Raw genomic sequence first — 113145 nt, forward strand, 5'->3', positions numbered from 1 at the left:
ACGACCGCGGCCCCTCCCGACCGGGAGGGGCCGCGGTCGTCTTGGAAGACCGGGTCAGGATTCGCCGGTGAGACGACGGCGGTCGCGCTCCTCCGCGGCCGCGGCGGCGTTGCGGCGCTGCTCCTCGGCGGCCAGGTGCAGCGCGGTGCGGCTCCACACCACGCGGATCCAGTGGAAGGTGAGCACGATGGTCACGATCGCGCCGAGGATCAAGCCGATGCCCGGGCCCGCGCCGATGTAGTTGCCCACCCCGGGAGTCTGGCGGTGCCAGATCGAGAGCACCCCGAACACGCTGGCCACGGCGCTGCCCGCGACGGCGATCCAGGCGAGTACCCAGCGACGGGTCATCAGCGCCAGCGTCGAGAATCCGATACCGAAGATCACCAGGAACCACACGAAGACCCGCGAGGGCAACCCGATGTGCTCGACCCGGGCCACGTCGGTGTTCAGCAGCACGTCGAAGCCGCGTGCCGCGCCCGCGTGCGGCAGCACCAGCGACACCAGCAGCAGGAAGACCGCACCCGCCACGACCATGGCGCGGATACCGGGATCGATCTCGCCGGCGATCCTGCGCTCGACGGCGTCGAGATCGTCACGGAACTGTTCGAAATCGTTGGTGCTCTCGACCGAGCTCACTGAATCCTCGTTTCGTTCGTCTCCGCCGGGGCGCGCGGGCTGGTTCCGCGGGGTCGCCGCGGACGCTCCGCGCTCGTCGTCGCCGGACGCGGGGACAGAGCCGTCGGCGCCGCGGGCCGCGTCGCCGTCGTCGTCCGGTCCGGTGGTCATGCGCCGCAGCCGGTCGAGCAGGCCGCGCCCGCCGGTTCGGGGATCGGCGCGCCGATGCGGGGCAGCCCGAGACCGACGCCGATCGGCGCGGTCTTCGGCGTGACGCCACGTTCGTGGGCGTCACCGGCCGCGGTACGGCGGTGGGTCTTGATCGTGGCGTCGGCGATCAGGTGGTGCGGCGCCGCACCGGTGATGTCGACGGTGACCAGATCGCCGGGGCGGATCGGCTCGGCCGTGCCGCCCGGGCGGAAGTGCACCAGCCTGCCGTCGCGGGCGCGGCCGCTCATCCGCGCGGTCGCGGCGTTCTTCTTGCCCGCGCCGTCGGCCACCAGCAGCTCCACCTCGGTGCCGACCAACTCCTGATTGGCGGCGAGGGAGATCTCCTCCTGCAGCGCGATGAGCCGGTCGTAGCGCTCCTGGACGACGGCCTTGGGCAGCTGGTCGGGCATGTCGGCGGCGGGAGTACCCGGCCGCTTGGAGTACTGGAAGGTGTACGCGCTGGTGAAGCGGGCTCGGCGGACCACCTCCAGCGTCTCCTGGAAGTCCTCCTCGGTCTCGCCCGGGAAGCCCACGATGATGTCGGTGGTGATCGCCGCGTGCGGCATCGCCGCGCGCACCTTGTCGATGATGCCGAGGTAGCGGGCCTGGCGATAGGAGCGCCGCATCGCCTTGAGCACCCGGTCCGAACCCGACTGCAGCGGCATGTGCAGCTGCGGGCAGATGTTCGGGGTCTCGGCCATGGCCTCGATCACGTCGTCGGTGAACTCCGCCGGGTGCGGAGAGGTGAAACGAACCCGCTCCAAGCCGTCGATGTGCCCGCAGGCGCGCAGCAGTTTGGCGAACGCGCCGCGATCACGCGGCTCGCCCGGGTCGGCGAAGGACGCGCCGTAGGAGTTCACGTTCTGACCGAGCAGCGTCACTTCGAGCACGCCTTGGTCCACCAGCGCCTGCACTTCGGCGAGCACGTCACCGGGGCGGCGGTCGACCTCCTTGCCGCGCAGGGCGGGCACGATGCAGAAGGTGCAGGTGTTGTTGCAACCGACGGAGATGGAAACCCAGCCCGCATACGCCGATTCGCGCTTGGCGGGCAGGGTGGACGGGAACGCCTCCAGCGACTCCAGGATCTCCACCTGGGCTTCCCGGTTGTGCCGCGCCCGCTCCAGGAGCACCGGCAGCGAGCCGATGTTGTGCGTGCCGAAGACCACGTCCACCCACGGCGCCTTGCGCACCACGACGTCGCGGTCCTTCTGCGCCAGACAGCCGCCGACGGCGATCTGCATGCCCGGATGGCTCGCCTTGATCGGCGCCAGGTGACCGAGGGTGCCGTAGAGCTTGTTGTCGGCGTTCTCGCGCACCGCGCAGGTGTTGAAGACGACGAGGTCGGCCGTCGCGCCCGGCGCGGCCTTCACGTAGCCCGCGTCCTCCAGCAAACCCGACAAGCGTTCGGAATCGTGCACGTTCATCTGGCAACCGAAGGTGCGGACCTCGTAACTGCGTGCTGTGCCCTCGGCGGGCGCGGGAGCCAACACTGCCTGTCCGATCGAATCCACCCGTCCAGGGTACGGGGCGGCCTCCGGCGGCTTTCGCGGGCATCGGCGCAGGCTCCGGGCGATCTCACGGCCGAAGCGGAGGGACTGCGAGGTTACGCGCACATGTCGAATCGGCGCGGCGAGACGGTGTGTCGCGGAAAGTCGGGCAAATTTCCGATTTTTGCCTAAGGTCATGTCCATGACCGACGACGCCGCCGCTCCCGGCACCACCGGGGACGCCTCTGCCGGGGACGTCAGCGCCGCCACCAGCGCGCCGCCGATGATCTCGATGCGCAATGTGGACAAGCACTTCGGCGACCTGCACGTACTCAAGGACATCACCCTGGAGGTCCCCAAGGGGCAGGTCGTGATCGTTCTGGGCCCCTCGGGCTCCGGTAAGTCCACGCTGTGCCGCACCATCAACCGCCTGGAGCCGATCGACTCCGGCGACATCGCCATCGACGGTGTCCCGCTGCCCGCCGAGGGGCGGGCACTGGCCGCACTGCGCGCCGACGTCGGCATGGTCTTCCAGTCGTTCAACCTGTTCGCGCACAAGACGATCCTCGAGAACGTCATGCTCGCGCCGGTCAAAGTACGCAAGGTCAAGAAGGACGACGCCCGGGCCCGCGCGATGCAACTGCTCGACCGGGTCGGCATCGCGAATCAGGCCGACAAGTACCCGGCGCAGCTGTCGGGTGGGCAGCAGCAGCGCGTCGCCATCGCACGCGCGCTGGCGATGAGCCCGAAGGTGATGCTGTTCGACGAGCCGACCTCCGCGCTGGACCCGGAGATGGTCAACGAAGTGCTCGAGGTGATGGTGTCGCTGGCCAAGGAGGGGATGACGATGCTGGTCGTCACCCACGAGATGGGCTTCGCGCGCCGCGCCGGGAACCGTGTGCTGTTCATGGCCGACGGCCAAGTGGTGGAGGACGCGGCGCCGGACGCCTTCTTCACCGCCCCCAAGTCCGAACGCGCCAAGGACTTCCTGGGCAAGATTTTGAGCCACTGACCCGCCGGACACAGCGGCCAGCACACCCACGGATAGGGAGAAGGAACTCGATGAGGATCAATCGTGCTCTGCGCATCGGTGTCGGAGCGATCGCCCTGACACTCGCCGCCGCGACCGCCACCGCGTGTGGCGGCGGCGACGACAAATCCGCCTTGGACCACGCCAAGGACGGCAAGCTCACCGTCGGCATCAAGTTCGACCAGCCGGGTCTGGGCCTGCGGAACAAGGACGGGTCCTACAGCGGATTCGATGTCGAGGTGGCCAAGTACATCGCCGGGAAGCTGGGTGTGCAGCCGGATCAGATCACGTTCAAGGAGGCGCCGTCGCCGCAGCGTGAAACGCTGATCGAGAACGGGCAGGTCGACTACATCGTCGCCACCTACTCGATCAACGACAAGCGCAAGGAGAAGATCGACTTCGCCGGACCGTACTACGTCGCGGGGCAGTCGCTGCTGGTGCGCGCCGACAACACCGACATCAACGGCCCGGACAATCTGAAGGGCAAGAAGGTCTGCTCGGTGAAGGGCTCCACTCCGGCCCAGAACATCGAGAAGAACTTCCCCGACACCCAGTTGCAGACCAACGACACCTACTCGCTCTGCCTCGAGGGCCTGCGCGCCGGATCCTGGGACGCGGTGACCACCGACGACATCATCCTGGCCGGTTACGCCGCACAGAGCAGCGGCGCGTTCAAGGTGGTCGGCAAGCCGTTCACCACGGAGAACTACGGCATCGGGTCGAAGAAGGGCGACAAGGAGCTGCGGGACAAGATCAACGACGCCATCGAGGCGATGATCGCCGACGGTTCCTGGAAGAAGGCGTTCGATTCGACCGTCGGCGCCTCCGGCTACCAGGCCCCACAGCCCCCGACCGTCAACCGGTACTGACGTCCCGCCTCTCGGACGGTGGCCCGGTCCCGACCGGACCGGGCCACCCCCGCCCTTCCCCTGACCATCGAGACCCGATCGGAGGGACGCGCCCGCCGTGTTCGACCTGATCTCGAGGTACGACAGCCAAATCCTCGAAGCTTTCTGGGTGACCATCCAACTGTCCGTGCTGTCCGCGGTCGGCGCGCTGATCCTGGGCACCGTCGTCGCCGGGCTGCGCGTGTCTCCGGTGCCGGTCGCCCGCTGGGTCGGCACCGCCTACGTCACCATCTTCCGCAACACCCCGCTCACGCTGATCATCGTGTTCATGTCGCTCGGTCTCTACACCACGATGGGCTGGCGCCTCGCAGGTGAGGGACCGGATTCCCTGGCACAGAACAACTTCCGCTTCGCGGTCATCGGCCTGAGCATCTACACCGCCGCCTTCGTCTGCGAGTCGCTGCGCGCGGGCATCAACACCGTGCCGATGGGCCAGTCCGAGGCGGGGCGCTCGCTCGGCTTCGGCTTCCTGCAAAATCTGCGGCTGATCGTGCTGCCGCAGGCTTTCCGCTCGGTGATCGCCCCGCTGGGCAGCGTGCTGATCGCACTGACCAAGAACTCCACCATCGCCTCGGCCATCGGCGTCGCCGAGGCGGCGACCCTGATGGCGGAGATGACCGAGACCGAAGCCGCGGTTCTGGCGATCGGCGCGATCTTCGCGCTCGGCTTCGTGATCCTGACCCTGCCGACCGGCCTGTTCTTCGGCTGGCTGGCCAAGAAGTACGAGGTGGCTCGATGAGCGTCAGTGAGGCGCAGGTATGAGCGCGGGCGCTTCGGTCCTGTTCGACGCGCCGGGCCCGAAGGCGAGACTGCGCAACAACATCTACTCGGTCCTGGTCGTGCTCGTGGTGGCCGCGGCGGGCTGGGCGCTCTACCGCGGTTTCGCGGAGAAGGGCCAGTTCACCGCGGAGAAGTGGAAGCCGTTCCTGGAGGCGGAGGTCTGGTCGACCTATCTGCTGCCCGGTCTGCGCGGAACGATCGTCGCCGCGCTGCTGTCCATCGTGTTCGCGCTGATTCTCGGCATGATCTTCGGAGTCCTGCGGCTGTCCGACCATCGCGTCGTGCGCTGGGTCGCGGGGGCGATCGTCGAGGTGGCGCGCGCCATCCCGGTGCTGATTCTGATGATCTTCCTGTTCGCGGTGTACTCGGACTACGACCTGTTCAAGTCCGACGATCTCGCGCTCGCCGCGGTCGTCACCGCACTGACCATCTACAACGGCTCGGTGATCGCGGAAATCGTCCGTGCGGGCATCCGCTCGCTGCCGAAAGGGCAGACCGAGGCGGCCGTCGCGCTCGGCATGCGTAAGAACCAGTTGATGCGATTGATCCTTCTGCCGCAGGCGATCACAGCGATGCTGCCCGCGCTGATCTCGCAGATGGTCGTCGCGCTGAAGGACTCGGCCCTGGGCTACCAGATCACCTATGTCGAGATCGTGCGCTCGGGACAGCAGCTCGGCGCGGCCGAACAGAACACGATCCCGGCGCTGATCGTCATCGCGATCATCATGATCGCCCTCAACAGTGCGTTGACGCTGGTGGCGACCAGGTTGGAGCGGCGGCTGCGGGCGCGCAAGCGCGGCAAGGGCGGCGGCGCCGTCGTCGCCGCGGACTCGGTCATCACCGACGCGGCGCCCGGTGTCGACATCGGCACCAAGCCGTGACCATCAGCGCGTGAGTTCGAGGACTATCTGGCTGGGGCGGGTGAGCGCGCCGCGCAGTTGCGGACGCTGCACGAGGTGATCCGCTCCAGCGCAGCCAGCTTCGAGCCGGTGTTCACGCAGGGCATGGGTGCGGCCATGCTGGGGTACGGGATGATGCCGTACCGGTGTTGCGCTCGAGCTGAGCGCAACACTCGTGCCCTCGGTGGTGTACCGCCAATCTCGTAGGCGTATGCCGATCCCCGGTAGCCGACCGGTGGGGCGGCCGTCAGTACTTCGTGCCCCCGACCACCTCGTCGACGAGTCCGGCCCTGCCACAGCGCCTTTCGCCGACAGGGATCCGGACGTGTACCACCTGCCGCGCGGTCGCTCGGCCGCACGTCCCAGGTGGATGAGGTCCGGCTCGCCCACCGGTTGCACGAGGCCGAGCGGACCGCCCCCTGCCGGTGCCCGAGCGGCTGCACGACACCGGAGTAGTCCTCGACACAGGAGCAGGAAATGACGACAACCCCGACCTCGGGTCCGCTCTCCGACACGGGAGAGGTGTAGACCGAAAATGCCGCACCCGAAACCCGCGCAGCGTTGCACTTCCGCAGCGGCGGTACGAAGGGTACAGACCTCGACTACTGCGGGCAGGGCGCCGATCGGCTGTCCGAGCAGCGATAACCAGGAATCCGACCGGAAACGCCGCTGCCGCCCGAGATTCCGCTGACCACTGAACACGGCGGCCGTCGCGGCCGCGCCCGGAGCAGGTAGCCGCACCGGGCATCCGTATCCCGCATATCCGACCGGCGTGTGACGCAGTTGTGAGCGGGATGCGGCTTCGCGCGACCGGACCCGAACGGCGGAGAATTGCCGGGAGCCCACCCGACCGCAGAACTCAGTCGATGGGCTCGTCGAGGGCGCCCTCGACCCCCTGATCGGCCAATTCGGCTTTGACCACGCGATAGGCCGTGGCCTGGTTGTAGCCCCGGCGGGCGAGCATGCCGACAAGGCGACGAATCGCCTTCTCCCGGTCCAGGTCTCGCGGCAGCGAGCGTAGTTTGCGGCGGACCAGCTCACCGGCGCGCGCCTCCTCGTCGTCGGCGGTGATCGCGTCGAGGGCCGGTACGGCATCCGACTGCGCGACGCCCTTGCGCCGCAACTCCTGCGCGAGTGCCTGTTTGCCTTTGCCGGAGAAAGCGTGGCGGGAGTGCACCCATTGTTCAGCGAAGGCGGCATCGTCTATGAGGCCCACTTCGGTGAGGCGGTCCAGCGCCTGTTCGCTCGCCTCGGCCGAGTACCCTTTGGCCGCGAGACGCTGGGCCAGCTCGGCACGACTGCGGGCGCGGACGGCGAGCAAGCGCAGGCATGCCTCTTTCGCCTGCTCGACCGTCCCGCCTTCGGATCCGGCCGCCACCGGACCCGCCGACCGGCCTTCGGGCCGACCGGAGTCGGTCGAGGACGAGCCGCTGCGCCCCCGCGCGTCGGGACGGCCGCGACGGGACCCAGCCGGACGCGCCCGCTGCGGATCGGACGCGTCCGGCCGAGTTCCCATGGTGTCCGGCGCCGCCGAATCACCTTCGGCTCTCCGGACGAGCTCGGCTTCGTGTCCGCGGGGCCGAACGGCGGCCGGCGAACCCGAGGCGGACAAAAGTTCTTCCAGCCGACGCCGCACATCCCGCACCGCGGCGGACTCCGGCCGACCGTTCCTCGGCTCAGAAATCGGCGGGCACCTCCGCGGCCGCATCGGCCGTCACGTCGGCGCCGATGCCGAGCTTCTCCTTGATCTTCTTCTCGATCTCGTCGCGGACGTCGATGTTCTCCAGCAGGAACTTGCGGGCGTTCTCCTTGCCCTGGCCCAGCTGATCGCCCTCGTAGGTGTACCAGGAGCCGGACTTGCGGATGAAGCCGTGCTCGACGCCCATGTCGATGAGCGAGCCCTCCTTGGAGATGCCGTGCCCGTAGAGGATGTCGAACTCGGCCTGCTTGAACGGCGGGGAGACCTTGTTCTTCACGACCTTCACGCGGGTGCGGTTGCCCACCGCGTCGCTGCCGTCCTTGAGCGTCTCGATGCGGCGCACATCCAGACGCACCGACGCGTAGAACTTCAACGCCTTACCGCCGGTGGTGGTCTCCGGCGAGCCGAACATCACGCCGATCTTCTCGCGCAGCTGGTTGATGAAGATCGCGGTGGTGCCGGAGTTGTTCAGCGCGCTGGTCATCTTGCGCAGCGCCTGGCTCATCAGGCGGGCCTGCAGACCGACGTGGCTGTCGCCCATCTCGCCCTCGATCTCGGCGCGCGGCACCAGCGCGGCCACCGAGTCGATGACGATGATGTCGATGGCGCCGGAGCGCACCAGCATGTCGGCGATCTCCAGCGCCTGCTCACCGGTGTCGGGCTGGGAGACGAGCAGCGCGTCGGTGTCGACGCCCAGCTTGCGTGCGTAGTCCGGGTCGAGCGCGTGCTCGGCGTCGATGAACGCCGCCACGCCGCCCGCGGCCTGCGCGTTGGCCACCGCGTGCAGTGCGACGGTGGTCTTACCCGAGGATTCCGGGCCGTAGATCTCGACGACGCGGCCGCGCGGCAGACCGCCGATGCCCAACGCCACGTCGAGCGCGATCGAGCCGGTGGGGATCACCGAGATGGGCTGGCGCGCCTCCTCGCCCAGGCGCATGACGGCACCCTTGCCGAAGCTCTTCTCCACCTGGGCCAGCGCGAGTTCGAGCGCCTTGTCCCGGTCGTACGCCTGTGGTGCCATGTCCTGATCCCCTTTTCGACGGGTGAGTCTCGTTCTGTGGTTGGCGCCTACAGTAGAGCCCGGCACCGACAAGTTCTGGCGACCAGACTAGACGAACAGGTGTTCGAGTCAAGTGACGCGCCCGGCGGAACGCGCACCGCCTCCGTGACCCTCGACGTCGCCGCCCGACCGCGATCCCGGCACGACGGAACGGCGGCGCCCGGCTGGAGCGCCGCCGTTCCGCGCTCGCGGTCACCGGGCCGTTCGCGCCCTACCGCTGGGGCAGCACCGACTCGTCGCCCGGCTCGCGCGGCCCGAAGATGCGCCGCTGGGATTCCTCGATCCGGACATCGTTGATGCTGGCTTCCCGCCGGGACATGAGTCCGTCCGGCGCGAACTCCCACTGCTCGTTGCCGTAGCTGCGGAACCACCGGCCGGACGCGTCGTGCCATTCGTACTGGAAGCGCACGGCGATGCGGTTGTCATCGAAGGCCCACAGATCCTTGCGCAGCGCGTAACCGTTCTCGATGGACCACTTCCTGGTGAGGAACTCGACGATGGCGTCGTGGCCGGTGAAGAACTCGTCACGATTGCGCCACACCGAATCCTCGGTGTAGGCGGCCGCGACCCGCTCCGGATCGCGGGTGTTCCATGCGTTCTCGGCGGCCCGCACTTTGACCTGGGCGGATTCCGCGTCGAACGGGGGTAACGGAGGCCGCATGGGACGGCTCCTTTCTCGGAGGGTTCAGGGATTGACGGGTGAAAGCTCGGCGGGCCCCCACCGCAGTGCTCCCTCGGGCCGCTCGACGACCTCCTCGACGGTGAAATCGAGAGAGCATTGCGCACCGGCGGCGAAGGTCACGGGCTCCCAGACCACTTCGGCGGTGCCGGTGAGCTGCAAGGTCGCTCCGGTGGCCCAATCGGGGATCAGGATTCCACAGCGCGGGTTGACCTCGATGTTGCCGAGCGTCATGAACATCGAGTTGCCCCGGTAGTCCGGCCAGCGCAGCCGCGTGGGCGAAAGCACCTGCAGGAACCCGGGATTCCCCCCGCGGTGCGAGGCGTCGGCATTGCCGTCCCTGTCCGCGGTCGCGACGAAGAACGTGTCGGCGGCCGCGATCGCGGCTTGCTGATCCGCGCCGAGTTCGACGCCGCGGCGTACGGCCGCCGACGCGGCGTCGGGCGTGTAGCTCTCGATATCGCGGCGGGAGATGTACTTGGGACAGTTCGAGTACACCTGATCGGTCACGATGCGCAAGCCCGTGCCCTCCGGCGCCGATCTCCCGTTGACCCGCATCCGCCTGCGCCGCTGCGGCTGGAGGGCGATCATGCCGATGCGGGAGTGGTGGGTCAGCGCTTCGTGCAGCGGATCGGCGGCCGCCGGACGGGCATCGACCGTGATCGTCCGGCCGTCGACCGCCTGCACGAATCCCGGCCGCCCGACCAGTTCGGTCGCCCACAGCCTGCCCGCCGCGTCGGCGGCGGCGAGCACCACCATGCGCTGTTCGGCCAGGAAGCCGGCGGCCACCGACGGGATATCGGGACGGATCATGCGGCCGACCCGTTCGGCGATCTCCGCCTGGCCCATGCGGCGCTGGACGGCGACCTCCCCGTTGTGAAACGGCCCCATCACGATTCTCCCTTCGTTGCGCGAGCGACCGATCAGAAGAAACCGCAGGTCGGGGCCGCGCCGCTGGGCGCGGGAGCAGCTTCGGCGCCGCTGGGCGCGTAGACCTCGAGCCGGATGCCGTCGGGATCGGTGAAGAAGATCCCGCCGGAAGCGACGCCCTCGCCGTGCGCCACCACCCCGTCGTGGGCGAAGGCGACCGAGAGCTCGCGTAGCACCCGTTCCACGGCGCGCACCTGGTCGATGTTGTCGACCTGGAACGAGAGGTGATGCAGGCCGGGCGTCTCGGCGGAGAACGTGCCGTCGCTCTGCTCCCACAGCGTGACGACCAGCTTGCCGTCCGCACCGAGGAATGCCCAGCGGCGCTGGGCGTCGGTGCTCGCGGCGAGCTGTTCGAAACCGAGTGCCCGGCGATAGAAGTCCACCGAACGATCCAGATCGGAGACGTTCAGGCCGATGTGCCCGGTGGCGAGCTGAGGTGCGGCAACGGCGGTCATGGTATTCCTCCTCGGAATGTTTAACCGTCTATTACGGTTTTAGTAGTTAGAACATACTGAGCGGCGGACAGCACTGTCAACCGCTGAAATTAATTTGACTAGTTAGAGCGGAGGTGGCCGCCGTGGACGACGACGCGCACTCGATACCCTCGGGCATGCCCGATCCACGCCCCCACCTCGGTGAACCGCTGGCGCTCGATCTGCTGAACACGCGATGGATCGAGCACGGACCCCGAGACCTGCTCACCGATGTCGCCGGTCTGTGCACCTGGTTGACGTCGGCGGGCCTCACCGATCGCGCGAGCGCCGACGAGGCGACCTTGAACGCGGTCCTGGCGGCCCGGACGGCCATTTACGACGTGGTCGTGCACGCGTCCCACCAGGGACTCGACGATGTGCTGGACCACGGCCGCATCCGCCGCGCGCTCACCGCGTCCGGACCCGCCGATCTGGTGGAGGTGCCGCAGCGGCCATGGCTGCCCGCCTGGCTGGCCGCCGACAACCTGCTGGACCTGTTGCGCACCGCGCCCGATCGGATCCGGCAGTGCGCGCACCCGGAATGCGTGCTGTTCTTCTATGACACCTCGAAGAACGGAACCCGCCGCTGGCACTCCATGGCCACCTGCGGCAACCGCACCAAAGCGGCGCGGCATTACGCGCGAAAGGCGTGAGAATCAGAACAATTCGTCGAGCAGCCGGTAGTACGCCAAGCGACTTTCGTCCGGCTCGGTCAGCCCATAGGCCGTGTAGAAGGCCGTGACCTCGGCTTCCCCGAAGTCCGCGCGCAGGTCACGCACGGCAACCGCCAGATCGCGATAGCGGTCGGCCACGCCGAGCGCGCCGACATCCAGGAGGATCCGGTTCTCCAGCACGTTCGGCGGGGTGAAATCGCCGTGCGCCACCACCAGATCCTCCTGGTCCGGGCGCTGCGCCAGCAACCGCGCGAGAACCTCCGCCGGGGTGGATCCGGCGTTGTCGTCATCGAAGTCGTCCGCGTCCACGAGGCCTTCCACCACGTGGCGACGCGCCTGTGCCAGCACGACGTCGAGGCGTCCGTCGAAGGGGCACTCGCGGACCGGAATGCTGTGCAACCGCCGCAACACCGCGCCCATGACAGCGCCGATCGAGTCGGGATACGCACGCTCGGAGCCGGCTCGCGCGGCCAAACTGGGGGCGCCCGCGTCCGCGAGCACCAGCACGTCGTCTTCGAAGGCCGCGACCTCCGGCAAGGCGATCCCTCTGCCGCGCAGCCAGGTCAGCCGCTCGTACTCGGCGACTGCCTTCGGTCCGCGTTTGAGCCAGTAGGCCCCGTCGACGAACACCACGTCGCCACTCATGCCCTCGTGCTCGTCCGACCAGCTCGACGACTCGCCGAGCAGCGCGGCGACGGTGGGCGGCAACGGGATCGGCAGCTCGGCCAACGTATCCAGCGCGGCGCGGGTGGACTCGATCTCCTCGGGATCGCCTTCCGTGACGCGCAGCAGCATCGCCTCGGTCAGCAGCGCGTGCGCCTCGGCCAGCTGATTTCGCTCGGCGAGCGCCTTTCCCAGGTGCTGCACGGCGAAGGAGAGCACCTCTGGAGCGGCCGCGCGCGCGTGTGCCACCGCGCGGCGGTAGAGCGTTTCGGCGGTGCCCGCGTCGCCGCGGTAACGGTAGACGTCGCCCAGGTTGATCCACACGCTGATCCTGCGCCGCTCGGTGTCCACCAGCTCGAGCGCGCGATCGAGGTGATCCAGCGCCTCGTCGTGGCGACCGAGCAGCATCAGCTCGATGCCGGTCTGCCGGTAGCCGGCGAAATCGTCGGGGCGGGCCTGCGCCACGCGGACGGCCAGGCGCTGCGGGTCGTGCGGGATCATTCGCTGCCGCTCGTCGAACCGGTACAGCGGCTCGTCCCGATCCACCTGCCCGGGGGCGTTCACCAGCGCGCCCTGGGGACGTCGAACTCGGCACACAGGGCGCGCCAGACGTCGCGGGGGTCCAGCCCGGCTTCGATGGCGTCGGCTCCGGTTCGCCCGCCCAGCCCGGGGATCACGTGGTCGGCCAGCAGGGCGTCGCCCCGGGCCACACCGAACTCGGTGTGCAACAGTTCCTGAAACTCGGTCAACCGCACCGTCCCGAACTTACTCCCCTCCCGCGCGGTCCCTGGTCAGTGCCACGCCCTGCCGGTCAGGGGTGCACGGCGTGACGGATCCGGTGGCACAGGGCGACGGGATCCGCGAACTCGGTCGCGGCGGCGGCCCGCCCGGCGGCCTCGGTGAAGCCGGGATCGATGAGGATCTCCTGGACAGCGGCGCGGACGGCCGCGGGCGTCAGCGGCCGGACGACGATCGAACTGCCCTGTCTGGCAGCGCGATTGGCCAGCTCCCACTGGTCGCCGCCACCGGGGACGGTCACGATCGGGACGCCCGCGGACAGCGACTTGGCGAGCAAGCCGTGGCCGCCACCACCCACGACGACGGAAGCACGGGTCAGCAGTTCGTCTTGCCGCCCGAGCCCCGCCGTCGCCCACGGAGGAAGGTCGGCAGGCGGAGTGTCCAGCATCGAGATCGCCACGCGGACACCGGTTCCCTCCAGCGCCTCCAGGACGGTCTCGGTCATACCCGCCACGCCGGTGTGTGCGGTCGACGGGGCCACCATGACCAGCGGCCCGTCGCCGGGCGGAAGGTCCAGGATCGCGTCGGTCGGCTCCCACAGCAGCGGGCCGATCACATGGGCGGATTCCGGCCAGTCCGGTCGCGGGACTTCGAGCGCGGGCAGCGTGGCGATCAACCGTGCGGCGGGGCCGGGGTCGACGGCCGGGAGACCGACGCTCTCGCGGGCCCGCTCCCGCTGCCTGCGGCCGTTGCGGAGGGCCCGTGCGGTCATTCCGCGCAGCAAGCCGTCGCGTATCCGCCCGCGCGCGCCCGAGCCGGGTGCGAGTCCACTTCCGATGGGCGGCAAGCCCTTCGACGGCAGATACAGCGGATGCGGGGACAGTTCCACCCACGGGACGCCGAGCCGCTCGGCGGCCATCCCGCCGCCCGCGGTCAGCACGTCGGAGACCACCAGTTCCGGCAGCATGGCGCTCAGCTCGGGCAGGATCTCGGTGGAGATGTGCGCGGCCCGCTCGTGGATGCGCTGCCCCGCGTCGGCGTCGTCGTCGACCGGCCGCGGTGCCAGGCCTTTGAGTCTGCGCACGCCGATGCCTGCGGCGAGCGCGGCGTCGAACCAGCGCGGACCGGTGAACAGGACCGGCTCGTCACCTGCGGCCAGGAACCGCAAGCACAACGCGATAGCGGGAAACGCGTGCCCGGGATCGGGCCCTGCGACGACGGCTATTCGCATTCGCCTAGCCTGCCACACTCCCTCGAGGGCAGACCGCACCCGCATCCGCGCCGACGCGAGTCGAGGGGTCAGCCGGCGAAGACGAACAACTCGAACCCGACCGCGCGCTCGGCGGGAAACCCCTCCTTGGGAGCGGTCGCCTGCTCGACGACGGCGCGCACCTGATCATCGACGGGCTCGGGGCTCAGCGCCTCGAGGTAGCGCCGGTGCGCGGCCAGCGACGCGGCGGCCTGCTCGACGGTGTCGGTGACGTCGACGGCGTGGGTGGCGACCGGCCCCACGACCGCCGCCCACCGCGCCGACCACGGTTCCCATTCGGCGATCTCCGGGAAGATCCACTCGTTGCCCGCGTCGGAGACGGCATCCAGCGCAGCCCGGCCGACCGCACGATGATCGGCGCTGTTGACGTAGCCGGGCGCCCAGACGTCGCCGAAGTTGAACAGCACCACCATTTCCGGCCGGTGCCTGCGAATGGCGGCGGCCAGGTCACGGCGCAGGGCGAGGTTCTCCTCGACGCGACCGTCCGGATAACCCAGGAACTCCACCTCCCGCACGCCCACCGCCTCGGCCGCCGCGATCTCCTCGGCCTCGCGCAGCGGGCCTGCGAGCGCGGGCCGCAATCCGGCGATGCCTGCCTCCCCGCTGGTCACCAGCACGTAACGAATGTCCTTGCCCTGCCCGGTCCATCGGGCGACCGCCGCGGCGGCGCCGTATTCGATGTCGTCGGGATGCGCGACGATCACCAAGCCGCGCTGCCAATCTTCGGGAACTCGCTCCACGAAGAGTCATTCAAACATCGCCGGTACACGACGGCGGTGCGCCGCCCCGCTGGGCGTCGCACCGCCGCGTCCGCCGCTACAGCTTGCTCACTGTCGAGTTGTCCGAGCCCGACACCGCCTTGTACAGCAGGTACAGACCGAACACGATGGCGCTGATCACCAGGATCGGGAACAGGCCCTTGATCAACGCGCCGATGACGGCCAGCGCGATCCAGACGACGGCGACGATGCCGATGATCTTCCACAACATTTCGATGCCTCCAGAAGTTCGTTTCCGCTTCGAGCATGACAGTCGGAGCAGCGCGAATCAGCAGGTGAGGCGGTATTTCGGGGTGAAGATCAGGGTTTGCCCCCACATCCGGCCATCACCGGTCGGTGCCGATCGGGGTTACTCGCGTGCCTACGAGCGCAGCGAACACTGGTCATCCGATCGCGTGATCATCGGAGCGCGACGAATCGGCGATGATGCTCAGTCGTCCGGAACTTCGTCGTCCAAGAACTTCGTCGTCCGGAATTTCGTCTGAGCACGCCGGGCCGAACCGAGACATCGAGGACCGACCAGTGGCGCATATCTGGTTCACTCTTGTCTCTGCGCAGGTCACGCCAGCGGTGTACCGTCGACCTTGCCCGCAGCAAGGCGCGTCGATACGCAATCGAGCCAGGCCGGACGGTTCACGCCAGGACGCCGGCTACGCGGTGACGACGGGCGTTCGGTGCCGGAGTCCGCGATATCGGCGCACTACTTCGATGGCCACGGACCGGAGCTCATGACCCAGCAAACGTTGAGTTCGGATGTCCACGCCCCGCCGGCGGACGTGCCGGCGTCGTCGCTGCGCGCTCTGGTCGCGACGTCGGTGCGACTCTTCGCCGACTGCGGGGAATCGGACATCCTCCGGATCGCCGCGGAGTCGGTCGCGGCCATCGGCGGCTGTGACGCACTGGGCTGCTATCGAGTGGTCGATGGCGAGTATCTGCCCACCCCGCCCTCCCGCCCGGCCCCGTCCGGCGTGGCCGCGCGACTCCGCGCGCAGAACGGCGAAGGCCGCCTTCGGCTTCCCGGCCGCCGGTGGGGCTGGGCACTGCCCTTGCGTGACCGGTTCCAGCCGGTGGGCGCGATCGTCGTCGGAGCCGACCACGAGCCGCCGCAGGCGCAGATGTTCCTGCTCACCGCGCTCGCTCAGCTCGCGGGCGCCGCGCTGACGAACGTAGCGCTGCGCGAACGGGCTTGCGCCGACGCCACCGACCTGACCGCGCTCAACGAACATCTGTCCGCCACCGTGGTGCGGCTCGAACGCCGCGCTCGCGTACACGAGGTGCTCTCCGGCGCCGCCGCGTACGGGACCGGCGAACAGGGCATCGCGGACGCGCTCGCGCAGCTGACCGGGCTGCCGGTCGCCATCGAAGATCGGTTCGGCAATCCGCGGGCCTGGGGCGGGCCGGGAAGACCCGACCCGTACCCGAGAACGCCCCCACAGCAGCGCGAAGAACTGCTGCACCGCCTCGCCGCCCACAACGCGCCGCTGCGCGTTCGCGACCGGGTGGTCGTCCTGGTGAAACCACGCACCGAGATTCTCGGCACGCTCGCGTTGATCGACCCGGACGACCAGGCGCTCGACGATCAGGTCGCGGCCCTTGCCTACGGCGGCACGGTGCTCGCCCCGGAGCTGGCCCACCAGCGCAACCTAGCCGAGCTCGAGCTGCGGTTGCGGCGCGATCTGGTCGAGGACCTCCTGTCGGGCACCGACACCGACAGCGCCTTCGCGCGCGCCGAGGCCATGGGTTACGACCTGCACGGCGAGCACTACGTGGTACTCGTGCACGGCGACGACAGCGCCTTGGCCGACGCGGTCGGCCGGGCGGCGACGGCACTGGATCTGCCCTTCATCCAAGGCCGCCGTGCGGGGATGGTCGTTCTGATCACCGATCGCAGGCCGGAACCCGTCGTCCTGCACCACGCCGTCTGCGAGCACCTGGACGCCGCTCCCGTGACGATCGGAATCAGCGGCTGCTGCACTCGGCCGGCCGATTTCGCCGGGGCGTTCGACGACGCGCGCCGCGCGATCGACATCCGGTTGCGATCGCGAATGCCGGACGGCGCCACCGCGTTCGACGAGCTGGGGTTCTACCGGCTGGTCGACGCCGCCCGCGCGGACGGCCGAGTCGAGCAGTTCATGCGGGAATGGCTCGGCATCCTGCTCGACTACGACCGCGATCACCGTGCCGATCTGGTGCACACGTTGAGTCGATACCTCGAATGCGGTGGCAATTACGACGATTCGGCCGCCGCGCTGCACATCCATCGCAGCACCCTGCGCTACCGGCTCGGGCGCATCCGCGAGCTCACCGGCTTCGACCTGCGCGATGTCGACACCCGCTTCAATCTGCAAGCCGCCACGCGCGCATGGCGATTCCTCTCCCTGAGCGCGCTGCCCACCTGACCGGCTCGGCGCGGATCCACCGAGCGAACAGCGATGGTGTGCGCGTCAGCGGACACGCACACCATCGTTGCCGACGAGCCCGGTCGCGCACTCCGCACGGCCGGGTCCACTCGCCCGATCAGCCTCTGCGACGCTCGGGGTCCCGGTCTCCTGCCTGTTCGGTCAGGGGGTCGTCGTGCGGCATGTCATCCGGTTCCCGCATACCGAGATCGGCCGTGTCGACGGCGTAGGGGTCGACCATCGGCTCACGCCCCACGTTCGTCCGGTCGCCGCCTGCCGGCATCCGCAGCGTCTCTTCCGCGCTGTCCAGATAGGTCCGCATCCGCGCCGTCGCGATGTCGCCCTGCTCCCTGGACCGTTCCTCCGGCGGGCGGGTCATCTCGGGGCGGGCGCGCCGTGGCTGCGGAACCGGCTGCCTGCCGTAGACATCCCAGGCGGCCTGATCCGGATCGATCTGGTAGTGGTCGAACAGTTCCTGCTCGGCCTGCGGGCTGATCTGCCCGTTGTGGTCCAGTTGCGGCGAGGCCTTCACCGCGTCCTTCCCGACCCGCACCTGCAGCGTGGCCGACTCGGGGCGATGCTCGGCTCCGCTCAGCGGGACCAAGGCGTCGGCGCTGAACAGGCCGGTGGACACCGCGATCCAGGTCGGTGAACCGGAATTGTTGTCGACGTAGACCCGTTTGACCTTGCCGATCTTCTCGCCTTCGGGGCCGTACACCGAGCTGCCTATGAGCGTTTCCAGCATTTCAGTCATGGGTTCCTCCGCAGTTCGTCCGTGCGATGCGCAGCCCGACAGAACGCGGCTGTCCACCGCGCGTGCTGAGAAAAGGGTTCAATCGCTTGTGGGTCGATCGGTGGTGTCCGGACCGGCGGCGAGGCGCTGCGTTCTCCGCGCCGGCCGCACCGGGTCCTCGGCGGACTCACACGTCAGGTACCGGCTGACATCCAGCCGCTGCGTGTCCTGGTCGAGCAGCGATAGACGGTAGGAAACATCGAGCATGACGTGCTCCTGCCCAGTAGTGCATGTTCCCGGGCCACAAGCGCGGCCGGGAGAAATCAGCTACATGGTGGCAACTACCCCGGCTTTCCCCGATCAAACGCAAATTACCCAGCAATTCGAGGATGTGTCACAAGAATGACAACCCTACAGCTATCGCATAGCTACTCGATCGGCTCCGTCGGGCCGCTCAGTGTGCCGGATCGGGCGTCCCGGGGCCGCTTTTGATCAGCGTCAGAGCGGAGGGCTTACTGATGAACCGGAAGTTCTTGCCGCGATGGTCGACTTCGCCGTCGGTGGCCAGCGAGACCGGCTGCGCGGTGACGCCTACGTCCACCCGGGAGACTCGGCGGTGCCGGTAGGTCGGTGAATACTCCAGCGTGCCGGTGAACGTCGCGAAAACCAACCGCAGGCGCGAGAAGGGGACATCGGCGCGCAGGTACCGCACGTCGAGTGTGCCGCCGTGCAGTTCAGGACGCGACATGGGGATCTGATCAGTGGGCCGGTAGGTGCCGTTGCCGACGAACAGCATCCACAGTGCGACGCGGGCGTCGTCGATGGTGGCGTGCAGTGGCTTGGCGCGCAGCAGCACGCGCACCATGGCGAGTCCCGCGGCGGGCCACTTGCCGATCCGGCGTTCCCAGCGTTCGCGCACCCGCACGAAGTCGGGATAACCACCGAGGCTGGCGGTGTTGACGAAGATTCGCGGCTCGGCGGCGTCGAACGACACCTCGGCCACATCGACGCGGACGACTTCGCCCGCCTCCAGCGCGGCGAAGGTCACCGCGGAGTCCTCCACCCCGGCGTCCCTGGCGAAGTGGTTCAGCGTGCCGCCCGCGAACACCGCCAGAGGCAGCCCGTGCCGTACCGCGTACTCCGCGACGGTGGACACGGTTCCGTCCCCGCCGACCACGCCGAGGGCGACGATGTCGTCGCGCCGCAGCAGTTCGCCGACCCGGGCTTCGAAATCGTCGCCGCCGGTGAGCTCGAGCACCTCGGCGGCGGGCAGCCGGTCACGCAGGGTGGCGAGCGCGCCGTCGCCGTTGCCCGACCCCGCGTGCGGATTGCCGATCAGCAGCAGTCCGGCGCCACCCGGCAGCGGGTCGATGTGGCCGACCGGGCCCAGAGCGGCGGGCTCGTCGTCGCGCACCGCCCACCACCGCCGGGTGAGCAGCGCGACCGCACCCCCGAACAGCGCGCCCGCGACCACGTCGGATGGCCAGTGCACGCCGATGTGCACGCGCGAATACCCGACCGCGGCGGCGACCGGGGCCACCGCGGCGGCCGCCGCGGGGGACTCCAACGCGAGACCCGCCGCGAACGCGGCGGCCGAGGCCGAGTGCCCCGAGGGGAACGACGACGAGACCGGTGGAGCGACCAGCCTGCGCACGAACGGAACGGATTCGTCCGGCGGGCGGCGGCGTGGAAACAGCGGCTTGGCCACGCCGTTCGCCACGCCGCTCGCGATGCCGAGCGCGAGCAGGCCGCGCGCCGCGCCGCGCCGGGTGGAACGGTCTCCGGCGACGAACAGGACCGCTCCGAGCGCGATCCACAAGCGGTTCTTGTCGGCCGCGGTACTCAACGCCTTCAGCACCCGGTCCGCCGGGGTCGCGCGCACCTGCGCGCTGCGGTGGACCAGCCAGCGATCCAGGCTGCTCGTAATTCCGGCCACCCCACCGTCGCGCCCCCGAGTCGTGAGAAACCGCATCGCCGCAGCCTACCGACCGATCGGCCCAGGGGTCCTGGCGACCGGCGGCGGGCCCTGCGGCGCTGGAGCGTTCACCGGCACGGTCGCGACCGGATCGCTCGCCCTTTCAGTGCACGGATGTACTCTGATCTCGAACGCACAGTGGCGTTGAGCGACAACCGGGAAGGGATGATCGACCGATGCAGACACCCCAATCAGCACACACTCATGCACTGAAACTCAGGTAGCGGCCGGAACCGATGGAAAACACGAACGAGCTGGCCCAGGAACTCGCGGCCGCGGCACGACGGCACGGCTCGGCGATCGCGGGGATCGTCGGCTCCGCCGCCCGTAAAGCGTCGTGGGAAATGCTCGACCTCATGGCCGAGAGCCGCGAACTGGTAGGCGCGGCGTTTCGCGTCAAGGCCGAAGAGCTGCGCCGCCGGGACCGCGCGAGCTGACCCGGTCAGATCGGTGGCCGCGGCGACGCGGTCACCGATTTGTCGGCCACCTCGGTGAGAGCCTGCGCCCATCCGTCCAGCCGATCGGAGGCGTGCCGCAGGTCCGCCACGATGGTGTCGAAGTTGTGCCGCACCACGATGTTCTCCGGAACCGCCAGGATTCGGCCCGCCGCGGCCACCACCTGCTCGTACTCCGCCACTCCCGCGTCGAGCCGGGCCAGCGTCAGTCGCAGATTCTCGGTGAGCGCCACCGCCGCGGGCGAAGTCGCGCTCCCCATCGCGCCGAGGCCCTGCTCCATCGCCATGATGTCGGAGGCCAGCGCGTGCAGCGCGCCCGCGCCCGAGGCGGCCGTTTCGAGCATGTCGGCCAGCTCGTCCGGAGGCAACCGGTGCGAGCGCGCGATCTGCGCGCCCATCCCGTGCAAGGCCTTCTCGGCGCGCACCAGGCGCGCGATCGGCGGCCGTGCGTTGGACCACAGCGGCGGCTGCCTGCGCGGGATGAACGCCGCCTGCGGCAGCGGCGCGCCACGCAGCCGCAAATAGCGGCGGGTGCTCAGTGCCGCACCGGTCACCAGCGCGACCGCGCCGCCGCCGACCACGACCACGGCCCACACCGGCGCCGAAAGAACGACGAGGCCAAGGGTTCCCGCCGTGGTGAGACCGGACACGGTGCCCAGCTGGTAGCTGCGGCGACGTGCCCTGCGGCGGCGCCGTAGCTCCCGCTCACGAGGATCGGCCCAACGCCGCACGGCGACAAGCGCGTTCTCCCCGGCTTCGCGAATGCTGTCCGGCAGGCTGCCCGGCTGCGGTGCGAGCGCGGCCTGGGCCCGGATCATCGCCGACCCACGCAGTCGCCGCGTGTCGAGCTGCCGCTCGCGAAATGCACTGCCGCTCATACCTTCTCTCCCACCGGTTGCACACATCGGACAGACCGAGGCCCGACTCGGCCGACGGCCGGCCGATCGGGTCCCCACGCCTTGTCTTCCAGTGAACCAGCCCCCACCGACATGCGCCCGTCCGGATGTGCGGCCGAGGCTACTGCTGCGCCGCCTGCCCCTTGTTCATCTGCGGCTGAGCCGCTTCCGTCTGAGCCGGGTTGATGGCGGGCTGGGCGCCACCGGCGGGCAGCTGGTCTCCACGCATGGACGCGCGGATCTGCTCCAACTTGCTGTGCCCGGCCATCTGGATACTGGCCTGCTGCACCTCGAGCATCCGGCCCTGCACCGTGTTCTGCGCGAGCTCCGCGGCGCCGAGCGCGTTGGCGTAGCGACGCTCGATCTTCTCCCGCACCGCGTCCAGGCTCGGCGTGCTGCCCGGCGCCGACAGCGTCGAATCCATCTGCTGCAGCGAAGCGGAGACCTGCTCCTGCATCTTGGCCTGCTCCAGCTGGCTGAGCAGCTTGGTCCGCTCTGCGACCTTCTGCTGCAACAGCATCGCGTTCTGCTCCACGGCCTTCTTGGCCTGGGCAGCCGCCTGCAGCGACTGGTCGTGCAGGACCTTCAGGTCCTCGACGGACTGCTCGGCGGTGACCAGCTGCGCGGCGAACGCCTCGGCGGCGTTGGTGTACTGGATCGCCTTCTCGGTGTCGCCCGCGGCGGTGGCCTGATCGGCCAGCAGGACGGCCTGGCGTGCGTTGGCGTTGAGCTTCTCGACCTCGTCCAGCTGCCGGTTCAGTTTCATCTCCAGCTGACGCTGGTTGCCGATGACCGACGCGGCCTGCTGCGAAAGGGCCTGATGCTGCCGCTGGGCTTCCTCGATAGCCTGCTGAATCTGGACCTTCGGATCCGCGTGCTCCTCGATCTTCGCATCGAAGAGGGCCATCAGGTATTTCCAGGCCTTGACGAACGGATTAGCCATCGATTGATCCCGCCTCCATCTGACATGCCGCGCTCCGGCGCGACTCCAGTGCGCGACCGTCACGCACTCGATATGTGCCTATCCTCCACCATGTGGCACCAGAGCCGGGCGAACCCGACCCAACCGACGCCTACGGAGAATCTATCCGCTTTCCGCGCCGGTCCGCAGCGTTGCCACCGTGACCACGTCTCGTCGCGCGTCACGCGCCCTTCACCAGGACCAACATGTCCGATCGCGGTGCGGGGATGACGATGCGGGTGTCCTCCGCCAAGGGCAGCGGGCGCGGGGCCGCGTCGGCCGCCGACATCGTCGCCGGAGCCGCTACGGGCTCGGCCTGCGCAGCGGGCTCGGCCGCGGTCTGCTCCGATTCGGCCGCGGCCGGAGCGGATGCGGTGGCGGCCTCGTCCGCGGGAGCGCCCGCCCTCGACCCGTCGGCGCCCGCCATGATCGTGCTCACATCCCACAGCACTCGCGACAGCGGCACGTCCAGCGCCTCGCAGATGGCGGCCAGCAACTCGCTGGAAGCCTCTTTGCGACCGCGCTCGACCTCGGAGAGGTAGCCCAGGCTGACCCGGGCGGACGTCGACACTTCGCGCAGGGTCCGGTTCTGGGCGAGACGCGCACGCCGCAGACTGTCCCCGATGGCCTCTCGCAGCAGCGTCATCTCGTTCTCCTTCGCTCCCGGTCGCCGGGCCGACGCGATTCGCGACCCCACGCATGCCGTTCTTTCTGGCACAACGTGGGAGCCGGGGCGGTGGTTCCCGCCCGGGGCGACCTCAGCCGCCTCGCCCGACGCGCTCGGCCGCGTCCGTGCCCGTCTCCCGCACACACCGCAGCAATTCCGACACCGCCGTGTGCGTCGCACCGATTCTGATCGTCCACCGGTCGCCGGAGAGTTTCAACCGCATCACTTCGGTATGGCCCGGTCCGGCCAGTCCGAGGAAGACCGTGCCGACCGGATGCCCGTCCTGCGAATCGGGCCCCGCGACCCCGGTCAGCCCCACGCCCCAGTCCGCGCCGCAGCGCGTCCGGGCGCCGACGGCCAGCTGTTCGGCGGTGCTCGCCGCCACCGGGCCTTCGGTCGCGAGCACCTCCGCGTCGACGCCGGCGAGGCTGTGCTTGAGGTCCGTGGCGTACACCACCAGACCGCCGCGCAGCACGGCGCTGGCGCCGGGCACTCCGGCGATGGTCGCGGCGAGCAGGCCCGCGGTCAGTGATTCGGCGGTTGCCACGGTTTGCCGCACGGTCACCAGCGCGCGGACCAGATCGTCGGCGGGCACGCTCGCGACCAACGGATCGCTCATACGCCGCGCGACCGCCCCGGTCCGCCCGCGAACCACACCCGGGCCGCCTGGCCCACGTAGTCCAGCCCGGTGACGACGGTCAGCGCGACCGCCAGGTACATCAGCACCATCCCGGCCTCGGCGATCCAGCCGGTCAGCGGCAACAGCAGCATGGCGATCGCCAGCGACTGCACCAGCGTCTTGAGCTTGCCGCCGCGTCCGGCGGGAATCACGCCGCGCCGCACCACCACCAGTCGCAGCAGGGTCACGCCGATCTCCCTGCCGCAGATCACCAGGGTGATCCACCAGGCCAGATCGCCGAGCACGGACAGCCCGATCAGGGCGGACCCGATCAGCGCTTTGTCCGCGATGGGGTCGGCCAGCTTGCCGAAATCGGTCACCAGGCCGTATTTGCGAGCCAGTTGCCCGTCGAACCGGTCGGTGATCGCGGCGAGGCCGAACAAGGCGGCGGCCGCGATCCGCCAGCCTGTCTGGTGACCGCCCGCGGCGAACAGCGCCGCGACGAACAGCGGCACGATCGCGATGCGCAGCATGGTGAGTACGTTCGCGATGTTCAGCAGCGGCGCCCCGGTCTCGGCCTGGGCGGTCGCGAATCCGGGCCTGGTCGGGTCGGGCGGACCCCAGGGGCGGTCCGTCTCGTCGGGTTGCACGCTCATGCCCTCGCCTCACCGGCGGCGCGCTCGGTCACTGCCGCCTCGTCACGCCGTCGCGCGACCCGGCGCGATGCGGTGATGTGAACGAGCGGATCTGCGGCACACGTTCAGAGTATCGGTAGCCGGGCCGACTACTGTGCACCCCATGACCTCTCGGGGACCACTAGGTGGTTCGACAAGCGACGCCCACCCGGGCGCGGCTTCGGCCGCGCAGAGCCGCCTCCCCGTCGTCCGACGCGCGCGAACCTCCGACGTGCCCGAGATCAAGAGCCTGATCGACGTCTACGCGGGCCGGATCCTGCTGGAGAAGAACCTGGTCACCCTCTACGAGGCGGTGCAGGAGTTCTGGGTGGCCGAACTCGACGGCCGCGTCGTCGGCTGCGGCGCGCTGCACGTGCTGTGGGCCGACCTCGGCGAGGTGCGCACGGTCGCGGTGCACCCCGACGTCAAGGGCACCGGTGTGGGCAAGCTCATCGTGCAGCGGCTGGTCACGGTGGCCCGTGAGCTCGAGTTGCAGCGGCTGTTCGTGCTGACCTTCGAGGTGGAGTTCTTCGGCAGGCACGGTTTCGTGGAGATCGACGGCACGCCGGTGACCGCCGAGGTGTACGCCGAGATGTGCCGCTCCTACGACACCGGTGTGGCCGAGTTCCTCGATCTCAGCTATGTGAAGCCGAACACTCTCGGCAATACTCGAATGCTGCTGACGCTCTGAGTCCGTCTCCACAGGAAGCGATGCCCGTGCCGATCTTCGCCGTCCATTACGTCTACTCCGAGGCCACCACCGCGGGCCGGGACGTCCATCGTCCCGAGCACCGGGCCTGGCTGGCCGGCTTGCTCGAATCCGGCGCCCTGCTCAGCAGCGGCCCGTACCCGGATGGGTCCGGGGCGCTGCTGATCTTCCGCTCGGAGGACGCCGGACAGTTGAAGGACCTGCTCGCGCAGGACCCGTTCGCCCGGGAGAACCTGATCGACGACGTCCGCGCCGTGCAGTGGGCTCCGATCTTCGGCGCCTTCGCGTCCTGAGCGGCTAGCGTTTCGCCTCGGCGCGGGTCCGTAGCAGGCTGGCGACCGTCGCGACGACCAGGATGGTCAGGATGACGCCGAGCGAGACCGGCGTGGAGATCTCCGGGACGGTGACGTGCTCGCCGCCGTTGACGAACGGCAGCGTGTTCTCGTGCAGGGCGTGCAGCACCAGCTTCACGCCGATGAACGCGAGAATGGCCGCCAGTCCGTAGGACAGGTAGACCAGCCGGTCGAGCAGGCCGCCGATCAGGAAGAACAGCTGGCGCAGGCCCATGAGCGCGAACGCGTTCGCGGTGAAGACGAGGTAGGGCTGCTCGGTCAGGCCGTAGATGGCCGGGATGGAGTCCAGCGCGAAGAGCAGGTCGGCGAACCCGATCGCCAGCAAGGCCAGCAACAGCGGGGTGACCGCGCGGCGCCCGTCGATCCTGGTCACCAGCTTGTCGCCGTCGTATTCGTCGGTGGTCGGCAGCACCCGCTTGGCCAGCGCGACGATGCGACTGTCGCGTTTCTCCTCGACCTCGACCTCGTGACCGCTCTCGCGCATGAGCTTGACCGCGGTGTAGACGAGGAAGAACCCGAACAGGTAGAACACCCAGCTGAACGCGCTGATCGCGGCCGCGCCGACGGCGATGAACACGCCGCGCATCACCAAGGCGAGCACGATGCCGATCAGCAGCACCTTCTGCTGGTAGATCCGGGGCACCGCGAAGGTGGACATGATGATCAGGAAGACGAACAGGTTGTCCACCGAGAGCGCCTTCTCGGTGACGAAACCCGCGTAGTACTCGCCCGCGTAGGTCGAGCCCCACTGCCAGGCGACCACGCCGCCGAACAGCAGCGCGAGCCCGATGTAGATCGCGGACCAGAACCCGGACTCCCGGAACGTCGGCTCGTGCGGCGTGCGGACATGGGCGTAGAAGTCGAAGACGAACAATCCGAGGATCACCACGATGGTGATCACCCATTCGAGTGCGGTTACGTGCATGCGTTGTGCCGATCAGAAGCGAAGCTCATGATGTCCATAATGCCCGAAATGTCCGTTGCCCTTCAGTAGCGGGTTGGTTGCCGCCCATAATTCCACATGCGTTCACCCGGCCGTTCGTGCCACAGTTCGACCGTGGCCGACGATTACCGCATCCTGAACCGGGCCAACTGGGACGAACGCGCCCCCGCGCACGCCGCCGCCGCCGAGTACGCGGTGGAACGCTTCCTGGCGGATCCCGCCTTCCTCAGCGATGTCGTGCGCTTCGATCTTCCGCTGCTCGGCGATGTCGCCGGACTGCGCGGCGCGCACCTGCAGTGTCATATCGGCACCGACACGCTGTCCTTGGCGCGGCTCGGTGCGACGATGACCGGGCTCGACTTCTCCCCCGCCTCGCTCGCGCAGGCGCGCTCGCTGGCCGAACGGACCGGCACGCCCATCGATTTCGTCGAGGCGGACGTCTACGACGCCGTCGAGGCCCTCGGCGGCGCGCGATTCGATCTGGTGTTCACCGGCATCGGCGCACTGTGCTGGCTGCCGAGCGTCGCCGACTGGGCAGCGGTCGTGGCCGGGCTGCTGCGACCGGGCGGACGGCTGTTCCTGCGCGAAGGCCATCCCGCCCTGTGGTCGATGGACGATAACCACCACGATCGGCTGGTCGTGGGCTATCCGTACTTCGAGACGCCCGAACCGATGGTCTTCCAGGACGGCACCACCTACGTCGAGACCGACGCCCGGTTCAGCCAGATCACCACACACGAATGGAACCACGGTCTCGGTGAGGTCGTGACCGCGCTGCTGGCGGCGGGCCTGACGCTGACCGGCCTGGTCGAACACCGCAGTGTCCCGTGGAACGCGTTGCCCGGCCTGATGACAGCGGGCCAGGACGGCGAATGGCGGCTGACACGACACCCGGAAAGGCTGCCGTTGAGCTATACCCTTCAGGCTCGGAAGAACTGAACCGGGTAGGGTCGTCGGCGAAGCGAAAGCGGTTCACAACACCGACATCCGGTGCTACTTTCTGAGCGGCGAAGATCAGACCCACACCGAAGGCGAGACGATGACCGAGACAGTGCGGCAGCAGGGGTTGCCGAGCGGTGTCCGGCAGTCGCGCGTGCTATCGGCGTCGTCCGCCGCTCGGCGGATGAGCGCGCGGAGCCGCCCCTGAACGTGTCTTTCGCAGACCCGTACCGAAGGGGTCACTCCGCGGCGAATCGCCGAGGGGTGGCCCCTTTCTCGTGGTCGGGCCCTGCGACCGATCCCTCGTAGCCCAATCGGTAGAGGCGCCGGACCTAGATTCCGGGAGATGCGAGTTCGAATCTCGCCGAGGGAACCAACCGGATCACTCCTGCGGCTCCGAGTCGTCGTCCTGCCCGCCGCCGCGGATCGACCACAACAGCCCTTCCAGCTCATCGGGTTTGACGAGCACGTCGCGTGCCTTGGAGCCCTCGCTCGGGCCGACCACGCCGCGGGTCTCCATGAGGTCCATCAGCCGCCCCGCCTTGGCGAAGCCGACGCGCAGCTTGCGCTGCAGCATGGAGGTGGACCCGAACTGCGAGGTGACCACGAGCTCCACCGCCTGCAGGAAGACGTCGAGATCGTCGCCGATATCGGGGTCGACGTCCTTCTTCTCCCCTGCCTTCGCGGCGGTGACACCCTCTTGGTAATCCGGCTCGGCTTGATTCTTGGCGAAGTCGACGACGGCATGGATCTCCTCGTCGCTGATGAACGCGCCCTGCAGGCGGGTCGGCTTGCCCGCGCCCATCGGCAGGAACAATCCGTCGCCCATGCCGATCAGTTTTTCCGCGCCGGGCTGGTCGAGGATGACGCGGGAGTCGGTCAGCGACGAGGTGGCGAAGGCCAGCCGGGAAGGCACGTTGGTCTTGATCAGACCGGTCACCACGTCCACCGAGGGCCGCTGCGTGGCCAGCACGAGGTGGATGCCCGCGGCACGGGCCTTCTGGGTGATGCGGACGATGGCGTCTTCCACGTCGCGGGGAGCGGTCATCATCAGATCGGCCAGCTCGTCGACGATGGCCAGGATGTAGGGGTAGGGCCGGTAGACGCGTTCGCTGCCCAGCGGCGCGGTGATCGCTCCGGACTTCACCTTCTTGTTGAAGTCGTCGATATGGCGCACCTTGTTGGCCTGCATGTCCTGGTAGCGCTGCTCCATCTCCTCGACCAGCCAGGCCAGCGCGGCCGCCGCCTTCTTCGGCTGGGTGATGATGGGCGTGATCAGATGCGGAATGCCCTCGTAGGGCGTCAGTTCCACCATCTTCGGGTCGATCAGGATCATCCGGACCTCGTCCGGCGTCGCCCGCTGCAACAGCGATACCAGCATCGAGTTGACGAAGCTCGACTTACCCGAGCCGGTGGAGCCCGCGACCAGCAGGTGCGGCATCTTGGCCAGATTCGCCGAGACGAACTCGCCTTCGATGTTCTTGCCGAGACCGATCACCAGCGGATGGTGGTCGGTGCGGGTGGAGGGCGCCTTGAGCACGTCGGCCAGCCGGACCAGTTCGCGGTCGGCATTGGGCACCTCGATGCCGACCGCGGACTTGCCGGGGATCGGCGCGAGCAGCCGGACGTTCTCCGTCGCGACGGCATAGGCGATGTTGCGGGCCAGGGCGGTGATCTTCTCGACCTTCACGCCGGGCCCGAGTTCGACCTCGTAGCGGGTGACCGTCGGGCCGCGGACGAAACCGGTGACCGCGGCGTCGATCTTGAACTGCACCAGCACCTCGGTGATCGCCTCGATCATCGATTCGTTGGCGGCGCTGCGCTTCTTGGGCGGATCCCCGTCGGTCAGCAGCGACAACGGCGGCAGGGTGTAGTCGCCTTCGACTTCGCGGTCGGTGACGAACTCCAACTGCTGGGGCGGCGGTGGCGTCTGATCCTCCACTACCGGGGCGGGACGCTGCTTCTTCGGCTTCGGTTTCGGCGCGGGCTCCTCGACCGCGATCGGCTTGGCATCGCGCAGCGGGGGCTCGCCGATCGCCTCGGTGACCGCGTCGGGGTCACCGAACTCGTCGGGCGGGTAGTTCTCCGCGGGCGTACGACCGCGCCGCTTGGCGCCGGTGCGGTGCACCGGGAAGCCGTCGGCGTCGTAGTTGGCGGGATCGTAGTCCCGGTAGTCGCCGTCGAATTCACCGTATTCGTCGCCACCGGTCGCCGTGCCGAGGTATCGACGCAGCTTCTCGGGCACCTCGCGCACCGTGGTGCCGGTCACCAGCAGTGCGCCGAAGACGATGGCCAGCAACAGGATCGGGACCGACAGCCAGGCGGTGAGGCCGTTGGTCAGCGGCCCGCCGGTCACGAAGCCGACGAAACCCGCTGCGCGGGAACGCCCGTGCGCGTCGGTGGGGGCGCCCGCGGCGATGTGCCACAGCCCGAGGACCGGCAACCCGATCAGCAAGCCGCCGAGTACCAGTCGCGGCCGGATCTCGGGGCGCGGTTCGGTACGCATCAGGACCACGGCGATTCCGGAGGCGACGAAGGGCAGTGCGGCGGAGGCCGATCCGGAGATCGCGCGGATGACGTCCTCGACCCAGTGGCCCACCGGCCCACCGGCCGACAACCACACCGCCGCCGCGATCACGGCGCTCAGCGCGATCAGGGCCAGCGCGGCGCCGTCGCGCCGATGTCCGTTTTCGATCTCCCCGGCCCGGCTCAGCGTGCGCGTGGTCGCGCCGAGACCGCGGGCCAGCATGTTCCAGCCGCTGCTGATACCGCGCCCGATCACCGCGAGCGGCGCGGTATTCGAAGCGTTCGAAGTGCGGCGCACCGGACGGCGCGCCTGGGTACCGCGCCTGCGGGGCGTCGGGTTCGCTCGCGGGGTCGCGGTGCGGGGCGTGGCCGCGCGAGACCGCGCCGCAGTGGTCCTCCCCCGGGCCGATCCCGCCCGCGCCCGACTCGTCGTGGTGCTGCGGGACTTACCTGCCATGGCCCCAGGCTAGCCGCAATCGCCCCATCCGGACCATCCGCAACACTGGTACTGCTGCGCCTCCGCGCGCTTTCGCGCCGGTCGCGACCTTCCCCGCCGTGCAACGGCACTTGGTTCGACAGGCGGATCCGGATGTGCGCGCCTGGCCGCGATCGAGGTGCGGACAGCGTGACGCTCTGTTCAGCGCCAGGATTCGGAGCCGGGATCCGGTCGACGTCCGGAGCGGAGAGGGTGGGGGACGTCGCGCCGCAGGCACGGCACATATCAGACCGATCGGTCTGCCTCCAGGACGGCGCGGACGGACTCGGGCGATCCGGTGGTCTCCAGCCGGACTTCGTCCCGGCCGAAGGCGTGCAGCACCAGTTCCGAGGGCTTCCCGGTCAGCGTAACGACATCGGCGCCGCCCGACCCCACCACGACCTTCCTGCCGTCGGGCGTCACCAGTTCGACGGTGACCGGCGCCTTGCGGTAGGCCATCCTGGCCATCTTGCGCAGCACCGACCACAGCTGGTCCTCGTCGGCCGCGGACAGGTCGCGCGGTTGCCAACCGGCCTCGGCCCGGCGCACGTCCTCGTGGTGGACGAACATCTCCGACAGATTGACCACCGCGTCCACCGGTCGCAACGGCGACCACCACGGCGGACCGGTACGCACCTGGTCCAGCAGCTCCGGGAACGGCTTGCGCGCCGCCTTCGCCTGCACCCGGTCGAGATACCCGGCCAGCGGCCGCAACAGGATGCCGGGCGCGGCGTCGGGGCGCCGTTCGCGAACCACCAAGTGCGCGGCGAGGTCCCGCACCGTCCACGTGCCGCAGAGCGTCCGCGCGTCCGGGCCCGCGGCCTCCATCGCCTCGACGAGCCCCCTGCGTTCCCGCTGTGCCATAGTCACACCCCGAACATACCGACCACCCGGCCACGCCGCCGCGCGGCGCGAGGTATCGCGGAAGCGGCAATCGCGGCGCATACCGCCCTCCCTCGCCAGAGCTTCCGCAATGGCGCCGACCGGCGGCCGCCCCGGCGCAGCACGAATCGTCGGGCCGAAGCGCAATGGCGTTGTTGTTCACGGACTTTCACCAGTCGCGCGAGCACCGGGACTCCGGTATCCGGGTTGCGGGAGGCGTCACCGTGGGCCACACTGGATGCGATGCTCGCTGCGCGATCGGCCGCGCGTCCATACTGCCGCCCGTTCATACTGCCGCGCGTTCATACCACGGAGCTCGTGACTCCCCCAGCCGGGAAATCTCCGGCTAGCGTAATGAGAGTCGGCTCTGTACCTTGTCACTCGGTCCATCGGGTCGTGGGCCTCATGACAAGAAGGGGCAAATCCTCCGTGAAGAAGTTTGCTACCGGTGTTGCCGCGCTCGCGGCGGTGGGTTCCGCGCTGGCCGTCAGCGCGCCCACCGCGCACGCCTACACCAACAATTACGGCGCGATCGCGCTGTCCACCTCCACCGGTTTGATCGGGTACTCCTACGACTACCCGAACTCGTCCGCCGCGCAGCAGCGCGCCGTGAGCTCCTGCGGCGCCGCCGACTGCCAATCGGTGGTCTGGTTCCGCAACGGTTGCGGCGCCGTGGCGTACTCCAGCGGCAGCGGCAGCTGGAGCTGGGGGTATGCGTCGTCGCGGCGCAGCGCGCAGAGCCAAGCCCTGCGGCACAACGATTCCGATGCCTACATCGTGCACTGGAACTGCACGTCCAACCACGGCTGATGCCCGGAATACGAGACGAAGGAAACATCGTGAAGCATCGCATTTTCCGGACCGCCGTGGCCGTCGTCCTCACCGCAGCGGCCTGCTCGCTGACCGCCTGCGCCTCGGGCGACGACTCCTCGTCCCCGAGCACCAGCGCCAATCCCAGCCACGCGGCGGGTGAACTGGAGGGCGGCTCGGACAAGGGCGACAAGGAGACCGGCTCCGCGCCGACCACCCCGTCCTCGCCCGCGCTGGCCAAGCCCTCCGTGCAGCAGCTGAACGAGCGGCTGCAGAAGGCGTTCGATCCGAACGTGCCGAACGCGGAGAAGATCAGCTGGATCCAGGCCGCCGAGCAGGATCCCTACCTGGTCGCCAACCTCGTCGACGCCGCCAAGAAGCAGAAGGTCGCCGTCGAGGTCACCAACGTGGGCGACCCGAAGGACGGCAAGCTCAAGGCCGACGCCAAGGTCACCATCGACGGCACCCCGGTGGACGACGCGTTCATCCAGTTCGTCTCCGAGGGCGGCCAGTGGAAGGTCGACCACACCTTCGCCTGCAACATCGTCAAGAGCGCGAAGATCGAGTCCGCGGCCTGCCAGGAGTAAGCCCGCCACTCGCGTGAAAAGCGCCGGACAGCTGAGCTGTCCGGCGCTTTTTCGTGGTCCGGAGGTCAGACGCCGATGACGGTCGGCACGATCATCGGGCGACGACGATAGGTCTCGGCCACCCAGCGGCCGACGACACGGCGCACGCCCTGCGCGATCCGGTGGGTGTCGGTGACGCCCTCGCCCGCCAGCCGCAGCAGTTCGGCTTCCACCAGTTCCGCCGCGTCGAGCAGCGCGGTCGGATCGTCGGAGAAGCCGCGTCCGCTGAGTTCCGGAGTGCTCACCGCCTTGCCGGTGGTCTCGTCGATGGCGACGGTGATCGAGATGAAACCGCCCTCGCCGAGCACCAGCCGGTCCGACAGCGTCGACTCCCCGACATCGCCCACCGACAGCCCGTCGACGTACACGTGGCCCACCGGCACCCGGCCGACAACCGAGGCGATGCCGTCGACCAGGTCGACCACCACGCCGTCCTCGGCGAGCACCACCCGCTCCTGCGGCACGCCGGTGGCCACCGCCAGCGCGGCGTTCGCGCGCAGGTGCCGCCACTCGCCGTGCACCGGCATCGCATTGGTTGGGCGCACCGCGTTGTACAGGTACAGCAGTTCACCCGCCGAGGCGTGCCCGGAGACGTGCACCTTCGCGTTCTGCTGGGTGATCACCGTGGCCCCGAGCCGAGCCAGGCCGTTGACCACCGCGAACACCGAGTTCTCGTTGCCGGGTATGAGCGAGGACGCCAGCACCACCAGGTCGTCGGGGCGGATGTTGATCTGCCGGTGGTCACCGCGCGCCATCCGCGACAGCGCCGACAGCGGCTCGCCCTGCGAACCCGTGGAGATCAGCACCAGGCGGTGGCCGGGCAGGGTCGCGGCGACATCGAGGTCGACGACCACGCCCTCCGGCACGGTGAGATAGCCCAGATCCTGGGCGATCTGCATGTTGCGGACCATCGAGCGGCCGACGAAGCACACCCGTCGCCCGTACTTCTGGGCCACGTCGACGACCTGCTGGATGCGGTGCACGTGACTGGCGAAGGACGCGACGATCACCCGGCCGCGCGCCTTGCCGATGACCGAGTCCAGCACGCCACCGATCTCGCGCTCGGGCGTGACGAAGCCGGGGACCTCGGCATTGGTGGAGTCCACCAGGAACAAGTCGACGCCCTCGTCACCGAGCCGGGAGAATCCGGCCAGGTCGGTGAGCCGCCCGTCCAGCGGAAGCTGGTCGAGCTTGATGTCACCGGTGTGCAGGGCCACGCCGGCCGGAGTGCGGATGGCGACGGCGAGCGCATCGGGAATGGAGTGATTGACCGCGAAGTATTCACAGCCGAACGGGCCGTGCGTGGTGTGCTGCCCCTCGGTCACCTCGACCAGCTTCGGATGCAGGCGGTGTTCCCGGCACTTCGCGGCGACCAGCGCGAGAGTGAACTTCGAGCCGACGACCGGGATGTCGGGCCGCAGCCGCAGCAGGAACGGCACCGCGCCGATGTGGTCCTCGTGGCCGTGGGTGAGCACGACGGCGACCACGTCGTCCATCCGGTTCTCGATGGGACGGAAGTCCGGCAGGATCAGATCGACACCGGGCTGCTGGTCCTCCGGGAACAGCACGCCGCAGTCCACGATCAGCAGTTTGCCGCCGTACTCGAAAATGGTCATGTTGCGGCCGATCTCGCCGATGCCGCCGAGGGCGAACACGCGCAGGCCGTTCTGGGGCAGGGCAGGCGGGGCGCCGAGGCGGTCGTGCGCGGCGATCGGATCCGCCTGCGGCGGCGGCTCTTCGGCCCGCCGGACCCCGGACTGCGCACGTCCACGGCCCGCTCGCCGCGGCGCCGCATCCTGCGTCCTCGACGCCCGGCGCGCCTGCGCGGGCGCGGGATCCGCGGCCCGCACGACGGACTCGGCGTTCACGGTGGTCTCGTCGAGCGCGGGCTCGGGCAGCGCGATGGTCTCCGGCGACTCGGCCCGCGTCACCTGCTCCGCAGGAGCGGAGGGGGCGGGCGCTCCCGCGGGGCGGGAGGAGCTGCGACGGCGGCGACGGGATAGGGGCTCGCTCACGAAAGCACTCCGACCGCTCGCAGGTCCGCGGCGAGCATCTCGATTTGCTCGCCGGTCGGCATCAGCTGCGGAAGTCGTGGCTCACCGACTTCGATGCCGAGCAGCCGCAGTCCGCCCTTGCTCATCGCGACGCCGCCCAGCCTGGCCATCGCGGCGTGCAGCGGCAGCAGCGTGGTGTTGATCTCGCGGGCGCGCACCACCTCGCCCGCCGTATACGCCTCCAGCAGCGCGCGCAGCCGTTCGGGCGCGAGATGCCCGATGACGCTGATGAAGCCGGCCGCGCCGACCGACAGCCAGGGCAGGTTGAGCGCGTCGTCGCCGGAGTAGAAGGTCAGGCCGGTGCTCGCGATGAGTTCGGCGCCCATGTTCAGATCGCCCTTGGCGTCCTTGACCGCGACGATGCGCGGGTGCTCGGCGAGCTTGCGGATGGTGTCGCTGGCGATCGGCACCACCGACCGTCCCGGGATGTCGTAGAGGGTGACCGGCAGGTCGGTCGCGTCGGCGACGGCGGTGAAGTGGGCGAGCAGTCCCTCCTGGGAGGGCCGCGAGTAGTAGGGCGTCACCACGAGCAAACCGTGTGCACCCGCCCGCTGCGCGTTGCGCGCGAGCTCGATCGAATGCGCCGTGTCGTAGGTACCCGCCCCCGCGATCACGGTCGCGCGCGCGCCCACGGCGTCGACGACGGCGCGCAGCAAGTCCGCCTTCTCCGATTCGGTGGTGGTCGGCGATTCACCGGTGGTACCCGAGATCGCGAGCAGGTCGACGCCGCGGTCGATCAGGCGGGCCGCGAGCGCGACCCCGGCATCGACGTCGAGCTTGCCGTCGGCACTGAAGGGGGTCACCATCGCGACACCTACCGTGCCGGACGCACGCAGCTCCGTTGGCGTCGATTCACCGTTCTTCATGGTCAGAAAGGCTACCCGGTCTGGGACACGCCCTCGACACCGTCGTCGGCGATCAGGCCGCAACAAAGACGCGAATCCATATCGGCGACGCTACGATGATGTCAAATCGCCGCTTGCTCGACATCAATAATGGCGTCACACTGACATCATGGATCTGAACAAGTACACCAGCCGGTTGCGCGAGAACCTGATCGCCGCCGCGGCGCTCGGCGACGAGAAGACCCAGGCCACGGCGGCGGCACTGGCCGCGGCGACGGAGGGGCCGGCCCGCCTGATGCTGCTCGCCGCGCTGTCGGACCTCGCCGCCGAGGTCAGCGCCGCGCTCGGCGACCGAACGGTGCACGTGTCGGTGGACGGCACGGACGCCGCGATCGATGTGCGCAAGAGCACGGTCGGCGACGAGCCACCCACCTTCGAGGAGATGACCGGAGACATCAGCAGGGTCACGTTACGACTGGTGGAGCAGATGAAGGCACGCGCGGAAGAGGCTGCCGCACAGAGCGGTCAGTCCCTGAACTCGTGGCTGTCGAGCGCCGTCCACGGCGCCTTGCGCGACCAGATGCGCGGGTACGGGCCCAAACGCGACAGCTGACCCAGTCGCGCTACAGCAACGCGGCGAGATTGCCGCGATCGCCCACGGCGACCTCGTCCAGCTCGAGCCAATCGGCCAGCTCGCGCAGCGCGCCACCGAGGGCGTGGGCGGTGGCCGGGGTGTCGTAGCCGGGTTCGGCGAACACCGCAGGCACCGACAACCGGCCGTTCGCACGCTCCGCGCGCAAGTCCACGCGGCCCACGAGCTCACCGTCGAGCAGGAACGGGAAGACGTAATAGCCGTGCACCCGTTTGTGTTCGGGGGTGTAGATCTCGATGCGGTAGTGGAAGTCGAAAATCCGCTCGGTGCGGGCCCGGAAGAAGATGAGCGGGTCGAACGGGCACAACAGCGCGGCGCCTTCGACACGGCGCGGTGTGGGTGCGCCCGCCCGCAAGTAGGCCGGTTTATCCCAGCCCGCCACCTCCACCGGGATCAACTCGCCCGCGTCCACCAGATCGGCGATGGCGGGCTCGGTCTGGGTGCGGTGCAGGCGGTAGTAGTCGCGCAGGTCCGCTTCGGTGCCGATGCCGTGCGCGGTGGCCGCGCGCAGCACCAACTCCCGGATGGCGTCCTGCTCGGACACCTCGCGCGCCAGCACCTCCGGCGGCAACACCCGTTCGGTCAGGTCGTAGTGCCTGGTGAACCCGACGCGGGTGGCCACGGACAGGGCGCCCGCCGCGAAAAGCTGCTCGCAGATCATCTTCGTGTCGCTGAGATTCCACCAGGAGCCCTTCGGCCGCGGCTTGTCCAGCTCGAGATGGCGCTCCACCTCGCCCGCGGTGGCCGCCCCCACCGCGGTGATCACATCCAGGATGTCCTTGCCCAGCGTGGGATTGCGCTCGACCACCTTGCGCATACCGGACCAGCGCCCGTGCTCGTACTGCCGCATGCGCCAACGCAGCAACGGCCAGTCCTCGACCGGGATGAGCGCGGCCTCGTGCGCCCAGTATTCGACGAGCGCCCGCGGCCGCCGGGTGCCATTGCTCCACGCGGCCTGATCCAACAGGGTGCGGTCGTAGGGACCGATCCGGCTGAACACGGGAGCGTAATGCGCCCGCACCACCGCCGACACCGAATCCAGCTGCAGCAGCTGAGTTCGGTCCAATACTCCGAGCACCGTCCGCCGTGTGACCCGACCGGGCCTGCGCGCCCCGAAACCCTGCGCCGCCAACGCCGTTCGCCGCGCCGCCGCCGCACCCATCTTCCGCATGGGGCAACGATGCCATGAGCCACCGACAGGGTTGGTTTTCCAGCGCCTTCGGCGCCGGGTGTTCGCGGCCCCTTTGTGGCTCGCGTTTGCGCGACCGCCGCTTGCTCCTTCGTCGCCTACGCGGCGGCCGCGCAAACGCGAGCCGGGCCGCGAACGGCGCATGCTAGGTCTCGCTTCGCTCGGAACCGGGAGCTGAGCCAATGTGGTTGCGTCGGGCCGGAGCGTGTCGCCTGAATCCGCGATGGCAGGGGAAGGCCACTGATCATCGATCCGCCGAGGCACGAGCGCGTGTGGTTAGAAGTCGTCCGCTACTCCCGGGTGCGGGCGACCAGCTCCCGAAACAGCTCGACCGGCGACGTCGTGAATGCGGACAGCACACGCGCGAGTATCGCCTCGTTCCCCAGGGAGCCGCGTCGGAGACTCAGGTCGAGACGGTGACCGTGCCGGTGGCGTCGATCTCGGTGCGGCGGTCCCGGTCCGAGGCGGTGGCCAGGACGGTGGCCAGGATGCGGCGGCCGGTCGGGAGGATGCGGACGGTGACCGAGCCTTCGTTCGCGGCGTCCAGTTCCCGGGTGGCGGCGGCGATCACCTGCTGGCGTACCCGATGCGGGACGCCGGTGAATCCGCCGTCGTCGAGCAGGATCACCTCGACGCCACGGGAGCGGGCTCCACGGGCGGCGCTGCTGAGCTGGTCGGTGGCCAGCTGCGGGGCTCGCAGACCGTCGCGCAGTTCGGCTTCCAGCAGCCTGCACTGTTCCCGTTCAGCGGCTGTGAGTTCGTCGCCGTCGGCGATGCGTTCCAGGATCGGGCGTGCCACCGCGTCCAACCGAGCCAGCTGACGGGTGCGTTCCCCGTTCTCCGCGGCCATCGCGGCCTCGGCGGCGGCGCGCATGGCCGCTTCCTCGCGCAGCAGCCGCAGCGAACGCTGGGTCGGGCGCATGATCGCCGCGAACAGGGAGACCCCGGCCACCGTTGCCACCGGGACGATGGAACCGACGACGACGCCCACCCGCAGGCCCGCGACCACGCCGACCACGGCGATCACCACGCCGATCCCCGCGACACCGAGCCAAGCGGCGGCGAGCCGTCCGCGCAGCACCAGAACGGCGAGCACATACGACGCGGCGAACGCCGTCCACACCTGCTTCGACCAGCCGTGTTCGACGTCGAACGAGGTCAGGGTCGTGGCGAGCGGCCCGGCGGCGGTGACGAACACGGTGGCGGGCCAGGGCAGCGGATCGTTCGGCGCCACCAGCACCACGACGCCGGCCAGTGCCAGGACGACCAGCGCGGCGACCGCGGCGGCGACCGGTGATTCCGAGAAGTTCCGGATCATGTACAGCACGATGGTGGCTTCGAGGATGACCAGGAACAGCCAGGCCGCCCGGTCGCGCAGCCCCAGCAGATCGCGCAGTCCGAATTCGGTCTCCCGCTCAGCCATGTCCGCCCCACACCAGCGTCACGGTCGTCCCCTCGCCCAGCTCCGATTCCACGAACCCGGCACCGCCCGGCAGCTGACGCATGCGGCCCAGGATGCTCACCGAGATGCCGAGCCGATCGACGGGCACCGCACTCAGGTCGAAACCCGCGCCGTCGTCCCGGAAGACGACTCGAATACCACCCGCGCTGATTGTCACAGTGACGGTGCGGCGCACCTCGCGCCCGGCGACGGTGGCGTGCCGCAAACTGTTGCGCACCGCCTCGGCGAGCGCGGCCGCGATCGTGCTGGCGGCGTCCACCGGCAACTGCAGATCGTCGAATCCGGCCCAGCGGCGGGTCGTGAACCGGATGCCGGGGTTCACCTCGTGCACGGCCGAGCGGAGGAATCCGATGGCCGACTGCGCGTCCAGCCGGTCGGGTTCGGGCTCCCCGACCCGGCACTCGTCGAGTTGTTCCAGCGTCCGTTCGGCCTGGCGGCGCAGTACCGGCGATTCGGTCCCGGCCCGCGAGGCGTCCAGCAGCGTCGACAGCACGGCGTCGTGAATCAACGCGGCGAAGCGCGCGCGTTCCCGCTCCCGGGCCGCCGCACCGGCGACCGCCGCCGCCCGATTGCTCTCGATCGCCGACTCACGATCCACCCGGGCGGCCGCGGCCCTGGCGTAGATCACGCACCACAGGAACAGCGCGCTCAGTCCGGCCGCCCTGGCGAAATCACCGAGCAGCGCGAGCGCTGTGGTGTCGGGCAGCACGACCAGATTCGAAAGCGCGCTGAACGCCGCGCCCACCACCAGGTAGGCGACGGCGAGCGGCGGACGCCACGCGAGCACGGCCGCGAGGACGCCCAGCGCAAGGACCCGGTACAGCCACACCGAGGCCGCGCCTTCGGCATCCGGCACGGCGTACGCGAACGGGACCACCGCCATCGCCCCGAGGAAACTGACCGCCGCCGCCCCGGCGACCCGCTGGATCACGCGCCGGCTCATGCCGACCGAGACGACCGCGAGCACCGGGAACAGCCCGAATGCCAGCACCACCTCGACGACCGTCCACCGGACGGGCACGAAGCGGCTCTGATCGGCGATCTCGGGCAGCTCGACGATCGCGGCGATCACCCCGGCGATGCCGATGGCCAGTCCGAGCCTGCGCAAGATGCGGTCGGCGGCGCCTTCGGAGGCCTTCTCCCTGGACAGCGCGACCACTCCACGGCGCCAACGGCTCGCATGGGGCCGCTCGCGCGGAAGGGAGCGTGAGTGCGGCGGGGCGTCCAGCATGCTGGACGCGATCATCCGCGGGGATGCCGCTCGGGAACCGGCAGCCAGCCGTCCTCCACCGCACGCTTGTACAGGTCGGTCTTGGTCGGCGCCGGACGACCCGCGTCGGCGTACTTCTGCCGGATCCGGCCGAGGTAGTCGTTGACCGTCTGCTCCGACAGGCCGGTCAACCGCGCGACCCTGGATGCCTTCTCGCCGGAGGCGTACAGCATGAGCACTTCTTCCTGGCGCGGACTCAGGCCCACGGTGGACAGTTGTGGGTCGCCGTCGATGGCGGCCGCCCAGTCGGTGGTGACCACCTGCTGGCCGCCGGCCGCACGGCGCACGGCGGCGACGACGGTCGGCACGTCCTCGGATTTGCGCACCACACCCAGTACGCCCGCGCGGGCGGCGGAGCGCACCAGGAAGGCGTTGTCGGCACCGGTGAAGACCAGCACTTCGATGCCGCGGCCGCGCAGGGCCCGCACGTTGTCCTCGGGCGAGGAACCGTCGGCCAGCCGCAGGTCCAGCACCACCAGATCCAGCTTCGGCGCGCCGTCGGTGGCGGCGAGCAGTTCCGGGACGGTGCCCGCGGTCAGCACCAGATCGAGATCGGTCTCCGGCGCAAGCATCGCGGCGAGACCTATCGCGACGGATTCATGGTCCTCGACCAATCCGATCCGGCGCGGCGTGCTCTCGCCCCCTTCGGCCCACGTCACCTGGCTCTCCCATCCCGAGCTACTCGTACACATCCCCACCGCGACAACGATCGCAGACAGTATGCCGGGTAATGGTGCGCGATGGTCAGACACCAGAATTCGGGGGCCTCAGGCCATCAGCCCCGCGGCGAGCGTGGCGCCCAGCTCCCAGCACCGTAGCGGGTCGGGCCAAGCGACAGCGTGCCAGGCATAGCCCGCTGATGTGTGCTCCCTACCTCCGCCACTTCCGAACGTGGTTGAGTCGACCGCGCGACCACATGACTGAAGGGCTATGACATACGTCATTATGGCCCGGACGGTAGCCGTGCCGGAGCCGGGCAGCGGTGAACCACGCCGACGGCGGCGGACCTCGCTACCCTGAAAACGCCGAGGCCCCGGCCGGATAGCTCCCGGCCGGGGTCTCGGTCTGTGTACGTGGTCTAGTAGCCGGGGTGCTCGCCCGGCTCGCCTTCGTCCTCGATGCGCTGCCGGATCGCCTCCACCGTCCGGTCCTTCGGAATGCGCTCGGGCCAGAAGACCACCCCGACTATCACGGCCCCGGGCAGTGCGAAGACCAGCACCCATCCGAGCAAGATCCACATCGTCAGACCTCCGGGTCTCGCACCGAGATCGGCTCCACGTCGATCGTGGTCAGACCACGAAGGACTGCGGTCAGAAGCTCTGCGTCCACCGGTGCGCATGTCGCGGCCGCGACGGCGGCCCTGTCGGCATCCAGTTCGGCGTAGTAGTCCTCCGGGCTGACCGGCCATCCGTCGTTACCGACGAACGACCACGAGCCGTCGTCGTGGTGGATGTAGCCGCGCGGGCCGTCAGTGGGCGCGAGCGCCAGCTTCCGCACATCTTCAGCGGTCCGTCTCACGGGGAGATCCACGGCCGCCTCCTTCCCTTGGTCCGGTTGGAATGCACCCACCGCTGGGGAAGCGCGTTCGGCTCGGCGGCGGGGCTGAAAACGACGCTATGGCCGAAGAATTCGGGCAGGTACCGGATCGCGGTCTACTACCGTCTACAAAGCACGGATACCGTGGAACGTATGGACCCCAACCGGGAGAACGTCACCGGTGAGCAGCTGCGCGCCGCGCGTGAGGCGGCCGGGCTCAGCCTGTCCGGAATGGCCGCGCGCACCCACTACAGCAAGCCGTTGCTGGGTCTGCTTGAGACCGGGCAGCGCACCATCAAGCCCGAGCACGTCCGCGCCTACGCCGATGCGCTGGGAGTCGGATCGGCGCTGTTCGTGGAGCCGCAGGACGTCCAGCAGGCGGCGGCGGAGTGGCTGGCGCGCGTGGCGAGGTCGGACCTGGGTGGGGACACCCTGGAGCGGCTGGAGGCGGCCGTGGATGACCTGGCGTCGGCCTACCCCACCACGCCGCCGGTCGAACTCCTGGTGCGTATCCGGCGGCACCTGGGCTATGCCGGTCGGCTGATGGACGGGCGCATGACCCTGGCCCAGCACCGCCGTCTCCTTACCGTGGTGGCGTGGCTGGCCCTGCTGGGCTCCACCTGCCATATCGACCTCGGGCTGACCACCGACGCCGCCGCGCGGGGACACCTGGCGTGGAAGCTCTCGGAGGAGGCCGGACACCGCGAGATCGCGGCGTGGTGCCTCGAGACCCGGGCCTGGCAGCAGCTCACCGGCGGGGAGTACGCGGCAGCGGCGGATCTAGCCCGCGCAGCGCAATCGCTCGCGCCCGAGAACAGTTCGGCCTACATCCAGGCCACCGCTCAGGAAGGTCGCGCGCTCGCGCGGCTCGGAGACCGCCAGGGCACATACGGAGCGTTGCGCCGGGTGGCGCACCTGGTGTCGGGGCTGAGCATCCCCGATCGGCCCGAACATCACTTCCGGTACGACCCCGCCAAGTCGGACGCCTACGTAGCCACCACGCTCTCCTGGCTGGGTGACCCGGCGGCGGAGTCCTACGCCCGGCACGTGCTGGCCGACCTCACGTCGGCCCCGACCTCCCGGCCGCGCCGCATCGCTATGGCCAACTTGGACCTGGCCCGCGCGCTGGTCGCCGCGGACAAGCCGGAGGAGGCCGCGAGCGTCGCGCTGGAGGCGGTGGAGTCCGGCCGCCTGGTGCACTCGCACTACTGGCGGGTGGCCGAGGTGGTGACGGGGATCGAGGACCAGGGCGCGCCGGACGCTGCCGTGGTGCGCGAAGCGTTCCGGGACCTCTACTCAGCTGTCTGAGCCACAATGCACGCGAAACGTGCTGTGTCCTCGGATATTCCGCAGACAGCACAGCGCCCCGACCCATGAGTCAAGGCGCTGTTGAAGGTCTGACACTTGGGCGCGGCCGGAGGCCTTCACGCTGACCGAGCGCCCTCGCCCATCCTGGGCCCTTGCGAGTCCTTGGATAATGGTTGGCTGTTCTGCCGCTGCCGAGGCTACCGGCCAACCATGCGAAGGCGGAGGAGCAACTGGCGGCGTTCCCACGGAAAACGCGTGCCCGCTGTTCAGCTTCCAACGCCTACCGTGATCGAGTGAGCACCGCCGATGACGCCGCGTCCGAACAAGAACCCGAACGCAACTTGGCCGCAGAGCTGGACGAGGTCCGCAAAACCATCGAGGCTAATCAGCGAGCAGCAGATCGCTTGTGGGTGCCCTCTTCGGTGATCGAGCGCCTGCTGTGGCAGGTATGCGGCGCGTGGGAGACCGTGATCGAGCAGGTCAGGTTCTTCCACTATGTTCTGCACGAGAACCCCCCAATCGAGCCACCATTCCCCCACCCTGATGGGGAGAATGTCGCTCGGGACATGCGGAGGATCGCAAAGAAGACCAACCTTCGGCTGCCCGGCAACACCATCTGGACAGAAGAGTGCAAGCGTGCCAAGGCAATGCGCGACAACCTTGGTCACATGCTGCACTTCAAATCCATTGACGGGACGACGCCCGACCAGTCCGTGACCTTGCTGCGAGTGCCATATCGCGAGCCGGACGAGATGTCGACCAGCAACGGGTGGGCAAGGCATAACCGGGTGACCGTAACCATCACCGAGCAGGAGGCGCGAGAGGTTCTAGCTGGACTGAGCTACGTAAACGACTGCATCTTTGCGCTCCGCAAGTTCGGAATCGAGTTCGCCACATGGCCCGATGGCAGGTCCACGGATAGCGTTCTCGGGCTCGTGCAGTGGTGGCTGGACGACTGGGGTCCGACGCCCGGCGAGGACGGCTGGACCGCTCCCACCATGCGACAACTCCGTATCCGCTCGAAGGCTGAGTTTGATGCGTCGCTACCTCCTCACATGCGTCCAGAGTTCTGATTGTCGGTCAATCTGTACTTGCCAACCTGCGGCAACGGGGGCCAGTCAGACTCCCCGACGACCGCGGCGCCATGCGAATCAACTGCGATACCACCCCAGCCGGTGGTGCCATAACCACATCGGTCCAGGTGAGCACGCGCCCGATTGCGGCGAAGCGAACCCGGAATGGGCATACCGCCCTGTCGCGGTTCCCAATCAGGCTTCGCCATTTCTTCGGCAAGCCACCGCGCGAATTCGCTACTCTTACAAACATATTCATCAACCTCGCTGCGCACGGCCAGTGTCACCTGGTTCCAAAACCATTCGTAGAACTGACGGGCACGCTTAGAGTACTTCTCAAGGAGAGGAAGAAACTCGACGTCTTGCTCCTGCGTCCTGAGGAAGCGTTTTGCAGGACCTCCCCAACTGGAGAACTTGTCCAGCTCCGAGCGTTTGAGTTCAACCGTGTTGATCCACTCCATCCGACCGGGCGGGCGATGGCTCCAAGTCGTCCCGATCGACATCATCGGTGCCGAGTAGTGCACCGTGAAGTTCCGGAGGTCGAACAGGAACTTGATGTCGTCAACGCCGAACAGTTCGGTCACCTTAGGCTCATACGTGCTGACCTCCCAGATCGTTCTGCTGTCGTTCCGGTCGCGCCGCTGTTCATCAGGAAGTCGCTCAGGCCAGACCTTACGATGGGTGCTGCGCTGGACGTCGCGGAGAGTGGCAACCGACGCGACGTAGTTGTGGAACAGGCGCACAGCCTCATGTTCGAACTCATCTGGAAGCTCGTTTACATGCCTGTCGGTACCGACAAACGTCCCAATATGGTCGGACAACTCAGTGCCGTTGGTCGAGAACAATCGCGAGACTCGATTCAGGGCTTCGAGTCGTTCGTGGTGTTCTTTGCCCGGTAGTTCGGCAAGGTGCGCCAGCCGCTCTTCACGCTCCACAGCCCAGTTCGCCTTCCAACTCCGCTGTTCGCTCATTGCCCCACCTCCGGCTGATACAAATCGTCCTATCCCATCAACTGCGCGGCGACCGTCGCGCCGAGTTCCCAGCACGCTTCGAGGTCAGCTTTCGATGGCTTACCCGAGACCACCACGTACTCTGCGGCTTTCACCCACCCCAGCCCGGTTGTGATGGAAGTGACGCCCTTCTCCGCGCCCTCGGTACCTTCGTTGCCGTGGAAGTACGCCCCGAACGGGCGGCCACGGGTCGAATCGAGGCAGGGGTAGTAAATGACATCCAGTCCGTGTTTCAGGCCGCCGCTCATGTACCCGAGGTTGGCCGGGGTGCCGAGCACGTACCCGTCGGCCTCCAGAACGTCCGTCGGCGACAGCGACAGCGCTGCGCGACGCACGACCTCCACGCCCTCGATCTCCGGGTCGGTGGCCCCGGAGACGACGGCCTCGAACATCGCCTGCATATGCGGGGACGGCGTGTGATGGATGATCAGCAACCGGGCCACCCTGCGATGGTATCGGCCCCGCGCGGTCAGAGGGTGTCGCGCTCGTGCCGTTCCAGCGCGACCGCGCGGCGCATGGTCTCGCGGGCTCTGGTGCGGTCACCCGCGTAGTCGTAGGCGCGAGCGAGACGGTAGGAGACGCGCCAATTGTCCGGGTCGGCCTCCCACTCCGCCTTGACCGTCGCGAACAGTTCGTCGGCGGCCGCGCGTTCGATGCGGCCGGACGGGAGGCGGGGCAACGCGGAGGTGTCGAGCTCGAGACCCTCGTCGTGGATGCGCCGCGCGAGGTGCTGATGCGCCAGAGCCGCGCGCACGGTGGCCACGACGATCCACACGCCCAGCAGTGGCAGGATCAGCACGCCCACGCCGATGACGATCGCCGCCACGTCGCCGGAAACGATCAGGCTGACCGCGATCCGGCCGAGCACCAGGAAATAGAAGCCGAGAACCAGGACGAGCGCCGCGATCGGCGCGACCACCTTGACGACGTCCCCGCTGCCCTTCCGATCGGACGGCTCGGAGCCGCTCACGATCGTGCACCGCCGCGGTTCGGCACCGCCGGGCGCGACAGCCGGCGCACGCTCACAGGTCGAGGAACGGGTCGAGTCCGACGGTGAGGCCGGGGCGGTTCGCGATCTCCCGCACGCCGAGCAGCACGCCCGGAGCGAACGACGAGCGGTCGATCGAGTCGTGCCGGATGGTGAGGGTCTCGCCCTGGGTGCCGAACAGCACCTCCTGATGGGCGACCAGACCGGCCAGGCGCACCGAATGCACCCGTACCCCGTCCACGTCGGCGCCGCGCGCGCCCTCGAGTTCGGTGGTGGTCGCGTCGGGGCTGCGGTGCAGTCCCGCCTTGTCCCTGGCCGCGGCGATCAGGCCTGCGGTGCGGTAGGCGGTGCCGGAGGGCGCGTCCGCCTTGTTGGGGTGGTGCAGCTCGATGACCTCCACCGATTCGAAGAACCGGGCGGCCTGCTCGGCGAAGCGCATGGACAGCACCGCGCCGATGGCGAAGTTCGGCGCGATCAGCACGCCGACCTCCGGGCGTCCGGCCAACCAGCCGCGCACCTCGGCCAAGCGGGACTCGTCGAACCCGGTGGTGCCAACCACCGCGTGAATGCCGTACTCCACCAGGAACTTCAGATTCCCCATCACCACGTCCGGGTGGGTGAAGTCGACGACCACCTGCGTATCCGCGGCGGTGAACGAATCCAGCGAATCGTTCTTGTCGACGGCGGCGACCAGTTCCAGGTCCTCCGCGGCCGTCACCGCCGCGCAGATCGCCTGTCCAACCTTGCCACGCGCTCCGAGCACTCCGACCCGAATGGTCACCGCACCTCCTCGTTCCGCTTCGGTCGGGGATCAGCCTAATGGGCCCGGCCGTCCCCACTCCTTCCGCCGCCCGCGCGGGCGAGCGAGCCGCTTATCGCACCGGCTGTGCTGCGCCGACCTCCGCACTCGATGCGCCCGCGAGATTCGCGGCCATCTGTTGCAGCAACCGCATGGTCTCGGCGAACTGCTCGCCGGTGATTCCCTCCGCCATCTGCCGCCTGCGCCGGGCGATCCGGACGAAGGCCTCGTCGTGGGCGACGCGGCCCGCCTCGGTCAGCGACAGCACGCCTTCCTCGTCGGCGACCAACCCGGCGGCGACGAGTTCGGCCAATTCGGTGGGCCATTCGGAGTCGTCGGTCCAGAAGGTGTCGAGCGCGTCGCGGACGTCGTCGGCGCGCTGCGGGCCCTCCGCGAGCGATTGCACGGTCTGCCAGCGCCGGCGGCTGAACCCGCCCGCGGCGAGGTCTTCATCGAAGCGCTGGTTGATCAGTCGATCGAGTTCCACGAGCCAGTAACCGATGCCGCGCTGGATGGCCATCACCACTCCTATACATGCATGTAAACAAGTACATGCACTATGACATATAAATGTCGGATATGACAGAGTAGACGAATGGACGAGCACGATGCCGTCACCGCCGCCGTGGAAGCGGCGATGGCCCGGATCCGGCGCAGGCAGACGCGTGGTGCGCTGAGCGACGGCGCGATCCCCGTGGCGGTGTTCCGCGTGCTGGACGCCGTCGCCGACGGCGCGGCGGACACGGTCGGCGCACTCGCTCCCGCACTCGGCGTCGATCAGCCGAGGGCGAGTCGACTGGTGGCCCAAGCCGTCACCTCCGGCTTACTGGAGCGTGTCGCCGATCAGCGCGACGGACGGCGTTCGGTCCTGCGCCTGACCGCCGCCGGGCGCCGGGCCGTGGCCGAGGCCACAGCAGGCAGGCGCGCCGCCATGGCCGCCGCGATGGCGGACTGGACTTCCGCCGAGCGCGCCGACTTCGCTCGCCTGCTCGAACGATTCGTCGAGAAGATGGACCGGCCTGCCGACTGAGCAGGGATGCTCGGTTACGACCGGCCGAGCCGGATCAGTCGAAGACGATGACCTGACGCAAGGCGTGTCCCGCGGCGAGTTCGTCCATGGCGCGGTTGATTTCGTCGAGTCCGATGTGCGCCGAGACGAGCCGCTCCACCGGCAGACGTCCCGCCCGCCACATGCGGACGTACTCGGGAATGTCCCGGGACGGCACGGCCGAGCCGAGGTAGCTGCCGACGATGGATCGGCCTTGGGCGACCAGGGCCAAGGGCGAGATAGCGGCGCGGGCATCGGGAGCGGGCAATCCGACGGTGACCGTCGTGCCACCGGGCGCGGTCGCGGCGACGGCGGTCTCGAAGGCACGGACGTTGCCCGCGGCCTCGACCACCACCTCCGCCTGCACACCCAGCTCGGCGACCTCGGCCGGGGTATATGCGGCGTGAACGCCCAATTCCCGGGCGAGGGCGAGCTTCTCCGGCACGGTGTCGACCGCGATCACCTCGTGTCCCTCCGCGGCGAGCGACACCGCGACCAGCACCGCCGCCATACCGACGCCGCCGAGACCGACGACCATGATCCGGTCCCCCGTGCCCGGTCGCGCCGAATTCAGCAGGGCGCCACCGCCGGTCAGCACCGCGCAGCCGAGCACGGCCGCGACCTCCGGGGGCACGTCGTCGTCGACGGGGACCACCGACCGGCGATCCACCACCGCGTGCGTGGCGAAAGCGGAAACGCCCAGGTGGTGGTGCACCTCGGCGCCCGCACGGGACAATCGCCGCCCGCCGTTGAGCAATTCACCCGCATTGTTGGCCACACTGCCGGGCACGCAGGGGGTGCGACCGTCGGTCGCGCAACCCGCGCATTCGCCGCAGCGGGGCAGGAAGGTCATGACCACGCGCTGCCCGACCGCGATGTCGCCGTCACCGGGACCGACCGCCTCCACCCGCCCCGCGGCTTCGTGGCCCAGCAGCATGGGCACCGGGCGCACCCGGTTGCCGTCCACCACGGACAGGTCCGAGTGGCACAGCCCCGCCGCCTCGATCCGAACCAGCAGTTCGCCCGGCCCCGGCTCGTGCAGCTCCAGATCGCATACGGTGATCGGCGCCGATTCGGCGAACGGCGCCGGCGCCGCGATCCGCTCCAGGACTGCTCCACGAATCTTCATTCCGCCGACGCTACCGCCCGCACCGGTTCGGGCACATCTCTTCCGGGACTGGCGCGGGCCGCGGACCGGTGTTAGGTTGGCCGACCGTGACGGTGCTCCCGTTGGCCGCCTTGTACCGAGCCCGGGGTCGGGATCGTCACGCACCAGAGGAGAAATTCCACTGTCCGTACGATTCGATCACACCATTGTCGGTTGCCACGACCACCGGGTATCCGCCGCATTCTGGGCGGACATCCTGGGACTGGAAGTCGGAACGCAATGGGGACCGTTCATTCCGCTCTCGCTGCCCGGCGGCGTCACCTTCGACTTCGCGAACGTGCCGCCGCAGGTCACCGAAATCCAGCCTCAGCATTACGCGTTCTTGGTCTCCGAGACCGAATTCGACGCCGCCTACGCCAAGATCCAGCGCGAGCGCCTCGACCATTGGGCCGATCCGCAGCAGCGGCGGCCGGGCGAGATCAACCACAACGACGGCGGTCGCGGCATGTACTTCCTGGATCCCAGCGGTCACTTCCTGGAGCTGATCACCGTTCCGTACGGCGGCTGGTGAGCCGACTGGCGTTCGAGATCCGGGCTCGAAGCTGACGAACGGCCGCAGGCGTACGATGCCGCGAATGGGTGTCGATCTGGTCGACGCGGTCGAGCGGTTGCACGCCGACCTCGCGACATGGCTGGGCTCGCCAGCGCAGGCCGAGGTGTTCGAGCGGTTCGCGGCGGCGCAGCACGAGCGGTTCAGCATGGTGACGACCGGCGGCGAAGTGCTGGGACGCAGTGCGCTGATCACGAGTGTCCGTGGCGCGCGTAACGCCGTGCCCGGGTTGTCCATCGACGTCTCGGACGTCGAAGAACTGCTGCGGTCCGGCGGCATCGCGGTCGTGCGCTTCCTGGAGACGCACCGGGCGGCCGGAAACGTCACTCGCCGCCGCGTGACGGCCGTGCTGACCACCGACGACCCGGAGGGAGTCCGCTGGCTGACGGTGCACGAAACCGAGGACGCACCGGGCTGAGCATTCCCAGCACCGGGACATGCGTGCGATGCCCGTATCCCGGCGATCATCGCCCCGCTCACCGCCGACGCGGAAGCGATACCCGATCTGCCCGATCTGGTTCCTGGCGCGCCGAGCTTCCGGGAGGTATGGGCACTCCCGCACTCGGACACGGCGAGCCAGCGCGTGCGTAGCCGTGGTTCCTCGCCGGACGGGACGGTCCGGCCGATCCGGGCCTACTCGACCGGCGAGGAACTACGGCCACCCCGAGCGCAGTCGGGTGACTCGGGGTGACTCGACCGTGCGGTCCTCGAGTATCGGCACATGGCATCTACCTCCGTTCGGGCGGGCAGCGCGGCGGCTGCCTGGTGGGGGGTGAGGGATCAGGCGTAGAGCTTCGCCAGGAACGTGGTCATGTTCTCGCGCACCCGCTCGATCTTCTCCTCGGGCGTGAGGTCTTCGCGGTACCGGCTGCCGAGCGCGGGCCGCTTCTTGTTGCGCGCGTACAGCGAGCAGGCGAGATCGGTGCACATGTAGGTGCCGACCGAGTTACCCCGGCGCCCGGATTCTCCGGCTTTGTGCGCGGTCATCAGCGAGACCCCGCCGCCGGTGTGGGTGGTCAGGCAGATCGTGCACATCTGCGCCCGGCCGGTGCCACCGGTGGGATAGCGCAGCGCGACGCCGACCAGGCGGTCTTCCCGCGGAACGATCAGGTAGCCACGCCCTGGCAAGGACGGATCGCTCCAGCCCAGGAAGTCCAGGTCGGCCCAGGGCCGCTCGGCCAGGTCCCGCGGCACGGGCAGCCGCTTGGCGTCTCCTTTCGAACAGTTGACGAACGACGACCTGATGTCGCGCTCGGTGACGGGTTCCATGATCGGATCTCCTTCGTCGATCGGTGGGCAAACCTCAGCGACATTACGGTCCCACCGGGGCCGCAACAACGGATTTTCTCGGTGTCGCGCCCCCGGATTCACGCACCCCCGCAGCGCTGTGGCGCGACCACGAAAGCACGGCCGCAAGTCACCGGGTGCATGTCGGATCCGATTGGTGTACGTTGCTGTTTGTAAATGATGATTAGCTGCTCAGGTGGGGCCAGTGCAGCACGTCGCGAGGGTCAGTGGTGGGCGAAACGTTCGAGCATGTTGTCGTCCATTCCGCGACGAAACAGTAGGTAACCTGGCTTGTTTCGAGAGCAGATCAGGCGTTCGTCGCCGATGACCCGTGGCTGCCGCACAGCCCGCGCACGGCCGGAGGCTGACGGCATCCGCAGCTCGGACAACCGGCCATCGACCTGTTTGAAGGAGCACGATCCGTGTCGGACATCGCGATCGTCGGTATCGGCTGCCGCTACGCGGGTGGCATCGACTCACCGGAGTCGTTCTGGGACTTCGTAATCGGGAAGCGCGACGCGGTCACCGAGATTCCGGCCGACCGCTGGGACAACCGCCGCTACTACGATCCGGACCACCGTGCGCCGGGTCGCATGTACACCAAGCGGGCGGCATTCCTCACCACCGATCCGTGGGCTTTCGACCCCGACTTCTTCGGTATCTCCCCGCGCGAGGCGGCGGCCATGGATCCGCAGCAGCGACTCGTCCTGGAGGTAGCCTGGGAGGCGCTCGACGACGCGGGCATGGCGGGCCACACGGCCGAGGCCTCCGTCGGCGTCTACGTCGGCGCCTTCACCCTCGACCAGCTCGCGGGCGGGTTCACCGGCGCCGCTCTGCCGCACATCGACATGCACTCCTGCGCGGGGGCGTCGTACACGATGCTGTCCAACCGGATCTCCTATGCACTCGACCTAGACGGTCCCAGCCTGACCGTGGACACCGCCTGCTCGTCCTCGTTGGTCGCCCTGCATCTGGCCTGCCAGGCGCTGGCCAACGGCGACTGCCGGACCGCGCTGGCCGGCGGTGTGAATCTGATGCTGCGACCGGGCACTTTCGTCGCGATGTGCAAGGGCGGCTTCCTCGCCGAGGACGGGCGCAGCAAGGCCTTCGGGGCGAGCGCGGACGGCTACGGTCGTGGCGAGGGCGCCGGCATGGTGGTGCTGAAACCGCTCGCCGACGCCGAACGCGACGGCGACCGGGTCTACGCGGTGCTCGCGGCGACCGGCGCCAATCAGGACGGACGCACCACCGCGATCACGGTTCCGAACGCGGACGCGCAGGAGGCGCTGGCGAGATCGGTGTGCGCGCGAGCGGGCATCGCGCCGCACGAAGTGACCTACGTGGAAGCGCACGGCACCGGGACCCCGGTGGGCGACCCGCTCGAACTGCGCGCGATCGGTCGCGCCTACGGTGCGGTCGAAGGCCGTTCGACGCCCCTCCCGGTGGGGTCGGTGAAGGCGACCCTCGGGCACACCGAAGCCGCCGCGGGCATCGCGAGCGTCATCAAATCCGCGCTGGCGATCTCGCACCGCACACTGCCTCCGCAGGGCTGGCTCGACGACGAGCTCAACCCCGAGATCGATCTGGACAGGTTGCGGCTCACGATTCAGCGCGAGGCCGCGCCCCCCGCATCCCGAGTCGACCGGATGACGGTGGCGGTCAACGGATTCGGCTACGGCGGCAGCAACGCGCACGCCATCCTGCGGGAACACCGGCCCGGCCCGGCCGCGGCGACATCGCTGCCCGCGCATCGTGGCGTGCTCGCCTTGTCCGCACACAGCGATCAGGCCGTCCGTGCGGTGGCGCATGATCTCGCCGCACTCCTGGATCGCGGCGTCGACCTCGATCATCTCGCCGCGGCGGCGTGGACCAGACGCAAGCACCACCCGTTCCGGGTCGGCCTGCCGTTCACCGACGCCGCCGAGTTGGCCGCCGACCTCCGCGGTCTCGCCGCAGGCGAGGGCAGGGCCCCGGTGCGCGTCACCGGAAACCCTGGCGCCGGACCGGTTTTCGTGTTCACCGGTATGGGCCCCCAATGGTGGGGCATGGGTCGCGACCTGCTTGCCACCGACCCCGTGTGCGCCGCGGCGGCCGAGCGCGTCGACACCGCGTTCTCCGCGCTGGCCGGGTGGTCGATTCGCGCCGAGCTGGCCCGGCCGGAGGCGCAATCCCGGGGCATCGCGACCGAACTCGCTCAGTCCGCCAATTTCCTGCTCCAGGTGGCGCTGTTCGAAACCCTTGTGGCACGGGGTATCCGGCCCGCTGCCGTCGTCGGCCACAGCGTCGGCGAAGTGTCGGCGGCGTATGTCACCGGTGTGCTGTCACTCGACGACGCCGTGGCGGTGGTCTACCACCGCGCCCGTCTGCAGGCGACCACCGCGGGCACCGGCGGCATGCTCGCGGTGGGCCTGTCCGCCGACCAGGCCGAACGATTGATCGGCGACGGTGTGGACGTCGCGGCGTACAACGGCCCCGCCTCCGTAACCCTTTCCGGCGCCGTGGACCGGCTGGCCGAGATCGCCGACCATCTCGGCGAACGCGGCGTTTTCGCGAAGCGCCTTCAGGTGGAGGCGCCGTACCACAGCGCGCTGATGGATCCGATCCTCGATGAGCTGCGCGCCGCCCTGGCCACCCTCGCGCCGCGCAAGCCGCAAATTCCCCTCTTCTCCACCGTCACCGGCGCGGCGGTGACCGGCGCGGACTGGGACGCGGGCTACTGGTGTGCCAACGTCCGCGCGCCTGTGCGCTTCGCCGACGCGATCCGCGCGGCGATCACCGCGGGTGGACGCGTGTTCTTGGAGGTCGGTCCGCACCCGGTGCTCGGCGCGAACATCCGCGAGGTGCTGCTGCACACCGGGAAGAAGGGCACCGGCGTGGCGACGCTCGACCGCAAGCAGCCCGACGACCACAGCATGCGTCAGGTGATCGCCGACCTGTATACCGCGGACGCGCTCGACGTCGGCGCGGTGATCGGCGAAACCCGCGCACCCCATCTGCCGCTGCCCAGATACCCCTGGCAGCGCAAGCGCCTGCGCGCCGACCTCCCTGAGTTCGGCCACCGACTGCACGGCACACCCGGCCCGTACACCATGCTCGGCGACCCGAGCCCGGACCAGGAGCGGCACTGGACGGTCCAGATCGCCGCGGAGCTGCTGCCCTGGATCGATGACCACGTCGTCGACGGCGCCCGGATCCTGCCCGGCACGGCTTATCTGGACGCGGCGCTGAGCGCGGCGGCCGTGCAGTTCGGCGCGCCGAATACCGCCGGTGTGGCCGCCGTCGAGCACGTCCGCTTCGTCGCGCCGCTGGTGATCGAGCGGGGTGAGGTCCCGGTCGTGCGACTGCGGGTCGAGGAATCGACGCGGCGGTTCACCATCCGCTCCCGCGGCGCGATCGGCGACACGTGGACGACGCACGCCACCGGCCGGCTGGTCGAAGGCGCGATCGACGCGCCCCGGATCGTCGTGCCCGACACCGCGGCGATGACATCGGTCGAGCCCGCCACGCTGTACGCCGGTCTCACCGCCACCGGCGTCGCGCACGGTCCGTCGTTCCGGCTGGTCCGCGCGGCGTGGGTGGACGGCGACACCGTCGTGGCGAGCGTGGACGCCGCCATCGCGGGCGGCACCGGTCATCTGGCGCATCCGTGTGTGCTAGACGCCGCCTGGCAGGTCGTCTCGCTCGGCGACGCGGGCGGACCGCGGCAGGCGGGCGCGATGATCCCGGTGGGTGCGGCCGCGGTGCGCATGTTCGCTCCGTTGCCGAGGCGCGCGGTCGTGGTCGCGCGGCTCACCGCGCCGCTGTGCGCCGACGTCACCGTGCTCGACGCCGGGCACGATGTGGTGTTGCAGATCGTGGGCGCGAAGTTCCGGGCCGTGCCGTTCGGCCACGGTCCGCTGCGCCGATTGGAACAGCTGTACTACGAGGAGCGCTGGACGCCGCGCGATCCGATCGATCACTCCGCCCTGCCTTCGGCCGCCCACGCCCACACCGTGGTGGTGCCGCTGGCGGGCGCGCGGCGAAGCAGGGTGGAGCAGATCACGCGGGGTTCCACCCGCGCGGAGGTGCTCGACATCGATTCGCTCGGCGCCGCATTCGAGAACGTACTGCGGGAGCGGTTGCACGTGGCGCACACCGCGGAGGGCGTCGAGCGGATCCACGTGTGCGTGCTCGCGGGCACCGGCGCCGATCCGGTGCGTGAGCTGTGGCTGCTGAGCAGGCTGGCGCTGATCGTCGAGCGCTTCGCCGATGCGGCGCAGCGGCCGCCGCGCCCACCGACCGGCGACGGCTCCGTCCACGTCACCGTGGTCACCGAACGCGCCTTCGTGCATCCCGAGGACACGGCACTGCCCGATCCGGATCACGCCGCGCTGGCCGGCGCCCGCCGCGTCCTGCTGAACGAGCAGCCGCCGCTGCGCTGGCGGCTGGTCGACGTCGAACCGGAGACCTCCGAGGCCGACCTGCTCGCCGAACTGGCTGTGCCGGGAGCGTTTTCGGCCGACGGCACCGACGAGGTCTTCCTCCGCGACGGCACGCGATGGTCGACGACCGTGGTGCGCGCGCTGCCGGATCGGCTCGCGGCACTCGACCGGCCCGCGCCGCTGCTCGACGCCGAGGCCAACTTCACGCTGGACATCCCGCGCTCCCGGGTGCTGTCCCAGCTCGGCTGGCGCCGCGCCGAACGGCGAGCGCCGGGCCCCGGCGAGGTCGAGGTGCGGATGGCCGCGGTCGGCCTGGGTTTCAAGGATCCGCTCAAAGTGCTCGGCGTCCTCGGTGCGGACGAGCTGGCCGGAACGCATTTCGGCACCGCGCCGGGCATGGCGGGCGCGGGCACCGTGGTCCGGGTCGGCCCCGACGTCACCCAGCCGCGCGTCGGCGACCGCGTCGGCCTGGCCTCGCCGGGCATGATCGAGCGCTACCACGTGGCGCGCGCCGAGGTCGTCGGCCCGGCTGCGGACGGCATGCGGCCGGAGGTGTGCACCTCCACCGTCTCCATGGTCACCGCCGAGTACGCGCTGCTGGAGCTGGCGCGGGTGCGCTCCGGTGAGACGGTGCTGGTGCACGGTGCGGCAGGCGGCGTCGGCGCGGCGGCCGTCCAGCTGGCGAAACTGCACGGCGCCAGGGTGATCGGCACCGCGAGCAACGACGAGCGGCGCGCCTACGTGCGGGCCCAGGGCGCCGACGACGTGCTGCACTCGCGGTCGCTGAACTTCGTCGACGACGTGCTGCGCCGCACCCACGGCCGGGGCGCGGACATCGTCATCAGTACCGTCCCCGGCGAGATCGTCCACCAGAACTTCGCCGCGGTAGCGGAGTTCGGCCGGATCGTGGAGATCGGCAAGGCCGACATCTACACCGGCGGCGTGCTCGACCTGGGCAACTTCGACAAGAACGTCGCCTACTTCTCCTTCGACCTGGACCGGATGCTGAAGCTGCGCCCCGCCGAGGTGCTCGCCCGCGTCCAAGCGGTCGACGACAAGCTCGCCGACGGCACCTACCGCCCGCTGCCGTATCACTCGTTCGGCGTGCACGAGGTGGCCACCGCGTTCGAAGAAGCGCTGCGCTCCACTCGAATCGGCCGCGTCGCGCTCGACCTGACCGGCGCGGCGCCTCCGGTGCGTCCGTGCCCTGCGGAGGCATCCATCGATCCGGACGGCCGCTATCTGATCACCGGCGGACTCGGCGCCTTCGGCCTGGCCACCGCGCGCTGGCTGGTGCGGCGCGGCGCCCGGCACCTGGTGCTGGTCGGCCGCCATGGCGCCACCACCGCGGCCGCCCGCGCCCATCTGGAGCAGTGGGGTGCGGAAGGCGTCGAGGCGCTGGTCGAGCGGACCGACGTCACCGATGCCGCCGCGGTCCGCGCGGTGATCGAGCGGGTGCACACGGCGCGGTCCCCGCTGCGCGGAGTCTTCCACGCCGCGGGCGTGCTGGACGATCAGCGCATCGCCGCCATGGACCGCGCCGGTCTCGCCGCGGTGTTCCGGCCGAAGCTGGACGGGGCGCGCGCATTGGCCGCCGCGCTGGCCGCCGCCGAGGTGCGACCGGAGATGATCGTGCTGTTCTCCTCCGGCAGCGCGATCATGGGCGGCATCGGCCAATACTCCTACACCGCGGCCAACCTGGCGTTGCAATCCTTCGCCGACCAGCTGGCCCGCCGCGGTCAGCGAGTGCTGTGCGTCGGCTGGGGCGCGATGTCGGGCGGCGGCATGGTCGACTCCGACGAGACCGTGCAGCGCTACCTGCGCATCGCCGGATTCGACGCGATCGACATGGACGAAGGCGCCGAATACCTCGGTGAGGCTCTGCGGCTAGGGGTGCGCCAGGCGGCGATCATTTCCGTCGAATGGAGCAAGGTGGCGCTGGCCGCACCCCAGCTGGCCTGCACCCCGAGGGTGGCCGAGCTGATCGCGGCCGCCGCCGAGGACGATTCGGCCCTCGCCCGGCTGCGCGCGGAAGTGACCACCCTCGCCCCGGCCCAGCGCGCCACCGTCGTCGGCTGTCTGCTCGCCGAGCAGCTCGCGGACGTGATGGGCGTGGCGGCCGACTCCATCGATCCGGCGGTGCCGCTGCCCGAACTCGGCATGGACTCGCTGATGGCCGTCGAATTCGGGGCGCTGGTGAGCAAGACGCTCGGCGTGGAGATGAACCGTATGCAGCTGGGCCGCTCGTTCAGCCTGGCGCAGGCCGGCGCCCGGATCGCGGATATGGTCGTCGGCTCCGCGGACCGCGCTCACCACCCCTGACACCGCGGCGAAGCATCGAACACCACTGACGTGACGCCGGTTTCGCGGCCGGTACGCCGGGTATCCGGCCCGAGCGGGAGGTGTGAGCGTGGCGCAGAATGCACAGAGGAAATTCGTGGCGCGACGGCGGCTGCGCGGACCGGCGGATCTGCCGGGCCGGTCGTGGTGGGGCGTGGTGAAGCGATCGGTCCGCGAATTCCAGGAGGACAATCTCAGCGACTGGGCCGCGTCCCTGACGTACTACAGTGTGCTGTCGCTGTTTCCGGGGCTGATCGTGCTCACCGCCGGGTTGGGCATGCTGGGGCGCGACGACACCGGCGCGCTGGTCGACACCATCCGCGGGATCGGGCCGGGCAGCGGGACGGACCTGCTCGTCGACGCGGTGAACGACATACACGAAGCGCAAGCCCCGGCCGGCCCACTGGCGTTGCTCGGGTTGGCCTCCGCGTTGTGGACCGCGTCGGCCTACATCGGCGCGTTCATGCGCGCGAGCAACGCCATCTACGACATCGAGGAAGGGCGGCCGCCCTGGAAGACCGTGCCGGTGCGGGTGGCCCTGACCGCCGCGGTGGTCGCCCTGCTGGGCGTCTGCACGGTCGGCGTGGTGATCAGCGGTTCGCTGGCCGACCACGTAGGCCGGTGGCTCGGGCTCGGGCAGCTCGCGATCACGGTCTGGGGCATCGTCAAGTGGCCGGTGATGATGGCGCTGATCAGCCTGGTCTTCGCCCTGCTGTACTGGGCGGCTCCGAACGTACGGCAGCCGGGATTCCGCTGGCTGACGCCGGGTAGCGCGCTGGCCGTCCTGGTCTGGGCGGCCGCTTCCTGGGGCTTCGCGTTCTACGTAAGCCACTTCGGCTCCTACAACCGGGTGTACGGCTCCCTCGGCGGCGTCGTCGTCTTCCTCGTGTGGCTGTGGATCTCGAATATCGCGGTGCTGCTGGGCGCGGAAGTGGATGCCGAACTCGCGCGAGCGCGCAGCATCGCCCACGGCCACCCCGAGGATGCCGAACCTTACCTACCTCCGCGCGACGACCCCGACGAATAACCAAGCGCAGCAACCGATCCCGATAGACAGCGCGGAGCCGAGCGCACGGAACAACCACCGGCGCGACTCGGCGAAGCCGTCGGGCTCGAAGTCAGGGAGAGCGCGGGTCGACGGACGCGTAGGTCGGCGACACGGATGATCGCCGACCTTCGCGCCGCCGATTCGTCACCGTCGATCCGCTTCGGTGCTCTGATCGGCTGCGCGGATCGCTTCGGCGAGTTCACCGCGCAAGCGCTCGGCGGTCGTCTCGTCGCCCGCGTCCTCGGCGGTGGTGATGTCCTGCCGCAGTTGCGCGATCGTGTCCTGCAATGCCATGAGACCTCCCTCGTCACGTTCTCGAACGGCTTCGATGGGAAGGGCGGCGATCCGCCCCTCCTGATCAGGGTGGCCGCTCGAGCGAGGACGAAACACCGCGAGACCCCGGCGGCCGGTCGTGAACCCGGAAAACCCGCTCGCCTCGATCGGATACCGCGGTGAAATGCAGAGTCCTGAGATTGAACTCGAGAGAAGCGGGTACTCAAGAGGACGATGTGTCGGGGATTCCAGGTCGCCGCTGCCTCGTATTGTACCGACCGCGTCGGCACCTGCTTCGGTCGTGACCAGTCCGAACGCTGAGCACAGCCGCTCGGCAGACACCCCTATCACCCCTACGACGTGCTGGGCGGGATGCCGTATCCGAAAGAGCAGGAGTGTCGCGCCGATGGAGTCGTTCGCCTTTCGCAGCGACAGCTTGAGTGACACCGAAGAATTCCTCAATCTCAACTACACGACCATGCGGATCGGCAACAGCGCCGGGACACCGGTCCGGACGAGCGTCACCCGGGACATACTCGGTCCGGTCAGCCTCGACGATCTCGAGCTGGACTTCGACATGAGCTATGACGCGCAGCCGTTGGGCAAGATATGCCTGTGCCGAGTGAAGTCGGGCACGATCGAAGAGCACTACCGCGACATCGGCACCGACTACTTCCATCCCGGGGAGGTCGGACTGCTCACTCCGCCGGACCTGCCGTATTCGGGGGTGATCCACCGCGCCCACTACAGCATCACAATGTTCGACCCGGCTCTGCTCACCCGAGTGGCGGCCACGAGCCCCGATCACGATTTCGAACCGGTCCGGCTGACGGGCCACCGGCCGGTCTCCCCCGCGGCCGCCGGGCACCTGTCCCGGGTGCTGGAACACATGCGCGACCTCGCCGCCGACCCCACCGCGCGCGAGCAACCGCTGATCACCTCCACCGCCGCGCAGTACCTGGCCGCCAGCGTGCTGCACGCCCTGCCCAGCACCGCCCACACCGATCCGACGGCGAGCGACCGCAACGATGCCCATCCCGACACGGTGCGGCGTGCGCTGGCGTATCTCGAGTCCCATGTCCGCGACGACATCGCCGTCACCGACATCGCCGCGGCCGCGTACGTGACCGTCCGCGCACTGCAATTGGCGTTCCGGCGTCACCTCGACACCACGCCCATGGCGTATCTGCGGCGGCTTCGCCTGCGCGGTGCGCACGAACAACTGCGCGACTGCTCGCCCGAGGACGGTCACACGGTGACCTCGATCGCCGCCGCGTGGGGCTTCGGCCACCCCGGACGATTCGCGACCACCTACCGCGAAGCGTACGGCCGGTCCCCGTTGACGACGCTCAACGACTGATCCAGCGCGGCCTGCGTGCGGTCGGCCGCGCGCACCGCCGGGCATTCGGTGCCGCGATCAGTCGCGCATGGCGCGCTCCCGAAGGTCGGCGATGGTCCGCGACAGCACCCGGGAGACGTGCATCTGGGACACCCCGAGCACTTCGGCGATCTGCGCTTGCGTGCGCCCTTCGAAGAAGCGCATGCGCAGCACCCGCCGCTCCCGCTCGGGCAGTTCGGCCAGCAAGGGCGCGACCGCCAGTGCCTCCTCGGTCAGTTCGTAGGAGGGGTCCTCTTCGCCGAAGGTCTCGGCGACCCGGACCGACGTGCCGCCGGTCTCGTCGTCCTCGACGACGGCGTCGATCGAGTTGGTGGAGTAGGCGTTGCCCGCCAGCAGCGCCTGCGTGACCTCCAGTAGATCGACGTTCAGTTCCACGGCGATCTCCAAGGCGGTGGGCATCCGCTCCAGGCGCTGGCAGAGCTTTTCCACGGCGGGGCCGATGGTCAACTGGATCTCCTTGGTCCGGCGCGGCACCCGCACGGCCCAGCTGTGGTCGCGGAAGTGGCGGCGCACTTCGCCCATGATCGTCGGGACCGCGAACGACAGGAACGACGGCCCACGAGCCGGGTCGAAGCGGTCGACCGCGAGTACCAAACCCACCGAGGCGATCTGGTACAGGTCGTCATAGCTCTCCCCCCGGCCGACGAAACGGCGGGCGATGTGGTCGGCCAGTGGCAAGCACCGGCGCACGATCTCTTCCCGCAACCGAGGGCGTTCGGGGTCGTCGTCGGTCATCCCGCCCAACTTCTCGAGCCACGGTTCGATGCCGTCGTAGCTGTCGGTTCCGCGGCGCGTCCGGCGCGGAACGGCGGTCCTCTGCTTCGTGGTCGCCAATGCCATGAGCTTCCTCGATTCGCCTTCACCTGCCGGTCGACACGCTCACGAGAGGGTGAACGATGCGACGATCGCCGAGTACCGCCCGACGACGATGTCAAGCGATGGCAGGCAGGTTTGTTCGTATAGTGGACGGCCGACGGTGTGGACGTTCGTTCGCGACGCAGCTCATCTCGGCTCGACGTCGCCGCGGCTGAGGCCCGCCACCGGAGGAGTGCGGTCGATGATCCGCGTGCGCGGCGGCTGCGCGTTGTTTCCCGGACCACCTTTGGTCCGTCCGAGTGCGTCGTTCGGCCGCAGGGCCCCGGGTGAGCGGCACTCACGCGGCGGCTCGGCGGCATGCGGCGCGGGCACACGGCATACGACGACCGGCACCTTCTGCCGCACTGCCAGCACGTCCACGATTCGCGGCACCGGACCGTCGTCCGGCACGGTGATGCGAACGGCGACGTCTCCTCGGGCACCGCGTTCCGCCAGCCGCAATACCGCCCGCACGCCCGCACAGGACAGGAAACGCACCCGGCAGAGGTCGACGATGACCGACGACATCGTCGTTGTGCCGCAGTGGTTTTCGACAGCCCGAGCCATCGCCGCGAACCAGCCGTCGGCGTTCGCCGCGTCCAATTCACCGTACGTGAGCAGAACAAGGCCGTCGTTCGTCCGGATGGCCTCCACGCCGTACTGACATGACATGCGCACCTCCGGCGGCGGGGTTCGGGCACAAGACGCGCCTCCAAGCCTCTCAGCGTTCGCGGCCGGTGTCAGCGCGGCAGGCGAAGTCATCCGGGGGCGGCGGTCCGAAAAACGAAATCTCCTCGCGGTCAATCGCGGGGTATGCGCAGATGGACCGTGAGCAGAATGTGGTCGAACGCGGCGACCACGTCCGGCGGTGGCGGCGGCACGAGGGGCAGTTCGGTGATCAACTGCTGGGCCAGCGCGCGCAGCTTGGTGTTGGTCTCCTGGGACCGCCAGCGCAGCACCTGGAACGCTTGATCGGCGCTGATCTGGTAGATGTTCATGAGCACCCCCTTCGCCTGCTCGATCACCGCGCGGTTCTCGTAGAGACCGGGCAGGGTCGCGGCGAGCATGGCCTGGTGGGCCTCCTCCAGGGTGCCGGAGAGATCGACGTAGAAGCCGGAAGTACCGACAGCGGTGCCGGTGTCGTCCAGGATGCGGTCGGCGACGACGAGCACGGTGTGTTCCTGGCCGGACAGGTCGATGAAGCGATGGCGGCTGGAGAAGGGCTCGCCGTGGTCGATGGCGCGCGTGATGGTCTCGGCGACGTGCGTGCGGTCGTCGGGATGTTTGTGCGCGAGCAGCAGTTGCGTCGTCGGTTCGATCTCGCCCGGCCGGTAGCCGTGCATGCGGTACACCTCCGCGGACCACTCCCAGCGGCGTGTGGCGAACCAGAACCGGAAACTGCCGACGGACGGCTGCTCGACAGGCGACGAGCCGGTGACGGTCGTAGGTGACGTGCACGGCTGGGTGTGCTGAGTCATGAATGCGATGCCTCTCCGAAACACAAGGGGCTGGTGGCCGCGTGAGCCCGCGGACCGGCGCCATCCCTCGCGGGGAAGCGCACGGCCATGGACGCGTTCGGCCGAAATATCCGCTGTTGACTCAACGGCCGGCGCACGGACACATCGTGTCGGCAGCCGGTGATTTGCCGACCCAGTATGTCATCTGTGTTCGGATCGGGCAGGCCGGACCCCGCGACGGCGCCGAACGGCATTGCCGACCTTTGATTCCGCCGCGCGTGTGATCGCCTGTCCCACAGTCGATGTCGCCGCGACGGATGGTGAGGTCGCCGTCTGTGGCCTTCTGTTCGAGGCTCGCGCAGGCGGCGTCGCGTCCACGCGGACGGGGCCATCGCCTGCCGCTCCGCCGCGTTTGCGGCACCCGGCGGGCCCGCCGATCAGCAGGCCCCGGGCGCGGAGATCACACCCACCGGCTGTCCCAGTTGCCGACTGCTCCGGATCCGAGGGCCGACTCGGATTCCGAGAACGCGGCGGCGGCGCCGGAGCCGACGAACTCGGCCGCCGCGATCACCGCACGGCGCACCGCGCTCTCCGGTGTGCGGCCCGCGCCGAGATGGGCTGCCGCGGCGGCGGCAAAACTGTCTCCCGCGCCGCAGGTGTCACAGCCATGGGGTGCTTTCACCGCGGCAGGGAGCGGGACGCGCAGGCGTTTCCCGGACGCACGCAGGCAGACGAGGGCGCCCTCCGATCCGAGGGTCACCGCGATCGCCTCCACGGCCCACCCTCTGGCGAGCTTCCACAGATCCGGTCCCTCGTCGAGCCGGCCGGACAGCCGATCGAGCGCTTCCGCGCGATTGGGGGTGACCAGAGCCGCGCCCGGAATCGGGACGGGCCCGTGCGGATGGGGGTCCCAGACGACCGGGACGTGGGCGGCCTGGGCGCGCAGCAGCGTGCGGATCTGCGGGTGGGCCGCGATACCGCGGCCGTAGTCCGAGACCAGAACGGCGTGCGCCGATGCGACCACGGCATGCGCCTCCTCGGGCAGCGGGTCCGCGCCGACTCGTCCGGTGCCGGAATCCATTCTGGTGATCAGGACGGGCCGCGCGAGCTGCCTGGCCTTGGTGTGCCCGTTCGGGCTCGCCCACGGCCCGACCGCTCGCACCCGTTGCTTGCAGACGGTCGAACCGCGCAGGGGCAGGGCGATGACCCGCACGTGCCGATCCAGCAGCCCGCGCAGCCGCGCGGCCGCCTCGTCCGTGGCGAAACCCGCGATGAGCACCACTTCCCGGTGGTCGGCCGCGGCGAGCCGGGCCGCCAAGGCGGCGCCACCCGGCCGGAACGTCCGGTTGGCGACGTCGACGACCGGAGCCGCGGCTTCCGGGCTGCACCGGTCGGCGCGGCCGTCGACGTCGATGTCGAGCAGCGCGTCGCCGATCACGACGAGCGGATCGCCCGCTGCCATCACTGCCGCTCCGGGCGGGCGGTGGCGACCCGCCCGCTCATCCGGACCCGCCCGGCCCCGTCGCGACCGCGTCGACCAGCAGGTCGTCCCATCGCCGCACGAAGTCGTGGATGCCGAAACGCGTCAGTGCCCAATGCCGGGCGGCTTTTCCCGCCACCTCGGCGGCCGTCCGATCGCCCAAGAAGTGCCGGACGGCCTGGGTGAGTACATCAGGGTCGGCCGAGACCACACCGGCCTCGGCCGGGATCGACCCGTGCGCCTCGGTGGCGGCGACGGCGACGACGGGCATGCCCAGATGCATCGCCTCCAGGACCGAGAGTCCGAGCGAAGTCCAGCGCGGCGTGTGCACGAAAACGCGCCGCCGCGCCAGTTGCCGGTGCAGGCGATCCTGGGTGTGCTCGCCTGCGCCGTGCACCCGCCGTGGCGAGCAGCGCAACGCTTCGTGCACGTTCTCGGTGCCGAGGCCGTAGACGTCGATCGGGGCGGCCCGTGACAGCGGAACGAGCAGGTCGGTGCCGTTGACACGCCAGCGCAGCACCGGTTCGTCGACGACCGTCGCGGCGCGCGGGAGTTCACCGGTGTAGGAGTAGCCGGGGTCCGGCACGCCGTGCGGAATCACGGTCACCGGAGTGCGGCCGCTGTCCCACATCAGCCGATTGAAGTGCGTCACGTGGACCAGGGTCAGATCGGGGCGGTCCGCGAGCGGGTGCCTGGTCAGCGCCGCGTGCTGGTCAGGGGTGTTGTGCTCGACGTACAGCACCGGCACGTCGACGCCGGGCCTGCACCGCGACCACTCCCCGATCAGATCCAGTTCGCGCGGGCGCTGCGCCACCACCACATCGATCGGTTCGCCGGCGAGCGCGTCCGGCGCCACCTCGACGGCCGCGTCCGGCCAGGGGCGCCCGCACCGCCCGCGGGCCCATGTGCCGAGCCGGGCATCGGCCGGAATCAGATAGCGATGACCGCCCTGGACGAACGAGGTCGTCCAGGAGCCGTGCACATGCCAGACGAGCACGTTCAACCGCCGCCCCGTCGCGCGCCGGGCGCGGGCGTCGGTCACGGTCGAGAGCTCTCGATGGACGGACGGACCACCGGCTCGCCAGAGGGCGACACGGCGCCGAGTTCCCCTGCCGGTCGCCGGTTCACGTCGCTCCTTTCGGCGTCACCGGCGGCACGACGGGGGCCGTCGCGCCGCGGGCGAGTCGATCGGAGGTGAGGACCTGGTAGGCGCCGAGCGTCCGGGCACCGATCCGGTCCCAGGAATAGCCACGGCGGACCCGGCGCAGTCCCGCCGCCCCCCAGGTCTCGCGCAGGACCGGGTCGGCGAGCAGCGGGCGGACCGCCGCGGCCACCGCCTCCGGCGTGGCGGGCGCGACCAGGCGTCCGGTCGTTCCGTCGCAGACCGTGTCGAGCAGGCCGCCGACCGCGGTGGCGACCACCGGCTTGCCACACGCCATGGCCTCGAGCGGCACGATGCCGAAGGGCTCGTACCACGGCGTGCACAGCACCACGTCGGCGGAGCGCAGCAGTCCCGGCATCGCCGTGCGTGAGACGTGCCCGATCAGCCGTACCCGCTCGGCCACGCCGTGCTCGGCGGCGACACCGCCGAGGCGGCGGATCTCCGGGTCGTCGCCGGACTCGCCCCCGGCGATGACCAGCTCGGTGTCGGGCAGCTGGGCGAGAGCCGCGATCGCGAGGTCGAAACCCTTGCGCCGCACCATCCGTCCCACCGAGACCAGCCGATGCGTCCGGCCGCGCCGATCGGCAGGTCCGTCCGGGGTGAAGCGGTCGAGATCCACCCCGCACGGCACCACCGAGATCCGGGCGCTGGGAACACCCATCCCGGACAGTTCACCCACCTCCTCCGAGCAGGTCGCCACCACATGCGCGGCGCGGTGGGCGATGATCCGCTCGGTCCGGATCCGTGCGGGCGGGCTGGTGTCGGCGGTTCCCTGATACCGCCGTTTGACGCAGCCGAGGGCATGAAAGGTCACCACGAGCGGAATCCCCAGCTGCCGCGCCGCCGGTTCGGACGCCACACCCGACATCCAGAAGTGGGCGTGTACCAAGTCGGGCCGGCTACCGGCCCAGCAGTCTCGCAAGAACGCGCCGAACTCGCCCAGGAAAGGGACGATCTCGTCTTTCGGCACAGGTTCCGGCGGACCGGCCGGGACGTGGACGACGCGGTAGCCCGCGCCGGTCGTGACTTCGCGCTCCGTACGGGAGCCGTCGTGTCTGGTGTAGACCGTCACGTCGTGCCCGCGCCGCGCTATCGCCGCCGAGAGTTCGGCCACGTGAACGTTCTGGCCACCGGCGTCGACACCACCGAGCTGGGCCAGCGGGCTGGCATGGTCGGACACCATGGCGATCTTCACTGCTGGCTCCGTTTCGTCGCGGACGACTGGATCGAGTAGCGCAGTAGCCGATCGGGCCGCACCGCGACAGCCCGCCACCTGCGGACATGCCCTGGCCGCCCGCGCCGAAACATCGATCGCGAAAACCCGCGTGCGCCGGGTCGCCGATCACAGCGGACGGTGGCCGGACCTCCGGAGCTCCGCCCGTCGCTCGGCGGACTGCCGACCGGGCGGGTAGGGACGCGGTGCGTAGGGGCGTACGGTCGCCGCTTCGGGGCCGCGGTCGGTGATGGTGGTGGTGAAGACGACGGTCTGGCCGGGAGCGAGGGTTTTGTAACCGCGCATATCGATGGCGCGGAAGTCGACGAACACCGGGCTGGTGCGGTCGTCGGGTTCCAGGTAGCCGAAACCTTTTTCGGTGTTGAACCAGGCGACGGTGCCGTGCCGCCATTCGGTCCCCGTGGCGGGGACGAGGGTGTCGCAGTGCGTGCGAAACGCACGCGATCGGATCGGGGAATGCGTGGGGGTCGTCATGGGAGCGTGGCGCCGGAATTCGGGTCAGTAGGCGAGCGGGTACTCGTCGTCGGGCAGCGGGGTGAGGACGGCTTGGTCGAACCGGTCGACTCGGTCGGCATGGTCGAACGCGTCCCGGATGCGTTCGGCGAGGGGCGTGAGTGCCGTGACGTCGATCCCGGTGTCCTCGCGGCGGTCGACAGGTGACCGCTGTTCGCGGTGATCGGCAGTGCTACCGGCGGGAATCGTCGAGTTGTTCACGGTGGTCCTCCTGGTTCAGGCCGTCGCGGATACGGGAGCCGCGGGCCCGGACGTCGGTGCCGGGCCCGCGTCGGAAGAGAGTGACGTGACGGTTGGATCGGTCCGAGCATCACCTGCCTTTCTCATTCCTCGTATCTCCGGTTGATCTGCCGCGCCCGAAGGTTCGCGCTCGCGCGAATGCGACCCGTGCGCCGGAATCCGGCCACGTGAGGTGACCACTTCCGCGGAAAGGCACAGCGCGGTTGCTCCCTCCAGGCGCAAGTCGGTGGTGGTCGCACCTCCAACTCACCCGTTCTAGCTCACTGGATCGAGATAACCTGTGTCGATCCAGACAGATTTCTTATAGCACTACAGAGAGTGCAACGCAAGTGCTCGCCAGAGGTAACCCGCCCACAACACGACATGACCGTACGAACGGTCCGGATTCGAGGTATCACCGCAGGCCAGAGGGTTGTCAGAGGAATCGTCGCGCCGAGGGCGTGCATGACCGGCCCGAAAGGCTTCCCACACGCTAGATGGCGGGATGAGCACCCTCCTCGCCGGACTGCGAACCCAGGGGCCGATCAGAAGGCGATCCCGAGGCCGGTCCGGAGAAGACGTCCTCCCCCATGGTCAGCGCTGCGTGACGATCGATGCCGACGCCCGGCGCTCGTGCGGATATCCGGCGCTCACCACGGCGCTGCTACACCGATCGCGATCGCGCAGCAGCAACGGGGGGTGATTCCGGCAGAGACGGCCGGGGAGTTTCGTGGAGCGGATGACGGGATTCGAACCCGCGACCCTCACCTTGGCAAGGTGATGCGCTACCAGCTGCGCTACATCCGCACTCGCATCACGGCGTCCGCGATGCGACACAGAACATTAGCGGACACGCTCGGCAAAAAGCCAATCGCCGCTCATGCCGCCCTGACCGCCGCCCGGTTGCGGCGCAGGCCGAGTCCGGCCGCGATCAGGCAGGCCAGGGCGACGACGGCGACGAACCACGGGAACACGGTGCTCAGGCCCCAGGTGGTGGCGGCCCAGCCGGCCAGGATGGTGGGCAGCGCCATCGCCGAGTAGGCCAGCAGGTAGTACGCGGACATCGTCTCGCCGCGCTTGTGCTGCGGCACGACCTCCGACAGGTGCCGCAGCGAACCACCGAAACCGAGTCCGAAGGTCGCCCCGAGCGCGACCCCCGCGGCGAGCACCGCGATCCAGTGGTGCGTGGCCAGTGCGGGCACGGTCAGCAGCAGCGACAGCGCCATGCCGGTGTCACCGAGGATCGCGGCCCACCGGGCGGGCACACCGGTCGCGAACAGTTGCGCGGTGGCGCCCGACAAAGCCGTCGAGGCGACGACGGCGCCGCCGAAGACCAGATTGTGGATGCCGGTCTGCTGGGCGGCCAGCGACGGATACAGCGACAGCAGCACGCCCAGCACCGACCAGGCCGCCATCACGCCGATGGCCGAGAACCAAAAGTCGGCGCGAATCTCCTGCGGCACCGCGGGTTTCGCGATCCGGATGCGTCCGGCCACCCGGGCGGAGTGCGGTTCGCGCAGCGCGAGCACGCCGACGCCGATCGCCAGGCAGACGACGGTGATCACGACATAGGGGGTGCGCAGCGGATGCGGCGCGTACTGCGCCAGCAGCGCCGAGCCCAGGATGGCCACGGCCATCCCCACATTGAACGCGACGCCGCTGAGCTGCCCGGACCGCGCGCCGCGATGCGGGCGCAGATCCAGCAGCGCGGCGGCCCCCGCGACCACGGTCGAGCCGACCGCGACGCCGTGCAGCGCCCGCGCCAGCAACAGCATGGACACACTGTCGGCGAGCACGAACACCACCAACCCGGCGACCATGGTGGCGAACGCGCCGAGCAGCACCGGTTTCCGGCCCACCACGTCGGAAATCCGCCCGGACACCAGCACCGCGCCCAGGGCGGCCACCGCGTAGACGGCGAACACGATGGTCGTGGTGAGTGGCGAGAGATGCCACTGCTTCTCGTAGATGCCGTAGAGCGGCGCGGGCACGCCGGAGACCCCGAGCGCTACGCCACTGGCCGCGAGCACCAAGGCATACGCCCAGCGCTGCGCGGTCTGCTCCTCGACGGGCACCGCCATCGTCGCTGCCATCGGACTCCGATCGGGTAAGTTTGATGACTATCGAACCAGAGTCGACCATACATCCGGTACGACGATCATCAAACCTGGGAGTGATCCAGATCATGACCGATGTCCGTGGCGCGGAGCAGCAGGCGCCCCCCGTGGCCGCGCTCCCCGCGGTGCTCAGCGCGTTACAGGACCCGGTGCGATTGGAGATGGTGCGGCGGCTCGGCAACGCGGGAACGGCGGTCCGCTGCGGCGCGCTCTACGAGGTGATCAACAAATCGACCGCCACTCATCATTTCAAGATCCTGCGCGACGCCGGAATCATCGAGCGCCTGGTCATCGACGGGCACACCTGCCAGCGCCTGCGCATCGACGACCTCGAATCCGCCCTGCCCGGGCTGGTGCCGACGATCATCGCGGCCGCCAACCGCGCTCGGCGGGAATGACGCGGCAGCGCGGATGCGCGCTCAGCAGTTGTCGAAGCGCCACTGCCCGTCGACGAATGTCCAGGTCGCCGGCTTCCGGTCGTCCTCGGCCGCGCGGGCGTCGAAGTTCTCGACCGTGACCGTCCCCGTCGATCCCGACGTGGTCACGGTGACCTTCGACGGCTTGGACTTCAGATCCCTGCCGTCGTAGAGCTGCGCCATCGACGCCACGTAGTCGTCCTGGTTCAACGTGAGCCTGCAACGCGCGGAACGGAACTGGTAGGCGGCGGCGTAATCGTGGGCGGCCAGCGCGTTGGTCATCTTCGTGGCTTCCTCGCGCAGCGCGGCCGCGCTCGGCTCCCCCGCCTTGCTCGCCTCCGCGTCCGTTCCGCCACACCCGGACAGTACGAGGATCGGCATCGAAACCGCGCCCAGCACGCGAAGGGCACGATTCGTTCGGTTCATCTCGACTCCTTGGCAGAGATCGCCGGATCCGACACCCGGACAATCGAGTTCAGCGCCCTCCGGCGGGACCGACGGCCGGGCGGCCGAAACGATATCGCGCCGATGGATTCCCCGCCAAGCCGCGGGCGGCTCGCCCGCGGCGAGGATCAGCTCGGCACCAGCCGCCGTACCGCGGCGGGCAGGTCACGGGTGCGCTTGTAGGGTCCGGCGACCGACGCGGCGAAGGGCCGTGCCAGCAGCGTGCGCGCGATGGCGGATACCTCATCGGTGGTGACGGCGTCGATGCGGGCCAGGGTTTCCGACACGCTGCGGTGATTGCCGTAGCTGAGTTCGCTGCGCCCCAGCCGGTTCATGCGCGAGGCGGAGTCCTCCAAGCCGAGCACCAGCCCGCCGCGCAACGAGCCCTTGGCCCGTGCGCACTCCGCGTCGGTGATGCCGTCGGCGGCAACTTCCTCCAGTACGCCGCCCGCCAGGGTCGCCACCTCGCCCAGGTTCTCCGGCTGACAGCCGATGTAGACCGAGAACGCCCCGGTGTCGGCGAAGGTGTCGACGCTGGAATACACCGAGTAGGCCAGCCCGCGCTCTTCCCGGATGCGCTGGAACAGACGCGAACTCAGCCCACCGCCGACCACCGTGTTCAGCACCGACAACGGCCACCGCCGCTCTCCCTCGTGCCGCCCGAAGGCGCGCACGCCGAAAGCCAGGTGCGCCTGCTCGCTGTCGCGATGACTCCACTGCAGCTGCGGCGCGCCGTTCGGCCGGAACCGGCCCTCGCGCCGCGGCGCGGGCGTCGCCGCCGGATCGAGCCGGTTCTCGAAGGCACGATGCACCAATTCCACGGTGTGCTCGTGCTCCACGTTGCCCGCGACGGCGACCACCATCCGGTCCGGCCGGTAGCGGCGCAGGTGGAACGACCGCAGCTGCGCGGCCCGCATCCCTTCGATGGATTCGATGGAGCCGATCACCGGGCGCCCGATCGGATGGTCGCCGAACAGCGCGGCCAGGAACGAGTCACCGACCAGGTCCTCGGGGTCGTCGTCGCGCATGGCGATCTCCTCGAGCACCACCTGCCGCTCCACATCGACATCCGACGACCGGCACAACCCGTTGAGCACCACATCGGAGACCAGGTCGACGGCCAGGGGCAGATCCTCGTCCAGGACGTGCGCGTAGTAGCAGGTCTGCTCCTTCGCGGTGAACGCGTTGAGCTCGCCGCCGACCGCGTCCATCGCCTCGGCGATGTCCAGGGCCGACCGCGTCGGCGTCGCCTTGAACAGCAGGTGCTCCAGGAAGTGCGCGGCGCCCGCGACGGTCGGGCCCTCGTCGCGCGAACCGACCCCCACCCAGACGCCGATGGACGCCGAGCGGACGCCGGGCAGATACTCGGTGACCACGCGCAATCCGCCGGGCAGGACGGTGCGCCGCACTCCGCTGTCCGCGTCCGCCCGCAGCTCGAGTGACGAACCCCCCCGCCCGGTGTCGAGCAGAGGGGTTGTCGTCTTCTTCTTCGTCACAGGGACAAGTACTACTCGGTCCCGGCCGAGCCCGCATCGTCCGTGTCGTCGCCGGGCTCCTCGGCGTTCTCCTCGACCGGCACGAGCGAGATCTTGCCACGGTTGTCGATGTCGGCGATCTCCACCCGCAGCTTGTCGCCGACGTTCACGACGTCCTCGACCTTGGCCACGCGCTTGCCGTTACCCAGCTTGGAGATGTGCACCAGGCCGTCGCGACCCGGCAGCAGGGAGACGAACGCGCCGAAGGCGGTGGTCTTGACGACCGTGCCCAGGAAGCGCTCGCCGACCTTCGGCAGCTGCGGGTTGGCGATGGCGTTGATCGCGTCGATCGCGGCCTGCGCCGACGGGCCGTCGGTCGCACCGACGAACACGGTGCCGTCGTCCTCGATGGAGATGTTGGCGCCGGTGTCCTCGGTGATCTGGTTGATCACCTTGCCCTTGGGGCCGATCACCTCGCCGATCTTGTCGACCGGGATCTTGATCGCGGTGACGCGCGGCGCGTACGGGCTCATCTCGTCCGGGGTGGCGATGGCCTCGGCCATCACGTCCAGGATCGTGGTGCGCGCGTCGTGGGCCTGGCTCAGCGCACCGGCCAGCACCTGCGAGGGGATGCCGTCCAGCTTGGTGTCCAGCTGCAGCGCGGTGACGAACTCGCGGGTGCCCGCGACCTTGAAGTCCATGTCGCCGAAGGCATCCTCGGCGCCGAGGATGTCGGTCAGCGCGACGTAGCGGACCTCGTCCTCGCCCTTGTCGTTGGTGATGGTGTCCGACACCAGGCCCATCGCGATACCGGCGACCGGCGCCTTCAGCGGCACACCCGCGTTCAGCAGCGACAGGGTGGAGGCACACACCGAGCCCATCGAGGTGGAGCCGTTGGAGCTCAGCGCCTCCGAGACCTGCCGGATGGCGTACGGGAACTCCTCCTGGCTGGGCAGCACCGGGATCAGCGCCCGCTCGGCCAGCGCGCCGTGACCGATCTCGCGGCGCTTGGGCGAACCGACTCGACCGGTCTCGCCGGTGGAGAACGGCGGGAAGTTGTAGTGGTGCATGTAGCGCTTGCTGGTCTCCGGGCCGAGCGAGTCGACCTGCTGGGCCATCTTCACCATGTCCAGGGTGGTGACGCCCATGATCTGGGTCTCGCCCCGCTCGAACAGCGCCGAGCCGTGGGCGCGCGGTACGACCGCGACCTCGGCCGACAGCGCACGGATATCGGCGAGCCCACGACCGTCGATGCGGAAGCCGTCGGACAGGATGCGCTGGCGCACCAGCTTCTTCGTGACCGAGCGGAACGCGGCGCCCAGTTCCTTCTCGCGTCCGGCGAAGTCGTCGCCGAGCCGGTCGAGCACGGCGAGCTTGATCTCGTCGATCTTCTCCTCGCGCTCCTGCTTGCCCGCGATGCCCAGCGCCTCGCTCAGCTCGCGCTTGGCGGTGCCTTCGACGGCCTCGTACACGTCCTGCCCGTACGGCGGGAACAGCGGGAACTCTTCGGTCGGCTTCGACGCCAGCTCGGCGAGGTCCTGCTGCGCGCGACACAGGCGTGCGATGAACGGCTTGGCAGCCTCGAGGCCCTCGGCGACGACGGCCTCGGTCGGCGCCTGCGCGCCGGCCTCGACCAGCTCGATCACCTTGTCGGTGGCCTCGGCCTCGACCATCATGATGGCGACGTCACCGGACTCGACCACGCGGCCCGCGACCACCATGTCGAACACGGCGCCCTCGAGCTGCTCGACGGTCGGGAAGGCCACCCATTGAGACGCAGCCCCGCTCGCGATCAGCGCGACACGCACGCCGCCGACCGGGCCGGAGAACGGCAGGCCCGCGATCTGGGTGGACGCGGACGCGGCGTTGATCGCCACCACGTCGTAGAGGTCGTTGGGGTCCAGGCTCAGCACGGTGACCACGACCTGGATCTCGTTGCGCAGGCCGTCGACGAACGACGGACGCAGCGGCCGGTCGATCAGGCGGCAGGTCAGGATCGCGTCGGTGGAGGGACGGCCCTCACGGCGGAAGAACGATCCGGGGATGCGACCCGCGGCGTACATCCGCTCCTCGACGTCGACCGTCAGCGGGAAGAAGTCGAACTGGTCCTTGGGCTGCTTGCCCGCGGTGGTGGCCGACAGCAGCATGGTCTCGTCGTCCAGGTAGGCGACGACCGAACCGGCGGCCTGCCGGGCGAGGCGTCCGGTCTCGAACCGGATGGTGCGGGTGCCGTAGCTGCCGTTGTCGATCAGCGCGACGGATTCGAATACGCCCGGTTCGACCTCGACGGCCGAGCTCTTGCGTTCAGTTGTTTCGGTCATTCTTCTCTCTCAACCTCTCGTCTTCGCCGGCTCGAGCGCTCGTCGGGCGCGATCCGGCTGTCGTCAGCCGTACCGGGTACGGACGCGCGGCAACCCTCCTGGCTGCGACGCGCACACCCGGCCGAATCCCCTTGGAGACGGCGACGCGGAGGCGGTCATCGATCGAAGCCCGACGGCGCCAACTCGCTGCCGATAGGCCACTACCGAAGACCGACGCCACGCGGGCGGGTGCATACGGCTGTGCAATGTTGTCGTGCGCAGGGGGGCGATCCACCCCTATACACAAATAGCCAACGGAGCGATTGTACGTCTCCCCATCGGCTGAACCAGCGACCGCCTCGGACACCCCCGTGTCGAGCAGCCGGTTACCACTCCCCCCACACCGCATCGAGTCGCCGCTGCCCCGGACACCGATCCCCGTAAGTCGGCACGGGACCCTCGCCTGCACGGGAGCCGGGTCGACGATGCGTGAAACTGCTGCTGATCTACGTGCACTCCCCCACCCGGCGATCAGCGTGACCGCGCTCCGGGTGATCATGGCCGGTAAGCCTCGTCAGCTCACCGGTAGCTCCGGAACTCGGGCTCGAGCGCTCGAGCCATCGCCAGATGAGCGGCGGCACGGGCGCGCAAGCTACCCCCGAAGCGAAACCGAATCGGCCCCACGCCGTCTTTCGAGCGAAGCGAGACCGAGCATTGTCCGTTCGCGGCCCGGCTCGCGTCCGAGCGGCCGCCGCGTCCGCGACGCAGTCGCCAGCGGCGGTCGCTCGGACACGAGCCATAACAAAAACTACCGCCTGAGCCCGAGCCGCTCGATCAGCGAACGGTAGCGGTTGATGTCGTTGTCCTGCAGGTACTTCGACAGCCGCTTGCGACGACCGATCAGCGCCATCAGACCGTGGCGGGTGTGGTGGTCGTGCTTGTGCTTCTTCAGGTGCTCGGTGATGTCGGCGATCCGCTTGGACAGCAGCGCGATCTGCGCCTCCGGCGAACCGGTGTCCTTCTCGTGCAGGCCGTACTCGGCGAGAATCGCCGACTTCTGCTCGGTGGTCAGCGCCATGGGGCATCCACTCCTGTTTCTCAGTTCCGCGCTCGAATGTCCGGCTACCCGGGTGCGGGTGCCACCGCGGACCGCAGCAAACCCGAGGGACCACCCTACCCGACCGGGCTCTTCCTGCTGAAATCGCAGGTCGATCGGCTCGGCTCGCGGCGCCGGGCGTGTGACGCAAGGAAGCGCCCGCATTACCTTCCGGGTAATCGACTCACCGCACATCGGCTGCGAATCTTTCTCTCGTACCGCCGAATACGAGGAGACAACGATGCCCTACCTGGAGACGACCGACGGCACCCGCCTGGCCTACGAAGACTACGGAACCGGAGCGCCGATCCTGTTTCTGGCCGGGTGGGCGCTCAACACGGAGATGTGGGAGTACCAGGTCCCGTTCTTCGTCGAGCAGGGCTACCGCTGCGTGCTGTTGGATCGGCGCGGACACGGCCGTTCCGACCGTCCGTCCACCGGATACGACCTGGACACCCGCGCCGACGACGTGGCCGAGCTGATCGAACGACTGGACCTGCGCGAGCTGACCCTGGTCGCGCACTCCGCGGGCGGCGCGGAGGTCGCCCGCTATCTGGCCAGGCACGGCACCGAGCGGGTGGGGCGTATCGCGCTGCTGGCCACCACGCTGCCGTTCCTGCGGCAGACCGAGGACAACCCCGAGGGCCTTCCGGACGAGCTGAGCCAGGCGTCGATCGCGCAGTGGCGCACCGACCGGCCCAAGTGGTTCGCCGATCGCGCCCAGGGATATTTCGCCACCCACCTCGGCAACGACGTGTCCCCCGCGCTGATCGAGCACGAGACCCGGCGCTGCCAGTCCGCGTCACCGTGGTCCACCATCGCGGTCTGGGAGTCGACCTTCTCGTCCGACCACCGCGAGACCCTGCGGAATCTGCCGATTCCCGCGCTGGTCGTGCACGGAGTGCCGGATCAGTCCATTCCGATCGACGCCAGCAGCAGGCGCACCGCGAAACTCATCCCCGACTGTGTCTACAAGGAGTACCCGACCGCAGGCCACGGGCTGTACATGACGCACGCCGACCAGCTCAACCAGGACCTGCTCGACTTCATGAGGGCTTGACGCTCACCCGGCGTCGACGGCGGTGAGGATCTTGCGCGCGGTCTCCACGTCGCGGCCCATGCACTCGATGAGTTCGTCCACGGACTCGAACTTGCGCTGGCCCCGGAGGTGTTCGACGAAGTCGACCGCGACGTGCTGACCGTACAGATCGGCCTCGCCGTCGAGCACGTACGCCTCGACCGTGCGGGCGCGGCCGGAGAAGGTCGGGTTGGTGCCCACCGAGATGGCGGCCATGGCTCGCTCACCCGGGGTGACGGTACCGATGGTGGGGCCGGGGCCGAGCACGGTGAACCATCCCGCGTACACGCCGTCGGCCGGAATCGCGGCGTGCATCGGCGGAGCGACGTTCGCGGTCGGGAAGCCGAGCTGCTTGCCGCGGCCGTCACCGTGCACGACGACGCCTTCGACCCGGTGCGGACGCCCCAGCGCCTCGGCCGCGGCAGCCATGTCGCCCGCGTCGACGCACGCGCGGATGTAGGTGGAGGAAAAGGTCACGGCGTGTTCGGCGAGCAGTGTCACGCCGTCGACCTCGAAACCGAATCGCTTGCCGAGTTCGCGCATGGTCTCGACCGTGCCCGCGGCCTTCTTGCCGAAGGTGAAGTTGTCGCCGACCACCACCTCGACCACGTGCAACCGCTCCACGAGCAGGTCGTGGACGTACCGCGCGGGCGTCAGCTTCATGAATTCGTGGGTGAAGGGCATCACGCAGAACACGTCGACGCCCAGTTCCTCGGCCAGTTCGGCACGGCGGGTCAGCGTGGTCAGCTGCGCGGGGTGCGAGCCGGGGCGGACCACTTCCATCGGGTGCGGGTCGAAGGTCATCAGCACCGCGGGCACGCCGCGCGCGGCGGCGGACTTCACGGCCCGGCTGATCAACTGCGCGTGGCCGCGGTGCACACCGTCGAACACACCGATCGTGAGGACACAGCGCCCCCAGTCCGCGGGCACCTCGTCGAGACTTCGCCATCTCTGCACAGTGCGCAGCCTACGCAAATCAGGTAGCGAACAGTATTCGGGCGTGCTGATCTCACACAACACTTCCGCGCGCGGGGAGGCGGCGAGCAGGGCCGGATCGGCGCACCGGCGTCGTCCCGCCCGGCCCGGCGTCGCGCGACCCGTCCGGAGCGGACGCCGGCCCCGTCGGCCGGCCGCGCCGGTCCGGCCGAGCGGCGGGAGATCACGGCGCTGCCGTACTCCTCCTCGGGGAGTTAACCGCCGAGTGGCCGCGGCCGCAGCACGACGCGCGTTTCCGTGCGCAAGCGTCGGGGTTCACGACATCGCCGACGAAACTTCGCGCACCGGAAACGTGCCGGACGGATTCGTGAAAGTGCCGATACACCGGAGGTTTTCCGCGCTCCCACAAGCTCGTCTCTCGCCAGCAGCGGGAATGGTCTAGCGTCCAATTCGATCGGCGAGAAAAGTGTCCGGAGTACCCATGAAAAGTGCAGTCAAGCATGTGCGTGTGATCAAACCGTCCGACGCGGCGGAGACTTTCGGACGACAACGACAACGCCTCACCCCCTGTGTCACCACCGAAACCTGCGGTGCGACCGGCATTTCGGCCGGGATGGTCACCATGCCCCCCGGCGCCATGTCGAAAGCGCATTATCACGCGCACAGCGAGATCGTCGTCGTCTGCCTGCGCGGCCGGGCGGTCACGCTCATCGGCCCGCGACTGACTCCGTATTTCCACGGCCCCGGCGAGTTCATCTACATCCCCGACGGCGTCGTGCACGTGGCGGTGAACCTCGACGAGGCCGAGGACTTGCTCGCGGTGGAAATGCGGACCGATCCCCTGTTCAACGAGGACGTGGTGCTGACGCCGGAATACGACACCGACGTGGCCGAAACCGTTGCCCGCCTGCGCGGCCAACAGCCGATCGGCTCCTGAGATGGCCCTCTCGAAGCGCAGCCGCGGCGCGGCCGCGGTGACCAGCGGGCCGATCGACGACATCTTCGCGGCGCTGGCAGGCCGCCCCGACGTCGTCTCGTTCGCCGTCGGAGCCCCCGATCCTGCCCTGTTGCCCGCCGAACTCGTCGCGACGCTGTCGCAAGCCGTCATCGGCAGATACGGCGGCGCCGTACTCCAGTACGGGATGACCCAGGGATTCTCCCCGCTCCTGGCCGAGGCCCGGAATCTGTTGCGCACCCGCGATATTCGATGTTCGACCGATAACTTGCACATCTCGACGGGTGGATCCGGCGCATTGCACAACGTGTGTTTGGCGCTGCTGGACCCGCACGACGTGGTTCTGGTGGAAACTCCGACCTACGGCCCGGCGGTCAAAGAATTCCGCAGCCACGCGGCCACCGTCGTCGCGGTGCCGTCCGACGATTTCGGCATGGTGCCCGAAGCACTGGAGGAGGCCCTGGTCCGATATGACGTCGCATTCGTGTACCTGCTCCCGACGTTCCAGAATCCGACCGGGCGGACGATGCCCGTCGAGCGGCGCGAACGAATTGCCGAGATCGTCGCCCGCCACGGCACGCTGATTGTCGAGGACGACGTCTACACCGACCTGCGCTACCGCGGAGTGCCACCGCCCGCCCTGGCGTCTTTCGCGCCGGACAACTCGATCTACATCACGTCGCTGTCCAAAACTCTCGCTCCGGCGATCCGTGTCGGTATCACCGTCATGCCCGCGGATCTGCTGAAAACCGTGCTCGCCTTGAAACAGGGCATCGATATGCAGACCTCGACCTACTGCCAGGCGATTGCCGCCGAGTTCCTGGGCAGCTCGGCCGGAGCCGAGCACCTGGCCGAGGTCGTGGACGCGTATTCGGCCAAACTGGACATCTTGGGAGCCGCCGTGCAACGGCATCTCCCGGCCGGTTTCCGCTGGGTCGTACCCGACGGCGGGATGTTCCTGTGGGTCGAGGGCCCGCCCGGTTTCGATGCCGACGCGCTGTTGGAGGAGGCGCTGCGCCGCGGCGTCGCCTTCCTGCCGGGAAGCGTCTGCTACGCCGAGGACGTCGCCGACCACCGCAACACGATGCGGCTGAGCTTCGCGAACGTGCCGCGCGAGGACATCGACCGTGGCGTCGCGCTGCTGGCGGCGGTCTGCGCGGGTGCGGCATGAGCGAGCGCCACCCCGTACTGGGCACCTGGGAGGTCATCGCCGACGGCGCTCCGTTCGGCTACCACGTGATGCAGTTCCACCCGGGCGGCACGATGCTGCAATCGAATCCCGACCACGGCAACCGCGCCACCAGTGACAGCAACGGCATGGGCACCTGGCGATCCGACGGCGACCGGGTCACCGGCGCGTTCGTGGAGTTCACCGTCGATCGCGCGGATCCCACCGTCGTGCGCAAAGGGATCGTCGCCTTCGACCTGGAAGTGACCGGCGACCGGTTCACCGGCTCCGCTACGGCGACCTTCTACGAGCTGTCCGGTGCACCGGTCCACGCCCCGGCCACGGCGCGCTTGAGCGGTAGACGGTTCGACGGCTCGGCCGCACATCGCGCCGCGCTGAACCGCTCCGCGACCGCGTGACGACGTCGAGGTCACGGCCCGAACGGCCCCGCGTACCGAGCGGACGCCGACCCGTCCACTCGCGGATCAACGACGAATCGCGATTCGTTTGCGATGCCCCAACGGCGGGTCGCAGGATGTGTGTATCGGCACGCTAGTGCCTAAGCTCGGGTGTGTGCCCGGTAAACGAGATATCGCCACTCGCCGCGAGTTGGCCGACGCCCCGGTGCCGGGCGATCCGCACGGCGGTACCGCGACGATCGCGCCTGTGCTCTCGTCGGTCGCCCAGGACTACCTGAAGGTCATCTGGACCGCGCAGGAGTGGTCGCAGGAGAAGGTGACCACCAAACTGCTCGCCGAGCGGATCGGCGTGTCGGCCTCCACCGTCTCCGAAGCGGTGCGAAAGCTCGCCGACCAGGGATTGGTCGAGCACGCCCGCTACGGGGCGATCACCCTCACGCCCGAGGGCCGCCGCGCCGCCATCGCGATGGTGCGCAGGCACCGGCTCATCGAGACATTCCTGGTGAACGAGCTCGGCTACGGCTGGGACGAGGTGCACGACGAGGCGGAGGTGCTCGAGCACGCGGTCTCCGAGTTGCTGATGGCGCGCATCGACGCGAAACTCGGCTACCCCGATCGCGACCCGCACGGCGACCCGATCCCCTCGGTGGACGGCGCGGTGCCCACCCCACCCGCGCGTCAGCTCAGCGACTTCCATGCCGGTGAGCACGGCCGGGTCGCCCGCATCTCGGATGCCGATCCCGACATGCTGCGCTACTTCGACTCCGTCGGCATCGCCTTGGACACCGTCATCACCGTGGTCGAACGCCGCGACTTCGCGGGGACCATCGCCATCCGCATCGGCGCCACCGAGTCCGCAACCGATCTCGGGCGCCCGGCCGCCGATGCCATCTGGCTCACCGCCTGAGCCGCTGATCCGCTCGGTCGTTCGAGCGGACCGGTCAGCCGAATCGGAACGCTTCGAACCGCCGCAGATGCCGGGTGCAGCGTCGGCACGAATCTCCCGGCCCGGGCCCACTCGATCCGACACCCGTCGCCCGCGCCGAGGTCGACCTCACCTCGGCCCACACCGGCGCCACCATCCGGGTCGCGGTCGACGAAACGGCGATGGAGCGTCGAGAGGAATCTCCGCGATCCGTCAGCCGAGTTCCGCCGCGGCGGGGCGGGCCAACTCGGCCGCGCGGGCGGCGATGGCGTCGCCGAGTTCGTCGGTGGTGCCCGTGCCGCCGAGATCCGGGGTGCGGACCGCACCTGCGGCGAGCACGTCGCAGACGGCTCGGTCGATCGCGGCGGCCGCCGCGGACTCGCCGAGATGGTCGAGCATCATCGCGCCTGCCAGGATCTGCGCGACCGGATTCGCGATGCCCTGACCGGCGATGTCGGGGGCGCTGCCGTGCACGGCCTCGAACATCGAGGGGCCGGTGCGCTCGGGATTGATATTGCCCGACGGCGCCAGACCGAGCCCGCCGGTGACGGCGGCGGCGAGATCGGAGAGGATGTCGCCGAACAGATTCGAACCCACGATCACGTCGAGCCGGTCCGGGTGCAGCACGAGTTCGGCGGCGAGCGCGTCGACGTGCATCTGCCGCGTCGTGACCTGCGGATAGTCGGCCGCGATGCGTTCGAAGACACTGTCCCAGTACGGCATCGAGTGGATGATCCCGTTCGATTTGGTCGCCGAGCACAACCGCCCGGACCGTTCGGCGGCCCGCTCGAACCCGTAGCGGATGATCCGCTCGCACCCCGTGCGGGTGAACACCGACTCCTGGAGCACGAATTCGTCGGGGCGGCCCTCGTTGTGGATGCCGCCGATCCTGGAGTACTCGCCCTCGGAGTTCTCTCGCACGATCAGGATGTCCAAATCCTCGGCGGTCCGGTCGCGCAGCGCCGAGTCCGTGCCGGGTAGCAGGCGCACCGGGCGCAGGTTGACGTACTGACCGAAGGCACGGCGCAGCGGGATCAGTAGCCCCCACAGCGAAACATGATCGGGCACACCGGGAAATCCGACGGCGCCGAGCAGGATCGCGTCGAAGTCCGCGAGGCGTTCCGCGCCGTCGGGCGGCATCATCGCCCCCGTGCGCAGGTAGTTCTCACAGGACCAGTCGAATTCGGTCCATTCCACGCCGGGCAGCACGGCGTCGAGCACGCGCACCGCCGCCGCGGTGACGTCGACTCCGATCCCGTCACCCGGGATGGTGGCGATGCGGTACTCCCTCACTGGCACTCCTTCACAGTCGCACTCCGATGTACTTGGTCTCCAGGAATTCGTCGATCCCGGTGAGCCCGCCCTCGCGGCCCAGCCCGGACTCCTTGACACCGCCGAACGGTGCGGCCGGGTTCGACACCACGCCCTGGTTGAGTCCCACCATGCCGGTCTCCAGCGCCTCGCACACCCGCAATCCGCGCCGGAGGTTCTCCGTGAATACGTAGCTCACCAGCCCGTATGGGGTGTCGTTGGCCCGGCTCACCGCTTCGTCTTCGGTGTCGAAGACGCCGATCGCGGCGACCGGCCCGAAGATCTCGGTGTGGCACAGCTCGGCGTCGTCGGGGACGTCGACCAGGACGGTCGCGGGATAGAACGTGCCCGGCCCGGCCTGCGCGGTCCCGCCGGTGAGCACCGTGGCGCCGCGGGCGCGGGCGTCATCGACCAAGCGCTGCACCTTCGTCACGGCCTCGCCGTCGATCAGCGGTCCGACCACGACGCCCGGTTCGGTGCCCCGGCCCATCGGCAGGGCGGCCATCCGGTCGGCGAGCTTGCGTGCGAACTCCGCGGCGACGCCACGCTGGACGAGGATGCGGTTGGCGGCGGTGCACGCCTGGCCGATATTGCGCATCTTCGCCGCCAAGGCGCCCTCGATCGCCTCGTCCAGGTCGGCGTCGTCGAACACCAGCAGCGGCGCGTTGCCGCCGAGCTCCATCGAGGTGCGCATCACCGTCTGCGCGCACTGCGCGAGCAACTGCTTGCCGACCGCCGTCGAGCCCGTGAACGACAGCTTGCGGGAACGGTCGTCCAGGATCAGCGGCGTCATCACCGCGGCGGGGTCGGCCGTCGTGATGACGTTGACCACCCCGGCGGGCAGCCCGGCGCCCGCCATCACCTCGGCCAGCGCCAGCATCGAAAGAGGCGTCTGCTCCGCCGGTTTCACCACGCAGGTGCACCCGGCGGCGAGCGCGGGCGCGATCTTGCGCGCCCCCATGGCAACCGGGAAGTTCCAAGGCGTGATGAGCAAGCTCGGGCCGACCGGCTGGCGGGCCACCAGGAAACGGGAGCCGCCGGTCGGCGCGGGCATGTACCCGCCGTCCAAGCGCACGGCTTCCTCGGCGAACCAGCGGAAGAACTCCGCGGCGTAGGCGATCTCGCCGCGCGCCTCGGCCAGCGGCTTGCCCATCTCCAACGTCGCGATCAGCCCGAGCCGATCGGTCTCGGCCAGCAGCGCGCGATGCACGCGCATCAGCAGATCGCTGCGCTCCCGTGGCGGCGTGGCCGCCCAGCCCGGTTGCGCTGCGCATGCCGCGTCCAGCGCGGCGAGACCGTCGGCCGGGTCCGCGTCGGATACCGCGCACAGCGGTGCACCGGTCGACGGATCGAGAACCGGCAGGGTCCGTGCGGTCGCACGCCACAGCCCGTCGATGAACAGGCCGCGCGGCACCGTATCGATCGCGGCGCGCTCGGCTGCGCTGAGAGCGCTTTCGGTGAGCATTGTCGGTGGCTCCTTTCGACACCGCGCAGCGTTCGGCCATTGCTGCGACCCGTGCCGCCATGTTATGCATATTGTCGACAATCCGACAATAGACAATCCCGCATTCATCCCCGCTCCGGGAGGCGAACCACCATGACCGAGCTCTCGCCCATCCTGAAACAGGCCACTCCGGTGACCGTCGACCACGGCGCGGGGTGCTATCTCTATGGCACCGACGGCCGGAGGTATCTGGACTTCACCGCCGGTATCGGCGTCACCAGCACCGGTCACTGCCACCCGCACGTGGTCGCGGCGGCGCAGGCGCAGGTCGCGACGCTGATCCACGGCCAGTACACGACCGTGCTGCACCGGCCGCTGCTGGAACTGACCGAACGGCTCGGCGCGGTGCTGCCCGAGGGGCTGGACGCGCTGTTCTTCGCCAACTCCGGCAGCGAGGCGGTCGAGGCCGCGCTGCGGCTGGTCCGCCAGGCCACCGGACGGCCGAACGTCGTCGTCTTCCACGGCGGCTTCCACGGCCGCACCGTGGCCGCCGCCACCATGACGACCTCCGGCACCCGGTTCTCCGCCGGGTTCAGCCCGCTGATGTCGGGCGTGCACGTCGCACCGTTCCCCACCGCGTACCGGTACGGCTGGAGCGAATCGGAGGCCACCGCCTTCGCGCTGCGCGAACTCGACTACCTGTTCGCCACGCTCACCTCACCCGCCGAGACCGCCGCGTTCATCGTGGAGCCGGTGCTCGGGGAGGGCGGCTACGTCCCGGGCAACACCGAGTTCTTCCGCGGCTTGCGCGAACGCGCGGACCGGCACGGCATCCTGCTGGTCTTCGACGAGATCCAGACCGGCTTCGGGCGCACCGGAAAGTTCTTCGGGCATCAGCACTTCGACGTCCGGCCCGACGTGATCACCATCGCGAAGGGCCTGGCCAGCGGGTTCCCGCTGTCGGGCATCGCGGCCTCGCGCGAGCTGATGTCGCGGGCGTGGCCCGGCTCCCAAGGCGGCACCTACGGCGGCAACGCGGTGGCGTGCGCGGCGGCCATCGCGACGCTCGACGTCATCGAATCCGAAGGGCTGGTGGACAACGCGGCTGCCCGCGGCGCACAGCTGCTGCGCGGTCTGCGCGACAGTGCCGTCAAGGCGATCGGTGATGTCCGCGGCCTCGGTCTGCTCGCGGGCGCCGAGTTCACCACGGCCACCGGCGAACCCGATCCGGCCACCGCCGCTGCCGCCCAGCGCGCCGCGGTGGACAAGGGACTGCTGCTGCTGACCTGCGGCGCGCACATGAACGTGGTCCGGATGATTCCACCGCTGATCGTTACAGATACTCAGATCGAGGACGCTCTGGCGATCTGGTCCGAGGTGCTCGCCGAGCTGTAGTGCTCGCGAACACCATCCGTCCGCCCGTCGGCCCGTCCGGCGGCACCGATCAGGAAGCAGCACCGTATGGCCCGCTACATCACCATCACGCTCACCAAAGCCGCCGTCACCTGCCGCGCCCGTCTGCTGGACGAGGAGGCGCCGCGCACCTGCGCGGCGGTGTGGAACGCCCTGCCCCAAGAAGGCGACGCCTTCCACGCCAAGTACGCCCGCAACGAGGTGTACACCCTGCTCCCCCGGATCGGTGCGGCACCGCACCGGGAGAATCCGACGGTCACCCCGATCCCCGGCGACGTCTGCCTGTTCGATTTCGAGCCGTGGGAGATCGGCAACCCGGCCTACGGCTACGAGCCCGGCTCCGCGGCCGAGCACGAGCGCGGCGCCACCGATCTGGCGCTGTTCTACGGCCGCAACAATCTGCTGATCAACGGCGACCTCGGCTGGGTACCGGGCAATGTCTTCGCCACGATCGAAGAAGGGCTCGCCGAGATAGCCGCGGCGTGCAACACGCTGTGGCTGCACGGCGTGCAGGGTGAGACACTCGCCTTCGCCCGCGCCTGAAGCCCGGCGAACGACCGATGGCCCCGTGGTAACCCGCGGGGCCATCGGCGTTCAGGAGGCCAGCACGAATTCGGCGTAGCGCGCCACCGCCAGCACCAGCTCGTCCGAGTGGCGCGGGCCGACGATCTGCAGTCCGACCGGCAGGCCCGCCCGGGTCGTACCGGCCGGGATGCTGATCGCGGGCTGCTGAGTGAGATTGAACGGGTAGGTGAACGGGGTCCACTCCGGCCAGCTGCGCAGGCCGCTGCCCGGTGGCACGTCGTGGCCCGCCTCGAACGCGGGAATCGGCACCGTCGGGGTGATCAGCACGTCGTAGTCGGTGTGGAAGGCGCCCATGGTGATGCCGATCTGCGCCGCCACGTTGCGCGCGCCGAGATAGTCGACGGCCGTGACGGTTTCACCGCGCTCCCATACCGTGCGTAGCCCGGGGTCCACCCGGTCGCGCGTGCCCTCCGGGAAGCCGGACAGCATGGTGGCCGCGCCGGCCGCCCAGAGCAGTTCGAACGCCTCGCGCGGATCGCCGAAGCCCGGATCCGCGACACCGACCCGGAGTTCGGCCTCGGCAAGGCGAGCCACCGCCGCCTCCACGATCGCGGCGACTTCGGGGTCGACCGCGACGTAGCCCAGCGTCGGCGAGTACGCCACCCGCAATCCGCGGACGTCGCGCTGCATTTCGGCACGGAACACGGTGAGGGTGGGGGCCAGCGAGGTCGGGTCGCGCGGATCCGGCAGCGACAGGATGTCCATCAGCAGCGCCGCGTCCTCGACGGTGCGCGTCATCGGCCCCGCGTGCGCCAGCGGGCCGAACGGACTGGCCGGGAACAGCGGAATCCGGCCATAGGTGGGCTTGAACCCCACGATGCCGCAGAAAGCGGCCGGGATGCGCACGCTGCCACCGCCGTCGGTGCCCACCGACACCGGGCCCATGCCACCGGCCACGGCCGCCGCGCTGCCGCCGGAGGATCCGCCCGCGGTGGTGGACGGGTCGGCCGGGTTGCGGGTGACACCGGCCAGCGGACTGTCGGTGACCGCCTTCCACGCGATCTCCGGGGTGGTGGTCTTGCCGAGGAACACCATGCCGTCCTCGCGCAGCCGGGCCGCCACGGGGCTGTCCACCGGCCACGGTCCGGCCGGATCGATCGAGGTGGAGCCACGCCGGGTGGGCCAGCCTTCGGTCAGGAAGACGTCCTTGATCGAGATCGGCACACCGTCGAGCAGGCCGCGGGCGTGGCCGGACTGCCAGCGCGCCTCGGAATCCTTCGCCTGCACCAGGGCGCGATCGGGGTCGACGAGACAGAAGGCGTTGAGCGCGCCGTCGCGGTCGGCGATCGCGCGCAGGATCGCCTCGGTCGCCTCGACGGGCGACAAGGTGCCCGCAGCGTAGGCCGAGACCAGCTCGACCGCGCTCATAGCGGTCGGGTCGGTGGGATGGTTCCTGTCGGGGTAGCTCATGGATGGGCTCCTTCAGCCGGGCACGTATCCCAGCCTTTTGTCGACCACGTTGTCCAGCGGACGTCCGGCGATCCAGTTGTCGAAATTCTCGGTGAACGCATTGACGATCTCGGTGCGCCATCCGATGAAGTCACCGGAGTTGTGCGGAGTGATCCGGACATTGGGCAGTTCCCACAGGGGGTGATCGGCGGGGAGCGGCTCGGGGTCCACCACATCGAGCGCCGCCGCGGCGATCGATCCGGTGCGCAGCGCGGCGACGAGATCGTCGGTCACAACGAGTTCCCCACGGCCGACGTTGACAAACCTCGCGTGCGGCTTCATCGCGGCGAAGGCCGCGGCATCGAACATGTTCCTGGTCTGCTCGGTGAGTGGCGCGATCGCGACGACGTAGTCGGCCCTGGCCAGTTCGGCGTGCAGATCGGTGACCACCTCGCCGAAATCCGGATCCGAGGCACGCTCCCGCCTGCCCACCGCGCGCACGCTCATCCCGACCGCGCGCAGCAACCGGGCGATGTGGCGGCCGATCGAACCGGTGCCGACGATCAGCGCCGTCGCCCCCGCGACCCGTTCGGATTCCCGGTGCCGCCACTCGTGCCGCTGCTGTAGCAGTAGCGAGCCGGACAGGTCCTTGGCGAAACCGAGGATCTGACCGAGCACGTATTCGGCGATCGCGGCGTCGAAGACGCCCCGGGTGTTGGTCACGACCACGTCACTCGCCCGCAGCTCGGGAAACATCGCGGGGTCGACACCCGTCGACCCCATGTGCACCCACCGCAAGCGGTCGGCGGCGTGCCACGCGCCGGGTAACGCCCGCGTACGGAAGTCGTAGACGAACAAGATTTCCGCCCCGCCCAGGGCGTCGGCCAAACCGGGTTCCTCGGTGTACCGGAGGGTGGCACGGTCCGCTACCCGGTCCATGCGCTCGGCGTCGGGCACACTGTCACTGTGCAGGACGGCGACGATCGGGCCCTGTTCCACATTGACACACTAAGATCACATCGTATGATTGTCAACAATCCGATCGTGTTCGGAGGTCGTCCCGGCTGAGCGCGAGAGGGGCCGTAGTGGATCTGAGCTTTCCCGACCTCGAGGGGCCCGTTGCACAACGGGGTATCGGGATCATCGCACCGTTCGATCTCGCACTCGAACGAGAGCTCTGGCGCTGGGCGCCGCTGGAGGTGAGCCTGCACCTGGCGCGCACACCCTACGAGCCGGTCCCGGTGTCGCTGGAGATGGCCGAGCTGGTCTCGGACGCCGCGCACCTCACCGCGGCCACCCGCAACGTGCTGCACGTGGAGCCGGAAGTGGTGGCCTACCTGTGCACGTCGGGCAGCTTCATCAAGGGTCTCAGCTACGAGAAGTCGCTGCGGGACACCATCTGCCAGGCCGGAGCGCAGGACGCGGTCACCACCTCGGGCGCCCTGCTGGAGGCGATCCGCCACCTGAACCTCACGCGGGTCTCGGTGCTCACCCCCTATGACGAGATCCTCACCCACCGGCTGCACGAGTTCCTCGCCGAAGCCGGATGCTCGGTGGTGCGCTCCGACCACCTCGGGCTCGGCGGCGGCATCTGGAAGGTCAGTTATCGCACGATCGCCGAACGCATCCTCGCCGCCGACGATCCCGAAGCCCAGGCCGTCTTCGTCAGCTGTACCAACCTGCCGACCTACGACGTGATCGAGCCGCTGGAGAACGCACTCGGCAAACCGGTGCTCACCGCCAACCAGCTCACCATGTGGGCCTGCCTCGGCCGGATGAAGCTGCCGATGATGGGCCCGGGCAAGTGGCTACTCAACGTTTTCTGAAGGAAGAACATCGCATGCACGCACCCACCGTCGGTTTCATCTACCCCGATCACGCGGCGGAGGACGACTACCCGCTCGCGGCGGCGACGCTCGGCGCGCACCTTCCGGTGGCCCACATCTACGGCACCGATCTGCACGCCGTCCCCGAACTGCTCGAGCTGGGCAGTCCGGCGAAATTGCGCCTCGGCGCTTCGCTGCTGGCCCGGCACCGCCCCGACGCGATCGTCTGGGCTTGCACCTCCGGCAGTTTCGTCTACGGACCCGCGGGCGCCCGCGAGCAGGTGCGAGCGCTGTCCGAGGTCGCCGGTGTGCCCGCGACCAGCACCAGCATCGCGTTCGCCGATGCCGTGCACGCGCTGGGGCTGCGCACCGTCGCCGTCGCCGCGAGCTATCCCGACGAGGTCGCGCGACTGTTCGTGGACTTCCTGGCCGACGCGGACATCGAGGTCGTCTCCATGTCCAGCGCGGGCATCGATACCGCCGCGGAGGTCGGCACCCTCACCGCGAGCCAGGTGCTGCGGCTGGCCGCGGACAACGACCACCCCGGCGCGCAGGCGCTGCTCATCCCCGACACCGCGATGCACACCCTGGCGGTGCTGCCGGAGCTGGAAGCTACGCTGGGCAAACCGGTGCTGACGGCCAATCAGGTGACGATCTGGGCAGGCTTGCGGCTGGCCGGCGCCGAGCCGGTCGTACCCGGGCTCGGCACCTTGTTCGCGGAAAGGCAGACCGATGTCCGTCGTTGATTTCGAGCCGGTGAACCGGCAGTCGACCGCGGAGATGATCGCCGATCGACTCCGCGAAGCGATCATGCGCGGCAGTCTGGCGCCTGGGTCCCAGCTGGGCGAAGCCGACCTCGCCGCGCGGTTCGCGGTCTCGCGCGGGCCCGTACGCGAGGCGATGCAGCGCTTGGTGTCCGAAGGCTTGCTGCACAGCATCCGGCACCGCGGCATCTTCGTCATCGAACTGAGCCTCGACGACGTCGTCGACATCTACCGGGCGAGGACGGCGCTGGAGGGCGGCGCGCTGGAGCTGATCCTGGACGGTCGCCGCCCGATCGCCTACGAGGCGCTCGGGCCCAGCGTCGAGGAGATGGTCGCCTGCGCCGCACGCGGTGACGCGGTGGGTGTCTCGGACGCCGACCAAGCCTTCCACGAGGCGCTGGTGGAGAGCTCGGCCAGCCCGCGCCTGGTCCGCGCGGCACGCACCCTGCTGATCGAGACGCGGATGTGCCTCGGCGCCTTGCAGACCACCTACCCGGACCTGCGGGAGCAGGCCGACGAACACGTCGACCTGCGCGAAGCGATCGCCACCGCCGAGCCCGCGCGCGCCCGCGCCCTGCTCGTCGAGCACATGGACGACGCCGTGGAACGACTCCGCCGCCAACTCGGCTCCTGAACGCGCGGCCGCGGCGCTACCGGGAGAGGAACTCCAGCAGCGCGCGGAATTCCGGCAGCGAGAGATAGCCGTCGCCGTCACGGTCGGCGGCGGCCAGCAAGGCGTCGGCCGGTTCGTCGATCCGGCCCGCGCCGCAGTGCCGGATGAGCGATTCGAGTTCCTCGACCGAGATGCGGCCGTCGCCGTTGACGTCGAAGACCTTGAACGCGGCGTCGGCGTCGGTCACCTCGATGCGTCCGCCCACCAGCGCCGCGTCGAATTCGGCGCGGGAGACCAGGAAGTCGCCGTTGGTGTCGGCGGCCGCGACGAGCCGTTCCACCGCCGCGTCGTCGACCTCCAGACCGAGCGCCCGGATGCCCGCCGTGATGTCCTCCACCGAAACGAGCCCGTCGCCGTCGCGGTCCCACAGTCCGAACGTGTCCACCGGTCCATCACTCATGCCCGCTACCTTCGCCGCCACTATCGACCACGGCCGCCGGCGAACCGCGCAGGCGACCACTCCACACTGTACGGATTCCGTTGGGGGCGTGAGATGCTCAGGCCGCGCACCGGGACCACTCAGTGCAGCGCACAGCAACAGCCGCTCGGAGGCGCCGCGACAGTCGCGAGCCGCGCACTTCGACTACTTCGAGGCCAACGCCAACAGCGTGCTCGCGGCCAACAGCGTGCTGGCCGCCGACCCCACGATCCAGGAGATCATCGCGGGCCGAGCTCGGCGAATTGCGTGAGCGCGCGCTCGACGCGCTGAAGCTGGAGGGGCGGCTTCGCGCGACGGTCTCGGCGATCCTGATGAGCTGGCTGGCCTTCGTCCGGGTGCTCACCGTCGACTGGCTGGAGCACGACACGCTGACCCGGGCACAGATGCGCGAGACTCCGCTCGGAGCTCTGCTCGGAGCCGTGCGGCCGGTCATCGACATCGATGACGTGAGCCGAGCGCCGAATCGGTGACGCCGACGACCGAAAGCCCCCCTACAGATTCGCCGGACGCACGACCATCACCGATGCCGCTCGCTTTCCGCTTTCCCGCAGCAGCGCGATCGCACGGCCCTCCGGATCGATGGCGGCGTAGACGTCCGGTATCCCGACCGGGTCGAGCCAGCGTCCGTTGCGCAGATCATCGGCCTGCTCGGCGTCGATGTCGCGGTGCGGGAAGGCGGTGCGCACAGCCTGGTCCATGTCGAGGCTCAGGGGTGGCGCGCCCGATTCCGCGGCGGCGGCCAGCTCGTCCAGGGTGCGCGCGTGCTCGAGGGTGAAGGGACCGACCCTGGTGCGACGCAAGGCGGTCAGGTGGCCGCCGACGCCGAGCGCGGCGCCCAGGTCTCGGGCCAGCGCCCGCACGTAGGTGCCCGAGGAGCACTCGACCACCACGTCCAAGTCGACGAAATCGCCGTTGTCGCGGCGGGCGAGCACGTCGAAGCGCGACACCGTGACCGGGCGGGCGGCCAACTGCACTTCTTCGCCCGCGCGGTGACGGGCATAGGCGCGCTCGCCGTTCACCTTGATCGCGCTCACGGTGGCGGGCACCTGGTCGATGTCGCCGGTCAGTTCGGCTGTGCGCGTGGCGATGTCGGCGTCGTCGAGGTGACCGGCCGGGGTCGTGACCAGTACCTCGCCCTCGGCGTCGTCGGTGCTGGTGGCCTGCCCGAGCCGGATGGTCGCGGTGTACGCCTTGGTCGTCAGGGTGAGCAGGCCGAGCAGTTTGGTCGCGCGTTCCACGCCCAGCACCAGCACACCGGTCGCCATCGGGTCCAGGGTGCCCGCGTGACCGACCTTCTTGGTGCGCAGCAGCTTCCGGCATCTCGCGACGACGTCGTGGCTGGTCCAGCCACCGTCCTTGTCGACGACGAGCAGCCCGCCGAGTGCGTCCATCAGACGTGCGCGATCGCGGTCAGGATGTACCCGTCGGTGATCAGCCAACGTCCGTCGAACGAATGCAACGGCGGCCCGCCGTCGGTGGTCTGCCCCGGCACCAGCAATTCGGTGTGGAAGCTGCCGCGCCCGGAATCGGCGGAGCTGTCCTCGATCTCGAACGTGATGTGCGCCTCCTCGAAGCCCAGCCAGCGCACGGTCAGCGGAAACCACGCTTTGTAGGTGCTCTCCTTGGCGCAGAACAGCAACCGGTCCAGGTGCAGCTCGGAGTCGGCGGTCTTCAGCCATGCCCGCTCCTCGGGCAGGCTGACCGAATCCAGGACGCCGTCCGGCAGGGTGGCGTGCGGCTCGGCGTCGATGCCGATGGAGCGGAAGCGCAGCTTGTGGCCGAGCGCGGCGGCGCGATATCCATCGCAGTGGGTCATGCTGCCGACGATCCCGCGCGGCCACACCGGAGCGCCGCGCTCCCCCTTGCCGATCGCGACCGGCTGCTCGCCGAGTTGCGTGAGCGCCAACCGGGCACAGTGCCGCGCGCCGATGAAGTCACGACGCCGCTTCTCCACCGACTTGGCGATGAGATGCTCCTCCGCCGGATGCGGTCGCAGGTCCTCCGGGTATGCCAGCAACTCGGCCGAGGCCACACCCGCGGGCAGAATGTTCTCGATCATCACCGAAGAGCGTAGTCGAGCCTCAACGCGCGGACTCGCAGCGCCGAGCCCAGCCAAGTCGCCGAGGCCGGGCGGACCCGGCGCATCGGACGGCATGGGCCGAGCCATCGAGGGCGCAGTTGCTTCGCGACCACGCGAAGAGCCGAGGCCTAGGCCAGCCCGCGCCGCTGTTGCGCCTTGCTTCGCATCTCGGCCGCGGCGGCTTCCATCTCCGGGGTCACCTGGAAGTGGCCGCCCCACTTGTTCAACGTGCCCGGCGGGTACTCCGGGGTCGGCAGGATCTGGCGCAACAGTCGCTCGGGGAGGCCGCGGCGCTGCCATTCGCGCGGATAGCCGAGCGAAACCTCCTCGAACCGGACGCCGTCGTAGTGCGACGTGCGTGGGATGTGCAAGTGCCCGTAGACCGAGCAGACCACGTTGTAGCGGGTGTGCCAGTCCGCGGTCAGCTCGGTGCCGCACCACAGCGCGAACTCCGGGTAGAACAGCACGTCGGTCGGCTGCCGGACCAGCGGGAAGTGATTGATCAGGACGACCGGGGTGCCGGGGGCGAGCGCGTCGAGCTTGCGCTTGGTCACCTGCACCCGGGCATGGCACCAGGCGTCCCTGGTCAGGTACGGCTCCGGTGAGAGCAGGAACTCGTCGGTCGCCACCACATTGCGCTCCCGGGCGATCGCGAGTCCCTCGGCCTTGGTGGTCGCGCCTTCCGGCAGGAACGAGTAGTCGTACAGCAGGAACATCGGCGCCAGCGTGACCGATCCGCCGTACTCCTCGGCGCCCGCGCCCTGCCAGACCGGGAAGGGGTCTTCCGGCGTGAGCACGCCCAGGTCACGGCACATCGACACCAAGTAGTCGTAGCGCGCCACCCCCGCCATCTGCACCGGATCCTTCGCCGTGGTCCACAGCTCGTGGTTGCCCGGCACCCAGATCACCGTGGCGAACCGGCTGCGCAGCAGCTCCAGCGCCCACCGGATGTCCTCGGTCTTCTCCCCCACGTCGCCGGCCACGATGAGCCAGTCCTCCGGCGAGTCCGCCCGGATCTGCTCGACGACCGGCCGATTCCCCTGGTGCCCGACGTGAATGTCGCTCACCGCCATCAACTTGGGTATCACCACACCTACCTTGGCACATCCGTTCGGATTCGCACGCACCGGCCGAGCCGGGTGTCGGTCACCTCGGCATTTCGGCGCCGACCTGGGCCCACCGTCCCGACAGCGCCCGCCACGCGACCGCGAGCAGCCGCAACATCATGAACGCGGCGAGGCCGGACCAGATTCCGGCGACGCCCCAGTCGAAGGCCAGCGACAACCAGATGGCGGGCAGGAAGCCGAGCAACGCCGCGCCGAGGGTGGTGGTGCGCAGATAAGCCGCGTCGCCCGCGCCGAGCAGAACGCCGTCGAGGGCGAAGACGATGCCCGCCACCGGGATGAGCGCCACGAAGAACCACCACACCACGTGGGTGCGCTCGAGCACCGCCGGGTCGTCGGTGAACAGCGCCGGAATCGCCATCGCGCCGGCCGCGAAGCAGGCGGCGAGGCCGAGACTGAAGATCTCCGACCAGCGGGTCACCCGCCGCGCGATCCCGCGGGCGCCGGCGGCGTCACCCGCGCCCAGAGCGGAGCCGGTGAGGGTCTGCGCGGCGATGGCCAGTGCGTCCAGGGCCAGCGCCAGGAAGTTCCACAGTTGCAGCACCAGCTGGTGAGCCGCCACGGACGCGGCGCCGAAACGCGCGGCGACCGCCGCCGCCGAGACGAAGCAGGCCTGGAAGGCGAAGCTGCGGGCGATGAGGTCGCGCCCGAGCACGAGCTGGGCCCGCATGACCGGCCACCGCGCGGCGAGCGGAACCCGTTCGCGGACCAGCGCGTTCAGGAACAGGATCGCGGTGACGACCTGACCCACGACGTTCGCCACGGCAGAGCCGGTCAGGCCCAGCTGCGGCGCACCGAGCAGTCCGTGCACCAGTACCGGGCACAGGACACCGGAGACCCCCAGCCCGGCAACCACGTAGACCAGCGGCCTGCGTGTCTCCTGCACGCCGCGCATCCAGCCGTTGCCCGCCATGGAGATCAGGATCAGCGGCACGCCGAACAGCGCGATCCGCACCCAGTCCAGGGCTTCCTCCGCGATGTCGCCGCCGCCCGCGATGGCGTCGGTCACCGGCACCGCGCAGGCCTGGACCAGCATCAGGATCGCGGTGCCGACGGCGAGCGCGAGCCAGGTGGCCTGCACGCCTTCTGCGACGGCTCCCCGATGGTCGCCCGCGCCGTGGCGACGCGCGGAGCGTGCGGTGGTGCCATAGGACAGAAAGGTCAGCTGCGAACTGGTCTGCGCCAGGATCAATCCGCCGACGGCGAGACCTGCCAGCGCGAGCGCGCCCAGCCTGCCGACCACGGCGAGGTCGAACAGCAGGTAGATCGGCTCGGCGACCAGCACGCCGAGGGTGGGCAACGCGAGCCCGAGGATGCGCATCGGCCCGGCCGCGGCGGCGCGCCCCGGCTCCGGCCCCTCCGCGCGCAGGACCGGGTCACCGATTTCCGCGCCACTGGAACTTTGCGCGTTCACGCACACCTCCCCAGCACGTCCACCTCCGGAGCCGCCAGTGCTTTTCGTCGGAGCCGACTCGGAATCCGCTGATACCGAAGAGCACGGTCACCCGAGGGCGGCCAGCAGCGCACCGACCAGATCGTCGGGCGTGCCGTACGCGGTGTATCCCGCGGCGAAGCGGTGGCCGCCGCCGCCCAACGCTGTCGCCACCTCCGCGACGTCCACCCCGTCGCCGGTGCACGATCCGCTGTCGCGCGATCGAAGTGACACCGTCCACCGGTCGGGTACCACACGGGATTGCTTGAATACCGCGGCGATTCCCGCTTCGGCGGTCGTGCGCACGATATCGATCACGCTCTCGACTTCCTCCGACCGCACGTCATCGATGTCGTCGCGACGCACGAACGCGTACACCAGTCCCACGCCACCGCGCGCGTCCGGGACGAGCTGCGCCGTCCCGAGTACCCGCGACAGCATGGGCAGCCACCCGAACGGGTGCGTGTCCATCAAAGTGCGGGCGATCTCCGCGCCGTCGATCCCGGTGGCCAGCAACCGCTCCGCCAGTTCGTGCGTACCCGGCCGCACCCACCGGAACGAGCCCGTGTCGGTGACCAGACCGGCATAGAGGCAATGCGCCACGTCCGCGTCGATCGGCACGCCCCACGCGTCGAGCAGCCGCGCGACCAGGCTGGTGGTCGACTCGGCAGCGGGATCGATCAGGTTGATCGCGCCGAAACGCGTGTTGGACCGGTGGTGATCGATCACCATTGTCGTTGCCGCGCCGGGCAATCGGTCGGCGAGTGCGCCCAGCCGGCCCGCGCTCCCGCAGTCGACCGCGACGAGCAGGTCGACCTCGGCACGCACCGCGGCGGGCGCCACCAGATGTCGCACGCCCGGCAGCGACCGCATCGACGCGGGCAGATCCGCCGGTTCGGCGAACGACACCTGCACCGGGATCCCGCGCCGGTGCAGAACCAGCGCCAGCGCGAGACCGCTTCCGACAGTGTCCGCATCGGGCTGCACATGGCAGACGACGGTCACCGAGCGCGCGGCATCCAGGGCCGCCACGGCCGTGTCCAGGTCGGCCGTTTCCCGCATCGTCGTCATCGACTACCGCATGTCACTCGTCGGCGTCGCGTTCGGCCTTGTAGGGGTCGGCTTCGCCCGCGTGCCTGGCCGTCGCGGCTGCCTTGGCGACCTCGTCGTCCGCGGCCCGCGCCCTGGCCAGCAGTTCCTCCATCTGCCGGGCCGCGTCGGGCACCCTGTCCAGCACGAATGCCAGCGTCGGGGTGAACTTCACCCCGGTTCCCGCGCCCACCTTGGAGCGCAGCACACCCTTGGCCTTCTCCAGACCGGCCGCCGCGCCTTCGTAATCCGGTTCGGCGTCGAGGGTTTCGCCCATCACGGTGTAGTACACCGTCGCCTCCCGGAGATCGCCGGTGACCTTGGCGTCGGTGACGGTCACGAAACGCAGCCGCGGATCCTTCACCTCGTATTCGATCGCGGTCGCGACGATCGAGGAAATCCGCTTGGCGAGTCGGCGTGCCCTGGCTTGGTCCACCATGGCCGTTTCCTCCTCACTACTAACTCTGTCGATGGCGGGCGGAGCGTGGGCCGGTGTGGCTCATCTGAGCTCCGTCCTCCGCGCCGTCGCTGGGCCGCGTCAGTCTTCGGGGCCGAAGACTCGGCGGCGCACCGCCAGCAACTGTAACTCCGGACGGGCCGCGACGTGCCGTTCACAGCGGTCCAGCACCTCGGTCAGGTGATCCATTCCCGCGCTGACCATGGCCACGCCCAGGAGCGAGCGACGGTATAGATCGTGTTCCCCACCTTCGGCCGCACTCACACCGAATCGCTGCAATTCGGCCAGAATCGGCCGGATCACCGAGCGCTTCTGTTTCAGCGAGTGCACGTCGCCGAGCAGCAGGTCGAACTCCAGTGCACCCAGGTACACACACCCTCCAGTGTCGGGACGACCGGCCGGACGCCGCGCACTTCGCGCGGCGTCCGGGTTTGTCTCGGTCGGTCAGTCGCGCGGCTTCTCGCGCAGCTCGTAGGCCTCGATGATGTCGCCCTCCTTGATATCGGAGTAGGTGACCGTCATACCGCACTCGTAGCCTTCGCGGACCTCGGTGGCGTCGTCCTTCTCCCGGCGCAGCGACGAGATCGTCATCGTCTCGGCGATCACCACGTTGTCCCGGAGCAGGCGGGCCTTGGCGTTGCGCTTGACCGAACCCGACGTGACCATGCAACCGGCGATATTGCCGATCTTCGAGGAACGGAAGATCGCCCTGATCTCGGCCCGGCCCAGCTCGACCTCTTCGTAGATCGGCTTGAGCATGCCCTTGAGGGCCTTCTCGATCTCGTCGATGGCCTGGTAGATCACCGAGTAGTACCGGATGTCGACACCCTCGCGGTTGGCCAGCTCGGTCGCCTTGCCCTCGGCACGGACGTTGAACCCGATGATGATCGCGTTCGACGCCGAGGCCAGGTTGACGTTGGTCTCGGTGACGCCACCGACACCGCGGTCGATCACCCGCAGACGCACCTCGTCGCCCACCTGGATCCCGAGCAGCGCCTCTTCGAGGGCCTCGACCGTACCCGAGTTGTCGCCCTTGAGGATCAGGTTCAGCTCGCTGGTTTCCTTCAGCGCGGCATCCAGATCTTCCAGGCTGATCCGCTTGCGGCTGCGTGCGGCCAGCGCGTTGCGCTTGCGCGCATTGCGCCGATCCGCGATCTGCCGTGCGATCCGGTCCTCGTCCACCACGAGCAGGTTGTCACCCGCGCCCGGCACCGACGTGAAGCCGACGACCTGGACCGGCCGCGACGGCAGCGCCGCCTCGACGTCGTCGCCGTGCTCGTCGACCATCCGGCGCACCCGGCCGTAGGCGTCTCCCGCCACGATCGAGTCGCCGACCCGCAGGGTGCCGCGCTGGATGAGCACGGTCGCCACCGGGCCTCGACCGCGGTCGAGGTGCGCCTCGATGGCCACGCCCTGAGCGTCCATGTCCGGGTTGGCCCGCAGGTCCAGCGCCGCGTCCGCGGTCAGCAGGACGGCCTCGAGCAGCGCGTCGATGTTGATGTTCTGCCTGGCGGAGATGTCCACGAACATGGTCTCGCCACCGTATTCCTCGGCGACCAGACCGTACTCGGTGAGCTGCTGACGAACCTTCTGCGGGTTCGCGCCCTCCTTGTCGATCTTGTTGACCGCCACCACGATCGGCACGTCGGCCGCCTGCGCGTGGTTGATCGCCTCCACCGTCTGCGGCATGACGCCGTCGTCGGCGGCGACCACCAGGATCGCGATGTCGGTGGCCTTCGCACCGCGGGCACGCATGGCGGTGAACGCCTCGTGACCCGGGGTGTCGATGAAGGTGATGAGCCGGTCTTCCTCGCCCAGGTGGGTGAGCACCTGGTAGGCGCCGATGTGCTGGGTGATGCCGCCTGCCTCGCCCTCGCGGACGTTCGCCTTGCGGATGGTGTCCAGCAGTCGGGTCTTACCGTGGTCGACGTGACCCATGACGGTCACCACCGGCGGACGCTGTTCGAGGTCTTCCTCGCCGCCCTCGTCCTCGCCGTAGGTGAGGTCGAACGACTCCAGCAGCTCGCGGTCCTCGTCCTCGGGGCTGACCACGTGGACGACGTAGTTCATCTCACTGCCGAGCAGCTCGAGGGTCTCGTCGTTCACCGACTGGGTCGCGGTGACCATCTCACCGAGGTTGAACAGGGCCTGTACCAGCGCGGCCGGGTTCGCGTCGATCTTCTCCGCGAAGTCCGACAGCGACGCGCCGCGGGCGAGCCGGATGATCTCGCCGTTGCCGCGCGGCAGCCGAACGCCGCCGACGGCGGGCGCCTGCATCGAGTCGTACTCTTGCCGCTTCTGCCGCTTCGACTTGCGACCCCGACGGGGCGCGCCACCGGGACGGCCGAACGCGCCTGCCGCGCCACCGCGGCCACCGGGACCACCCGGACGACCGCCGCCACCGCCGCCGGGACGACCGCGGAAGCCACCGGCCGCACCGCCGCCACCGGCACCGGGCGCACCGGCACCCGCACCCGGGGCGCCACCGCCGCCGCGGTAGCCACCGCCACCGCCGCCGCCACCGGGACGACCTGCACCGGCGCCACCACCGGGACGACCCGGGCGACCGGCGCCGGGGCCTCCGGCACCGCCCGGACGCGCCGCACGCGACGGCATCGCGCCGGGGTTCGGACGAGGCGGCATCGAGCCGGGGCTCGGCCGCGGACCGCCGGGACGCGGACCACCGGAGCCGGGCGTCGGGCGCGGACCACCCTGAGCCGGACCCGGACGCGGACCACCCTGGGCCGGGCCGGGACGCGGACCACCCTGGGCCGGGCCGGGACGCGGACCACCCTGAGCCGGACCCGGACGCGGACCACCCTGACCGGGGGCCGGACGCGGCGCGGGACGCTCGGGAGCCGACGAATAGGGGTTGTTACCGACGCGCGGGGTCTTCGGCCCCGGGCGCGGGCCGGAAGCGGCGCCGCCTTGGCGCTGACCACCCTGACCGGGCGCGCCGGGCCGCTGCTGCTGGCCGGGACGCGGGCCACCCGGCGTCGGACGCGGACCCGCCGGAGCGGGCGCGGAACTCGCCGTCGCACCCGAAGCCGACGCCGCCTGTGGGGTGATCGATTCCCGGGCGGGGGGCTTGGGCGACGGGGACGGTCCCGGACGCGCGGCGGGACCCGGCTTCACGGCCGGGGATTCGCCGGTGCGCGCGGCGGGAACGGCGGTCTCCTGCGCGGTGGGCGCCGGGGTGGGCGCCGGCGGACGGGGGCCGGGACGCGGGCCACCGCCCGCGGGCTTGGCGGCCGGACGGCCGGACGGTCCGGGGCGTGCGCCCGGCTTGTTGCCGTTCGACGGGGCGGATTTCGCCGCGAACGATTCACGCAGCCGACGCGCGACGGGTGCTTCCACCGTCGAGGACGCCGACTTCACGAACTCGCCCTGCTCCTTGAGCGTTGCGAGTAGTTCCTTGCTCGTGACACCGAGTTCTTTTGCCAACTCGTGCACGCGGGCCTTGCCTGCCACTGCTCTCCTCACTGAGAGGTCGAGCAGCCCCACCGTTCTGGCGACGGCGGCCCGCACGACCTCGGGTTATCTCCGATGGACGTTCATCGTTGGTACTTCACGGTGTGCTCATGAGTGCTCGTGCCTGTTCTCGAGGTAATGCTCCAGGGCTGAGATATCCAGATGTCCGGACACTCGTAGTGCTCTGCCGATCGCTCGGCGCCGTTCCGCCGCGCGCAGACAAGCCGAAAGGGGGTGCATCCAGGCACCCCGTCCAGGAAGTCTGCGCCGCGGATCGGGAACGATCTCGAGAACGTGGGAGCCGTCTCCGGTCTCACGATCCCGAGCCACGATCCGCAACAGATCGACGGCCAGTACTCGCTTCCGGCACCCGATGCACGTCCGTACCGGAGCTGCTCGGCGCTGGGGCGCCGGGGGCTGCTCGGTGGTGCGGTCGGGCATTGGAACCGAAGGCTCGGACTGAACCTTGGACCACTCTACCGCTGCCGCACTCGGAACGCCGAACCCCTCCCCCGCGGAAGTTACGAACATGTCATCCCGAGCACTCCGCGGGCGGGCTCCGGTCAACTCCGATGCGCCTCCGTTCGCACGGATCCGCCCATGTCGGGCGCGGCGTCGCTGCGGATATCGATGCGCCAGCCGGTCAGCCGCGCAGCCAGGCGGGCATTCTGCCCCTCCTTGCCGATCGCCAGCGAAAGCTGGAAATCGGGGACCACGACGCGGGCCGCCCTCGCCTCCGCGTCGACGACAGTGACCGATACCACTTTCGACGGAGAGAGCGCGTTGCCGACGAAGGTCGCCGGATCGTCGGCGTAATCGATGATGTCGATCTTCTCGCCGGCCAGTTCGCTCATCACGTTGCGCACGCGCTGCCCCATGGGCCCGATACAGGCGCCCTTGGCGTTCACGCCGGGCACGGTGGTGCGGACGGCGATCTTGGATCGGTGGCCCGCCTCGCGCGCCACGGCCACGATCTCCACCGAGCCGTCGGCGATCTCCGGCACCTCCAGCGCGAACAAGCGCCGCACCAGGTTCGGGTGGGTACGCGAGAGCGTGATCTGCGGACCGCGCGGACCGCGGGAGACGCCGACGACGTAGCACTTGATCCGGTCGCCGTGCTCGTAGGTCTCGCCCGGCACCTGCTCGGCGGGCGGGATCAGCCCCTCCGCGCCGTGCAGCTCGCTGCCGATGCGCACCACGACCGTGCCGCGGGCGTTGGCGCGCGCGTCGCGTTGCACCACGCCGCCGACGATGTCGCCCTCGTGGGTGGAGAACTCGCCGAAGGACTTCTCGTTCTCGGCGTCGCGCAGCCGTTGCAGCACCACCTGCCTGGCGGTGGTCGCCGCGATCCGGCCGAACCCCTCCGGGGTGTCGTCCCATTCGGAGATCACATTGCCGTCGGCGTCCACTTCGCGCGCCATCACCCGGACCACACCGGTCTTCTGGTTGATGTCGATGCGCGCGTTGGGCTGGTGGCCCTCGGTGTGGCGGTACGCGGTCAGCAGCGCCGACTCGATCGCGGAGATCACGGTCTCGATCGAGATCCCCTTGTCGGCGACGATCGCGCGCAGGGCTTCGATTTCGATGTTCATTCCACGGTCCCTTCGGTCGGCGAATCGGACGCAGTCACGGATTCGGAGAGTGCATTCGGTGTTCCTCGGAGCTCCGCGGCGTCGTCGACCGCCACCGCATCTTCCTGGCCCGGGGCGGGGCGCCCCGGAACGACTCCGCCCGCGAGTTCCAGCTCCCGCGCGCCGGGCGGGGAGAACTCGATCTGGACGACGGCTGTGGCGATGTCGGCGAGCGGGACCGTCACCCGGTGCGGGTCGCGCTTGCCGCCGAGCACCAGCGCCACCGAATCACCGGAGAGCGCGCCGACCCTGGCCTCGAAGCGGGCCGATCCCTCCGGCGGCTGCGCGCCCTCGCGCAGTGTGACGCGCACCTTCCGCCCCCGCGCCCGGCGCCAGTGGCGGTCGGCGGTCAGCGGACGATCGATGCCCGGGGTCGTGACTTCCAGCAGGTAGGGCGTCTCGCCGAAATCCCCCGCCTCGTCCAGCAGCGCCGACAATTCGGTGCTGAGGTTCGCCAGCGCGTCCAGATCGGAGGTGTCGCGATCCACGGTCACCTGCACCCGAGCCTGCGCGTCCACGCGCTTGCCCGCCGTCGAGATCTCGACGCCCTCGAGGTCGAATCCTCGGCGTTCGACGAGACCAGCTACTAGCTGGCTCACCCTTTCCTCGGTCGGCATCGGCATGTGGGGCGGCTCCTGGTTCAGTTGTGACGCGGCGGGAGAATTCTCTACCGAAGGTCTAGCGTAACGCGCCACGAGAGTGTAAAGGACCAGCGGTCGAGGAGTTTGCACGCCACGGCCGACGCTCGTCCGGTGACGCCCCGCGAATCTGGCACGATGGTGCCGTGCCCATCCGCCTTCCCGCCCCGCCGTGTGCCGGGCGCACTTCCGGCATGCCTTCCGACCGGCACCAACCCCGCCTCGCCGCGCTGGATCGTCGCAGCGCACTACGTCTCGCGGGCGGCGGAACTGTCGGCGTCCTCGCCCTCGGGGCCCTGGCGGGCTGCACCGGCGACGACGTGGTCCACGAGCCGGATCCCCTTGCCGCGCAGGAGGTCGCGGCCCGTGCCGACGCCGCTGCCGCGACCGCGACCATCGCCGTCGCACCCGAGCGGCACGCCGCGCTGACCGCGATCGCGGCCGAGCGCACCGCTCACGCCGACGCGCTGCGGACCGAGATCGACCGCGTGATCGGTGTCTACGCCGACGGCACCAAGCCGGTGCACCGCACCCGCGCCAACGGATCCGGTCCGTCGGCCGTGGCTTCGGGCAGCGCCGCGCCGCTCACCGCGCCCCCCACCGTCGACGCGCTGCGGACTCAGCTGACCGAGTCCCGGAAACAGACCGCCGATCTGGCTCGCGCCCTGTCCGGCTACCGGGCCGGTCTACTCGCATCGATCAGCGCCGCCTGCGCGGTGCACGCGGGGGTGTTGCTGGCATGACCGAGGCCGAACGCGAAGCGCTGATCGACGCGCTGAACGCCGAGTACGGCGCGGTGTACGCCTACGGGGTGATCGCCGCCTACGCCTCGCCGGAGCGCACCAGGCTGGTCGCCGAGTACACCGCCGCGCACCGGGCCCGGCGGGACGCCACCGTGGACGCACTCACCTTGGGCGGTGCTCAGGTGCCGCCGCCCGACGCGGCCTACACGGTGCCCTTTCCGGTCACCGACCCGATCGCCGCCGCGCGGCTGGCCGTCACGGTCGAGTCCGATACGGCCGTCGCCTGGCGGTCGGTGGTCGAGCGCGGCGCGTCCATGGCCATCCGGCGCGGCGGTGTCGAGGCGCTCACCGAAGCCGCCGTCCGGCTGGCCACCTGGCAGTCGATCCTCGGCGCCGATCCGCCCACCGTCGCGTTCCCCGGCAAAGCCTGACCCGGCGACCGGGCACCGAGGCATCTAGCGAGATTCCTTGCGCCGCACCGCCAGTGAGCCGGTGACGCGGGTGCGGCCGTCGGCAGCCCGCCGAAGAAAGCCGCACCGGGCGATCAATGCGAGCACCGCGCGATCAATGGGAGCACCGGGCGATCGGTGCGAGCGGCGGCCGACGGATCGCCCCGGGCCGCCGCTCGGCGCACGGTTCCTACGGGCGCATCTCGTACGCGCCGTCGTAGGACGCCGCCTCTGCCCACACCCGGTCGAAGCGCGGGCGATCGGCGACCGGAGGCCGCAGTGCCGATGCGGCCCAGCCCTGCTGGTCCGGGGTAGCCGATGATTTGCCGTACAGCGCCGTCGCGTAGGCGTTGAAATCGCGGATCTGGAAATCGAAGATCTGATCGATGAGATCACGGTCCAGGCCGGTGATCGCGGCCTGCTCCAGGATCAGCTGACCGTAGACCACCAGGGAGAACAGGTGGCCGATGGTCAGCATGAAGTCCAGATCCTTCTGCTGGTCCGCATCCGGCGCCGCGGTTGTCAGCAGCGTGCGCAGCGCCTGCGCCTGCTCGTAGAACCGGCCCACGTTGGGAATGTCGGCGTGCTTGTCGTAGACCGGCGTCCAGTCGGCGAAGCGCACCTTGCCCGCGCCCCGGGCCGGGCCCTGACGCCAGAAGAACGCGTCGTCGGCGGCGTCCTGCCGGGTGCCGATCTCCGGATAGTCCTGCGGGGCGAACAGGTAGTTGGGCATGAACTTCAGGATCTGCCCGACGTTCACGTGCACCGTGCCCTCCAGCCGGGGCAGCGTGTTGATCAGGCGCTGCACCTCGGCGAAGTAGGTGTTCTTCTCGAATCCCTTGGCGGCCAGCACATCCAGCAGCAGCGTCATGACCGTTTCGCCCTCGGAGGTCACCTTGGACTTCGTCATCGGATTGAACAGCAGGTACCGGCGGTCCTCCAGGCTCGCGCTGCGGAAGTAGTCGACCGCGCGGTCGCTGAACAGCTTCATCGCGACAATGCGCGCGTAGGCGTCGACGAAGTTCCCCCGCACGTGCGGGAAGTCGGTGACCGGGTTGCCGTAGAGGATGCGGTTGTTCGCGTGCGTGATCGCCTCGTAGAAGGAGTGCTCGACCATGCCGATCCCGCCGTGGCAGAGGTTGAACTTGCCCACGTTGACGGTGTTCAGCGCCGCGGAGAACGCCTCGGGGCCGGTGTGCAGGATGTCCTCCGCGCGCACCGGGTAGTTCTCCAGGCGGAAGGTGCTGACGTACATCTGCTGATGCACGACGTTGCCGAGCAGGCGGTAGTTCTCGTGCCGGGAGTCGGCGGCGAACCAGACGTAGGCGTCTGCGCCCTCCAGGTCGGAGCGCCGGGAGAACACCGACACCATGCTGGCCACGTTGCCGTTGCCGATGTAGTACTTCTCGCCGTTCGCGCGGAACAGGATGCCGGCTTCGGCGTCCTCGCTGCCGGGTTCGGTAGGCGTGAGCACCAGGTCGGTGTTGTAGATGTCGGCGCCGTGGGTCTGCTCGGACAGACCGAACGCCATCACCTCGCCGTCGGCCAGATCAGCGGCCGCGCGCTTCTTGGCCGCCTCGTTGTCGCTCTGCCAGATCGGTCCGAGGCCGAGGATGGTCACCTGCTCGGCGTACCAGTACGCCAGGCCGTAGAAGCCGAAGATCTCCGACAGCGCCGCGTTGCGCGCGGCGTCCCAACGCCGGTTCGGGTCGCCGTCGGCGTAGGCCGCCGGGGTCAGGAAGGTCGCGAACAGCTTCTCCTTCTTCACGAAGTCGAGGAAGTCCGCAGTCCACACCGCGTTCGCGTCGTCGGCGAGCAGCCGCTGCTTACCCCGGCCCTCGAACCACTCGATGGTGGCGCGCAACAGGCGCCGCGTCTCGGCGTCGAACTGCTGCGGGTCGTAGGTGGCGGGGTTGAACAGCCGCGCGTCGGTGTTTGTCATGCCGGTTAACTTACCAAGGGGTAACAGCAGCGTCGGCGCGGTCTACGGATCTGTGACCAGCAAATACAGGTTACGGTCGCGTAGGTGGCGGCCCCATCGTTCCCGCGGTCGGAGCAACCTCCGGGCATGCCGCGACGGCCGTCTCGCCAACAGCGAACAGCCCCCGGCGGATTCCGCCGGGGGCCGTCGAGAACCGGGTCAGCCGCGGACTCGGGCTACCACCGCGTCCACCGCCGAGGCGGCGGGGAGTTCCTCGGCCTCGCCGGTGAAGCGGTCGCGCAGTTCGACCTTGCCCTCGGCCCAGCCGCGGCCGATCACCAGCACCAGCGGCATGCCGAGCAGCTCGGCGTCCTTGAACTTCACCCCCGGCGAGGCGGTCCGGTCGTCGAAGAGCACGTCCAAGCCTCGAGCGTGCAGGCCGGACACCACTTCCTCGGCGCCGGAACGGGCCGCATCGTCCTTGTTCGCGACCACGACATGCACGTCGTAGGGCGCGACCGCCGCGGGCCAGCGCAGCCCCTTGTCGTCGTGCTGCTGCTCGGCGATCACCGCGACCATGCGCGAGACGCCGATGCCGTAGGACCCCATCGTCAACCGCACCGGCTTGCCGTTCTCGCCGAGCACGTCCACCTCGAACGCGTCGGTGTACTTGTTGCCGAGCTGGAAGATGTGGCCGATCTCGATACCCCGGGCCGCCACCAGCGCGCCCCGGCCGTCGGGCGAGGGATCGCCGTCGCGCACCTCGGCGGCCTCGATGGTGCCGTCGGGGGTGAAGTCGCGGCCCGCCACCAGACCGACGACGTGCTTGCCCGGAGCGTCCGCGCCGGTGATCCAGCTGGTGCCGGTGCCGACACGGGGATCGGCCAGGTACCGAACACCGTTGGCCTGCAGCGCCTTCGGGCCGATATAGCCCTTGACCAGGAACGGATTCTCGGCGAAGTCCGCTTCGGTGAGCAGTTCCACCTCGGCCGGTTCGACCGAGGCGGCGAGGCGCTTGTCGTCGACCTCGCGGTCACCGGGGACGCCGATGCCGACGATCTCGGTCTTCCCGTCGGGATGCCGCAGCTTGACCATGACGTTCTTCAACGTGTCGGCGGCGGTGACCGGACGACCGTAGCGCTCGGCGAGACCGGCGCTGTTGGCCCAGTCGACCAGCGTCGCGATGGTGGGAGTGTCCGGGGTGTCGTGCACCACGGCCTCCGGCTGTCCTTCGAGCGGCAGCGGTTCGGGAGCGGGCGTGACCACCGCCTCCACATTGGCCGCGTAGCCGGATTCCGGGCAGCGCACGTAGGTGTCCTCACCGACGGGGCTGTCGGCCAGGAACTCCTCCGACGCGCTGCCGCCCATCGCGCCCGAGGTGGCGGCCACGATGACGTACTTGACCCGCAAGCGGTCGAAGATGCGCTGATAGGCCTGGCGGTGCGCGTCGTAGCTGGCCTTCAGGCCGTCCTCGTCCAGGTCGAAGGAGTAGGAGTCCTTCATCACGAACTCGCGCCCGCGCAGGATGCCCGCGCGCGGACGCTCCTCGTCGCGGTACTTCGTCTGGATCTGGTACAGCGTGACCGGGAGGTCCTTGTACGAGCTGTACTCGCCCTTCACGGTGAGCGCGAAGAGTTCCTCGTGCGTGGGGCCGAGCAGGTAGTCCGCACCCTTGCGGTCGCGCAGCCGGAACAGGCCGTCGCCGTACTCGGTCCACCGGTTGGTGGTCTCGTACGGGTCCCGCGGCAGCAGCGCCGGTAGCGAGATCTCCTGGGCGCCGATCGCGTCCATCTCCGCGCGCACCACGTCCTCGACCTTGCGCAGCACGCGCAGGCCCAGCGGCAGCCACGAGTAGACACCCGGGGCGACGCGACGCACGTAGCCGGCACGGACCAACAGTTTGTGGCTCGGCACCTCAGCGTCGGCGGGATCGTCGCGGAGGGTTCGCAGGAACAGGCGGGAGAGGCGGGTGATCACGGAAGCACAGGGTAGTCGCTGGCCGGTCGCCGGTCCCAGCGCATTACCGTATTCGTTCGTGCTGGTGCTGCTGCCTCCTTCCGAAACCAAGTCCGATGGCGGCGCCGGGACGCCGCTCGCCCTGGACTCGCTGGCGATGCCGCAGCTCACGGCCGTGCGGGCACGGCTGATCGACGAGGTGGTGCGATTGGCGGCCGACCCGGAACGCTCGCGGACCGCGCTGGGCCTGGGCAAGGGGGCCGACGGCGAGATCGCGCGCAACGCCGCGCTGCGCGTTTCGCCGACCCGTCCCGCGCTGGAGCGCTACACCGGCGTCCTCTACGACGCGCTCGACGCGCGCTCGTTCACCAAGGCCCAGCGGGCCAAGGCGTACGCCCGGCTCGGCATCGGCTCCGCCCTGTTCGGCGCGGTCCGCGCGGGTGACCCGATTCCCGCCTACCGGCTTTCCGGCGGCTCCAAACTGCCCGGCCTCCCGACGCTTTCGGCCGTGTGGCGCGACGAGCTGGCCGCGGCGCTGCACACCGAGGCCGCGGGCGAACTCGTCGTGGACCTGCGCTCGGGCACCTATCAGCAACTGGGGCGGGTGCCCGGCGCTGTCACCGCGAACGTGCTCACCGAGCATCCGGACGGCTCGCGCACGGTGGTGAGTCATTTCAACAAGCACCACAAGGGCCTGCTCGCGCGCGCCCTCGTGCTCACAAGGGCCGAACCGGCCGACGTCCGCGGGGTCGCGCGGGTGGCGGCCAAAGCCGGGTTGCGAGCCGAGATCGCCTCGCCCACCGAGTTGCTGATCCTCACCTGAGCGTCTCGGGCTGCTCCATGGCGAGCGCGACGAGTTCGGCCGCGAGATTGGCCCGCGCCGCCGACTCGTACCGGCGGCGGGCGGCGGATGTCCGGAACAGGTACGGCTGCTCGGCCAGCTTTCGCAATACCGCGGCGCGACCCGCACGGAACAGGTCCTCCGGGACGTGCCGGTACTCCGCGCGCACGGCCCGCGTATAGGCGGCGTAGCCGGAAGCATCGGCGGCGAGTATCGCCAGGTCGGCGTCGCAGAGCACGTTGCCGTTGCGGTCATCGGCGGCGGTGTGGTGGGTCGCGGTGAGGCGGACCAGCCTGCCGACTTCGCCGGCCAGCTCCGGCGACGCGCCCAGGGCAGGCAGCGTCGACTCCGCCAGCTCGGCGCTGCGCTCCTCGTTGTCGGTGCGATCGACCGCGTAGATCGCGTCGTGGAAGAAGGCCGCGTAGCGCACCGCGGCGACGTCGTCCGCGTCGCCGGCCAGGTCGTCGACGACCGCCAGCACGGCCGCCAGATGCTCGACGGTGTGGTAGTGCCGATGCGGCTCACCGTAGCGCTCGATCAGATCCGAACCCACCGCACCGGAGTGCTCCCCCGCCAGCTCGATCCAGCGCGCCAGCACACGTTCTTCCACCGTCATGCGCACAGTCTCACGCAACCGACTGCGCACGACAATGGCGCGGCCCCCGGCGCGCATCGGGGACAGGAGCAAGCACCGGCGAATCGTGAGACCGCTGCGGAAATGGTGTACAGATCGTCGGCGCAGGGAGAAGGCTAGGTGCCGGACAGTAGTAGTCGAGCCGCGTCTCGCCTCTCGTTCCGTGGGATCGGAGGTCCGGCGAGAGCCCGCGGCACCGCCGACGCTCACCGAGCGAATCGAGGAGACATGCAGACCATCGCGCACTGGCTCGACGGCAAGACTTTCGCGGGCACCAGCGAGAAGACCGCGCCGGTGACCGATCCGGCGACCGGGGCGGTGACCGGACGGGTCGCGCTGGCGAACGTCGCCGACACTCGCGCGGCGATCGATTCCGCCGCCGCGGCCTTCCCCGCCTGGCGGGACACCTCCCTGGCCCGGCGCACCCAGATCCTGTTCCGCTTCCGCGAACTGCTGAACGAGCGGAAGGACGAGCTGGCGCGATTGATCACCGCCGAGCACGGCAAGGTCGTCGCCGACGCGACCGGCGAGGTGAGCCGCGGCCTGGAAGTCGTCGAGTTCGCTTGCGGCATACCGCATCTGCTCCAGGGCGGCTACACCGAGAACGCCTCGACCAAGGTCGACGTCTTCGCCATCCGCCAGCCGCTCGGACCGGTCGCGGTCATCTCGCCGTTCAACTTCCCCGCGATGGTGCCGATGTGGTTCTTCCCGCTCGCCATCGCCGCGGGCAACACCGTGGTGCTCAAACCGAGCGAGAAGGACCCGTCGCCGTCGCTGTGGCTGGCGCGGCTGTGGGCCGAAGCCGAGCTGCCCGCGGGCGTCTTCACGGTGGTGCAGGGCGACAAGGTCGCGGTCGACGAACTGCTGGACAACCCGGCCGTCAAGGCCGTCTCGTTCGTCGGCTCCACCCCCGTCGCCCGGTACGTCTACCAGCGGGGCACCGCCGCGGGTAAACGGGTGCAGGCGCTCGGCGGCGCGAAGAACCACATGGTGGTGCTGCCGGACGCGGATCTGGACCTGGCCGCCGACGCCGCGGTGAACGCCGGGTTCGGTTCGGCGGGCGAGCGGTGCATGGCGATCAGCGTGGTGGTCGCGGTGGGCGCGACGGCCGACGATCTGGTCGGCAAGATCGCCGAGCGGGCTCGGACCATCCGGATCGGCGACGGCGCTCGCGGCGCCGACATGGGTCCGCTGGTCACCCGCGCACACCGCGACCGGGTCGCGGATTACATCGCGGCGGGCGAGTCCGCTGGAGCCACGGTGGTTCTCGACGGACGAGGCGTGCGAGCCGACGGCCCGGCCGACGGTTTCTGGCTCGGCCCGACGATCCTCGACCATGTGGGCGCCGATATGAGCGTCTACACCGACGAGATCTTCGGGCCCGTGTTGTCGGTCGTGCGCGTCGACAGCTACGACGACGCGCTGGCGCTGATCAACGCCAATCCCTACGGCAACGGCACCGCCATCTTCACCAACGACGGCGGCGCCGCGCGACGCTTCCACAACGAGGTCGAAGTCGGGATGGTCGGCATCAACGTCCCGATTCCGGTCCCCATGTCCTACTACAGCTTCGGCGGCTGGAAGAACTCGCTGTTCGGCGACGCGCACGCGCACGGGGCCGACGGCGTGCGGTTCTTCACCCGCACCAAGGCGGTCACCACGCGCTGGCTCGACCCCAGCCACGGCGGGCTGAACCTCGGCTTCCCGCAGAACAAGTAGGCCCCGGCTGGTGACACGGGTTGGAGCGGACCGGAAAGTATCCTCGACCACGCGCGTCCGGCATACCGTCTGAACCGCAACGCTTTACGGCTGCCGCGGCGGCCGACCGGACGGGAATGCCGCGCCACAGCCGGTTGTTCGCACAGAGCATGACCAGTACCGCAGAGCTCTCCGACGACCTGAAGAAATACCTCGACGAAGAGAAGGTCTTCGCCACCGCCGCCACGATCGGGCCGAACGGGCAGCCGCACCTGACCGTGATCTGGCTCAAGCGGGACGGCGACGACCTGCTCTTCTCCACCACGACCGATCGCCAGCAGGGCAAGAACCTCGCCCGCGACCCGCGGATCACCGTGCTGATCAACCCGCCGGACAACCCGTACGTCTACGCGGAGATCCGGGGCAGCGCGACGATCACCCCCGATCCGGAGAAGACCCTGCCCGACGAACTGTCGGCGAAGTACACCGGACAGAAGTACGTGGATTTCAACCCGGCCTCCGTCAACGACGGGCCCCGCGTCATCGTGCGGGTGACGCCCCGGCGGGTGGCGGGCCGTCTCTGAAGACTGGGCTGTTCGAACCCCGCTAAGTCTGCTGGGCTTCTTCCTGGGCGTGCTGGGCCATGGCCAGTTGCTGCGGGGTGAAGCGCAGCGTCAGGGCGACCAGTCCGGCCGCGAACGCGATGAGGGCGCAGACGAACAGCACCAGTGTGTAACCGTCGCCCAGCGCGGTGATCTCCGCGGGCGTCATCCCGGCCACCTTTTCCGTGCGGCCGCCGAGCGACAGGGTGCGGGAGGCGGCGATCGGGGTGAGCAGGCCGATGGCCACCGGAGTGGCCAGGTTCATGAACATCTGGCCGACCGCGGCCAGCGGGCCGATATTGGCCGGCGGCACGCCGACCAGCACGCACAGCGGGGAGAGCACCATGGCGACGCCGACGCCGAAGCCGATCACCACCAGCAGGGGCAGCAGCGTCGCGAAGTACATCACCTCGCCGTCGAGCGTCGAACCGAACAGCAGCCCGGCGCCGAGCACCGCGGCCGCGCCCGCGAGCAGCCAGCGCGGCGCGATGTAGAGCGCCGCCTTGGAGGCCACCGCGCCGCCGACGCCGATGCCGACGGTGAACGGAATCGCCGCGACACCCGCCTTGAGCGGACCGTATCCGATGACGTTCTGCATGAACTGAGCGACGAAGAAGGTCATCGCGCCGAGCACGCCACCGGCCAGGAAGATCAGCAGGAAGGTGGCGACGCGGTCGCGGCTGTCGAACAGCGACCAGGGCAGCAGCGGGTCGTCCACCCGTCGTTCCAGCGCGATGAAGACGATCAGCAGCACTACACCCCCGATCAGGGAACCGATGATCGCCGGGTGTCCCCATCCGATCTCCGGGCCCTCGGTGGCCCCGAAGACGATCGCCGCGCAGGCGATGGTGCCGAGCACCGCGCCGGGGATGTCCAGCGCCGAGCGGTGGTGTTCGGTGTCGGCGAGTTTGTAGGCCGCGCCGAGGATGATCAGCGCGCCGATCGGGACGTTGATCAGGAAGATCCACCGCCAGGACAGCTGGGTCAGCGCACCGCCGACCACGAGCCCGCCGACGGAGCCGATGCCGACCATCGAGCCGACGATCGCGATCGCCTGGTTGCGCGCCTTGCCCGGCGCGAAGGTGGTCGCCACGAGCGCGAAGGCGGTGGGCGCGGCGACCGCCGCGCCCGCGCCCTGCAAGGCCCGCGCCGCGAGCAGCATGGCCTGGTTCTGCGCGAGCCCGCACAGCAGTGAGGCCAGGGTGAACACCGCTACGCCGACCACCAGCATGCGCTTGCGGCCGAACGCGTCGCCGAGTCGGCCGCCGAGCAGCATCAGACCCGCGAAGGTGAGCCCGTACGACGTCACCGTCCACGCGCTACCCGCGCTGGACAGCCCCATCTCCTCCTGCAGCCGGGGCAGCGCGAAGATCACCACCGTGCCGTCGAGCACGACCATGAGCTGCAATCCGCTCAGGACTAGGATGGCGAGCCCGAAGGCCCGCTGCGTCACTGGATACTGCATCGTCGCAGCGGGATTCCGAAGCACAGTGAGTCACTGTAATTGATGCCGCCCCCGACCTTGCCCGCCCACCGATCCGGCCGGACCCAGGACGGGGCGCCTCCGCTGCGATCCGGCGAGTCGCCGGCGACGCTCGCCACTGGCCGTGTCGGCTCGGAGCGACACGCTGTCGCCTGTGCTGCTCGACGGTGCGAACCGCGCCTTCCGCCGGTACGAGGGGCGACAGCCACCACTCGCTCGACACCGATACGCGGGGAACGCCGACCGGCCGTCCGTGCGAGCGGCGACCGGCCACGGCGGAGCCGAGCACCCGCGACGGGCAGCAGATAGGCACCGTTGCGTGTGGTCGACGCGCCGCGACCGGGCGCCGGGCGATGCGATCGCGGCAACTCGGCGAGGCTCGGATCGTCCGGCGTCACCCTGGAAGCCGCGCTATCCCGCAGCGGAGTCGGCGTGCGGGACGATGCTGTCGGCCGAGAACCCGGCGGTCGGCCCGATCACCACGATCGCGGGTGGGCGAATGCCTTCCGCGCGCACTCGGGCGGCCACCGTGCCGAGATCCGCGCGC

General features: G+C 69.5%; 113 protein-coding genes and 2 tRNA genes (1 of these 115 cut by a window edge). 40 read left to right on the forward strand and 75 right to left on the reverse strand.

Going from position 1 to position 113145, the window contains the following annotated elements:
* Positions 1-54 precede the first annotated feature (54 nt).
* Entirely contained in the window at positions 55-786 is a 732-nt protein-coding gene (locus tag IU450_RS08010; protein ID WP_416382845.1) for a hypothetical protein, read from the reverse strand.
* Positions 783-2336 carry a tRNA (N6-isopentenyl adenosine(37)-C2)-methylthiotransferase MiaB gene (gene miaB, locus IU450_RS08015; RefSeq protein ID WP_195149122.1) on the reverse strand — a complete coding sequence of 518 codons (1554 nt, stop codon included), beginning with the start codon at positions 2334-2336 and terminating at the stop codon, positions 783-785. Before miaB ends, IU450_RS08010 begins: the two co-directional genes overlap by 4 nt.
* Before the next feature lie 259 nt (positions 2337-2595).
* Here miaB and IU450_RS08020 point away from each other — a divergent pair, with 259 nt between their 5' ends.
* The 4 genes from IU450_RS08020 (at position 2596) to IU450_RS08035 (ending at position 5911) form a co-directional block, all read left to right on the forward strand.
* Complete coding sequence (locus IU450_RS08020; RefSeq protein WP_195149580.1) at positions 2596-3324, forward strand: amino acid ABC transporter ATP-binding protein; 729 nt, start codon at positions 2596-2598, stop codon at positions 3322-3324.
* 50 nt (positions 3325-3374) lie between these two features.
* Positions 3375-4211 carry a glutamate ABC transporter substrate-binding protein gene (locus IU450_RS08025; RefSeq protein ID WP_195149123.1) on the forward strand — a complete coding sequence of 279 codons (837 nt, stop codon included), beginning with the start codon at positions 3375-3377 and terminating at the stop codon, positions 4209-4211.
* A 97-nt stretch (positions 4212-4308) separates the two neighbouring features.
* Positions 4309-4989, forward strand: coding sequence for an amino acid ABC transporter permease (locus tag IU450_RS08030; protein WP_043694701.1), 681 nt, complete (start codon positions 4309-4311; stop codon positions 4987-4989).
* Between the two features lie 19 nt (positions 4990-5008).
* Positions 5009-5911 (forward strand): amino acid ABC transporter permease, encoded by a 903-nt coding sequence (locus IU450_RS08035; protein ID WP_195149124.1) that lies wholly within the window; start codon positions 5009-5011, stop codon positions 5909-5911.
* An 877-nt stretch (positions 5912-6788) separates the two neighbouring features.
* On the opposite strand, the gene recX is transcribed toward IU450_RS08035, so the two are convergent.
* The 5 genes from recX to IU450_RS08060 form a co-directional block, all read right to left on the reverse strand.
* Entirely contained in the window at positions 6789-7445 is a 657-nt protein-coding gene (recX, locus tag IU450_RS08040) for a recombination regulator RecX (protein WP_195149125.1), read from the reverse strand.
* Positions 7446-7605: 160 nt separating this feature from the next.
* Positions 7606-8649, reverse strand: a complete 1044-nt coding sequence (gene recA, locus IU450_RS08045; protein WP_043694706.1) for a recombinase RecA — start codon at positions 8647-8649, stop codon at positions 7606-7608.
* 250 nt (positions 8650-8899) lie between these two features.
* Positions 8900-9349: a nuclear transport factor 2 family protein gene (locus IU450_RS08050; RefSeq protein ID WP_195149126.1), complete on the reverse strand. Its 450-nt coding sequence runs from the start codon at positions 9347-9349 to the stop codon at positions 8900-8902.
* 24 nt (positions 9350-9373) lie between these two features.
* Positions 9374-10258, reverse strand: a complete 885-nt coding sequence (locus IU450_RS08055) for a pyridoxamine 5'-phosphate oxidase family protein (RefSeq protein WP_195149127.1) — start codon at positions 10256-10258, stop codon at positions 9374-9376.
* A 32-nt stretch (positions 10259-10290) separates the two neighbouring features.
* A complete protein-coding gene (locus IU450_RS08060; RefSeq protein ID WP_195149128.1) occupies positions 10291-10752 on the reverse strand; it encodes a VOC family protein in 462 nt (153 codons plus the stop codon).
* A 155-nt stretch (positions 10753-10907) separates the two neighbouring features.
* Between IU450_RS08060 and IU450_RS08065 the strand changes: the two genes are divergently transcribed.
* Positions 10908-11423, forward strand: a complete 516-nt coding sequence (locus IU450_RS08065; RefSeq protein WP_195149581.1) for a CGNR zinc finger domain-containing protein — start codon at positions 10908-10910, stop codon at positions 11421-11423.
* Between the two features lie 3 nt (positions 11424-11426).
* Here the strand turns inward: IU450_RS08065 and IU450_RS08070 are convergent, their stop codons facing one another.
* The 5 genes from IU450_RS08070 to IU450_RS08090 form a co-directional block, all read right to left on the reverse strand.
* A complete protein-coding gene (locus IU450_RS08070; protein WP_324197586.1) occupies positions 11427-12671 on the reverse strand; it encodes an APH(3') family aminoglycoside O-phosphotransferase in 1245 nt (414 codons plus the stop codon).
* Positions 12668-12862: a DUF3046 domain-containing protein gene (locus IU450_RS08075; protein ID WP_195149129.1), complete on the reverse strand. Its 195-nt coding sequence runs from the start codon at positions 12860-12862 to the stop codon at positions 12668-12670. The genes IU450_RS08070 and IU450_RS08075 overlap by 4 nt, the downstream gene beginning before the upstream one ends.
* A gap of 56 nt (positions 12863-12918) precedes the next feature.
* The gene (locus tag IU450_RS08080) at positions 12919-14076 is read right to left on the reverse strand and encodes a glycosyltransferase (RefSeq protein ID WP_195149130.1); all 1158 of its coding nucleotides are present in this window, start codon (positions 14074-14076) and stop codon (positions 12919-12921) included.
* A gap of 68 nt (positions 14077-14144) precedes the next feature.
* The gene (locus tag IU450_RS08085) at positions 14145-14855 is read right to left on the reverse strand and encodes a PIG-L deacetylase family protein (protein WP_195149131.1); all 711 of its coding nucleotides are present in this window, start codon (positions 14853-14855) and stop codon (positions 14145-14147) included.
* A 76-nt stretch (positions 14856-14931) separates the two neighbouring features.
* Positions 14932-15105, reverse strand: coding sequence for a hypothetical protein (locus IU450_RS08090; protein WP_039799283.1), 174 nt, complete (start codon positions 15103-15105; stop codon positions 14932-14934).
* 517 nt (positions 15106-15622) lie between these two features.
* Between IU450_RS08090 and IU450_RS08095 the strand changes: the two genes are divergently transcribed.
* Complete coding sequence (locus tag IU450_RS08095) at positions 15623-17293, forward strand: PucR family transcriptional regulator (RefSeq protein ID WP_195149132.1); 1671 nt, start codon at positions 15623-15625, stop codon at positions 17291-17293.
* A gap of 118 nt (positions 17294-17411) precedes the next feature.
* On the opposite strand, the gene IU450_RS08100 is transcribed toward IU450_RS08095, so the two are convergent.
* From IU450_RS08100 to IU450_RS08110, 3 genes are all read right to left on the reverse strand, one after another.
* Entirely contained in the window at positions 17412-18047 is a 636-nt protein-coding gene (locus IU450_RS08100) for a PRC-barrel domain-containing protein (RefSeq protein WP_195149133.1), read from the reverse strand.
* A gap of 78 nt (positions 18048-18125) precedes the next feature.
* Complete coding sequence (locus tag IU450_RS08105) at positions 18126-18293, reverse strand: hypothetical protein (protein WP_181720465.1); 168 nt, start codon at positions 18291-18293, stop codon at positions 18126-18128.
* A 187-nt stretch (positions 18294-18480) separates the two neighbouring features.
* On the reverse strand, positions 18481-19998 hold the full coding sequence (locus IU450_RS08110) for a bifunctional phosphatase PAP2/diacylglycerol kinase family protein (protein ID WP_195149134.1): 1518 nt from the start codon (positions 19996-19998) through the stop codon (positions 18481-18483).
* A 239-nt stretch (positions 19999-20237) separates the two neighbouring features.
* Here IU450_RS08110 and IU450_RS08115 point away from each other — a divergent pair, with 239 nt between their 5' ends.
* Positions 20238-20438, forward strand: a complete 201-nt coding sequence (locus IU450_RS08115) for a hypothetical protein (RefSeq protein WP_195149135.1) — start codon at positions 20238-20240, stop codon at positions 20436-20438.
* A gap of 5 nt (positions 20439-20443) precedes the next feature.
* Here IU450_RS08115 and pspM read toward each other — a convergent pair whose 3' ends face one another.
* The 5 genes from pspM to pgsA form a co-directional block, all read right to left on the reverse strand.
* Positions 20444-21334, reverse strand: coding sequence for a phage shock envelope stress response protein PspM (gene pspM / locus IU450_RS08120; RefSeq protein ID WP_228834181.1), 891 nt, complete (start codon positions 21332-21334; stop codon positions 20444-20446).
* 139 nt (positions 21335-21473) lie between these two features.
* Positions 21474-22295, reverse strand: a complete 822-nt coding sequence (pspA, locus tag IU450_RS08125; RefSeq protein WP_195149136.1) for a phage shock protein PspA — start codon at positions 22293-22295, stop codon at positions 21474-21476.
* Between the two features lie 199 nt (positions 22296-22494).
* Positions 22495-22959, reverse strand: coding sequence for a helix-turn-helix domain-containing protein (locus IU450_RS08130; protein ID WP_195149137.1), 465 nt, complete (start codon positions 22957-22959; stop codon positions 22495-22497).
* 112 nt (positions 22960-23071) lie between these two features.
* Positions 23072-23599: a CinA family protein gene (locus IU450_RS08135; RefSeq protein ID WP_195149138.1), complete on the reverse strand. Its 528-nt coding sequence runs from the start codon at positions 23597-23599 to the stop codon at positions 23072-23074.
* Positions 23596-24255 (reverse strand): CDP-diacylglycerol--glycerol-3-phosphate 3-phosphatidyltransferase, encoded by a 660-nt coding sequence (pgsA, locus tag IU450_RS08140; protein ID WP_195149139.1) that lies wholly within the window; start codon positions 24253-24255, stop codon positions 23596-23598. The genes IU450_RS08135 and pgsA overlap by 4 nt, the downstream gene beginning before the upstream one ends.
* A gap of 142 nt (positions 24256-24397) precedes the next feature.
* Here pgsA and IU450_RS08145 point away from each other — a divergent pair, with 142 nt between their 5' ends.
* Together IU450_RS08145 and IU450_RS08150 are read left to right on the forward strand one after the other, a co-directional pair.
* On the forward strand, positions 24398-24964 hold the full coding sequence (locus IU450_RS08145) for an amino-acid N-acetyltransferase (protein WP_195149140.1): 567 nt from the start codon (positions 24398-24400) through the stop codon (positions 24962-24964).
* 26 nt (positions 24965-24990) lie between these two features.
* The gene (locus IU450_RS08150; RefSeq protein ID WP_195149584.1) at positions 24991-25275 is read left to right on the forward strand and encodes a YciI family protein; all 285 of its coding nucleotides are present in this window, start codon (positions 24991-24993) and stop codon (positions 25273-25275) included.
* 4 nt (positions 25276-25279) lie between these two features.
* On the opposite strand, the gene IU450_RS08155 is transcribed toward IU450_RS08150, so the two are convergent.
* Positions 25280-26260: a TerC family protein gene (locus IU450_RS08155; RefSeq protein WP_195149141.1), complete on the reverse strand. Its 981-nt coding sequence runs from the start codon at positions 26258-26260 to the stop codon at positions 25280-25282.
* A 132-nt stretch (positions 26261-26392) separates the two neighbouring features.
* On the opposite strand from IU450_RS08155, the gene IU450_RS08160 reads away from it, so the two are divergent.
* Positions 26393-27217, forward strand: coding sequence for a class I SAM-dependent methyltransferase (locus tag IU450_RS08160; RefSeq protein WP_324197587.1), 825 nt, complete (start codon positions 26393-26395; stop codon positions 27215-27217).
* Between the two features lie 299 nt (positions 27218-27516).
* Positions 27517-27593, forward strand: a tRNA-Leu gene (locus IU450_RS08165).
* A 6-nt stretch (positions 27594-27599) separates the two neighbouring features.
* On the opposite strand, the gene IU450_RS08170 is transcribed toward IU450_RS08165, so the two are convergent.
* Together IU450_RS08170 and IU450_RS08175 are read right to left on the reverse strand one after the other, a co-directional pair.
* Positions 27600-30200, reverse strand: coding sequence for a DNA translocase FtsK (locus tag IU450_RS08170; RefSeq protein ID WP_195149143.1), 2601 nt, complete (start codon positions 30198-30200; stop codon positions 27600-27602).
* Positions 30201-30464: 264 nt separating this feature from the next.
* Positions 30465-31088 (reverse strand): TIGR03085 family metal-binding protein, encoded by a 624-nt coding sequence (locus IU450_RS08175; protein ID WP_195149144.1) that lies wholly within the window; start codon positions 31086-31088, stop codon positions 30465-30467.
* 441 nt (positions 31089-31529) lie between these two features.
* Here IU450_RS08175 and IU450_RS08180 point away from each other — a divergent pair, with 441 nt between their 5' ends.
* Both IU450_RS08180 and IU450_RS08185 read left to right on the forward strand, forming a co-directional pair.
* Complete coding sequence (locus IU450_RS08180) at positions 31530-31910, forward strand: DUF4189 domain-containing protein (RefSeq protein ID WP_043694762.1); 381 nt, start codon at positions 31530-31532, stop codon at positions 31908-31910.
* Positions 31911-31939: 29 nt separating this feature from the next.
* Positions 31940-32497: a hypothetical protein gene (locus IU450_RS08185; protein WP_195149145.1), complete on the forward strand. Its 558-nt coding sequence runs from the start codon at positions 31940-31942 to the stop codon at positions 32495-32497.
* Positions 32498-32562: 65 nt separating this feature from the next.
* On the opposite strand, the gene IU450_RS08190 is transcribed toward IU450_RS08185, so the two are convergent.
* Both IU450_RS08190 and dapA read right to left on the reverse strand, forming a co-directional pair.
* Positions 32563-34386 carry a ribonuclease J gene (locus IU450_RS08190; protein WP_416382855.1) on the reverse strand — a complete coding sequence of 608 codons (1824 nt, stop codon included), beginning with the start codon at positions 34384-34386 and terminating at the stop codon, positions 32563-32565.
* A 161-nt stretch (positions 34387-34547) separates the two neighbouring features.
* Positions 34548-35456, reverse strand: a complete 909-nt coding sequence (gene dapA, locus IU450_RS08195; RefSeq protein WP_195149146.1) for a 4-hydroxy-tetrahydrodipicolinate synthase — start codon at positions 35454-35456, stop codon at positions 34548-34550.
* Positions 35457-35604: 148 nt separating this feature from the next.
* On the opposite strand from dapA, the gene IU450_RS08200 reads away from it, so the two are divergent.
* Positions 35605-36048, forward strand: a complete 444-nt coding sequence (locus tag IU450_RS08200) for a hypothetical protein (RefSeq protein WP_195149147.1) — start codon at positions 35605-35607, stop codon at positions 36046-36048.
* 10 nt (positions 36049-36058) lie between these two features.
* On the opposite strand, the gene IU450_RS08205 is transcribed toward IU450_RS08200, so the two are convergent.
* The 6 genes from IU450_RS08205 to IU450_RS08230 form a co-directional block, all read right to left on the reverse strand.
* Positions 36059-37258 (reverse strand): winged helix-turn-helix domain-containing protein, encoded by a 1200-nt coding sequence (locus tag IU450_RS08205; RefSeq protein ID WP_195149148.1) that lies wholly within the window; start codon positions 37256-37258, stop codon positions 36059-36061.
* Between the two features lie 421 nt (positions 37259-37679).
* Complete coding sequence (locus tag IU450_RS08210) at positions 37680-38699, reverse strand: hypothetical protein (protein ID WP_195149149.1); 1020 nt, start codon at positions 38697-38699, stop codon at positions 37680-37682.
* Positions 38692-39984: an ATP-binding protein gene (locus IU450_RS08215; protein ID WP_195149150.1), complete on the reverse strand. Its 1293-nt coding sequence runs from the start codon at positions 39982-39984 to the stop codon at positions 38692-38694. Before IU450_RS08215 ends, IU450_RS08210 begins: the two co-directional genes overlap by 8 nt.
* Positions 39981-40700 (reverse strand): response regulator, encoded by a 720-nt coding sequence (locus tag IU450_RS08220; protein WP_416382846.1) that lies wholly within the window; start codon positions 40698-40700, stop codon positions 39981-39983. Before IU450_RS08220 ends, IU450_RS08215 begins: the two co-directional genes overlap by 4 nt.
* A 386-nt stretch (positions 40701-41086) precedes the next feature.
* The gene (locus IU450_RS08225) at positions 41087-41248 is read right to left on the reverse strand and encodes a hypothetical protein (protein ID WP_195149152.1); all 162 of its coding nucleotides are present in this window, start codon (positions 41246-41248) and stop codon (positions 41087-41089) included.
* Positions 41249-41250: 2 nt separating this feature from the next.
* On the reverse strand, positions 41251-41526 hold the full coding sequence (locus IU450_RS08230) for a hypothetical protein (RefSeq protein WP_195149153.1): 276 nt from the start codon (positions 41524-41526) through the stop codon (positions 41251-41253).
* A gap of 171 nt (positions 41527-41697) precedes the next feature.
* On the opposite strand from IU450_RS08230, the gene IU450_RS08235 reads away from it, so the two are divergent.
* Both IU450_RS08235 and IU450_RS08240 read left to right on the forward strand, forming a co-directional pair.
* Positions 41698-42852 carry a helix-turn-helix domain-containing protein gene (locus IU450_RS08235; protein WP_195149154.1) on the forward strand — a complete coding sequence of 385 codons (1155 nt, stop codon included), beginning with the start codon at positions 41698-41700 and terminating at the stop codon, positions 42850-42852.
* 293 nt (positions 42853-43145) lie between these two features.
* A complete protein-coding gene (locus IU450_RS08240) occupies positions 43146-43925 on the forward strand; it encodes a hypothetical protein (RefSeq protein WP_195149155.1) in 780 nt (259 codons plus the stop codon).
* On the opposite strand, the gene IU450_RS08245 is transcribed toward IU450_RS08240, so the two are convergent.
* The 5 genes from IU450_RS08245 to IU450_RS08265 all read right to left on the reverse strand — a co-directional run bounded on the left by IU450_RS08245 (position 43904) and on the right by IU450_RS08265 (position 47242).
* The gene (locus IU450_RS08245; protein WP_195149156.1) at positions 43904-44896 is read right to left on the reverse strand and encodes a hypothetical protein; all 993 of its coding nucleotides are present in this window, start codon (positions 44894-44896) and stop codon (positions 43904-43906) included. The two genes, IU450_RS08240 and IU450_RS08245, sit on opposite strands and share 22 nt — an antisense overlap.
* A gap of 29 nt (positions 44897-44925) precedes the next feature.
* On the reverse strand, positions 44926-45378 hold the full coding sequence (locus IU450_RS08250) for a flavodoxin family protein (protein ID WP_195095707.1): 453 nt from the start codon (positions 45376-45378) through the stop codon (positions 44926-44928).
* 26 nt (positions 45379-45404) lie between these two features.
* Positions 45405-45905, reverse strand: coding sequence for a hypothetical protein (locus tag IU450_RS08255; protein WP_181720483.1), 501 nt, complete (start codon positions 45903-45905; stop codon positions 45405-45407).
* A gap of 52 nt (positions 45906-45957) precedes the next feature.
* On the reverse strand, positions 45958-46704 hold the full coding sequence (dapB, locus tag IU450_RS08260) for a 4-hydroxy-tetrahydrodipicolinate reductase (protein WP_195149157.1): 747 nt from the start codon (positions 46702-46704) through the stop codon (positions 45958-45960).
* A 91-nt stretch (positions 46705-46795) separates the two neighbouring features.
* Positions 46796-47242: a hypothetical protein gene (locus IU450_RS08265; RefSeq protein ID WP_195149158.1), complete on the reverse strand. Its 447-nt coding sequence runs from the start codon at positions 47240-47242 to the stop codon at positions 46796-46798.
* Positions 47243-47317: 75 nt separating this feature from the next.
* Between IU450_RS08265 and IU450_RS08270 the strand changes: the two genes are divergently transcribed.
* Positions 47318-47752 (forward strand): MarR family winged helix-turn-helix transcriptional regulator, encoded by a 435-nt coding sequence (locus IU450_RS08270; protein WP_195149159.1) that lies wholly within the window; start codon positions 47318-47320, stop codon positions 47750-47752.
* Between the two features lie 34 nt (positions 47753-47786).
* Here the strand turns inward: IU450_RS08270 and IU450_RS08275 are convergent, their stop codons facing one another.
* Positions 47787-48899 carry an alcohol dehydrogenase catalytic domain-containing protein gene (locus tag IU450_RS08275; protein ID WP_195149160.1) on the reverse strand — a complete coding sequence of 371 codons (1113 nt, stop codon included), beginning with the start codon at positions 48897-48899 and terminating at the stop codon, positions 47787-47789.
* A gap of 160 nt (positions 48900-49059) precedes the next feature.
* Here IU450_RS08275 and IU450_RS08280 point away from each other — a divergent pair, with 160 nt between their 5' ends.
* Both IU450_RS08280 and IU450_RS08285 read left to right on the forward strand, forming a co-directional pair.
* The gene (locus tag IU450_RS08280; protein WP_195149586.1) at positions 49060-49449 is read left to right on the forward strand and encodes a VOC family protein; all 390 of its coding nucleotides are present in this window, start codon (positions 49060-49062) and stop codon (positions 49447-49449) included.
* Positions 49450-49513: 64 nt separating this feature from the next.
* On the forward strand, positions 49514-49906 hold the full coding sequence (locus tag IU450_RS08285; RefSeq protein ID WP_195149161.1) for a DUF4440 domain-containing protein: 393 nt from the start codon (positions 49514-49516) through the stop codon (positions 49904-49906).
* A gap of 362 nt (positions 49907-50268) precedes the next feature.
* On the opposite strand, the gene IU450_RS08290 is transcribed toward IU450_RS08285, so the two are convergent.
* Entirely contained in the window at positions 50269-50757 is a 489-nt protein-coding gene (locus IU450_RS08290) for an FBP domain-containing protein (protein ID WP_195149162.1), read from the reverse strand.
* A 440-nt stretch (positions 50758-51197) separates the two neighbouring features.
* On the opposite strand from IU450_RS08290, the gene IU450_RS08295 reads away from it, so the two are divergent.
* Positions 51198-57518, forward strand: a complete 6321-nt coding sequence (locus IU450_RS08295) for a type I polyketide synthase (RefSeq protein ID WP_195149163.1) — start codon at positions 51198-51200, stop codon at positions 57516-57518.
* Positions 57519-57606: 88 nt separating this feature from the next.
* Entirely contained in the window at positions 57607-58563 is a 957-nt protein-coding gene (locus tag IU450_RS08300) for a YihY/virulence factor BrkB family protein (protein WP_195149164.1), read from the forward strand.
* Positions 58564-58728: 165 nt separating this feature from the next.
* Here the strand turns inward: IU450_RS08300 and IU450_RS08305 are convergent, their stop codons facing one another.
* Positions 58729-58878, reverse strand: a complete 150-nt coding sequence (locus IU450_RS08305) for a hypothetical protein (RefSeq protein ID WP_195149165.1) — start codon at positions 58876-58878, stop codon at positions 58729-58731.
* Between the two features lie 385 nt (positions 58879-59263).
* On the opposite strand from IU450_RS08305, the gene IU450_RS08310 reads away from it, so the two are divergent.
* Entirely contained in the window at positions 59264-60217 is a 954-nt protein-coding gene (locus IU450_RS08310) for a helix-turn-helix transcriptional regulator (RefSeq protein ID WP_195149166.1), read from the forward strand.
* Positions 60218-60274: 57 nt separating this feature from the next.
* Here the strand turns inward: IU450_RS08310 and IU450_RS08315 are convergent, their stop codons facing one another.
* The 10 genes from IU450_RS08315 to IU450_RS08360 all read right to left on the reverse strand — a co-directional run bounded on the left by IU450_RS08315 (position 60275) and on the right by IU450_RS08360 (position 69269).
* Entirely contained in the window at positions 60275-61096 is an 822-nt protein-coding gene (locus IU450_RS08315) for an RNA polymerase sigma factor SigF (protein WP_195149167.1), read from the reverse strand.
* A gap of 162 nt (positions 61097-61258) precedes the next feature.
* Positions 61259-61783 (reverse strand): STAS domain-containing protein, encoded by a 525-nt coding sequence (locus IU450_RS08320; RefSeq protein ID WP_195149168.1) that lies wholly within the window; start codon positions 61781-61783, stop codon positions 61259-61261.
* Between the two features lie 128 nt (positions 61784-61911).
* On the reverse strand, positions 61912-62589 hold the full coding sequence (locus IU450_RS08325; RefSeq protein ID WP_195149169.1) for a PAS and ANTAR domain-containing protein: 678 nt from the start codon (positions 62587-62589) through the stop codon (positions 61912-61914).
* Positions 62590-63028: 439 nt separating this feature from the next.
* A complete protein-coding gene (locus IU450_RS08330) occupies positions 63029-64030 on the reverse strand; it encodes a PfkB family carbohydrate kinase (RefSeq protein WP_195149170.1) in 1002 nt (333 codons plus the stop codon).
* A gap of 37 nt (positions 64031-64067) precedes the next feature.
* On the reverse strand, positions 64068-65030 hold the full coding sequence (locus tag IU450_RS08335; protein WP_324197618.1) for a glycosyltransferase: 963 nt from the start codon (positions 65028-65030) through the stop codon (positions 64068-64070).
* Positions 65031-65172: 142 nt separating this feature from the next.
* A complete protein-coding gene (locus tag IU450_RS08340; RefSeq protein ID WP_195149171.1) occupies positions 65173-66405 on the reverse strand; it encodes a glycosyltransferase in 1233 nt (410 codons plus the stop codon).
* 147 nt (positions 66406-66552) lie between these two features.
* Positions 66553-66918 carry a cold shock domain-containing protein gene (locus IU450_RS41275; RefSeq protein WP_195149172.1) on the reverse strand — a complete coding sequence of 122 codons (366 nt, stop codon included), beginning with the start codon at positions 66916-66918 and terminating at the stop codon, positions 66553-66555.
* A 24-nt stretch (positions 66919-66942) separates the two neighbouring features.
* On the reverse strand, positions 66943-67158 hold the full coding sequence (locus tag IU450_RS08350; protein ID WP_195149173.1) for a hypothetical protein: 216 nt from the start codon (positions 67156-67158) through the stop codon (positions 66943-66945).
* Between the two features lie 749 nt (positions 67159-67907).
* Positions 67908-67983, reverse strand: a tRNA-Gly gene (locus tag IU450_RS08355).
* A 71-nt stretch (positions 67984-68054) separates the two neighbouring features.
* Positions 68055-69269: an MFS transporter gene (locus tag IU450_RS08360; RefSeq protein WP_195149174.1), complete on the reverse strand. Its 1215-nt coding sequence runs from the start codon at positions 69267-69269 to the stop codon at positions 68055-68057.
* A gap of 92 nt (positions 69270-69361) precedes the next feature.
* Here IU450_RS08360 and IU450_RS08365 point away from each other — a divergent pair, with 92 nt between their 5' ends.
* A complete protein-coding gene (locus tag IU450_RS08365) occupies positions 69362-69691 on the forward strand; it encodes an ArsR/SmtB family transcription factor (protein WP_195149175.1) in 330 nt (109 codons plus the stop codon).
* Between the two features lie 21 nt (positions 69692-69712).
* Here the strand turns inward: IU450_RS08365 and IU450_RS08370 are convergent, their stop codons facing one another.
* The 4 genes from IU450_RS08370 to rpsO all read right to left on the reverse strand — a co-directional run bounded on the left by IU450_RS08370 (position 69713) and on the right by rpsO (position 75006).
* Positions 69713-70135 carry a hypothetical protein gene (locus IU450_RS08370; protein WP_195149176.1) on the reverse strand — a complete coding sequence of 141 codons (423 nt, stop codon included), beginning with the start codon at positions 70133-70135 and terminating at the stop codon, positions 69713-69715.
* Between the two features lie 146 nt (positions 70136-70281).
* A complete protein-coding gene (locus tag IU450_RS08375; RefSeq protein ID WP_195149588.1) occupies positions 70282-71622 on the reverse strand; it encodes a M16 family metallopeptidase in 1341 nt (446 codons plus the stop codon).
* Between the two features lie 38 nt (positions 71623-71660).
* Positions 71661-73949: a polyribonucleotide nucleotidyltransferase gene (locus IU450_RS08380; RefSeq protein ID WP_195149177.1), complete on the reverse strand. Its 2289-nt coding sequence runs from the start codon at positions 73947-73949 to the stop codon at positions 71661-71663.
* Between the two features lie 787 nt (positions 73950-74736).
* Positions 74737-75006 carry a 30S ribosomal protein S15 gene (gene rpsO / locus IU450_RS08385; RefSeq protein WP_039799352.1) on the reverse strand — a complete coding sequence of 90 codons (270 nt, stop codon included), beginning with the start codon at positions 75004-75006 and terminating at the stop codon, positions 74737-74739.
* Positions 75007-75265: 259 nt separating this feature from the next.
* Here rpsO and IU450_RS08390 point away from each other — a divergent pair, with 259 nt between their 5' ends.
* Positions 75266-76084: an alpha/beta fold hydrolase gene (locus tag IU450_RS08390; RefSeq protein ID WP_195149178.1), complete on the forward strand. Its 819-nt coding sequence runs from the start codon at positions 75266-75268 to the stop codon at positions 76082-76084.
* 3 nt (positions 76085-76087) lie between these two features.
* On the opposite strand, the gene IU450_RS08395 is transcribed toward IU450_RS08390, so the two are convergent.
* Positions 76088-77059: a bifunctional riboflavin kinase/FAD synthetase gene (locus tag IU450_RS08395; protein ID WP_195149179.1), complete on the reverse strand. Its 972-nt coding sequence runs from the start codon at positions 77057-77059 to the stop codon at positions 76088-76090.
* A gap of 487 nt (positions 77060-77546) precedes the next feature.
* Here IU450_RS08395 and IU450_RS08400 point away from each other — a divergent pair, with 487 nt between their 5' ends.
* From IU450_RS08400 to IU450_RS08415, 4 genes are all read left to right on the forward strand, one after another.
* The gene (locus IU450_RS08400; RefSeq protein ID WP_195149180.1) at positions 77547-77975 is read left to right on the forward strand and encodes a cupin domain-containing protein; all 429 of its coding nucleotides are present in this window, start codon (positions 77547-77549) and stop codon (positions 77973-77975) included.
* Position 77976: 1 nt separating this feature from the next.
* Positions 77977-79164 (forward strand): PLP-dependent aminotransferase family protein, encoded by a 1188-nt coding sequence (locus IU450_RS08405; RefSeq protein WP_195149181.1) that lies wholly within the window; start codon positions 77977-77979, stop codon positions 79162-79164.
* Positions 79161-79580, forward strand: coding sequence for a hypothetical protein (locus IU450_RS08410; RefSeq protein ID WP_195149182.1), 420 nt, complete (start codon positions 79161-79163; stop codon positions 79578-79580). The genes IU450_RS08405 and IU450_RS08410 overlap by 4 nt, the downstream gene beginning before the upstream one ends.
* A 238-nt stretch (positions 79581-79818) precedes the next feature.
* On the forward strand, positions 79819-80487 hold the full coding sequence (locus IU450_RS08415; RefSeq protein WP_195149589.1) for a metal-dependent transcriptional regulator: 669 nt from the start codon (positions 79819-79821) through the stop codon (positions 80485-80487).
* Positions 80488-80718: 231 nt separating this feature from the next.
* Here the strand turns inward: IU450_RS08415 and IU450_RS08420 are convergent, their stop codons facing one another.
* Both IU450_RS08420 and IU450_RS08425 read right to left on the reverse strand, forming a co-directional pair.
* Complete coding sequence (locus IU450_RS08420) at positions 80719-81798, reverse strand: tartrate dehydrogenase (protein WP_195149183.1); 1080 nt, start codon at positions 81796-81798, stop codon at positions 80719-80721.
* Between the two features lie 10 nt (positions 81799-81808).
* Complete coding sequence (locus IU450_RS08425) at positions 81809-83281, reverse strand: NAD-dependent succinate-semialdehyde dehydrogenase (protein ID WP_195149184.1); 1473 nt, start codon at positions 83279-83281, stop codon at positions 81809-81811.
* 132 nt (positions 83282-83413) lie between these two features.
* Between IU450_RS08425 and IU450_RS08430 the strand changes: the two genes are divergently transcribed.
* Positions 83414-84655: an aspartate aminotransferase family protein gene (locus tag IU450_RS08430; protein WP_195149185.1), complete on the forward strand. Its 1242-nt coding sequence runs from the start codon at positions 83414-83416 to the stop codon at positions 84653-84655.
* A gap of 66 nt (positions 84656-84721) precedes the next feature.
* Complete coding sequence (locus tag IU450_RS08435; protein WP_195149186.1) at positions 84722-85216, forward strand: DUF3830 family protein; 495 nt, start codon at positions 84722-84724, stop codon at positions 85214-85216.
* Positions 85217-85267: 51 nt separating this feature from the next.
* On the opposite strand, the gene IU450_RS08440 is transcribed toward IU450_RS08435, so the two are convergent.
* Positions 85268-86668 carry an amidase gene (locus tag IU450_RS08440; protein WP_195149187.1) on the reverse strand — a complete coding sequence of 467 codons (1401 nt, stop codon included), beginning with the start codon at positions 86666-86668 and terminating at the stop codon, positions 85268-85270.
* 12 nt (positions 86669-86680) lie between these two features.
* Positions 86681-87646 (reverse strand): D-2-hydroxyacid dehydrogenase, encoded by a 966-nt coding sequence (locus tag IU450_RS08445; RefSeq protein ID WP_195149188.1) that lies wholly within the window; start codon positions 87644-87646, stop codon positions 86681-86683.
* Between the two features lie 86 nt (positions 87647-87732).
* On the opposite strand from IU450_RS08445, the gene IU450_RS08450 reads away from it, so the two are divergent.
* From IU450_RS08450 to IU450_RS08460, 3 genes are read left to right on the forward strand one after another with little or no spacing between them, the layout of a single operon-like run.
* The gene (locus IU450_RS08450) at positions 87733-88473 is read left to right on the forward strand and encodes an Asp/Glu/hydantoin racemase (protein ID WP_195064458.1); all 741 of its coding nucleotides are present in this window, start codon (positions 87733-87735) and stop codon (positions 88471-88473) included.
* 14 nt (positions 88474-88487) lie between these two features.
* Positions 88488-89219, forward strand: coding sequence for a maleate cis-trans isomerase (locus IU450_RS08455; protein ID WP_195149189.1), 732 nt, complete (start codon positions 88488-88490; stop codon positions 89217-89219).
* Positions 89206-89871 carry a GntR family transcriptional regulator gene (locus IU450_RS08460; RefSeq protein WP_195149190.1) on the forward strand — a complete coding sequence of 222 codons (666 nt, stop codon included), beginning with the start codon at positions 89206-89208 and terminating at the stop codon, positions 89869-89871. The genes IU450_RS08455 and IU450_RS08460 overlap by 14 nt, the downstream gene beginning before the upstream one ends.
* A gap of 16 nt (positions 89872-89887) precedes the next feature.
* Here IU450_RS08460 and IU450_RS08465 read toward each other — a convergent pair whose 3' ends face one another.
* Complete coding sequence (locus IU450_RS08465; RefSeq protein ID WP_181720514.1) at positions 89888-90310, reverse strand: EF-hand domain-containing protein; 423 nt, start codon at positions 90308-90310, stop codon at positions 89888-89890.
* Positions 90311-90398: 88 nt separating this feature from the next.
* On the opposite strand from IU450_RS08465, the gene IU450_RS08470 reads away from it, so the two are divergent.
* Entirely contained in the window at positions 90399-90599 is a 201-nt protein-coding gene (locus IU450_RS08470) for a hypothetical protein (RefSeq protein ID WP_195149191.1), read from the forward strand.
* The gene (locus tag IU450_RS08475) at positions 90592-90819 is read left to right on the forward strand and encodes a hypothetical protein (protein WP_195149192.1); all 228 of its coding nucleotides are present in this window, start codon (positions 90592-90594) and stop codon (positions 90817-90819) included. The genes IU450_RS08470 and IU450_RS08475 overlap by 8 nt, the downstream gene beginning before the upstream one ends.
* 21 nt (positions 90820-90840) lie before the next feature.
* On the opposite strand, the gene truB is transcribed toward IU450_RS08475, so the two are convergent.
* From truB to rimP, 11 genes are all read right to left on the reverse strand, one after another.
* Positions 90841-91740, reverse strand: coding sequence for a tRNA pseudouridine(55) synthase TruB (truB, locus tag IU450_RS08480; protein WP_195149193.1), 900 nt, complete (start codon positions 91738-91740; stop codon positions 90841-90843).
* Positions 91740-92408, reverse strand: a complete 669-nt coding sequence (gene npt / locus IU450_RS08485; RefSeq protein WP_195149194.1) for a 4'-phosphopantetheinyl transferase Npt — start codon at positions 92406-92408, stop codon at positions 91740-91742. The genes truB and npt overlap by 1 nt, the downstream gene beginning before the upstream one ends.
* 149 nt (positions 92409-92557) lie before the next feature.
* Complete coding sequence (locus IU450_RS08490; protein WP_195149195.1) at positions 92558-93517, reverse strand: metallophosphoesterase family protein; 960 nt, start codon at positions 93515-93517, stop codon at positions 92558-92560.
* A 58-nt stretch (positions 93518-93575) separates the two neighbouring features.
* The gene (locus IU450_RS08495) at positions 93576-94874 is read right to left on the reverse strand and encodes an MATE family efflux transporter (protein WP_195149590.1); all 1299 of its coding nucleotides are present in this window, start codon (positions 94872-94874) and stop codon (positions 93576-93578) included.
* 180 nt (positions 94875-95054) lie between these two features.
* Entirely contained in the window at positions 95055-96056 is a 1002-nt protein-coding gene (locus IU450_RS08500; protein ID WP_195149196.1) for a DHH family phosphoesterase, read from the reverse strand.
* Between the two features lie 13 nt (positions 96057-96069).
* Positions 96070-96513 (reverse strand): 30S ribosome-binding factor RbfA, encoded by a 444-nt coding sequence (gene rbfA / locus IU450_RS08505; RefSeq protein WP_195149197.1) that lies wholly within the window; start codon positions 96511-96513, stop codon positions 96070-96072.
* A 99-nt stretch (positions 96514-96612) separates the two neighbouring features.
* Positions 96613-96903 (reverse strand): DUF503 domain-containing protein, encoded by a 291-nt coding sequence (locus tag IU450_RS08510; RefSeq protein WP_195149198.1) that lies wholly within the window; start codon positions 96901-96903, stop codon positions 96613-96615.
* 72 nt (positions 96904-96975) lie between these two features.
* On the reverse strand, positions 96976-100002 hold the full coding sequence (gene infB, locus IU450_RS08515; RefSeq protein ID WP_195149199.1) for a translation initiation factor IF-2: 3027 nt from the start codon (positions 100000-100002) through the stop codon (positions 96976-96978).
* Between the two features lie 108 nt (positions 100003-100110).
* On the reverse strand, positions 100111-100443 hold the full coding sequence (locus tag IU450_RS08520) for a YlxR family protein (RefSeq protein WP_083899509.1): 333 nt from the start codon (positions 100441-100443) through the stop codon (positions 100111-100113).
* Positions 100444-100565: 122 nt separating this feature from the next.
* A complete protein-coding gene (nusA, locus tag IU450_RS08525) occupies positions 100566-101594 on the reverse strand; it encodes a transcription termination factor NusA (RefSeq protein ID WP_195149201.1) in 1029 nt (342 codons plus the stop codon).
* Positions 101591-102256, reverse strand: a complete 666-nt coding sequence (rimP, locus tag IU450_RS08530; protein ID WP_195149202.1) for a ribosome maturation factor RimP — start codon at positions 102254-102256, stop codon at positions 101591-101593. The genes nusA and rimP overlap by 4 nt, the downstream gene beginning before the upstream one ends.
* 209 nt (positions 102257-102465) lie before the next feature.
* Here rimP and IU450_RS08535 point away from each other — a divergent pair, with 209 nt between their 5' ends.
* Both IU450_RS08535 and IU450_RS08540 read left to right on the forward strand, forming a co-directional pair.
* Entirely contained in the window at positions 102466-103014 is a 549-nt protein-coding gene (locus IU450_RS08535; protein ID WP_228834184.1) for a hypothetical protein, read from the forward strand.
* Entirely contained in the window at positions 103011-103445 is a 435-nt protein-coding gene (locus tag IU450_RS08540; protein ID WP_195149203.1) for a ferritin-like domain-containing protein, read from the forward strand. Before IU450_RS08535 ends, IU450_RS08540 begins: the two co-directional genes overlap by 4 nt.
* A 208-nt stretch (positions 103446-103653) precedes the next feature.
* Here IU450_RS08540 and IU450_RS08545 read toward each other — a convergent pair whose 3' ends face one another.
* Both IU450_RS08545 and IU450_RS08550 read right to left on the reverse strand, forming a co-directional pair.
* Positions 103654-105405 (reverse strand): acyl-CoA dehydrogenase family protein, encoded by a 1752-nt coding sequence (locus IU450_RS08545; RefSeq protein WP_195149204.1) that lies wholly within the window; start codon positions 105403-105405, stop codon positions 103654-103656.
* A gap of 198 nt (positions 105406-105603) precedes the next feature.
* Positions 105604-107361, reverse strand: coding sequence for a proline--tRNA ligase (locus tag IU450_RS08550; RefSeq protein ID WP_195149205.1), 1758 nt, complete (start codon positions 107359-107361; stop codon positions 105604-105606).
* A 58-nt stretch (positions 107362-107419) separates the two neighbouring features.
* Between IU450_RS08550 and yaaA the strand changes: the two genes are divergently transcribed.
* A complete protein-coding gene (gene yaaA / locus IU450_RS08555; protein ID WP_195149592.1) occupies positions 107420-108163 on the forward strand; it encodes a peroxide stress protein YaaA in 744 nt (247 codons plus the stop codon).
* Here yaaA and IU450_RS08560 read toward each other — a convergent pair.
* Entirely contained in the window at positions 108156-108797 is a 642-nt protein-coding gene (locus tag IU450_RS08560; RefSeq protein ID WP_195149206.1) for a metal-dependent phosphohydrolase, read from the reverse strand. The genes yaaA and IU450_RS08560 overlap by 8 nt on opposite strands.
* A 246-nt stretch (positions 108798-109043) precedes the next feature.
* On the opposite strand from IU450_RS08560, the gene IU450_RS08565 reads away from it, so the two are divergent.
* A complete protein-coding gene (locus IU450_RS08565) occupies positions 109044-110534 on the forward strand; it encodes a CoA-acylating methylmalonate-semialdehyde dehydrogenase (protein ID WP_195149207.1) in 1491 nt (496 codons plus the stop codon).
* A gap of 149 nt (positions 110535-110683) precedes the next feature.
* Positions 110684-111097: a PPOX class F420-dependent oxidoreductase gene (locus IU450_RS08570; protein WP_195149208.1), complete on the forward strand. Its 414-nt coding sequence runs from the start codon at positions 110684-110686 to the stop codon at positions 111095-111097.
* 22 nt (positions 111098-111119) lie between these two features.
* Here IU450_RS08570 and IU450_RS08575 read toward each other — a convergent pair whose 3' ends face one another.
* Both IU450_RS08575 and cobA read right to left on the reverse strand, forming a co-directional pair.
* Positions 111120-112580 carry an MFS transporter gene (locus tag IU450_RS08575; RefSeq protein ID WP_195149209.1) on the reverse strand — a complete coding sequence of 487 codons (1461 nt, stop codon included), beginning with the start codon at positions 112578-112580 and terminating at the stop codon, positions 111120-111122.
* A 429-nt stretch (positions 112581-113009) separates the two neighbouring features.
* On the reverse strand, positions 113010-113145 hold the final stretch of the coding sequence (gene cobA, locus IU450_RS08580) for a uroporphyrinogen-III C-methyltransferase (RefSeq protein ID WP_195149210.1). Its footprint extends 1139 nt past the window's final position; 136 of the gene's 1275 nt are visible here — the last part of the coding sequence; its start codon lies off the right edge, out of view; its stop codon occupies positions 113010-113012.

Source organism: Nocardia abscessus (genome assembly GCF_015477775.1).
In the GTDB taxonomy this organism is placed as follows: domain Bacteria; phylum Actinomycetota; class Actinomycetes; order Mycobacteriales; family Mycobacteriaceae; genus Nocardia; species Nocardia abscessus_A.

What these genes read in the sequence shown, in the direction of transcription:
- IU450_RS08365 (WP_195149175.1), top strand. Translation starts at nt 69,362, where the DNA reads ATGACCGATGTCCGTGGCGCGGAGCAGCAGGCGCCCCCCGTGGCCGCG.
- IU450_RS08565 (WP_195149207.1), top strand. Translation starts at nt 109,044, where the DNA reads ATGCAGACCATCGCGCACTGGCTCGACGGCAAGACTTTCGCGGGCACC.
- npt (WP_195149194.1), bottom strand. Translation starts at nt 92,408, where the DNA reads ATGATCGAGAACATTCTGCCCGCGGGTGTGGCCTCGGCCGAGTTGCTG.
- IU450_RS08390 (WP_195149178.1), top strand. Translation starts at nt 75,266, where the DNA reads ATGCCCTACCTGGAGACGACCGACGGCACCCGCCTGGCCTACGAAGAC.
- IU450_RS08170 (WP_195149143.1), bottom strand. Translation starts at nt 30,200, where the DNA reads ATGGCAGGTAAGTCCCGCAGCACCACGACGAGTCGGGCGCGGGCGGGA.
- IU450_RS08560 (WP_195149206.1), bottom strand. Translation starts at nt 108,797, where the DNA reads ATGACGGTGGAAGAACGTGTGCTGGCGCGCTGGATCGAGCTGGCGGGG.
- rpsO (WP_039799352.1), bottom strand. Translation starts at nt 75,006, where the DNA reads ATGGCGCTGACCACCGAGCAGAAGTCGGCGATTCTCGCCGAGTACGGC.
- IU450_RS08205 (WP_195149148.1), bottom strand. Translation starts at nt 37,258, where the DNA reads ATGCGGAAGATGGGTGCGGCGGCGGCGCGGCGAACGGCGTTGGCGGCG.
- pgsA (WP_195149139.1), bottom strand. Translation starts at nt 24,255, where the DNA reads ATGAGCGTGCAACCCGACGAGACGGACCGCCCCTGGGGTCCGCCCGAC.
- IU450_RS08405 (WP_195149181.1), top strand. Translation starts at nt 77,977, where the DNA reads ATGGCCCTCTCGAAGCGCAGCCGCGGCGCGGCCGCGGTGACCAGCGGG.
- IU450_RS08500 (WP_195149196.1), bottom strand. Translation starts at nt 96,056, where the DNA reads ATGACGACGATGCGGGAAACGGCCGACCTGGACACGGCCGTGGCGGCC.
- IU450_RS08430 (WP_195149185.1), top strand. Translation starts at nt 83,414, where the DNA reads ATGACCGAGCTCTCGCCCATCCTGAAACAGGCCACTCCGGTGACCGTC.
- IU450_RS08270 (WP_195149159.1), top strand. Translation starts at nt 47,318, where the DNA reads ATGGACGAGCACGATGCCGTCACCGCCGCCGTGGAAGCGGCGATGGCC.
- IU450_RS08095 (WP_195149132.1), top strand. Translation starts at nt 15,623, where the DNA reads ATGACCCAGCAAACGTTGAGTTCGGATGTCCACGCCCCGCCGGCGGAC.
- IU450_RS08225 (WP_195149152.1), bottom strand. Translation starts at nt 41,248, where the DNA reads ATGTGGATCTTGCTCGGATGGGTGCTGGTCTTCGCACTGCCCGGGGCC.
- IU450_RS08210 (WP_195149149.1), bottom strand. Translation starts at nt 38,699, where the DNA reads ATGGCTGAGCGGGAGACCGAATTCGGACTGCGCGATCTGCTGGGGCTG.
- IU450_RS08080 (WP_195149130.1), bottom strand. Translation starts at nt 14,076, where the DNA reads ATGCGAATAGCCGTCGTCGCAGGGCCCGATCCCGGGCACGCGTTTCCC.
- IU450_RS08235 (WP_195149154.1), top strand. Translation starts at nt 41,698, where the DNA reads ATGGACCCCAACCGGGAGAACGTCACCGGTGAGCAGCTGCGCGCCGCG.
- IU450_RS08465 (WP_181720514.1), bottom strand. Translation starts at nt 90,310, where the DNA reads ATGAGTGATGGACCGGTGGACACGTTCGGACTGTGGGACCGCGACGGC.
- IU450_RS08100 (WP_195149133.1), bottom strand. Translation starts at nt 18,047, where the DNA reads ATGACTGAAATGCTGGAAACGCTCATAGGCAGCTCGGTGTACGGCCCC.
- truB (WP_195149193.1), bottom strand. Translation starts at nt 91,740, where the DNA reads ATGGACGCACTCGGCGGGCTGCTCGTCGTCGACAAGGACGGTGGCTGG.
- IU450_RS08060 (WP_195149128.1), bottom strand. Translation starts at nt 10,752, where the DNA reads ATGACCGCCGTTGCCGCACCTCAGCTCGCCACCGGGCACATCGGCCTG.
- IU450_RS08575 (WP_195149209.1), bottom strand. Translation starts at nt 112,580, where the DNA reads ATGCAGTATCCAGTGACGCAGCGGGCCTTCGGGCTCGCCATCCTAGTC.
- IU450_RS08370 (WP_195149176.1), bottom strand. Translation starts at nt 70,135, where the DNA reads ATGAACCGAACGAATCGTGCCCTTCGCGTGCTGGGCGCGGTTTCGATG.
- IU450_RS08290 (WP_195149162.1), bottom strand. Translation starts at nt 50,757, where the DNA reads ATGGAACCCGTCACCGAGCGCGACATCAGGTCGTCGTTCGTCAACTGT.
- IU450_RS08025 (WP_195149123.1), top strand. Translation starts at nt 3,375, where the DNA reads ATGAGGATCAATCGTGCTCTGCGCATCGGTGTCGGAGCGATCGCCCTG.
- IU450_RS08215 (WP_195149150.1), bottom strand. Translation starts at nt 39,984, where the DNA reads ATGATCGCGTCCAGCATGCTGGACGCCCCGCCGCACTCACGCTCCCTT.
- IU450_RS08440 (WP_195149187.1), bottom strand. Translation starts at nt 86,668, where the DNA reads ATGAGCTACCCCGACAGGAACCATCCCACCGACCCGACCGCTATGAGC.
- rimP (WP_195149202.1), bottom strand. Translation starts at nt 102,256, where the DNA reads ATGCCGATGCCGACCGAGGAAAGGGTGAGCCAGCTAGTAGCTGGTCTC.
- IU450_RS41275 (WP_195149172.1), bottom strand. Translation starts at nt 66,918, where the DNA reads ATGACGACCCCCACGCATTCCCCGATCCGATCGCGTGCGTTTCGCACG.
- IU450_RS08275 (WP_195149160.1), bottom strand. Translation starts at nt 48,899, where the DNA reads ATGAAGATTCGTGGAGCAGTCCTGGAGCGGATCGCGGCGCCGGCGCCG.
- IU450_RS08460 (WP_195149190.1), top strand. Translation starts at nt 89,206, where the DNA reads ATGTCCGTCGTTGATTTCGAGCCGGTGAACCGGCAGTCGACCGCGGAG.
- IU450_RS08310 (WP_195149166.1), top strand. Translation starts at nt 59,264, where the DNA reads ATGGAGTCGTTCGCCTTTCGCAGCGACAGCTTGAGTGACACCGAAGAA.
- IU450_RS08410 (WP_195149182.1), top strand. Translation starts at nt 79,161, where the DNA reads ATGAGCGAGCGCCACCCCGTACTGGGCACCTGGGAGGTCATCGCCGAC.
- IU450_RS08495 (WP_195149590.1), bottom strand. Translation starts at nt 94,874, where the DNA reads ATGCGCATCCTCGGGCTCGCGTTGCCCACCCTCGGCGTGCTGGTCGCC.
- IU450_RS08105 (WP_181720465.1), bottom strand. Translation starts at nt 18,293, where the DNA reads ATGCTCGATGTTTCCTACCGTCTATCGCTGCTCGACCAGGACACGCAG.
- IU450_RS08380 (WP_195149177.1), bottom strand. Translation starts at nt 73,949, where the DNA reads ATGACCGAAACAACTGAACGCAAGAGCTCGGCCGTCGAGGTCGAACCG.
- IU450_RS08330 (WP_195149170.1), bottom strand. Translation starts at nt 64,030, where the DNA reads ATGGCAGCGGGCGATCCGCTCGTCGTGATCGGCGACGCGCTGCTCGAC.
- IU450_RS08320 (WP_195149168.1), bottom strand. Translation starts at nt 61,783, where the DNA reads ATGTCATGTCAGTACGGCGTGGAGGCCATCCGGACGAACGACGGCCTT.
- IU450_RS08130 (WP_195149137.1), bottom strand. Translation starts at nt 22,959, where the DNA reads ATGACGCTGCTGCGAGAGGCCATCGGGGACAGTCTGCGGCGTGCGCGT.
- IU450_RS08570 (WP_195149208.1), top strand. Translation starts at nt 110,684, where the DNA reads ATGACCAGTACCGCAGAGCTCTCCGACGACCTGAAGAAATACCTCGAC.
- IU450_RS08540 (WP_195149203.1), top strand. Translation starts at nt 103,011, where the DNA reads ATGACCGAGGCCGAACGCGAAGCGCTGATCGACGCGCTGAACGCCGAG.
- IU450_RS08110 (WP_195149134.1), bottom strand. Translation starts at nt 19,998, where the DNA reads ATGCGGTTTCTCACGACTCGGGGGCGCGACGGTGGGGTGGCCGGAATT.
- pspM (WP_228834181.1), bottom strand. Translation starts at nt 21,334, where the DNA reads ATGAGCGGCAGTGCATTTCGCGAGCGGCAGCTCGACACGCGGCGACTG.
- IU450_RS08360 (WP_195149174.1), bottom strand. Translation starts at nt 69,269, where the DNA reads ATGGCAGCGACGATGGCGGTGCCCGTCGAGGAGCAGACCGCGCAGCGC.
- IU450_RS08090 (WP_039799283.1), bottom strand. Translation starts at nt 15,105, where the DNA reads ATGTTGTGGAAGATCATCGGCATCGTCGCCGTCGTCTGGATCGCGCTG.
- IU450_RS08220 (WP_416382846.1), bottom strand. Translation starts at nt 40,700, where the DNA reads ATGTGTACGAGTAGCTCGGGATGGGAGAGCCAGGTGACGTGGGCCGAA.
- IU450_RS08535 (WP_228834184.1), top strand. Translation starts at nt 102,466, where the DNA reads ATGCCTTCCGACCGGCACCAACCCCGCCTCGCCGCGCTGGATCGTCGC.
- IU450_RS08455 (WP_195149189.1), top strand. Translation starts at nt 88,488, where the DNA reads ATGCACGCACCCACCGTCGGTTTCATCTACCCCGATCACGCGGCGGAG.
- pspA (WP_195149136.1), bottom strand. Translation starts at nt 22,295, where the DNA reads ATGGCTAATCCGTTCGTCAAGGCCTGGAAATACCTGATGGCCCTCTTC.
- dapA (WP_195149146.1), bottom strand. Translation starts at nt 35,456, where the DNA reads ATGAAGAACGGTGAATCGACGCCAACGGAGCTGCGTGCGTCCGGCACG.
- IU450_RS08145 (WP_195149140.1), top strand. Translation starts at nt 24,398, where the DNA reads ATGACCTCTCGGGGACCACTAGGTGGTTCGACAAGCGACGCCCACCCG.
- IU450_RS08325 (WP_195149169.1), bottom strand. Translation starts at nt 62,589, where the DNA reads ATGACTCAGCACACCCAGCCGTGCACGTCACCTACGACCGTCACCGGC.
- IU450_RS08425 (WP_195149184.1), bottom strand. Translation starts at nt 83,281, where the DNA reads ATGCTCACCGAAAGCGCTCTCAGCGCAGCCGAGCGCGCCGCGATCGAT.
- IU450_RS08115 (WP_195149135.1), top strand. Translation starts at nt 20,238, where the DNA reads ATGGAAAACACGAACGAGCTGGCCCAGGAACTCGCGGCCGCGGCACGA.
- IU450_RS08155 (WP_195149141.1), bottom strand. Translation starts at nt 26,260, where the DNA reads ATGCACGTAACCGCACTCGAATGGGTGATCACCATCGTGGTGATCCTC.
- recA (WP_043694706.1), bottom strand. Translation starts at nt 8,649, where the DNA reads ATGGCACCACAGGCGTACGACCGGGACAAGGCGCTCGAACTCGCGCTG.
- IU450_RS08135 (WP_195149138.1), bottom strand. Translation starts at nt 23,599, where the DNA reads ATGAGCGATCCGTTGGTCGCGAGCGTGCCCGCCGACGATCTGGTCCGC.
- IU450_RS08055 (WP_195149127.1), bottom strand. Translation starts at nt 10,258, where the DNA reads ATGGGGCCGTTTCACAACGGGGAGGTCGCCGTCCAGCGCCGCATGGGC.
- rbfA (WP_195149197.1), bottom strand. Translation starts at nt 96,513, where the DNA reads ATGGTGGACCAAGCCAGGGCACGCCGACTCGCCAAGCGGATTTCCTCG.
- recX (WP_195149125.1), bottom strand. Translation starts at nt 7,445, where the DNA reads ATGGGAACTCGGCCGGACGCGTCCGATCCGCAGCGGGCGCGTCCGGCT.
- IU450_RS08035 (WP_195149124.1), top strand. Translation starts at nt 5,009, where the DNA reads ATGAGCGCGGGCGCTTCGGTCCTGTTCGACGCGCCGGGCCCGAAGGCG.
- IU450_RS08265 (WP_195149158.1), bottom strand. Translation starts at nt 47,242, where the DNA reads ATGGCCATCCAGCGCGGCATCGGTTACTGGCTCGTGGAACTCGATCGA.
- nusA (WP_195149201.1), bottom strand. Translation starts at nt 101,594, where the DNA reads ATGAACATCGAAATCGAAGCCCTGCGCGCGATCGTCGCCGACAAGGGG.
- IU450_RS08545 (WP_195149204.1), bottom strand. Translation starts at nt 105,405, where the DNA reads ATGACAAACACCGACGCGCGGCTGTTCAACCCCGCCACCTACGACCCG.
- IU450_RS08245 (WP_195149156.1), bottom strand. Translation starts at nt 44,896, where the DNA reads ATGAGCGAACAGCGGAGTTGGAAGGCGAACTGGGCTGTGGAGCGTGAA.
- IU450_RS08285 (WP_195149161.1), top strand. Translation starts at nt 49,514, where the DNA reads ATGGGTGTCGATCTGGTCGACGCGGTCGAGCGGTTGCACGCCGACCTC.
- IU450_RS08435 (WP_195149186.1), top strand. Translation starts at nt 84,722, where the DNA reads ATGGCCCGCTACATCACCATCACGCTCACCAAAGCCGCCGTCACCTGC.
- IU450_RS08520 (WP_083899509.1), bottom strand. Translation starts at nt 100,443, where the DNA reads ATGCCCGACCGCACCACCGAGCAGCCCCCGGCGCCCCAGCGCCGAGCA.
- IU450_RS08305 (WP_195149165.1), bottom strand. Translation starts at nt 58,878, where the DNA reads ATGGCATTGCAGGACACGATCGCGCAACTGCGGCAGGACATCACCACC.
- IU450_RS08315 (WP_195149167.1), bottom strand. Translation starts at nt 61,096, where the DNA reads ATGGCATTGGCGACCACGAAGCAGAGGACCGCCGTTCCGCGCCGGACG.
- IU450_RS08010 (WP_416382845.1), bottom strand. Translation starts at nt 786, where the DNA reads ATGACCACCGGACCGGACGACGACGGCGACGCGGCCCGCGGCGCCGAC.
- IU450_RS08050 (WP_195149126.1), bottom strand. Translation starts at nt 9,349, where the DNA reads ATGCGGCCTCCGTTACCCCCGTTCGACGCGGAATCCGCCCAGGTCAAA.
- IU450_RS08065 (WP_195149581.1), top strand. Translation starts at nt 10,908, where the DNA reads ATGCCCGATCCACGCCCCCACCTCGGTGAACCGCTGGCGCTCGATCTG.
- IU450_RS08200 (WP_195149147.1), top strand. Translation starts at nt 35,605, where the DNA reads ATGGATCTGAACAAGTACACCAGCCGGTTGCGCGAGAACCTGATCGCC.
- IU450_RS08020 (WP_195149580.1), top strand. Translation starts at nt 2,596, where the DNA reads ATGATCTCGATGCGCAATGTGGACAAGCACTTCGGCGACCTGCACGTA.